The sequence below is a fragment of the Pseudomonas sp. LS_2 genome (genome assembly GCF_042709235.1).
Classification (GTDB): Bacteria; Pseudomonadota; Gammaproteobacteria; order Pseudomonadales; family Pseudomonadaceae; genus Aquipseudomonas.
This window is the reverse complement of record NZ_JAVAYC010000015.1, coordinates 1-111729: the sequence shown is the minus strand read 5'-3', so window position 1 is coordinate 111729 and position 111729 is coordinate 1. Positions and strand designations below refer to the sequence as shown.

General features: G+C 63.5%; 109 protein-coding genes, 1 pseudogene and 1 riboswitch (1 of these 111 only partly in view). Of the genes and pseudogenes, 70 read left to right on the top strand and 40 right to left on the bottom strand.

Going from position 1 to position 111729, the window contains the following annotated elements; all coding sequences use genetic code 11:
• On the bottom strand, positions 1-731 hold the 5' portion of the coding sequence (locus tag RAC97_RS15560) for an EamA family transporter (RefSeq protein WP_375099371.1). The gene continues 157 nt to the left of window position 1, outside the view; the window shows 731 of its 888 coding nt (coding positions 1-731); the start codon lies at positions 729-731; its stop codon lies off the left edge, out of view.
• A gap of 329 nt (positions 732-1060) precedes the next feature.
• On the opposite strand from RAC97_RS15560, the gene RAC97_RS15555 reads away from it, so the two are divergent.
• Positions 1061-2458: a purine-cytosine permease family protein gene (locus RAC97_RS15555; protein WP_375099370.1), complete on the top strand. Its 1398-nt coding sequence runs from the start codon at positions 1061-1063 to the stop codon at positions 2456-2458.
• 69 nt (positions 2459-2527) lie between these two features.
• On the top strand, positions 2528-3835 hold the full coding sequence (locus RAC97_RS15550) for a substrate-binding domain-containing protein (RefSeq protein ID WP_375099369.1): 1308 nt from the start codon (positions 2528-2530) through the stop codon (positions 3833-3835).
• On the opposite strand, the gene RAC97_RS15545 is transcribed toward RAC97_RS15550, so the two are convergent.
• Positions 3829-5034, bottom strand: a complete 1206-nt coding sequence (locus RAC97_RS15545) for a sugar transporter (RefSeq protein ID WP_375099368.1) — start codon at positions 5032-5034, stop codon at positions 3829-3831. The two genes, RAC97_RS15550 and RAC97_RS15545, sit on opposite strands and share 7 nt — an antisense overlap.
• A gap of 215 nt (positions 5035-5249) precedes the next feature.
• Here RAC97_RS15545 and RAC97_RS15540 point away from each other — a divergent pair, with 215 nt between their 5' ends.
• A complete protein-coding gene (locus RAC97_RS15540) occupies positions 5250-6155 on the top strand; it encodes an AraC family transcriptional regulator N-terminal domain-containing protein (RefSeq protein ID WP_375099398.1) in 906 nt (301 codons plus the stop codon).
• A gap of 3 nt (positions 6156-6158) precedes the next feature.
• Here the strand turns inward: RAC97_RS15540 and RAC97_RS15535 are convergent, their stop codons facing one another.
• Positions 6159-6752, bottom strand: a complete 594-nt coding sequence (locus tag RAC97_RS15535) for a TetR/AcrR family transcriptional regulator (protein ID WP_375099367.1) — start codon at positions 6750-6752, stop codon at positions 6159-6161.
• Between the two features lie 91 nt (positions 6753-6843).
• On the opposite strand from RAC97_RS15535, the gene RAC97_RS15530 reads away from it, so the two are divergent.
• Entirely contained in the window at positions 6844-7491 is a 648-nt protein-coding gene (locus RAC97_RS15530; protein WP_375099366.1) for an NAD(P)H-dependent oxidoreductase, read from the top strand.
• Here the strand turns inward: RAC97_RS15530 and thpR are convergent.
• Entirely contained in the window at positions 7427-7972 is a 546-nt protein-coding gene (thpR, locus tag RAC97_RS15525) for an RNA 2',3'-cyclic phosphodiesterase (protein ID WP_375099365.1), read from the bottom strand. The two genes, RAC97_RS15530 and thpR, sit on opposite strands and share 65 nt — an antisense overlap.
• 135 nt (positions 7973-8107) lie before the next feature.
• Between thpR and lpxO the strand changes: the two genes are divergently transcribed.
• From lpxO to RAC97_RS15495, 6 genes are all read left to right on the top strand, one after another.
• On the top strand, positions 8108-9007 hold the full coding sequence (lpxO, locus tag RAC97_RS15520) for a lipid A hydroxylase LpxO (RefSeq protein WP_375099364.1): 900 nt from the start codon (positions 8108-8110) through the stop codon (positions 9005-9007).
• Positions 9008-9195: 188 nt separating this feature from the next.
• Positions 9196-9624, top strand: a complete 429-nt coding sequence (locus RAC97_RS15515) for a hypothetical protein (protein ID WP_375099363.1) — start codon at positions 9196-9198, stop codon at positions 9622-9624.
• Between the two features lie 89 nt (positions 9625-9713).
• Complete coding sequence (locus RAC97_RS15510; protein ID WP_375099362.1) at positions 9714-10058, top strand: carboxymuconolactone decarboxylase family protein; 345 nt, start codon at positions 9714-9716, stop codon at positions 10056-10058.
• Between the two features lie 77 nt (positions 10059-10135).
• On the top strand, positions 10136-10705 hold the full coding sequence (locus tag RAC97_RS15505; protein WP_375099361.1) for a GNAT family N-acetyltransferase: 570 nt from the start codon (positions 10136-10138) through the stop codon (positions 10703-10705).
• Between the two features lie 72 nt (positions 10706-10777).
• Positions 10778-10981: riboswitch (cobalamin riboswitch) on the top strand.
• A 112-nt stretch (positions 10982-11093) separates the two neighbouring features.
• Positions 11094-13220, top strand: a complete 2127-nt coding sequence (locus RAC97_RS15500; protein ID WP_375099360.1) for a TonB-dependent receptor — start codon at positions 11094-11096, stop codon at positions 13218-13220.
• 94 nt (positions 13221-13314) lie between these two features.
• Positions 13315-13590: a peptidylprolyl isomerase gene (locus tag RAC97_RS15495; RefSeq protein WP_375099359.1), complete on the top strand. Its 276-nt coding sequence runs from the start codon at positions 13315-13317 to the stop codon at positions 13588-13590.
• Positions 13591-13596: 6 nt separating this feature from the next.
• On the opposite strand, the gene RAC97_RS15490 is transcribed toward RAC97_RS15495, so the two are convergent.
• Positions 13597-14274, bottom strand: coding sequence for a metallophosphoesterase (locus tag RAC97_RS15490; protein WP_375099358.1), 678 nt, complete (start codon positions 14272-14274; stop codon positions 13597-13599).
• A gap of 189 nt (positions 14275-14463) precedes the next feature.
• On the opposite strand from RAC97_RS15490, the gene RAC97_RS15485 reads away from it, so the two are divergent.
• Positions 14464-14706 carry a hypothetical protein gene (locus tag RAC97_RS15485; protein ID WP_375099357.1) on the top strand — a complete coding sequence of 81 codons (243 nt, stop codon included), beginning with the start codon at positions 14464-14466 and terminating at the stop codon, positions 14704-14706.
• Here RAC97_RS15485 and RAC97_RS15480 read toward each other — a convergent pair.
• Both RAC97_RS15480 and RAC97_RS15475 read right to left on the bottom strand, forming a co-directional pair.
• Complete coding sequence (locus tag RAC97_RS15480; protein ID WP_375099356.1) at positions 14703-15203, bottom strand: methylated-DNA--[protein]-cysteine S-methyltransferase; 501 nt, start codon at positions 15201-15203, stop codon at positions 14703-14705. The two genes, RAC97_RS15485 and RAC97_RS15480, sit on opposite strands and share 4 nt — an antisense overlap.
• Before the next feature lie 74 nt (positions 15204-15277).
• Positions 15278-16282: an ABC transporter substrate-binding protein gene (locus RAC97_RS15475; protein ID WP_375099355.1), complete on the bottom strand. Its 1005-nt coding sequence runs from the start codon at positions 16280-16282 to the stop codon at positions 15278-15280.
• Positions 16283-16626: 344 nt separating this feature from the next.
• On the opposite strand from RAC97_RS15475, the gene RAC97_RS15470 reads away from it, so the two are divergent.
• The 4 genes from RAC97_RS15470 (at position 16627) to RAC97_RS15455 (ending at position 20897) form a co-directional block, all read left to right on the top strand.
• Positions 16627-17703 carry an acyltransferase family protein gene (locus tag RAC97_RS15470; protein WP_375099354.1) on the top strand — a complete coding sequence of 359 codons (1077 nt, stop codon included), beginning with the start codon at positions 16627-16629 and terminating at the stop codon, positions 17701-17703.
• Entirely contained in the window at positions 17688-18815 is a 1128-nt protein-coding gene (locus RAC97_RS15465; RefSeq protein WP_375099353.1) for an SGNH/GDSL hydrolase family protein, read from the top strand. The genes RAC97_RS15470 and RAC97_RS15465 overlap by 16 nt, the downstream gene beginning before the upstream one ends.
• A gap of 86 nt (positions 18816-18901) precedes the next feature.
• Positions 18902-19327, top strand: coding sequence for an integrase (locus tag RAC97_RS15460; RefSeq protein WP_375099352.1), 426 nt, complete (start codon positions 18902-18904; stop codon positions 19325-19327).
• On the top strand, positions 19311-20897 hold the full coding sequence (locus tag RAC97_RS15455; protein WP_375099351.1) for an ABC-F family ATPase: 1587 nt from the start codon (positions 19311-19313) through the stop codon (positions 20895-20897). Before RAC97_RS15460 ends, RAC97_RS15455 begins: the two co-directional genes overlap by 17 nt.
• Before the next feature lie 132 nt (positions 20898-21029).
• Here RAC97_RS15455 and RAC97_RS15450 read toward each other — a convergent pair whose 3' ends face one another.
• Positions 21030-21911 (bottom strand): hypothetical protein, encoded by an 882-nt coding sequence (locus RAC97_RS15450; protein ID WP_375099350.1) that lies wholly within the window; start codon positions 21909-21911, stop codon positions 21030-21032.
• Between the two features lie 316 nt (positions 21912-22227).
• Here RAC97_RS15450 and wecB point away from each other — a divergent pair, with 316 nt between their 5' ends.
• The 5 genes from wecB to RAC97_RS15425 are packed head-to-tail and all read left to right on the top strand — an operon-like array spanning position 22228 to position 30522.
• Positions 22228-23382, top strand: a complete 1155-nt coding sequence (gene wecB / locus RAC97_RS15445) for a non-hydrolyzing UDP-N-acetylglucosamine 2-epimerase (RefSeq protein ID WP_375099349.1) — start codon at positions 22228-22230, stop codon at positions 23380-23382.
• Positions 23379-25553 (top strand): cyclic di-3',5'-guanylate-activated glycosyltransferase NrfB, encoded by a 2175-nt coding sequence (nrfB, locus tag RAC97_RS15440; RefSeq protein ID WP_375099348.1) that lies wholly within the window; start codon positions 23379-23381, stop codon positions 25551-25553. The genes wecB and nrfB overlap by 4 nt, the downstream gene beginning before the upstream one ends.
• Positions 25550-28540, top strand: a complete 2991-nt coding sequence (locus tag RAC97_RS15435; protein WP_375099347.1) for a tetratricopeptide repeat protein — start codon at positions 25550-25552, stop codon at positions 28538-28540. Before nrfB ends, RAC97_RS15435 begins: the two co-directional genes overlap by 4 nt.
• Entirely contained in the window at positions 28540-29379 is an 840-nt protein-coding gene (locus tag RAC97_RS15430) for a DUF4434 family protein (protein ID WP_375099346.1), read from the top strand. Before RAC97_RS15435 ends, RAC97_RS15430 begins: the two co-directional genes overlap by 1 nt.
• A gap of 57 nt (positions 29380-29436) precedes the next feature.
• Positions 29437-30522, top strand: coding sequence for a diguanylate cyclase domain-containing protein (locus tag RAC97_RS15425; RefSeq protein WP_375099345.1), 1086 nt, complete (start codon positions 29437-29439; stop codon positions 30520-30522).
• 155 nt (positions 30523-30677) lie between these two features.
• On the opposite strand, the gene RAC97_RS15420 is transcribed toward RAC97_RS15425, so the two are convergent.
• Together RAC97_RS15420 and RAC97_RS15415 are read right to left on the bottom strand one after the other, a co-directional pair.
• Positions 30678-31976, bottom strand: coding sequence for an ATP-binding protein (locus tag RAC97_RS15420; protein ID WP_375099344.1), 1299 nt, complete (start codon positions 31974-31976; stop codon positions 30678-30680).
• A 6-nt stretch (positions 31977-31982) separates the two neighbouring features.
• Positions 31983-32684 carry a response regulator gene (locus RAC97_RS15415; protein ID WP_375099343.1) on the bottom strand — a complete coding sequence of 234 codons (702 nt, stop codon included), beginning with the start codon at positions 32682-32684 and terminating at the stop codon, positions 31983-31985.
• A gap of 200 nt (positions 32685-32884) precedes the next feature.
• Here RAC97_RS15415 and mobA point away from each other — a divergent pair, with 200 nt between their 5' ends.
• Positions 32885-33457, top strand: a complete 573-nt coding sequence (gene mobA, locus RAC97_RS15410) for a molybdenum cofactor guanylyltransferase MobA (RefSeq protein ID WP_375099342.1) — start codon at positions 32885-32887, stop codon at positions 33455-33457.
• Between the two features lie 282 nt (positions 33458-33739).
• Positions 33740-34885 (top strand): DUF1624 domain-containing protein, encoded by a 1146-nt coding sequence (locus tag RAC97_RS15405; RefSeq protein ID WP_375099341.1) that lies wholly within the window; start codon positions 33740-33742, stop codon positions 34883-34885.
• Between the two features lie 3 nt (positions 34886-34888).
• Here RAC97_RS15405 and RAC97_RS15400 read toward each other — a convergent pair whose 3' ends face one another.
• Positions 34889-35194 (bottom strand): hypothetical protein, encoded by a 306-nt coding sequence (locus RAC97_RS15400; RefSeq protein WP_375099340.1) that lies wholly within the window; start codon positions 35192-35194, stop codon positions 34889-34891.
• A 201-nt stretch (positions 35195-35395) separates the two neighbouring features.
• Between RAC97_RS15400 and RAC97_RS15395 the strand changes: the two genes are divergently transcribed.
• The 6 genes from RAC97_RS15395 to RAC97_RS15370 all read left to right on the top strand — a co-directional run bounded on the left by RAC97_RS15395 (position 35396) and on the right by RAC97_RS15370 (position 40326).
• On the top strand, positions 35396-35545 hold the full coding sequence (locus RAC97_RS15395) for a hypothetical protein (RefSeq protein WP_375099339.1): 150 nt from the start codon (positions 35396-35398) through the stop codon (positions 35543-35545).
• Positions 35546-35705: 160 nt separating this feature from the next.
• Entirely contained in the window at positions 35706-36197 is a 492-nt protein-coding gene (locus tag RAC97_RS15390; protein WP_375099338.1) for a hypothetical protein, read from the top strand.
• A 69-nt stretch (positions 36198-36266) separates the two neighbouring features.
• The gene (uvsE, locus tag RAC97_RS15385) at positions 36267-37277 is read left to right on the top strand and encodes a UV DNA damage repair endonuclease UvsE (RefSeq protein ID WP_375099337.1); all 1011 of its coding nucleotides are present in this window, start codon (positions 36267-36269) and stop codon (positions 37275-37277) included.
• A gap of 79 nt (positions 37278-37356) precedes the next feature.
• On the top strand, positions 37357-37743 hold the full coding sequence (locus RAC97_RS15380) for a hypothetical protein (protein WP_375099336.1): 387 nt from the start codon (positions 37357-37359) through the stop codon (positions 37741-37743).
• A 271-nt stretch (positions 37744-38014) separates the two neighbouring features.
• The gene (gene ppnN / locus RAC97_RS15375) at positions 38015-39388 is read left to right on the top strand and encodes a nucleotide 5'-monophosphate nucleosidase PpnN (protein ID WP_375099335.1); all 1374 of its coding nucleotides are present in this window, start codon (positions 38015-38017) and stop codon (positions 39386-39388) included.
• A gap of 314 nt (positions 39389-39702) precedes the next feature.
• Positions 39703-40326 carry a TIGR04211 family SH3 domain-containing protein gene (locus RAC97_RS15370; RefSeq protein WP_375099334.1) on the top strand — a complete coding sequence of 208 codons (624 nt, stop codon included), beginning with the start codon at positions 39703-39705 and terminating at the stop codon, positions 40324-40326.
• Between the two features lie 2 nt (positions 40327-40328).
• On the opposite strand, the gene RAC97_RS15365 is transcribed toward RAC97_RS15370, so the two are convergent.
• From RAC97_RS15365 to RAC97_RS15350, 4 genes are all read right to left on the bottom strand, one after another.
• Positions 40329-41264: a 5'-nucleotidase gene (locus RAC97_RS15365; RefSeq protein WP_375099333.1), complete on the bottom strand. Its 936-nt coding sequence runs from the start codon at positions 41262-41264 to the stop codon at positions 40329-40331.
• Positions 41265-41285: 21 nt separating this feature from the next.
• Positions 41286-41984 (bottom strand): MOSC domain-containing protein, encoded by a 699-nt coding sequence (locus RAC97_RS15360; RefSeq protein ID WP_375099332.1) that lies wholly within the window; start codon positions 41982-41984, stop codon positions 41286-41288.
• A gap of 86 nt (positions 41985-42070) precedes the next feature.
• Complete coding sequence (locus RAC97_RS15355) at positions 42071-42340, bottom strand: hypothetical protein (protein ID WP_375099331.1); 270 nt, start codon at positions 42338-42340, stop codon at positions 42071-42073.
• 175 nt (positions 42341-42515) lie between these two features.
• Positions 42516-43436 (bottom strand): LysR family transcriptional regulator, encoded by a 921-nt coding sequence (locus tag RAC97_RS15350; RefSeq protein ID WP_375099330.1) that lies wholly within the window; start codon positions 43434-43436, stop codon positions 42516-42518.
• A 125-nt stretch (positions 43437-43561) separates the two neighbouring features.
• Between RAC97_RS15350 and RAC97_RS15345 the strand changes: the two genes are divergently transcribed.
• Both RAC97_RS15345 and RAC97_RS15340 read left to right on the top strand, forming a co-directional pair.
• Positions 43562-44296 carry an SDR family NAD(P)-dependent oxidoreductase gene (locus RAC97_RS15345; RefSeq protein ID WP_375099329.1) on the top strand — a complete coding sequence of 245 codons (735 nt, stop codon included), beginning with the start codon at positions 43562-43564 and terminating at the stop codon, positions 44294-44296.
• A gap of 81 nt (positions 44297-44377) precedes the next feature.
• Positions 44378-45064: a GNAT family N-acetyltransferase gene (locus tag RAC97_RS15340; protein WP_375099328.1), complete on the top strand. Its 687-nt coding sequence runs from the start codon at positions 44378-44380 to the stop codon at positions 45062-45064.
• 101 nt (positions 45065-45165) lie between these two features.
• Here the strand turns inward: RAC97_RS15340 and RAC97_RS15335 are convergent, their stop codons facing one another.
• Genes RAC97_RS15335 through RAC97_RS15315 form a run of 5 tightly spaced genes read right to left on the bottom strand, consistent with a single transcriptional unit; the run spans position 45166 to position 49604 of the window.
• Complete coding sequence (locus tag RAC97_RS15335; RefSeq protein WP_375099327.1) at positions 45166-45921, bottom strand: ABC transporter permease; 756 nt, start codon at positions 45919-45921, stop codon at positions 45166-45168.
• A complete protein-coding gene (locus tag RAC97_RS15330; RefSeq protein ID WP_375099326.1) occupies positions 45921-47126 on the bottom strand; it encodes an ABC transporter substrate-binding protein in 1206 nt (401 codons plus the stop codon). The genes RAC97_RS15335 and RAC97_RS15330 overlap by 1 nt, the downstream gene beginning before the upstream one ends.
• On the bottom strand, positions 47113-47934 hold the full coding sequence (locus tag RAC97_RS15325; protein WP_375099325.1) for an ABC transporter ATP-binding protein: 822 nt from the start codon (positions 47932-47934) through the stop codon (positions 47113-47115). The genes RAC97_RS15330 and RAC97_RS15325 overlap by 14 nt, the downstream gene beginning before the upstream one ends.
• Positions 47931-48995 carry an acyl-CoA dehydrogenase family protein gene (locus RAC97_RS15320; RefSeq protein ID WP_375099324.1) on the bottom strand — a complete coding sequence of 355 codons (1065 nt, stop codon included), beginning with the start codon at positions 48993-48995 and terminating at the stop codon, positions 47931-47933. Before RAC97_RS15320 ends, RAC97_RS15325 begins: the two co-directional genes overlap by 4 nt.
• A gap of 48 nt (positions 48996-49043) precedes the next feature.
• Positions 49044-49604 (bottom strand): carboxymuconolactone decarboxylase family protein, encoded by a 561-nt coding sequence (locus RAC97_RS15315; RefSeq protein ID WP_375099323.1) that lies wholly within the window; start codon positions 49602-49604, stop codon positions 49044-49046.
• Positions 49605-49704: 100 nt separating this feature from the next.
• Between RAC97_RS15315 and RAC97_RS15310 the strand changes: the two genes are divergently transcribed.
• On the top strand, positions 49705-50622 hold the full coding sequence (locus tag RAC97_RS15310; protein ID WP_375099322.1) for an AraC family transcriptional regulator: 918 nt from the start codon (positions 49705-49707) through the stop codon (positions 50620-50622).
• A 150-nt stretch (positions 50623-50772) separates the two neighbouring features.
• Here RAC97_RS15310 and RAC97_RS15305 read toward each other — a convergent pair whose 3' ends face one another.
• The gene (locus tag RAC97_RS15305; protein ID WP_375099321.1) at positions 50773-51315 is read right to left on the bottom strand and encodes an RrF2 family transcriptional regulator; all 543 of its coding nucleotides are present in this window, start codon (positions 51313-51315) and stop codon (positions 50773-50775) included.
• Positions 51316-51595: 280 nt separating this feature from the next.
• On the opposite strand from RAC97_RS15305, the gene RAC97_RS15300 reads away from it, so the two are divergent.
• From RAC97_RS15300 to RAC97_RS15290, 3 genes and pseudogenes are all read left to right on the top strand, one after another.
• On the top strand, positions 51596-52801 hold the full coding sequence (locus RAC97_RS15300; RefSeq protein WP_375099320.1) for an NAD(P)/FAD-dependent oxidoreductase: 1206 nt from the start codon (positions 51596-51598) through the stop codon (positions 52799-52801).
• 258 nt (positions 52802-53059) lie between these two features.
• Positions 53060-53830: pseudogene (locus RAC97_RS15295) on the top strand (MCP four helix bundle domain-containing protein); the annotation flags it as partial.
• On the top strand, positions 53822-54685 hold the full coding sequence (locus tag RAC97_RS15290) for a methyl-accepting chemotaxis protein (RefSeq protein WP_375099397.1): 864 nt from the start codon (positions 53822-53824) through the stop codon (positions 54683-54685). The pseudogene RAC97_RS15295 and the gene RAC97_RS15290, both read left to right, overlap by 9 nt.
• A 108-nt stretch (positions 54686-54793) precedes the next feature.
• Here RAC97_RS15290 and RAC97_RS15285 read toward each other — a convergent pair whose 3' ends face one another.
• Positions 54794-56197, bottom strand: coding sequence for a purine-cytosine permease family protein (locus tag RAC97_RS15285; protein WP_375099319.1), 1404 nt, complete (start codon positions 56195-56197; stop codon positions 54794-54796).
• A 318-nt stretch (positions 56198-56515) separates the two neighbouring features.
• Between RAC97_RS15285 and RAC97_RS15280 the strand changes: the two genes are divergently transcribed.
• The 9 genes from RAC97_RS15280 (at position 56516) to RAC97_RS15240 (ending at position 63759) form a co-directional block, all read left to right on the top strand.
• Positions 56516-57001: a flavin reductase family protein gene (locus RAC97_RS15280; RefSeq protein ID WP_375099318.1), complete on the top strand. Its 486-nt coding sequence runs from the start codon at positions 56516-56518 to the stop codon at positions 56999-57001.
• Between the two features lie 71 nt (positions 57002-57072).
• Positions 57073-58116 (top strand): LLM class flavin-dependent oxidoreductase, encoded by a 1044-nt coding sequence (locus RAC97_RS15275; protein WP_375099317.1) that lies wholly within the window; start codon positions 57073-57075, stop codon positions 58114-58116.
• A 263-nt stretch (positions 58117-58379) separates the two neighbouring features.
• Positions 58380-58976 carry an amino acid synthesis family protein gene (locus RAC97_RS15270; RefSeq protein ID WP_054892016.1) on the top strand — a complete coding sequence of 199 codons (597 nt, stop codon included), beginning with the start codon at positions 58380-58382 and terminating at the stop codon, positions 58974-58976.
• Positions 58977-59035: 59 nt separating this feature from the next.
• A complete protein-coding gene (locus RAC97_RS15265; protein WP_375099316.1) occupies positions 59036-59869 on the top strand; it encodes an alpha/beta fold hydrolase in 834 nt (277 codons plus the stop codon).
• The gene (locus RAC97_RS15260) at positions 59866-61347 is read left to right on the top strand and encodes an aldehyde dehydrogenase (RefSeq protein WP_375099315.1); all 1482 of its coding nucleotides are present in this window, start codon (positions 59866-59868) and stop codon (positions 61345-61347) included. The genes RAC97_RS15265 and RAC97_RS15260 overlap by 4 nt, the downstream gene beginning before the upstream one ends.
• A gap of 13 nt (positions 61348-61360) precedes the next feature.
• Positions 61361-61846, top strand: coding sequence for a flavin reductase family protein (locus RAC97_RS15255; protein ID WP_375099314.1), 486 nt, complete (start codon positions 61361-61363; stop codon positions 61844-61846).
• Positions 61847-61962: 116 nt separating this feature from the next.
• Positions 61963-62352, top strand: coding sequence for a carboxymuconolactone decarboxylase family protein (locus RAC97_RS15250; protein ID WP_375099313.1), 390 nt, complete (start codon positions 61963-61965; stop codon positions 62350-62352).
• 88 nt (positions 62353-62440) lie between these two features.
• Positions 62441-63193, top strand: a complete 753-nt coding sequence (locus tag RAC97_RS15245) for a GntR family transcriptional regulator (protein ID WP_375099312.1) — start codon at positions 62441-62443, stop codon at positions 63191-63193.
• A 2-nt stretch (positions 63194-63195) separates the two neighbouring features.
• Positions 63196-63759 (top strand): NUDIX hydrolase, encoded by a 564-nt coding sequence (locus tag RAC97_RS15240; RefSeq protein ID WP_375099311.1) that lies wholly within the window; start codon positions 63196-63198, stop codon positions 63757-63759.
• Between the two features lie 104 nt (positions 63760-63863).
• Here RAC97_RS15240 and RAC97_RS15235 read toward each other — a convergent pair whose 3' ends face one another.
• Positions 63864-64157 carry a DUF1330 domain-containing protein gene (locus RAC97_RS15235; protein WP_375099310.1) on the bottom strand — a complete coding sequence of 98 codons (294 nt, stop codon included), beginning with the start codon at positions 64155-64157 and terminating at the stop codon, positions 63864-63866.
• A 77-nt stretch (positions 64158-64234) separates the two neighbouring features.
• Here RAC97_RS15235 and ribBA point away from each other — a divergent pair, with 77 nt between their 5' ends.
• A complete protein-coding gene (gene ribBA, locus RAC97_RS15230) occupies positions 64235-65347 on the top strand; it encodes a bifunctional 3,4-dihydroxy-2-butanone-4-phosphate synthase/GTP cyclohydrolase II (protein WP_375099309.1) in 1113 nt (370 codons plus the stop codon).
• A gap of 667 nt (positions 65348-66014) precedes the next feature.
• Here ribBA and RAC97_RS15225 read toward each other — a convergent pair.
• The 3 genes from RAC97_RS15225 to RAC97_RS15215 all read right to left on the bottom strand — a co-directional run bounded on the left by RAC97_RS15225 (position 66015) and on the right by RAC97_RS15215 (position 68380).
• Positions 66015-66413 (bottom strand): hypothetical protein, encoded by a 399-nt coding sequence (locus tag RAC97_RS15225; RefSeq protein WP_375099308.1) that lies wholly within the window; start codon positions 66411-66413, stop codon positions 66015-66017.
• Between the two features lie 181 nt (positions 66414-66594).
• Entirely contained in the window at positions 66595-66999 is a 405-nt protein-coding gene (locus RAC97_RS15220; RefSeq protein WP_375099307.1) for a hypothetical protein, read from the bottom strand.
• Positions 66980-68380, bottom strand: a complete 1401-nt coding sequence (locus RAC97_RS15215) for a PAAR domain-containing protein (RefSeq protein ID WP_375099306.1) — start codon at positions 68378-68380, stop codon at positions 66980-66982. Before RAC97_RS15215 ends, RAC97_RS15220 begins: the two co-directional genes overlap by 20 nt.
• A gap of 323 nt (positions 68381-68703) precedes the next feature.
• On the opposite strand from RAC97_RS15215, the gene RAC97_RS15210 reads away from it, so the two are divergent.
• The 10 genes from RAC97_RS15210 to RAC97_RS15165 all read left to right on the top strand — a co-directional run bounded on the left by RAC97_RS15210 (position 68704) and on the right by RAC97_RS15165 (position 81182).
• On the top strand, positions 68704-69729 hold the full coding sequence (locus tag RAC97_RS15210; protein WP_375099305.1) for a polyamine ABC transporter substrate-binding protein: 1026 nt from the start codon (positions 68704-68706) through the stop codon (positions 69727-69729).
• A complete protein-coding gene (locus tag RAC97_RS15205; protein WP_375099304.1) occupies positions 69726-70637 on the top strand; it encodes an ABC transporter permease in 912 nt (303 codons plus the stop codon). Before RAC97_RS15210 ends, RAC97_RS15205 begins: the two co-directional genes overlap by 4 nt.
• Positions 70638-70643: 6 nt before the next feature.
• Complete coding sequence (locus RAC97_RS15200; RefSeq protein WP_375099303.1) at positions 70644-71453, top strand: ABC transporter permease; 810 nt, start codon at positions 70644-70646, stop codon at positions 71451-71453.
• Positions 71454-71472: 19 nt separating this feature from the next.
• Entirely contained in the window at positions 71473-72621 is a 1149-nt protein-coding gene (locus tag RAC97_RS15195) for an ABC transporter ATP-binding protein (protein WP_375099302.1), read from the top strand.
• A 211-nt stretch (positions 72622-72832) separates the two neighbouring features.
• Positions 72833-73888: a GlxA family transcriptional regulator gene (locus tag RAC97_RS15190; RefSeq protein ID WP_375099301.1), complete on the top strand. Its 1056-nt coding sequence runs from the start codon at positions 72833-72835 to the stop codon at positions 73886-73888.
• Between the two features lie 219 nt (positions 73889-74107).
• Positions 74108-75310 (top strand): NAD(P)/FAD-dependent oxidoreductase, encoded by a 1203-nt coding sequence (locus RAC97_RS15185; protein ID WP_375099300.1) that lies wholly within the window; start codon positions 74108-74110, stop codon positions 75308-75310.
• 133 nt (positions 75311-75443) lie between these two features.
• Positions 75444-76403: a zinc-binding alcohol dehydrogenase family protein gene (locus RAC97_RS15180; protein ID WP_375099299.1), complete on the top strand. Its 960-nt coding sequence runs from the start codon at positions 75444-75446 to the stop codon at positions 76401-76403.
• A gap of 78 nt (positions 76404-76481) precedes the next feature.
• On the top strand, positions 76482-77321 hold the full coding sequence (gene yghU / locus RAC97_RS15175) for a glutathione-dependent disulfide-bond oxidoreductase (RefSeq protein WP_375099298.1): 840 nt from the start codon (positions 76482-76484) through the stop codon (positions 77319-77321).
• Positions 77322-77441: 120 nt separating this feature from the next.
• Positions 77442-79352, top strand: coding sequence for a hypothetical protein (locus tag RAC97_RS15170; protein ID WP_375099297.1), 1911 nt, complete (start codon positions 77442-77444; stop codon positions 79350-79352).
• 126 nt (positions 79353-79478) lie between these two features.
• A complete protein-coding gene (locus tag RAC97_RS15165) occupies positions 79479-81182 on the top strand; it encodes an amidase (protein ID WP_375099296.1) in 1704 nt (567 codons plus the stop codon).
• Positions 81183-81209: 27 nt separating this feature from the next.
• Here RAC97_RS15165 and RAC97_RS15160 read toward each other — a convergent pair whose 3' ends face one another.
• A complete protein-coding gene (locus RAC97_RS15160) occupies positions 81210-82112 on the bottom strand; it encodes a LysR substrate-binding domain-containing protein (protein ID WP_375099295.1) in 903 nt (300 codons plus the stop codon).
• Between the two features lie 112 nt (positions 82113-82224).
• Here RAC97_RS15160 and RAC97_RS15155 point away from each other — a divergent pair, with 112 nt between their 5' ends.
• The 3 genes from RAC97_RS15155 (at position 82225) to RAC97_RS15145 (ending at position 85397) form a co-directional block, all read left to right on the top strand.
• Positions 82225-82620 carry a RidA family protein gene (locus tag RAC97_RS15155; RefSeq protein WP_375099294.1) on the top strand — a complete coding sequence of 132 codons (396 nt, stop codon included), beginning with the start codon at positions 82225-82227 and terminating at the stop codon, positions 82618-82620.
• Between the two features lie 403 nt (positions 82621-83023).
• Complete coding sequence (locus tag RAC97_RS15150) at positions 83024-84121, top strand: carboxynorspermidine decarboxylase (RefSeq protein WP_375099293.1); 1098 nt, start codon at positions 83024-83026, stop codon at positions 84119-84121.
• Between the two features lie 31 nt (positions 84122-84152).
• A complete protein-coding gene (locus tag RAC97_RS15145) occupies positions 84153-85397 on the top strand; it encodes a saccharopine dehydrogenase family protein (protein WP_375099292.1) in 1245 nt (414 codons plus the stop codon).
• Between the two features lie 51 nt (positions 85398-85448).
• Here RAC97_RS15145 and RAC97_RS15140 read toward each other — a convergent pair whose 3' ends face one another.
• Positions 85449-86303: a type 1 glutamine amidotransferase domain-containing protein gene (locus tag RAC97_RS15140; protein ID WP_375099291.1), complete on the bottom strand. Its 855-nt coding sequence runs from the start codon at positions 86301-86303 to the stop codon at positions 85449-85451.
• Positions 86304-86317: 14 nt separating this feature from the next.
• The gene (locus RAC97_RS15135; RefSeq protein WP_375099290.1) at positions 86318-86623 is read right to left on the bottom strand and encodes a putative quinol monooxygenase; all 306 of its coding nucleotides are present in this window, start codon (positions 86621-86623) and stop codon (positions 86318-86320) included.
• 98 nt (positions 86624-86721) lie between these two features.
• On the opposite strand from RAC97_RS15135, the gene RAC97_RS15130 reads away from it, so the two are divergent.
• From RAC97_RS15130 to RAC97_RS15115, 4 genes are all read left to right on the top strand, one after another.
• Positions 86722-87639 (top strand): LysR family transcriptional regulator, encoded by a 918-nt coding sequence (locus RAC97_RS15130; RefSeq protein ID WP_375099289.1) that lies wholly within the window; start codon positions 86722-86724, stop codon positions 87637-87639.
• A gap of 84 nt (positions 87640-87723) precedes the next feature.
• On the top strand, positions 87724-88944 hold the full coding sequence (locus tag RAC97_RS15125) for a putative DNA modification/repair radical SAM protein (protein WP_379671496.1): 1221 nt from the start codon (positions 87724-87726) through the stop codon (positions 88942-88944).
• On the top strand, positions 88935-89786 hold the full coding sequence (locus RAC97_RS15120) for a TIGR03915 family putative DNA repair protein (RefSeq protein ID WP_375099288.1): 852 nt from the start codon (positions 88935-88937) through the stop codon (positions 89784-89786). Before RAC97_RS15125 ends, RAC97_RS15120 begins: the two co-directional genes overlap by 10 nt.
• Before the next feature lie 331 nt (positions 89787-90117).
• Positions 90118-92301: a TonB-dependent siderophore receptor gene (locus RAC97_RS15115; RefSeq protein WP_375099287.1), complete on the top strand. Its 2184-nt coding sequence runs from the start codon at positions 90118-90120 to the stop codon at positions 92299-92301.
• Positions 92302-92314: 13 nt separating this feature from the next.
• Here the strand turns inward: RAC97_RS15115 and RAC97_RS15110 are convergent, their stop codons facing one another.
• Positions 92315-92794 (bottom strand): VOC family protein, encoded by a 480-nt coding sequence (locus RAC97_RS15110; RefSeq protein WP_375099286.1) that lies wholly within the window; start codon positions 92792-92794, stop codon positions 92315-92317.
• Between the two features lie 79 nt (positions 92795-92873).
• Positions 92874-93209, bottom strand: coding sequence for a bleomycin resistance family protein (locus RAC97_RS15105; protein WP_375099285.1), 336 nt, complete (start codon positions 93207-93209; stop codon positions 92874-92876).
• A 156-nt stretch (positions 93210-93365) separates the two neighbouring features.
• Between RAC97_RS15105 and RAC97_RS15100 the strand changes: the two genes are divergently transcribed.
• From RAC97_RS15100 to RAC97_RS15085, 4 genes are all read left to right on the top strand, one after another.
• Positions 93366-93845 carry a GNAT family N-acetyltransferase gene (locus tag RAC97_RS15100; RefSeq protein ID WP_375099284.1) on the top strand — a complete coding sequence of 160 codons (480 nt, stop codon included), beginning with the start codon at positions 93366-93368 and terminating at the stop codon, positions 93843-93845.
• A gap of 174 nt (positions 93846-94019) precedes the next feature.
• Entirely contained in the window at positions 94020-95096 is a 1077-nt protein-coding gene (locus RAC97_RS15095) for a TerC family protein (RefSeq protein WP_375099283.1), read from the top strand.
• A 322-nt stretch (positions 95097-95418) separates the two neighbouring features.
• Positions 95419-96828, top strand: coding sequence for a purine-cytosine permease family protein (locus RAC97_RS15090; RefSeq protein ID WP_375099282.1), 1410 nt, complete (start codon positions 95419-95421; stop codon positions 96826-96828).
• A 101-nt stretch (positions 96829-96929) separates the two neighbouring features.
• On the top strand, positions 96930-97334 hold the full coding sequence (locus RAC97_RS15085; protein ID WP_375099395.1) for an SPFH domain-containing protein: 405 nt from the start codon (positions 96930-96932) through the stop codon (positions 97332-97334).
• On the opposite strand, the gene RAC97_RS15080 is transcribed toward RAC97_RS15085, so the two are convergent.
• The 3 genes from RAC97_RS15080 to RAC97_RS15070 all read right to left on the bottom strand — a co-directional run bounded on the left by RAC97_RS15080 (position 97269) and on the right by RAC97_RS15070 (position 99448).
• Positions 97269-97679 (bottom strand): hypothetical protein, encoded by a 411-nt coding sequence (locus RAC97_RS15080; protein ID WP_375099281.1) that lies wholly within the window; start codon positions 97677-97679, stop codon positions 97269-97271. The two genes, RAC97_RS15085 and RAC97_RS15080, sit on opposite strands and share 66 nt — an antisense overlap.
• Before the next feature lie 24 nt (positions 97680-97703).
• Positions 97704-98066, bottom strand: coding sequence for a PAAR domain-containing protein (locus RAC97_RS15075; RefSeq protein WP_375099280.1), 363 nt, complete (start codon positions 98064-98066; stop codon positions 97704-97706).
• 149 nt (positions 98067-98215) lie between these two features.
• Entirely contained in the window at positions 98216-99448 is a 1233-nt protein-coding gene (locus tag RAC97_RS15070) for an acyl-CoA dehydrogenase (RefSeq protein WP_375099279.1), read from the bottom strand.
• A 141-nt stretch (positions 99449-99589) separates the two neighbouring features.
• Between RAC97_RS15070 and RAC97_RS15065 the strand changes: the two genes are divergently transcribed.
• From RAC97_RS15065 to RAC97_RS15055, 3 genes are all read left to right on the top strand, one after another.
• Positions 99590-100522, top strand: a complete 933-nt coding sequence (locus RAC97_RS15065) for a LysR family transcriptional regulator (RefSeq protein ID WP_375099278.1) — start codon at positions 99590-99592, stop codon at positions 100520-100522.
• Between the two features lie 162 nt (positions 100523-100684).
• Positions 100685-101839, top strand: coding sequence for a cysteine desulfurase family protein (locus RAC97_RS15060; protein WP_375099277.1), 1155 nt, complete (start codon positions 100685-100687; stop codon positions 101837-101839).
• Between the two features lie 281 nt (positions 101840-102120).
• Positions 102121-103356 carry an MFS transporter gene (locus RAC97_RS15055; protein WP_375099276.1) on the top strand — a complete coding sequence of 412 codons (1236 nt, stop codon included), beginning with the start codon at positions 102121-102123 and terminating at the stop codon, positions 103354-103356.
• A gap of 78 nt (positions 103357-103434) precedes the next feature.
• Here the strand turns inward: RAC97_RS15055 and katG are convergent, their stop codons facing one another.
• The 6 genes from katG to RAC97_RS15025 form a co-directional block, all read right to left on the bottom strand.
• Positions 103435-105687, bottom strand: a complete 2253-nt coding sequence (gene katG, locus RAC97_RS15050) for a catalase/peroxidase HPI (RefSeq protein WP_375099275.1) — start codon at positions 105685-105687, stop codon at positions 103435-103437.
• Positions 105688-105915: 228 nt separating this feature from the next.
• Positions 105916-106317 (bottom strand): hypothetical protein, encoded by a 402-nt coding sequence (locus RAC97_RS15045; RefSeq protein ID WP_375099274.1) that lies wholly within the window; start codon positions 106315-106317, stop codon positions 105916-105918.
• Positions 106318-106360: 43 nt separating this feature from the next.
• Positions 106361-107095, bottom strand: coding sequence for an amino acid ABC transporter ATP-binding protein (locus RAC97_RS15040; protein ID WP_375099273.1), 735 nt, complete (start codon positions 107093-107095; stop codon positions 106361-106363).
• Positions 107082-107732 carry an amino acid ABC transporter permease gene (locus tag RAC97_RS15035; protein WP_375099272.1) on the bottom strand — a complete coding sequence of 217 codons (651 nt, stop codon included), beginning with the start codon at positions 107730-107732 and terminating at the stop codon, positions 107082-107084. The genes RAC97_RS15040 and RAC97_RS15035 overlap by 14 nt, the downstream gene beginning before the upstream one ends.
• Positions 107729-108394: an amino acid ABC transporter permease gene (locus tag RAC97_RS15030; RefSeq protein WP_375099271.1), complete on the bottom strand. Its 666-nt coding sequence runs from the start codon at positions 108392-108394 to the stop codon at positions 107729-107731. The genes RAC97_RS15035 and RAC97_RS15030 overlap by 4 nt, the downstream gene beginning before the upstream one ends.
• 22 nt (positions 108395-108416) lie before the next feature.
• Complete coding sequence (locus tag RAC97_RS15025) at positions 108417-109202, bottom strand: transporter substrate-binding domain-containing protein (RefSeq protein ID WP_375099270.1); 786 nt, start codon at positions 109200-109202, stop codon at positions 108417-108419.
• 281 nt (positions 109203-109483) lie between these two features.
• On the opposite strand from RAC97_RS15025, the gene RAC97_RS15020 reads away from it, so the two are divergent.
• Together RAC97_RS15020 and RAC97_RS15015 are read left to right on the top strand one after the other, a co-directional pair.
• Complete coding sequence (locus RAC97_RS15020) at positions 109484-110170, top strand: FadR/GntR family transcriptional regulator (RefSeq protein ID WP_375099269.1); 687 nt, start codon at positions 109484-109486, stop codon at positions 110168-110170.
• A 148-nt stretch (positions 110171-110318) separates the two neighbouring features.
• Positions 110319-111644 carry an MFS transporter gene (locus RAC97_RS15015; protein ID WP_377748152.1) on the top strand — a complete coding sequence of 442 codons (1326 nt, stop codon included), beginning with the start codon at positions 110319-110321 and terminating at the stop codon, positions 111642-111644.
• Positions 111645-111729 lie beyond the last annotated feature (85 nt).

Here is a 111729-nt window from a genome sequence, read left to right as displayed (position 1 = left end):
AGCAGCGAGAACGGCGCCACCTTGCCCGCCGGGTGCCGTGACAACAATGTGCTCCACAGGCCGTAGCCGACCATGGTGGCGCCAAACGCCAGGTAGGCCAGGGACAGCACTGAAGGCATGCCGATATTGGCCAGCGCATGGCCGATGCGCTCAGGCCCCTCCAGCCAGAACGACAATGCCAGGAACGGCAGCGGCGGGATCAACCCGCCCCAGATCACCAGGGCCACCAGGTCCACCGCGCCGAAGCGCCGGGTAATGATGTTGCCCATGCCCCACATGGCGCCGCCGCACAGGGTCAGCAGCAGCGCGACCAGCGGCACATGGCTGCTGTCTTCGCTGCCGATCAGCGCCAGGCCGCTGGCCGCTATCAACAGCCCGAGCAGGCTGGCCAGGCGCAAACGCTCGCCGAGGAACAGCGCAGCGAAGCCCAGGGTGAAGAACGCCTGGGACTGCAGCACCAGCGAGGCTAGGCCCGGTGGCATGCCGCTGTACATGGCCTGGAACAGGAAAGCGAACTGGCCCAGGGAAATGGTCGCGCCGTAGGCGATCAGCCAACGCCAGGGCAGGTTCGGGCGCTTGACGAACAGTACGGCGGGAAACGCCACCAGCATGAAGCGCAAGGCACCGAGCAGCATCGGCGGCAGGCCATCCAGGCCGACCTTGATGACCACGAAGTTGACTCCCCACACCACGATCACCACCAGCGCGATCAGCAGGTCCTTGAGCGGCATTGCGGCATTCCTTCTACAAGCGTTCTAGACATATTTCGTTACAGCATAAGGGCAAAAGCGATCTCTGAACCGGTACAGCTGGGTGGCAGCGTTGCGCAACAGTCCGCGTGCTTTCGCTATGACAGGTCCGGCCTTTTCGTGGGCAAGCCCTACAGGTGCTGCGTTGAAGTTGAGAACGAGAGTGGGCTCGCCTGTGAAAGGCCAGCTCAATCCAGGAATTTGTTAATTGACCCTTCTTGTATATACATGCTCATATAACCGTGAGCCATCTGCCCTGCGTACCGCCGATGGTCGCCGCCCCATAACAACAAGCACGCGGAGCCCTTCTCATGTCCAGCAAGCCCGTGATCGAGCGGCGCTCGATCGATTACATCCCCGAAGCCGAACGCCATGGACGCGTCTACAGTCAGTTCACCCTTTGGCTCGGCGCCAATTTGCAGATCACCGCGATCGTCACCGGCGCCCTGGCCGTGGTGCTGGGCGGCGATGTGTTCTGGTCGCTGATCGGCCTTCTGCTGGGGCAGTTGGTCGGCGGTGCGGTCATGGCCCTGCACGCCGCGCAAGGCCCGCGCCTGGGTCTGCCGCAGATGATTTCCAGCCGTGTGCAATTCGGCGTCTATGGCGCAGCCATTCCCATGGTGCTGGTGTGCCTGATGTACCTGGGCTTCACCGCCACCGGCACGGTGCTGTCCGGCCAGGCCATCGGCCAATTGCTCAGTGTCAGCGACAGCGCTGGCATTCTGATCTTTGCCGGGGTGATCGTATTGGCGACCCTGGCAGGCTACCGGGTAATCCACTGGATCGGCCGGGTGGCCAGCGTGCTGGGCATCATCGCCTTCATCTACCTGTTCAGCCGCATCCTGATGCTCGCCGACATCGGCCAGTTGCTGGACAACCGTCACTTCAGTTGGGCTTCGTTCCTGCTCGCGGTCTCGCTGGCGGCGTCCTGGCAGATCGCCTTTGGCCCTTATGTGGCCGACTACTCGCGCTACCTGCCAAGCCACACCTCGCCGCTCAAGACGTTTCTCGCCGCAGGCCTGGGTTCGGTCCTTGGCGCCCAGGCCTCGATGATCCTCGGCGTGTTCGCCGCGGCCATCGCCGGTGGCCAGTTCTCCGGCCGTGAAGTGGCCTATATCGTCGGGCTCGGCGGCGCTGGCACCACCGCAGCGTTGCTGTACTTCTGCATCGCCTTTGGCAAGGTGACCATTTCCACGCTCAACAGCTACGGCAGCTTCATGTGCATCGCCACCATTATCAGCGGGTTCCGCGGGCACCTGCAGATCAGCCGTGTGCAACGCCTGGTGTTCGTCCTCGCCATCGTCGGCGCGGCCACCCTGGTGGCGCTGCTGGGCCAGCATTCGTTCCTCAGCGCGTTCAAGTCGTTCATCCTGTTCCTGCTGACCTTCTTCGTGCCCTGGAGTGCGGTGAACCTGGTGGACTACTACTTCATCACCCGCGAGCGCTACGACATCCCCGCCCTGGCCGACCCGAACGGCCGCTATGGCCGCTGGAACTGGCCGGGGATCGGCGTCTATACCCTCGGCGTGCTGGTGCAGATGCCGTTCATCGACACCAAGCTGTACACCGGCCCCATGGTCGCCCAACTGGGCGGTGTGGATGTGTCCTGGCTGATCGGGCTGGTGGTGCCGAGCGTGCTGTACTACTGGGTGGCGCGTCATCGCGCAGCCGAAGCGCCAGCGGCCATCGTGTTGCCTGAGGGGCGCTAGGCTGGGTGTCATTTTTCATTCACGCGGCTGTCGTAATCTGCTGACACCTTCATGTCACAGGATCAAGGCATGCCGCGCCTGCCCACCCTGCTGCTGTGCCTGCTCCCGCTGATGGCGATGGCCGAGCCCAGGGCGCTGCGCATCCATGGTTCGAACACCATCGGCGCGGCCCTGGCCCCTGCGTTGGTGCAGGGCCTGCTGCAGGCCCAGGGCGCGACCGCCATCACCCGCCAGCCTGGCGCGCAGCCCAACGAAACCGAGATCCATGCCCATGGCCACGACGGCCAGCCTATCCGCGTCGAGATCGCCGCCCATGGTTCGAGCACCGGGTTTTCCGACCTGGGCAGTGGCGATGCGGATATCGCCGCCGCCTCGCGCCCGGTCAGCGACGATGAAACCCAGCGGTTGCAAGGCCTGGGCGATCTGCGCAGCGCCGCCAGCGAGCAGGTCATCGGCCTGGATGGCGTCGCAGTGATCGTGCACCCCGGCAACCGCCTGCAACAACTGACCACCGAACAACTGGCCAGGGTATTCTCCGGGGAAATCCATCGCTGGGAGCAGTTGGGCGTGCCGGGCGGGCCGATACGCCTGTACAGTCGCGACGGCCGCTCAGGCACCTTCGAGACCTTCAAGGCACTGGTGCTGAGCCCCTTGCACCTCGAGTTGGCGCCCCAGGCGCAACGCTTCGAATCCGCCGACGCCTTGGCGGCGCAGGTGCTGGCCGACCCGCAGGCCATCGGCTTCAGTAGCCTGGCCACGACCCATGACGCCAAGGTGCTGGCGATTGCCGAAGGCGACGCCGCCGCGATGCTGCCGACCCCGGCCCGGGTGGCCAGCGAAGACTACCCACTGTCGCGCCGTCTGTATTTCTATCTACCAGCCACGCCTACCGCCCAGGCCCTGGCCTTGGCCGAGTTCGCCCAGAGCCCGGCGGGGCAAGCCATCGTCGCAGCCCAGGGCTTCGTGTCCCAGCAGGTCAAGGCCCTGGCGGTCCCCGATCAACCCGACATGCCGCCGGCCTACCGGGTTCTGGCTGGGCAAGCCCAGCGCCTGAACGTCAACTTTCGCTTCCGTCAAGGCAGCGCCAGCCTGGACACCAAGGCCCTGCGTGATGTGCAACGGGTGGCGCAATACCTGCGCCAGACCGGAAAGCTGAACGACAGAGCCGTGCTGGTAGGCTTCGGCGACACCAAGGCAACCCCAGGTCGCGCTGCCCTGCTCTCGCGCCTGCGGGCCATGGCGGTGCGCCGCGAATTGGCGCGCCATGGCGTGGAGGCCCGGGAAGTGACCGGCATGGGTGATGAGTTGCCGGTCGCAGGTAACGAACTGCAGCAGGGGCGTTTGCGTAACCAGCGCGTCGAGGTGTGGGTCTACTGAGGCTGGCTCAAGGCGGCGCGGAACCGGCGGGTGCTGGCCACCGCCAGGCCCAGCCCGGACAATGCGACGACTCCCCCTACCCAACCGATATTCGCCACTCCCAGCTGGCTGCTGACGACACTTCCCAACAACGCCCCACCGCCAATACCGATGTTGTAGATACCTGAGAACAGCGCCATCGCCACATCGGTGGCATCGGACGCCAGCTTCAGCGTCTTGGACTGCAACGACAGGCTGAAACTGAGGATCGCCACGCCCCAGAACATACTGAGCACGGCGAACATCGGGAACTGCCCCGACAGCGGCAGGAGCAACAGCAGGGATGCCGCCAGCGCGCCGATGGAGCCCACCAGGAAACCATGGGGGAAGCGCTCGCTGTAGCGGCTGAACAGCAGCGAGCCGAACACCCCGGCCCCGCCGAACAGCAGCAACAGCAGGGTGGTGCGTTCGCCGCCGATCTGCGCCACGTGCAAGGCAAATGGCTCGATATAGCTGTAGGCCGTGAACTGCGCGGTGATAACCAGCGTCACCAGCACATAGGTAATCACCAACGCCGGGCGCCCGAACAGCACCGGCAGGCTGCGCAGGGAACCGGAGTTCTGGCTGGGCAACAGCGGCAGGGACTTCATCAGGCAGAGCATGGTCACCAGCGCCACCCCAGCGATGCTAAGGAAGGTGACGCGCCAGCCCAGGGCCTCGCCCACCACACGCCCCAGCGGAATTCCCAGGACCATCGCCAGTGTGGTACCGGTCGCCAGCAGGCCCAGGGCCTTGGCCTGCTTGCCGGCCGGCGCCACACGCACCGCCAGCGACGCGGTGATGGCCCAGAACACCGCGTGGGACAAGGCAATGCCGATGCGACTGAGCAGCAACATGGCAAAACTTTGCGACAGCCACGACAACAGGTGGCTGACAATGAACACCAGAAACACGAACATCAGCAACCGACGCCGCTCGACGTTGCGGGTGAGCAGCATCATTGGCAGCGACGCCAGGGCCACCACCCAGGCATAGATGGTCAGCATCAAGCCGACCTGCGCGGTGCTCATGTCGAAACTACGGCCGATGTCGCTCAGCAGGGCCACCGGAACGAACTCGGTTGTGTTGAAGATGAAGGCCGCCAGAGCCAGCGCGATTACGCTCAACCAGCTGCCACCTTGCACGGGGGCAGGCATTGTTGGGGAAATGGGTCCGTTCATGGATACAGGTACAGCTCCGCAGGCATGGCAACACCGCGCGCACCGCTGGCCACGGGCGCGGCAGCGGGTGCACGGTGTTCTTATTGGAAGGCATACCCGGCATGGTACGCGCCAAGGACGGGCCTCACAACCGCGAAGCTGAACAGGCCGCCCTGACGCTGGACAGCCAAGCCGCGAAAATGCCACTGTCCGCTTTTCCACCCTATGGTTTCGCCATGCAGCTGACTCGCCACCTCGACGCCAATGCCACGCTCTGCTCGCTGGTCCGGTCCCTGGCCCCGCGTCCGGGCTTCGTCCCCACCCACCTGCCGCAAGTAAAGGTCATGTCGTGGAACCACTACGTGGCCAGCAGCCCTCAGCTCTACGAACCGAGCCTGATCATCCTGGCCCAGGGCAGCAAGCTCGCGCGGCTGGGCCCACGCACCTTCGAGTATGGTGCCGGCCACTACCTGGTGCAGGCGCTGTCAGTGCCGTTCATGTGCGAGACCTTCGCCACCGACGAAATACCGCTGCTGGGCGTGTCGGTGGATATCGACCGCGTCATGCTCGGTGAGTTGGTACAGAACATGGCATTGCCGCCCGATGCGACCGTTCAGGCGCAGACTCCGCAGTCGATGAGCTCTGCCCCGCTGGATGCCTCGATGCGCGAGGCCGTCGAACGCCTGCTGCGTTGCCTGCTGGATCCGGTGGAAGCCAAGGTGCTGGGCCCTGCGCGCATACGCGAGGTGCTGTACGCCGCCCTGCGTGGCTCGCAGGCGGGGGTGTTGCGCGCGCTGGTCGAGCAGCAGGGCCATTTTGCCCGCATCGCTGCCGTGCTGACCTACCTGCGCGAGCACTATGCCGAACCGCTGAGCGTCGAGGCCCTGGCCAGCATGGCCAACATGAGCGTGTCGACCTTCCACGATCACTTCAAGCGCAGCACTGACCTTGCGCCCATGCAGTACCTCAAGCGCCTGCGCCTGCTCAGGGCGCAGCAGTTGCTGACTCGCGAAGGTCTGGGCGTGGCCCAGGTGGCGCACCGCGTGGGCTACCAGAGCACCTCGCAGTTCAGCCGCGAGTACAAGCGCCAGTTCGCCCGCAGCCCAGGCGAAGAGCTCAGCTACCAGGGCCAGCCAGCCTGAACCCTACTGGCGCTCGACCATCGCGACGATCGTCGCGCGCAGCTCGTCCTTGGCCTCCTGCGGCGTCAGCTCTCCCAGCGCTGCGGCCTGCGACAGGCACTCTACCGCGCCCATCAGCAGGCGCAGCCCCGCCACGCTGATGGTACCGCTGGCAGAGAACGGTCGCAGGGCTTCCCGGCACTTGGCCAGGAACACGTCTTCATAGGCGCGCTTGAGCGCCTCCATTTCGGGCGAGCCTTCCAGCGCCGCCGTCAGGCCGGGCAACTCGCGCCCCTGGGTCATCACGCAATCGACATACGCCTCGGCGATCACTCCGGCACGGCTGTCCAGGGTGGCCTGGCAGGTCGCCAGGGCAGTTTCGAGCATGGCGGTCTGGCGGGTGTCGTACTCGCCATACAAGGCTGCCAGCAGGCCAAGGCGGGTTTCGAAATGGTCATACACGACTGGCTTGGTCACGCCCGCCTGCTCGGCCAGACGCCCCAGGCTCAGGGCATCGCTGCCCTCTTGGCGCAACAGTTGCCAGGCCACGTCGAGCAACTGTCGACGGCGGTCCTCACGTGACATCCGCTTGCGCGGGAACTTTTCCATGCTTGACATCGATAACCTACCAAAAGTAACTTACTAATCGTAACTTACCTCGAGTATATAACGCTCGTGGTCGTCATGCACAGACTTGCGGAGAAGCACCATGCATGCCCTGATCGTCGTCGCCCATCACGACAAGCAATCCCTCACCCAGGCCCTTGCCCAGCAGGTGGCCAAGGGCCTGGCCAGCGCCGGGCACACCAGCGAAATCGCCGACCTGCTCGCAGAAGGCTTCGACCCGGTGTTCTGCAAGGCCGACCACGCCGTGCATCACGGCTTGGCCACACCGCCGCCGGATGTACGCGCCGAGCAGGCTCGCATCGACCGCGCCGATACCCTGGTGCTGGTCTATCCGGTCTACTGGTGGTCGATGCCTGCGCTGCTAAAGGGCTGGGTGGATCGGGTGTTCAGCAATGGCTGGGCGTTCGGCTACAACGCTGACGGATCCACCCGCAAGCTGCTGAGTCGTATGAAGGTGCACCTGCTGGCAGTCGCCGGCGCCGACACCGGCCTGTTCCAACGTCACGGCTACGGTGAAGCGATGCGCATTCAGATCGAGCACGGCATGTTCGACTACTGCGGCGCCCAGGTGCTCAGCTCGACCCTGCTGACGGACAGCGAAACGCAAGACCCGAAGATTCACCTGCAAACCGCACGAGCACTGGGTGAGCAGCTGTTCGCCGAGGTCAGTCCGCCAACGACCACTCGGCCAGCGGCCAGTAGCTCCCCTTACGCGACTCATACAGCGTGAACTGACGGGCATTGAGAAAGAATTCCGGTGCCACGCTGGCCTCAGGAGGCTGGCCGCGGAAATCCCGTGACAGCGTCAAGTGCGGCCGATATTCACGGCTTGGCCCGGCAAGTCCCAGGGGCAATGTTGCCTGCTCCAGGGCATAGACCAGCTGGCGCAGCGCGGCGGGCGTGTCCCTGGCGCCCAGTACCAGTGCACCCGCCTTCGGCCACACCTGCAACTGGTCGAGCAGCAGACGCAGCGGTGCGCCGGGTCGCTTGATCTGTGCGACGGCGGCGCACAGTGCGGGCACCTGGGCGGAGTCGACATCGCCGAGAAACAGCAAGGTCACATGGAAGTTTTCCGCTGGCACCGGCTTGCCGCTGCGCAGGCTCAAGCCGCGCCGCCATTGAGCGACGGCTCGGCGCTGCGGCTCGCCCATCGACAGGGCGAAGAACAACCGCTTGAAAGGGGCGCCGCTGGGGCGTACGTCCTGGGGCATGGCATCTCCTTGGCGGATTAAACGTTTGCGCCACCGCTCGCACGCAACGTAACAATGTGTTCAAAGCGCGGCGATGATTGTTTATGCTGGCGAGCTCAGGCCATGGCGCATGGCCATTTCGACAAGTATCCGTCCATGAAAATTGCACTCGTACTGATCTTCGCTCTCTCGATCGCCTATGTTCACCTGCGCGGTCGGGTGCGCCACAAACTTACGCGCCAACTGGGCGACCACTCCAGCTTCCTGGCTCCGGTCAACAGCTTTCTCTACCTGTTCTCTCGCCACCCGGCCAAGCCTTACCTGCCGGTCGAGGCATTCCCCGAGCTGCAGCCGCTCAAGGACAACTGGCAGGAGATTCGCGAAGAGGCGCAGCAACTGCTGCATGCGGGCGAAATCAAGAAGTCCGACAATTATGACGATGTGGGCTTCAATTCGTTCTTCAAGACCGGCTGGAAGCGCTTCTACCTGAAGTGGTACGGCGAAAGCCACCCCTCGGCGATGACCCTGTGCCCGCGTACCACCGCGCTGCTGCAACAGATCGGCACCGTCAAGGCGGCCATGTTCGCCACCCTGCCGCCGGGCGCCAAGCTGGTGCGTCATCGCGACCCCTATGCCGGCTCCTACCGCTACCACTTGGGCCTGGACACGCCCAACGACGACGGCTGCTACATCGATGTGGACGGCGAGAAGTACTCCTGGCGCGATGGCGAGGCCGTGGTATTCGACGAAACCTATATCCACTACGCCGCCAATACCACCGATCACAACCGCATCATCCTGTTCTGCGACATCGAGCGGCCGCTGAAGTACCGCTGGGCCACTGCCTTCAACCGCTGGTTCAGCCGCAACGTGATGGCCGCCGCCGCAGCGCCGAACGATGCCAATGACAAGACCGGCGGCATCAACCGCCTGTTCACCCGCATCTACAAGATCCGCGAGCGCGGCAAGGCGATGAAGAAGCGCAACCGCACCCGCTACTACCTGGAGAAGTGGGCCGTGGTGGCTGCGCTGGTGCTGGTGTTCATCTACATCTGAGTTTTCCCCCTGAAACGCAATCGGCCAGCCTCTTCGCTGGTCGATTGCGTTTCAGGGGCGTGCCATGCCGAGGTGCGCCGCACCTGTCATTTTTGTCAGTTGTGGCGTTTTGCACCACGGCCTAGCTTACGAGGGCTATCGCGGTAAGCGGCCTACGCTTGCCGATCTCTCGCCAAAGGAGCTAAGCCATGAGCGCTACCTTCGACACTGAAAAAATGCAGATTGCCCTTTCCCAAGGGCTTGTAACGGGCACCTTCCAACCGGCACTGCATGACCACCATGAGACGCTGAACGTCAGCAACGCACTGCTCGAAAAACGTGATAACGAATATTGGCTGCACGGTTATGAATTCCTGCAGGTATCGCCCGAGATAAAGGCACAGGGCGTGCGCTTTCACCTCAACGGTGAAGGTGCAGTGACCGAGGCACAGGTTCTACTGAATGACTGGTTTCACAATGCTGAAATAGAGCAGCTTCAACGGATTATCTGGGAGCCTGAGCAGTTGAGGGTGCAAATCCTCTTCAACCTGTCGTTCGAGATCGGGAGCAAGAAATACACCCTGCGCGACGGGCGCATCGACCTGAGCTCTTCGAGCCTGCTGCTCACCGATATGTGATCGCAATCCAAGCCTGTCCGTTGTGCTGCAGGAGCCTCAGATTCGTGTAGCCTGGGCGTTCCTGTTACCAACCTGACCAGGTGAAGACAATGAGCATGATGGACTGGGACGCCTACCGTAAGCAGTTGATGGCCGGTATCGGCGACCTCAAGCACCTCTCTCCCGATACCGTTGCTGGCTACGCAACCGCCAGCGGCGCCGGCGCCAAGACCAACCACCTCGACGCCAAGACCCGCGAGCTGATTTCCCTGGCCGTGGCTGTTACCACCCGTTGCGACGGTTGCATCGCCGTGCACTCCAAGCAAGCCGTCAAGCACGGTGCCAGCCGCGAGGAAATCGCCGAGGCGCTGGGGGTGGCGATTGCGGTGAACGCCGGTGCAGCGCTGGTGTATTCGGCTCGGGTGCTGGATGCCGTGGGCAAGCCCGACGCGTGAATGCCCAGGCGCCGCCAGCCTTGCACGGCGGCGGCGCAACACCCAGACTGGACGGCCCGACCCGTGCAGGAACCCACATGATCCACATCCGCCCCATGGCCTCAGAGGACTTCGAGCGCTTCTGGCCTACCTTCCAGGCCATCGTCCAGGCCCGCGAAACCTACGCCTATGCCCCCGACCTGGATATCCAGCAAGCGCGCCAGCTATGGCTGGAGCTGCCCCTGCACACACTGGTGGCCGAGCAAGACGGCGAACTGCTCGGCAGCTACTACCTCAAGGCCAACGCTGCCGGCCCCGGTGCCCATGTCGGCAATTGCGGCTACATGGTCAGCGAGGCCGCACGCGGGCGTGGCGTGGCGCGGCTGATGTGCGAGCACTCGCAAAAACTGGCGCGCCAGGAAGGCTTCCTGGCCTTGCAGTTCAACTCGGTGGTGGCCAGCAACGAAGCGGCGGTGGCGCTGTGGAGCAAGCTCGGCTTCGAAACGGTCGGGCGCCTGCCCAAGGCCTACCGCCATGCCCGGCTGGGGCTGGTGGACTGCCTGGTGATGTACAAGTGGCTGGCCGATGAACCGGTGGTGGAGAAACCGGCACTGTTGATCGGGCGCAAGAACATCGAGGCGCGGGTGTCGCGTCGGCGCGGGCGATAGATAAGCCTCTACGCGACCCTCCCGCCTTTTCCTGCCTGCCTGAACGGTTGACTACCCACCTGTTCGATGGTCATATGCGCGCCAGTTTCAGGTGTCCTGCGCCGCCGTGCGCAGGGTGAAACGGGAAGCCGGTGCGTCCTTCATGACCAGTCCGGCGCTGCCCCCGCAACGGTAAGCGAGCGAACCCTTCGACAGACCACTGTGCACACGCATGGGAAGGTGAAGGTTTCACGACCCTCGCAAGCCCGGAGACCGGCCTGAAGCCTTTGTTGGCAAACCCGCGGTGGGCGGGCTCAGGCCGGTGTTCGCGTGCGCGCCTGCGCGCGTGGTTGCTCGTCTTTGCGTTGTTTCCACCGGGATCCATTCCGTCCTGCAACAGTGGAACGACATGTCCCGTACCTACAAGCTCCATGCCCTGGCGTCGTGCCTCGCCGTCTCGTTACCGGCCCTGGCCGAAGATGCCGGCAAGGGCATCCTGGCCCTGCCCTCGACCGCCATCACCGATACCCTCGACGAACAGAAGGTCGACCTGGCCAGCCCGACCCTTGCCGGCTCGCGGCTGAACCTCAGCGCCCTGGAAACCCCAGCCAGCACCAGCAGCATCACTGCCGAGCAAATCCGCCAGCGCAACAACGCTACCGTGCAGGACGCGGTGACCCGCTCGCCGGGGATCACCTCCATCGGTACCCCCGGCAACGGCAACACCGCCCTCTCCGCCCGGGGTTTCACCGGCCATAGCTCGGTGATGACCCTGTTCGACGGTTCGCGCCTGTACACCGGCGCCGGCACCCAGACCTTTCCGGTCGACCCGTGGATGGTCGAGCGCATCGACGTGATCCGCGGCCCGGCCTCGGTGCTCTACGGCGAGGGCGCCACCGGCGCGGTCATCAACGTGATTCCGAAAAAGCCGTTCAGCGGCGAGATCCGCAACCACGTGCGCCTGGGCTATGGCTCCTGGGACCGCCAGCAACTGGGCCTGGACAGCGGCGGCAGCCTGAGCGAGCGCCTGAGCTATCGCGTGACCGTCAACCAGCAGGAGGCCAACGGCTGGGTCGACCGCACCGACTCACGCAGCCTGGCAATCAGCGCCGCGCTGCGCTTCGACGCCACCGACGACCTGAGCTTTACCCTCGCCCACGAGCGCGGTGACCTGGAGCCGGCCAACTCCTTCGGCACGCCGCTGATCAACGGCCACTACCGCGACAGCCTGCGCAAGAAGAACTACAACATCCACAACGACGTGCAGCGCTACCACGACGAATGGACCCGCCTGACCACCGACTGGACCCTGAGCGACAGCCTCAGCGCCAGCAACCAGCTGTACTACATCAAGAGCCGCCGCCACTGGCGCAACGCCGAGGACTACAACTGGGACCCGAGCCGCGAGCAACTGGCGCGGGAAAGCTTTCTGGAGATCAAGCACAACCAGGAACAGATCGGCGACCGCCAGAGCTTTACCTTCGATCACGCGCTGTTCGGCCTGGCCAGCAGGAGCGTGGTGGGTGCCGAGTACAACAAGATCCGCTTCAACGTCGACAGCAACTCGCCCTACGTCGATGTCGGCGGCGACTACATCGACCCGTGGAGCCCCGCCCCAGGCGGGTTCCAGAGCCAGTCGCTGCTGCGTCCGCAGACCCTCTCCACCACCCACACCTTCGCGCTGTTCGCGGAGAACCGCACGCAGCTGACCGAGCGCCTGTCGCTGGTCACCGGCGTTCGCCGCGACCAGAACCATATCGACCGTGACAACCTGGTCAACGGCAGCCGCATCGACCGCAGCCTGCAAGGCGGCAACTGGCGCGCAGGACTGGTGTTCGCGGTTACCGACGACCTGTCGTTGTACGGCCAGTACTCCACCAGCGAGGACGGGGTGAACAACCTCATCAGCCTGAGCCCGGCGCAGATCAACTACGACCTGACCGAATCCAGGCAGACCGAGCTGGGCCTCAAGCAGCGCTTCTGGGAGGGACGCGGGGAATGGACCCTGGCGGCGTACCACATCGTCAAGAAGAAGCTGCTTGTCTACGACCCAGTCTCCAACACTCAGCAACAGGCTGGCCAGCAGACCTCCGAAGGCCTGGAAGCCACGCTGGAACTGGCCATGGGCAACCAGTGGCAGCTGTCGGCGAACGCTGCCCTGGTGCGCGCCAAGTACGACGACTTCGAGGAAAACACCTCGGCAGGGGTGGCCGACCGCGCCGGCAACCGCCCGGCCAACGTGCCACGGCGCACCGCCAACCTGTGGCTGAGCAAAGGCTTCGGCCAGGCCATCGAGGCAGGCCTGGGCCTGCGCTACGTCGACGAGCGCTACGCCAACACCGCCAACAGCCAGGGCGTGCCCGGCTACACCGTGGTCGATGCCAACCTGGGTTGGCAGGCGCTGCCTGATGTACGCCTGGGCTTGCAGTTGAACAACCTGTTCAACCGCGACCATGTGGTGGCCGCACACAGCGCCGAGCAGTGGTTGCTGGGGGCGCCGCGGTCCTATGTCGCGACGTTGGACTATAGCTTCTAGGGAGGCAGGCCAAAGCCGCCCGCCAAGGATGCATTGACTGACCGGCATTAGGCATAATGCTTGCCTTTTTTGCGCACGATGCAGGTACACCTTCATGAAAGCCCAAGCCCGCCACATCCTGGTCAAGACCGCTGCCGAGGCCGAGCAGCTGAAACAGCGCCTGGCCAAGGGCGAGGCTTTCGATGTGCTGGCCAGGAAGTTCTCCACCTGCCCTTCCGGCAAACGTGGCGGCGACCTGGGCGAAGTGCGCCCAGGGCAGATGGTGGGCGCCATCGACCAGGTGATTTTCAAGAAGGCACTGCGCGAGATACACGGGCCGGTCAAGAGCAAGTTCGGTTATCACCTGGTGCAGGTGTTCTACCGCGACTGAGTTGCCCTACAGTAGTCGCAACTCAGCCAACTCCAGCAGGGTGAAATAGCCACTGCCCCAGCCGCCGGTATCCAGGTGCCAGACATTGCCGAGCACCTTGGCCTTGAGCAGGGGTGTATGCCCCACCAGCAATGCACGCAGGCCCGCCACCTGGCGGTCGTCATCCTCACGCAGGCGCCGTCGCGACCACTGGCACACCTCCCGCACCTGGGGGTCGTCGCCTGCCAAAAGATTCGAACGCAACACCGACCAATCGTCGAACGGGCTGTCGGCATGCAGCAGCCCTACCCGCCCTGCCACTGTCTGCACCTCCAAGGCCAGCGGCATCTGCACAAAGGCCTCGACGAATCGTTCCTGTTCAGCCCTGGGCAGGTCGATGAACCAGCCGCCGCCTGCTGCGCGGTACATCTGCAGATCGAGGCGGCCGCCGCGCACCAGGTTTACCGCCAACGCTTCATGGTTACCCTGCACGGCATGGAACCAGGGCTTGGCCAACCACGCCAGCGCCTGCTCGCTGCCAGGCCCACGGTCGACCAGGTCACCGACACTGAACAGCCGGTCGACGGCCGGGTCGAAGCCCACCTCGTCCAGGCGCTGCTGCAAGCGCTGGAAGTGGCCATGGATATCGCCCACCGCCAGGTCGCGCCCTCTGTCGTTGGCGGCTACCTGCTCAAACCGAGCCATCACGTTGTCCTCTGCTGCCTGCCCAGCGCCCGGCGCAGGACGGGCGCGTGGTGCCTGTTCCCGGAAACGCACTGTGCGCTGCGTCCTCGCCAGTGCCGTACTCATGAGCCTGACCCGCAACAGCATGGCACAAGGCACCTATCGCCAGGTAATATCCTCGCCGCTCGTATCGGCCAAGGATGGACACCTGTGAAGTACCTGCTGCTGGCACTGGCCAGCTATGCCTCGACCTACTATTTCGTCGGCCTGTTGATCCGGGGTCGGCTGGTCGATCTCGCCGAAGGCTTGCGGCACCACCCTGGCGCCCCGCCCAAGGCCCGGTATTTTCGTGAAGTACAGGCCCATGCGCAGCAAGCCCGCGTGCACTACAGCCTGTTCGTCGGCAGCGTGCTGACAGTGCTGTTGTGCGCACTGGCCTGGTGGCTTGGCTAGAAGCCAAGCGTCAGGCTTTCACGCCCTTCAAGCGCCAACAGGTACTGCTTGGCCGACAAGCCACCGGCAAAACCAGTGAGCCCGCCCGAGGCGCCAATCACCCGGTGGCAGGGGGCGATGATCGAGATAGGGTTGCGCCCGTTGGCCGCCCCCACTGCCCGCACCGCCTTTGGGTTGCCGAGCTGATGGGCGATCTCGCTGTAGCTGCGGGTCTCGCCGAAGGGAATGGTCAGCAAGGCTGCCCATACCTGGCGCTGGAATTCGGTGCCGACAAAGTCCAGGGGCAGCTCGAAGCGTCGACGCTGCCCTGCGAAGTACTCGCCCAACTGCCGTACGGTTTCCAGCAGTACCGGGTGGCGGTCATCGCGCTGCAGCTCGCCCAGGCGCACGCGGTTCTTCCGCTCCTGCTCCCAGAGCACCGCCGCCAGGCAATCGCCACGCGCCACCAGCGTGAGCACGCCAACAGGCGATTGCATAAGGGTAAAGACAGAGGACATCACCGGTTCCTGTCGGCAAAAGCGAGCGGTGCACGTTACCGGAACCGCCCTAGGCTTGCACCCCTGCCCGGTGATCAGCTCCCCGGATTGGCGTAGGCCTCCTGAAAGAAATAGTCTTTCCAGGACGCGGCCTTGTTCTTCAGCACGCCCAGTTCATGCAGCTTCTGGGCATAGATGAAGGTGCGCTGCGGCGATACGGTGAAGTCGTTTTCCGGGTCTTCGATGATCTTGCGCACGAAGTCCAGCGGCAGCTTGGAGTTCTCCACACGGATGTAGGTTTCGGCGGCAGCGGCCTTGTCTGCCTTGATGATCTGCTCGGCCTCCACCAGTGCGTCGTAGAACGCCTTGTAGGTCTTGGGGTTCTGATCGTGGAATTTCTCGGTGGCATAGAGCACGTTGAAGGTGGCCTGGCCGCCAAGGATGTCGTAGCTGCTGATCAGCTTGTGCACCTTGGGGTTCTCCAGCGCCTGGTACTGGAACGGCGGGCTGGAGAAGTGCGTGGTGATTTCCGAGCCGCCCTTGATCAGCGCGGCGGTGGCATCCGGATGCGGCAGGCTGACGGAAATCTTGTCGAAACGCTGGAAGTCGGCATTGCCATACAGCTTGGCGGTTTCGATCTGCAGGGTGCGTGACTGGAAGCCAACCCCTGCTGCCGGGACGGCGATGCGGTCTTTCTCCGACAGGTCCTTCAGCGTCTTGACCTCCTCACGGTTGCTCAGCACGTAGCCGGGCAGCGAGCCAAGTGCGGCTACGGCCTTGACGTTCTGCCGTCCCAAGGTGCGGTCCCAGACCGTAAGCATGGGCGGCACCCCTGCCGAGACCACATCGATAGCCCCCGCCAGCAAGGCTTCGTTCATGGCCGTGGCACCGGAAATGGTCCGCCACTCGACCTCTACATTGTCCAGGCCCTGCGCCTTGGCGTGCTTCTCGATCAGTTGCTGGTCCTTGACCACGTGCAGCACGAGGTAGCCGATGCCGAACTGCTGGGCGATGCTGATCTTGCCTTCGGCATGGGCTGCCAAGGGCAAGGCCAGCATGCCAAGCAGGCCCAGTGTAGTGGCGAGGCGGTTGTGTTTCATGATGCGCTCCGGAAGTGTTGTGTGGCGGTCTGTTGCCAGGAAGACGGAACCCGTCAGACAAGCGCGGATAGTATCGATATAAAAAATTCGATTTAAATACCAATTATGCATATGCATATGGCCACCCGCGGTATCGGAGTCGCCAGGCGAAAACCGCACCCTGGTCCATCATGCACAACAGGCCCCATAGCGGGCGGGCAGTTTGATCCCGCACATGCTCAATTTCTGTTCGAACGCCTGAGGCGTCTACCAGCAAGGACCCCGCTAGAGGTAGAAGTAATAGCTCTCCGGCGTGACAGAGCTTAAACTACGTGGATTCTCTATACGCCCCGAGAAATTAGTGCATGATAAAAAACATTCAATATCTGAGATTTCTTGCCGCCGCCCTTGTTGTATTAGCGCACTCAAATTTGCAAATTTATGGAATCAATGGAGCTTCAACAAACCTTGGCGGCTTCGGCGTCGATATATTTTTCATTATTAGCGGCTTTATCATGCCGTACATTATATACGGGGGCTTGTACACAGAATCCCCCACCGCTACCATGGGAGCTGCTGGATTCCTGTGGCGAAGGATTACCCGAATCTGGCCCATGTACTTCATAACCATCGCGTGCGTGATAGTCATCTCCTACGCTGTGGGCTCTGGATTTATCCCAAACGTAACTGCCGACCTTGCTTACATATTCAACCCCTCGAAGGCCAATCCGTTATGGGTTTTCGAGACACTGACATTCACGCACTGGTCTCGACCACCCGTGCTAGGCATTGGTTGGACTTTACAAGTCGAATTCTTATTCTACGTTTCAATAGCTGCCGTCCTGCTCTTCAGGGTGAATACTCTAGCAGGTATGGAGGCAGGCATCCTTTCATTTTTCTTCCTCACTTTATTGTTAAGCTCGCACTCAGAGGTCGCAAGCGCATTTGCCAACCCCATGATATTCGAATTCATGCTAGGCTTTTTCTTGTACAGAATCGTATCCAGCAACGTCACCATGAATAAGAATATCGCCATATTTATTCTCGCAATCTCAGCGCCAGCATTGCTCGCAATAGAACTGAGCGGCGCCATCAAGCTCAGCGGGACAATCTATCGACCGGTAGCATGGGGAGTGCCGGCATTCTTTCTCGTATGGGCAGCATTGAGCCTAGAACAGTACACTAAGGATTCAAAGATCTTTTCACTACTTGGCGATGCATCATACAGCCTGTACTTGACACACGGATTCATATCCCCACTTTTTGTTTTCATTTGGATCAGCTTTGGCTTGGCTGACACCATTCCATGGTGGATATACTTGCCCCTCTACTTTGCCGTCTGCCAGGGCATCGGAGTAGTTGCCCATCTATATGTGGAAAAACCTATAAACAACTCCATCCGTAAAATTTTCAGGAAGAAACCGAAATGCGCTACAGCCTGATCACTCTAGCTTTCACCGCTATCAATGCAAATGCAGCTGTAGCTGTAGCTCCAGACGGGGCAAAGATTCAGCCAGAGTTCACCACCTGCGAATATCTCGAATGTGGACACTATGTTTCATCGAAGTTCTACATGCAAGAAAGATATCTCAGCGGGGGAGCCGTCAGAGGCGAGACGTTTTTCGCCAACCCAAGCACAGAGCGGACTTACAAGACCGCCTTCAAGCCGAACAAAATTTTATCCATATACAACCATACCACTGGACAGTTCTATCGACCCGGAGAGGATTATATTGAGACCAGCTCCGGATTCGCCATCCCAGATGGATCGAAGATAAAATTCGCCCCCGAGGGGTTCGTCGAATCCATTTCACCTGACGATCAGAAGAACTATGGCGTGCGCCTCACCACAGAGTACCAGGGCTATCAGTACTCTGTTGACTATTTAACCGCTGAGAAATTCAAGACGGAAAGTTATGGGTCGCTAGGAAACTTCTCGAAGAAACTTGGAAGCCAGCCCGTAAGCATAACCTTTTTTGGCGACTCAATCACAGACGGCGCAAACGCTACAGGTAGCGACGCACCCCCTCATCAACCTGGCTATGCAGGACTCATTGCAGCAAGACTAAGTGAACTGTACCCGATGTTGATCAAATCCCGTAACAACTCTGTAGGTGGATGGAGCGCGATTAACGCCACCGCCTCCGTAGAGTACCGAGTTAATGACCGGCCTTCAGATCTTGTCATTCTTGCCTTTGGCATGAATGACGGCGGCGGATACAGCCCCAAGGAATACCGTAAACATTTGAAGTACGTCATTGACGCCATCAGGGCCAAGCAACCAGATACGGCAATATTGCTTGTTAGTCCTACCCGAGCAAATCCCGCGTCAATCATCCAAAAACCCGAGTATATCGACGGATATATACCTGAGCTGGCTGCTCTTGCCAAAGAGTACAAGTCCGTTGCGACTGTAAACATGACCGCTGTATGGGACAGATTATTATTGAATAAAAACTACTACGACATCACCGGGAATGGCCTTAATCATCCGAACGACTTTGGTCACCGCATCATTGCCGAGGTTGTGCTGAATGCGATCTTAGAACCATAAGCAATCCCCTGTGGCGTCGGTTTGCCTCTGCCGGCGCCATCATACTTTCTCCAAGTTATTCTCGTTGCGGTATACGACGCCGGCAGGTGCTCCGCCTGGCCGACCTGAGAAAGCTGGCCTCGACGTCAGCGTATCCCATCAGCCCGTTTGTCTTGCCGCCAAGCAAAGGTGGGCTGTGGATCAACGAGCCAAGTGTTACAATCCGCTACTTAAAACCAGCGTTGAAGGCGCTGAGAATCCGTGAGCGCCGCCAGTACGACACCCGCTACACCTACGCAACCAGGTGCCTGATGGCTGGGATGAACCCCACGTTCATCGCAAACCAGCTCGGCCACAGCGTCGAGACGTTGCTCTCTACCTACACAAAATGGATCAGCTCCTCCTCGGACTGGAGGGAGCTGGAGAAGCTGCCGCGTCGAATCGAATTGGCCCAAGATTGGCCCAAATCCAGCGACATGGCTAAATACACCTCTGGAAGCCCCGCAGGACAAGCACTTGATTTCTACAGCTAACATCACGATGCAGTTCGGCGCCAAGCCGCTGTTCGAGAACGTCTCGGTCAAATTCAACAACGGCAACCGCTATGGCCTGATCGGCGCCAACGGCTGCGGCAAGTCGACTTTCATGAAGATCCTGGGTGGCGACCTGGAGCCGTCAGCAGGCCAGGTGATGCTCGAGCCGAACACCCGCCTGGGCAAGCTGCGCCAGGACCAGTTCGCCTATGAAGAATTCACCGTGATCGACACCGTCATCATGGGCCACGGCCAGCTGTGGAAGGTCAAGGCCGAGCGCGACCGTATCTATTCGCTGCCGGAAATGACCGAAGAAGACGGCATGGCCGTCGCCGAACTGGAAACCGAGTTCGCCGAAATGGACGGCTACACCGCAGAATCCCGCGCTGGCGAGCTGCTGCTGGGCCTGGGTATTCCACTGGAACAGCATTTCGGCCCGATGAGCGAAGTGGCGCCCGGCTGGAAACTGCGCGTGCTGCTGGCCCAGGCGCTGTTCTCCGACCCGGACGTGCTGCTGCTGGACGAGCCCACCAACCACCTGGACATCAACACCATCCGCTGGCTGGAAAACATCCTCACCGCGCGCAACAGCACCATGGTGATCATTTCCCACGACCGTCACTTCCTCAACAGCGTCTGCACCCACATGGCCGACCTGGACTACGGCGAGTTGCGCCTGTTCCCAGGCAACTACGACGAGTACATGACCGCTGCCACCCAGTCGCGCGAGCAACTGCTGGCCGACAACGCCAAGAAGAAAGCGCAGATTGCCGAGCTGCAGACCTTCGTCAGCCGTTTCTCGGCCAACGCCTCGAAAGCCAAGCAGGCCACCTCGCGCGCCAAGCAGATCGACAAGATCCAGTTGGCCGAGGTCAAGCCTTCGAGCCGGGTCAGCCCGTTCATTCGCTTCGAGCAGAACAAGAAGCTGCACCGCCAGGCCTTGACCGTCGAGAAAATGAGCAAGGCCTTCGACGACAAGGTGCTGTTCAAGGACTTCAGCTTCACCATCGAAGCTGGCGAGCGCGTGGCCATCATCGGCCCCAACGGCATCGGCAAGACCACCCTGCTGCGCACCCTGGTCGGTGAGATGACCCCGGACAAGGGCGCAGTGAAATGGACCGACAGCGCCGAAGTGGGCTACTACGCCCAGGACCATGCCCACGATTTCGAGGATGACGTGTCGCTGTTCGACTGGATGGGCCAGTGGACCCAAGGCGAGCAAGTGATCCGCGGCACCCTGGGGCGCATGCTGTTCTCCAACGACGAGATCCTCAAGTCGGTCAAGGTGATCTCCGGTGGCGAACAAGGCCGCATGCTGTTCGGCAAGCTGATCCTGCAAAAGCCCAACGTGCTGGTGATGGACGAACCGACCAACCACCTGGACATGGAGTCGATCGAGGCGCTGAACCTGGCGCTGGAGAACTACCCGGGCACCCTGCTGTTCGTCAGCCATGACCGCGAGTTCGTCTCCTCGCTGGCCACCCGCATCATCGAGCTTTCCGCCGATGGCGTGGTCGACTTCAGCGGCACCTACGACGACTACCTGCGCAGCCAGGGCGTGGTGGTCTGATAAACCTTGGGGCCGCTTTGCGGCCCTTTCGCAGCACAAGGCCGCTCCCACAGGCACAGCGCCGCTCTCGAGGCCAGCGCTAAACCTGTGGGCGCGGCCTTTTGCCGCGTAAGGGCTGCGTAGCAGCCGCAATCAAGCAATCTGAACGTTCAGGTTGCTCGAATTGGAGCCCAACGTACTGGCGTCGTCTTTCGGCACCACATACCCCTCGCCCTCACCTACCGCCGTGCGGTAGTAGCTCACCACTGACTCGTCGATGGCTTCGGCATTCGTGGTTTTCTTCAGGCCGTAGACGTTGCCGCTCGCATCCTTGGCCTTGATGCTGTCAGGCGCCCCGCTGACGATATCCTCCAACGTACCCGACACAGGCCCACCCGAGCTGGGCGCGATGGTCATGCGGGCGTTGTTGCCCTCGATATAGCTGACGTCATAGAACGTCTGCTTGCCCTCTACCCCACCGTTGAATTTCACCTCGCCGAGCGTGACATGGGCACCCTCGCCGTCAGTGGTACGGAAATTACCCGACCAGCCTTCGGGGAAGGATTGGCTCAGCGTTTCACCGGGTTTGAGGGTGATCGACGCAATGGCGGGCTGGCCGGCGTTGCCCGTGAATACGACCGTCATCGGCGTATCACGCTTGTTGGTGAAGTTCAGCGTGTTCGCCTTGGAGGTATCGACTGGAGGCTTGGTGGTGTCTTGCGCTTCGGTCGGCGCAGGCTGCTGTCTTTCCTGCGTTGCAGCTGGCACAGGTGCCGGTTCGCCACCCTCGGGCGGTATCGGCCCAGGCGCCGCCGCGCTGGCGGGCTCACCCGGCGGCATCATCGGTTTCATGACATCCAGCTCGGCCTGGAAATGCTGCGCAAGGGCCTCGTTGCCCGAGGCCTTGGCCTGGTCGCGCGCCTGCTCGCGCCGGTTCCACTCATTCTTCCATGCGCCACTGAGCGCGGCATCGAACGCGGCGCCATTGTCTGTTTGCTTCGGTGTCGCAATATTCCCAACGCTTTCAACTGCCATGGCCCAATCCCTCAGCAACGTCAAGTAAGGGTTGAACCTAACCACAGGTGCTGCTGAAGCTGTTGTGAAAAAACGCGAAATCGAAGGGCATCGGGCATTTCCCAGCCAAGCAGAGCCCAATATTGGAGGCCAACTAATGAGCCAAATCAGCGGGCGACTTTCGGCATCCCCCTAAGGCTCTTCCCTATTTCCGTGCCAGCCATTAGCCTTCGCCACGCGAGTTGGACAACCCCACTATCCCCTGCTTGTATCTACGTTCTACACGCAGATGCAAATCGTACGACTTCGTACAGGGACCCGGACGAGGAACGCGACGATGACCCACACCGTCATGATGGTATTCGGCACCCGCCCCGAAGCAATCAAGATGGCCCCTCTGGCCCGGGTGCTGCGTGAATGGCCAGGCATCGACCTGCATATCTGCTCCACCGGCCAACACCGGGAAATGCTCGAGCAGGTGCTCACCGCCTTCGGCCTGAGCGTCGACCAGGATCTCAAGGTGATGACCCAGAACCAGACCCTCAACGGTCTGTCGCGTGACCTGCTGGACAAGCTCGACAAAGCCTTCGAGCAGGTAAAGCCAGATATCGTGCTGGTGCACGGCGACACCACCACCAGCTTCATCGCCGGCCTGGCAGCGTTCCACCGGCACATCCCCATCGGTCACGTCGAGGCGGGCCTGCGCACCGGCAACCTGCAGCAGCCCTGGCCGGAGGAAGCCAACCGGCGCCTGACCGGCGTGCTCGCCGACCTACACTTCGCCCCCACCACCAAGTGCCGCGACAACCTGCTGCGCGAAGGCGTACCCCTGGAGCACATCGAGGTCACCGGCAACACGGTGATCGACGCCCTGCTGTGGATGCGCAAGCACTTGGACGACGCCCACTGGCAGCCGGCTGCCGACTCTCCCCTCGCTGCGCTGACCGATGGTCAGCGGATGGTCCTGATCACCGGCCACCGCCGCGAGAATTTCGGCGCCGGCTTCGAGCGTATCTGCCTGGCCCTCGCCGAGCTTGCCCTGCGCTACCCCGACGTGCAGTTCGTCTACCCGGTGCACCTCAACCCGCAGGTACAGAAGGCCGTGTACAGCGTGCTGTCCGGGCGCGACAACATTCACCTGGTGGCCCCGCAGGACTACCCGCATTTCGTCTGGTTGATGAACCGCGCGCACATCATCCTTACCGACTCCGGCGGCGTGCAGGAAGAAGCACCGGCGCTGGGCAAGCCGGTGCTGGTACTGCGCAAGGTCACCGAGCGGCCCTCGGCGCTCGAGGGCGGTACGGTCAAGCTGGTAGGCACCCTCACCGAACGCATCGTGCGTGAAACCAGCCAACTGCTCGACGACCCCGAGGCCTACGCACGCATGGCGCGGGTCCATACCCCGTTCGGCGATGGCCACGCCAGCGAGCACATTGCCCAACGCTTGGAACGCTGGTTCGCGGAACGCGACATGGGTAGAAACGACGCATGAGCCTTGCGGTCATCGATGCCCTCACCTATGTGCTGTTCGGACTGAAGATCCTTGCAATCACCCTTGCCACGCTGATGTTCGTGCTGGGCCTGGACGACCTGTTCATCGACGTGTGCTATTGGGTCCGGGCCCTGGTGCGGCGTTTTCGCATCTACGACAAGCACAGCAAGGCCGATGAGAAGCGCCTGTACGAAGTGCCGGAAAAGCCCCTGGCAATCATGGTGCCGGCCTGGAACGAGGTGGGCGTGGTTGGCGAGATGGCGCGCCTGGCGGCGTCGACGATCGACTACGAGAACTACCAGATCTTCGTCGGCACCTACCCGAACGATCCGCAGACCCAGGCCGACGTCGACGCCGTGTGCCTGCACTACCCCAACGTGCACAAGGTGGTATGCGCCCGCCCCGGCCCCACCTCCAAGGCCGACTGTCTGAACAACATCATCGACGCCATCCTGCGGTTCCAGCAGGATGCGCGGATCCAGTTCGCCGGCTTCATCCTGCATGACGCCGAGGACGTGATCTCGCCCATGGAGCTGCGGCTGTTCAACTACCTGCTGCCGGCCAAGGACATGATCCAGATCCCGGTGTACCCCTATGCGCCGGAATGGAAAGGTTTCACCGCCGGGCACTACGTGGACGAGTTTGCCGAGAACCACGGCAAGGACGTCATTGTGCGCGAGGCGCTGACCGGCCAGGTGCCCAGCGCAGGGGTCGGTACCTGCTTCAGCCAGCGCGCCATCGATGCCCTGCTGGAGGACGGCGACGGTATCGCCTTCGACGTACAGAGCCTGACCGAGGACTACGACATCGGTTTTCGCCTGAAGCACAAAGGCATGAAGTGCATCTTCGCCCGCTATTCGATCAGCGACCCGAGCCTGGCGCTCAAACAGGAATGGCGCTTTGGCATGAGTCGCGCGTTTTCCCAGGTGATCTGCGTACGCGAGCATTTCCCGCGTGATTGGCAACACGCCATCCGGCAGAAATCGCGGTGGATCGTCGGCATTGTGTTCCAGGGCACCACCAACCTGGGTTGGAGCCGCACCGGGGCGCTCAACTACTTTCTCTGGCGCGACCGCCGCGGCCTGTTCGCCTACCTGCTGAGTTTCCTGGTCAACCTGTTGCTGCTGGTGCTGCTGGTGATGTGGCTGGTGACCGTGATTGCCCCGGACTCGTGGCGCTTCATGTCGATTCTCGGCGACAGCCAGCTGCTGTCCATCCTGCTCTGGCTCAACGGCCTGCTGCTGCTCAACCGCCTGTTCCAGCGTTTCTGGTTCGTCACCCGCTTCTATGGCATCGGCGAGGGGCTGCTGTCGGCCCCACGGATGATGTGGAGCAACTTCGTCAACTTCTTCGCCAACATACGTGCCCTGCGCCAGGTGCTGGCCATGGGTGACTCGCGGCGCGTTGCCTGGGACAAGACCACCCATGAATTCCCCGCCATCGCAGCCCCTGCCCGCACGCCGCTGGGTCAGCGCCTGCTGGCCAAGGGGCTGATCAACGAACAGCAACTGCACGAAGCCATCACCAGCCCGGTGCGGCGACGCCTGGGCCGCGAACTGTTGCTGCGCGGCTGGCTGAACAGCGAGCAACTGGCCGAGGCGCTGGCCGAACAATTCGACCTGCCCTGGGCACCGCTCAACCCGTTCAAGCTCGACCCTGCGCTGATCGCCCTGCTGCCGCGTCGTCTGGCGACCCACTATGGCGTGCTGCCGGTGGCAGAGGACGGCAAGACTCTGGTACTGGCCAGTGAAACGCCCGTCAGCCAAGTCTCGCTGGGCGTGATAAGCCGCCAGCTCAAACGCCCGGTCAAATGCCGACTGGCGCCCCAAGGCCGCGTGGCACTAGGACTGAGCTATCACTACCCGAGCCCCTGGCAGAAACCGGAAACCCGGGAGATGCTCAGCGTGCTGGAGCGCCACCAGGACGATGCCGAGCTGCTGGAGCAGGTCAGCCACCACCAGGTCATGCTCGGTTCGCTGTTGCAGGTGCGAGGCATGGTGCCGGTAGCGCTGTTCAACCAGGCGCTGATCGACTTCAACCCCGAACGCATGACCCTGGGCGAGCACCTCATCGCCCGCGGCATCATCACCGACGAGGTACTGCAAGAAGCCCTCGCCGAGCAGGCCAGCGAACAGCAGGCCGCCTATGACCTGATTCGGGAGGTGGCATGAAGCCGCGCGTTCCCCTGACCCTCGCGGGGATGCTGTACCTGGCTACGCTGCCGGCCCTGGCCGCCGAGCCCATGAGCGACTTCCAGCGTTTCACCAGCTACCCGTTCATGGAGCGCAGTTACCGCGAGGCGAAGAACAACAACTGGGCCGAGGTAGAACGCCTGACCCGCCATGTGCTCGACCGCGTGCCCAACAACGACGAGGCCCGCACTTTGCTGGCAGAAGCCCTGGCCAAGCAAGGGCGCTACAAAGAGGCCCAGGCAACCGCCGAGCAACTGGGCGAAACCCCGGCGCAGGCCGACGCGCTGCTGGAGCTGCGCCTGGCCTGGATAGAACGCGACCCACCGCCGGCCGACCAGGTCGAAAGCTGGATCGCCTCCAGCACCGGGCAGCGCCGCCAACGCCTGTGGCAAGCCTATAGCCTGAGCCTGGCCAAATCCCAAGGTCCGGACCGCGCACTGCAATGGCTCAGCAGCCTTCCAGCACAGGACGATGGCCTGGTACTGCGCGTGACCCGTGCCATCTTTGCCGAGCGGCTGCGCGACTGGGGCCAGGCCATTTCGCAACTGCAACCTTTGGCCGACCAGGGCACCCTGCCAGCCGAGCAATGGCCACGCCTGGCCAACGCCTATGTGCAGCAGCTGGACGACCCGGGCCTGGAAAAATTGCTACCCAGCGCCCCCTCCTCCGAGGCCGCCAACGACGCACGCCTGGCCATGGCCAACCGCGCCATCGCGGTCGGCCGCCAGCGCCAGGCCGAGCGCTGGTTGCGCAGCCTGCCCGAGGCGCTTCGGGAAAACCCGCAGCAGCGCCAGCAACTGTGGGAGCTGGCACGCAACGGCGACGACGTGGCCCTGGTGCGGCGCCTGAGCAACGCCCTGGAGCGCCCGTGCCTGGAGATCGTCGACTGGCTGTCGCAGCGCGACCCGGCCCAGGCCCGCGAACAGTTCGCTGCCTGCCAGGCCCAGGAAAACCCCCGCGCCTACGCGGTGCTCAAGCAGCGCTTGTACGGCGACCCGCCGCAGGCCGCACTGCCGCGCACCGCTGCGCAATGGGAGCGCCGCTACCGTCAGACCGGCGACCTGGCAGCACTGGAGCAGACCACGTTCATGCTGCTCGAAGAGGGCCAGGCCGAGCGTGCCCGAGTGTTGCTGGAACACGCCTACGACCGCCGTCAGGGCCGTCTGAGCCGCTCGCTGCTGCAACGCCTGGGTGCGCTCTATGCAAGAAACGACGGCCCGCTGGACACGCCACGCATGCTGAGGCTGATCCCCGGTGTCGACGCCCCGACCCGTGGCCTGTTGCTCGGCCGCCTGGCCGAGGCTGGCCAGTGCGCCGCCGTGCGCCAGGCAGTACCCGCCAACCCCAGCGAGGCCGGCCAATACCGCGCCCTGGGCCGCTGCGCCATGCCCGACCAGCCCGGCGAGGCCGTGGTTTATTACCAGGCTGCCGAACGCCTGGGCGATCGCAGCAGCCGACTGCCCCTGGCCTATGCCCTGGAAGCCGCCGGCGACTCCGCCTCGGCCCAACCGATCTGGCGCAACCTGCGCAGCGACGAGTGGACCGACAATGCCCGCCTGACCGCCGCTCGCGGTGCCCTCACCCTGGGTGACGCCGGTACGGCCCGCCAATACTGGCAAGCTGCCAAAAAGCAAAGCGCCGACGACTGGGCCTTGGGCGCTGCGATTGCCCAACGCCAGGGTGATAGCGCCCAAGCCTTGGCCCTTCAGCGCGAGGCGCTCAGGCACAACCCCCAAGCCGAGCACTTCTACGCCGCGGCCACCACTGCCCAGCAGGCCGGCGACAACGCCCAGAGCACCGCCTGGCTGGCCGAGGCCGTGCGCCTGGCCCCTGACCAGCCACGTTATCGCGCCGACTACGGCATGCGCCTGGCCAGTGCTCGCGACAAGCAGGTACGCCGCCAGTCCATCCCTTACCTGCAGCGCGCCACCCGCGACTTCCCCGAGGACTACCGCCTGGGCGAAACCCTGGCGCTGCGCTACGACGAAGTCGAAAACAGCGCTGCAGCACGTCGCGAACTGCGCCGGGTGATCGACGTGGAACGCAACGTGGTCGATGGCGACGACGAATACGGCAGCCTGGAAGCGCGCATGTACCGCCAGCGCCGCGCCCACGAGGCGCTGTCTCGACGTGACACCGTGACCTTGGCCAGCACCTGGTCGCCAGCCGGCATCTCGACCATCGATCGCTTGCTCGATGACGACGCCCCACGTCGCGCCCAGTCGCAGAACGTGCAGACGGCCATGTGGGACCATGCCCTGGGCGATGAGCCAAGCCGCAATGGCAGCACCGTGTCGGTGTACGGGCGGGTGCTGTTTGGCGCCGAGGGCCGCAGCAACTACGGGCAAAGCATGGGGACCGGGGTAGGCCTGCGCTTCAAGCCCTTCGGCCAGGCCAACCTCAACCTCTATACCGAGCTGTACCACCAACGCCAGGTCGAGCTCGAACACTACAAACGCATGCGCCTGGGCGAACTGGCCAGCCCGGCCAAGGTCAGCAACAACTGGAGCAAGCTGCGCAACCACGCAAGTTCACGCAACGACCTGCTGCTGCGCGCCACTGCATCGGTCCTCGACCAGGGCGACTGGCGCAACGACTGGCGTATCGACGAAGACCAGTGGAACGAGCGCTTCCTTTACCTCGACGCCGCCTGGTGGACGCGCGCCGGCGACCATGCCTGGCTGTCACGCTACCAACAAGGTCATGCCTGGAAGCTGCCGGTGGGCTCGCCGCAGACCCTCATGCCCTACGGCTTTCTCGAGTTCGCCAGCCAAGACCCGGAAAACGACTGGCGCCAAGACCTGCGCACCGGCGTAGGCCTGCGCTGGCAATGGTGGTTCGACGATGACCGCTACAACGCCTATCGCGGCTCGCTCAAGGTGCGCGCCGAGTACCAGCAGGGCCTCGGTGGCAACCTGTACGAGCGCGCCAACGGCATGCTGCTGGGTGTGGAGATGACCTTCTGATGCGCACGTTTCTGGCAATCTGCTTGCTTGTCCTGTGCCTGCCGGCGACGGCCGACCAGCGCCTGTTCTACCAACCCCTGAACCGCGACGAGAGCATCACCCCCGCGCAGTGGCAGCAACTGTGGCGCGACACCGTGGCGCAAGGTGGCAAGACCTTGATCGTGCAGTGGAGCGCCCATGGCGACAGCACCTTCGGCGGCGCGCGAGGTTGGCTGGCAGAAAGCCTGCGCCAGGCCCGCGCCCAAGGGCTGGAACTGGTGCTCGGGCTGTACATGGACCCGGCCTACTATCAGCGCCTGGAGGAGCTCGACAGCGCGGGGCTCAGCGCCTACTGGAAAGCCCAGCTGGGCCGCTCGCTGAGCCAGTACCAGCAAGTGCGTGCGGACTGGAACCTGGAAGTGGCCGGTTGGTACCTGCCCATGGAGCTGGACGATGTGCATTTGCGCGAAGCCGAGCGCCGCAGTGCCCTGTACAGCCACTTGCAAGCCTTCAACCGCCGCCTCGACAAGCCCTTGCATATCAGTGCCTTCAGTGCCGGGCAACTGGCGCCCCGAGTCAATGCACACTGGTTGGACCAATTGGCCGGCCTGGGGCTGGAGGTGTGGTGGCAGGATGGTGCCGGTACCGGACGCTTGCCCGCTGTGGTGCGCCAGGGTTATGAAAGCGCCTTGCCCTGTCGGGTAGGTATCGTACGCGAGGCGTTTCGCCAGGTCAGCGGCGAGGGCCAACCGTTCCGTGCAGAGCCTGCCGAACCGATCACAGGGGCCGGGTGCCATGCCGAGGCGGTGTTCGACCTGCGTTATCGGCCCTGGGCGCGAGGTGTACTGCCACGCAGTTGAGTTGCCTAGACTGGCCTCTTCGCGGGCACTGACAGACGATCATCAACGGGCCTTCCCATGTACAAGACCCTCGAAGAGCATATCCGCACGCAGGTCGCCCCCGCAGCCCTGCGCGCCGAATTCCGCCAGCACGAATTCGAGGCGATGCGCCCGTTCTGCCTGTTGATCTTCTGCGTCAGCATCTTCATCTGGCTGGTCTTCGACCTCATCATCAGCTACCTCGGCGGCCAAGGCTTCACTTGGCTGTCGGGCCTGTTCGTCGCAGCGCTGTGCATCCTCACCGTGGTGCTGGCCTTCACCCGCCGCAGCCATCATTTCGATGTGCTCAACCTGTTGTTCATCGCCGTCATCACCTTAGGGATGCGCCTGTTGATCGACGGCATCCCCATCGAACTGCGCCCGGTCTGGCTGCTGCTGGGGGTGTCCAGCGTGCTGTATTGCGTGTCGGTGCTGCCCGTGCGGCGCTGGTCGTTCTTCTGCGCCATGACCATCACTTGGGTGACGCTCAACCCTTTCCTGCATACCCGCATCGATGCCCTGGACCTCGAAGGCGCGATGCTGCTGAGCTACGCCCTGTTCCTCAGTGGCCTGGTGATCTACAGCTACCTGCGCATGCGCCTGGCCAAGCTGCACAACTACTACTTGTCCAAGGTGCTGCTGGAACAAGCCTACGTCGACGCACTCACCGAGATCCCCAACCGCCGCTCGTTCATGGCCAAGGCCGAACGCCGGTTGCACCCTGCAGCAGCCGGGCAATACCTGGCGATGATCGATATCGACAATTTCAAGAAGGTCAACGACAGCTTCGGACATGACATCGGCGACGAGGTGCTCAAGCGCGTGGCCGGGCATATCAAGGCGTCGGTTGCCGGCCATGAGTACGCCCGCCTTGGCGGCGAGGAATTCGCGATCTTCTTCGATGGGCTCGACCAGGCAGCCGCCGAGCAGCAGGTAGATGCCCTGTGCCAAAGGGTGCGCAACGACCTGGGACCACACCCCGTGACCATCAGCATCGGACTGGCCAAGGTGGCCAGCGGCGATAGCCTGAGCCTGGCGCTGATGCATGCCGACGAGGCGCTGTATGCCGCCAAGCACCAGGGCAAGGACCGCTTCGTGCTGTGGGCCGAGGGGATGGGCGACTGAGCCCGGTTGGTCTGCGCTGTACGGAGCGGCGCTATACCTGTGAGAGCGGCCTTGCCCGCGAACCAGGGCCAGGCGCTGGCCATCCACCACGGTGCGTTCTTCGCCAGCAAACCCGCTCCTGCAGGGTTATGCGCAGCTCTTGAGGCCGACGCCCTCTACCCCGCTGGCAGGCGAATCCTGAACTGTGCGCCGCCCAGCGGCGACTGCCTGACGGTCAAGGTGCCGCCCTGCCCCTCGATCGCGCGACGGCTGATCGCCAAGCCCAGGCCAAAGCCGCCGGTGCTGCGGTCACGGCTGCGGTCCAGCCGGTAGAACGGCTGGAAGATACGTTCGCGCTCATCGGAGGGAATGCCAATACCGTCATCCTCCACCGTCAGCAGGCAGTCGCCATCGGCCTCCAACCTCAGCCACAACAGCAGGCGCCGGTCGCAATAACGCATGGCATTGCGCACCAGGTTCTGCACCGCGCGCGCAGTCAGGCGCGGGTCAAGGACGAAGCGCGGCAGGGTCTTGTCTGCGCGCACCTCCCACTGGATGCCCCGGCTGTCGAGCTCCTCGGCAAACGCACCGAGCACGCTGTCGACCAGCTCCAGCAGAGAGACCTCGACCCGCTCGCGGGCCTGGTCGGCGTTATCCAGCCGGCTGTAGGAGAGCAATTCGAGCACCAGCTCATCCAGCTCGCGTACGTGGCCGACCAGCTCCAGCAAGCGCTTGCGGCTGGCCACCGGCACTTCGTCGAACAGCAGCACCAGACCGAAGTCCAGGCGGGTCAACGGCGTGCGCAACTCGTGGGACACCGCATTGAGCAGCTCGCGCTGCTGGTTCACGTGACGCTCCAGATCGCCCGCCATGGTGTCGAACACGCCCGCCAGCTCGCCGATGTTCGAGCGTGGCGAAATATGCGTGCGCTGCGACATTTCCCCCCGGCCCAGGCGATGGGCGGTTTCCTTGAGCCGTTCCAGGTCACGCCAGTGCGGCCACACCCACAGCAGCAGGCAACCGAGCAGCGCCGCGCCGATCAGCACGGTCACGCCCCACGACAGCACATTGATGTCCAGCGGGTCGGGAGGTGCATGCAACCTGACCAGCCAGCCGTCGCCCAATGGTGCCAGCACCGTCTGGTAGTAGCCCCACTCGGCGATCCGCACCACGTGCAGGCCATGCACCAGGCGGGAGCGTTCATCGGGCCGCAGGTCGGCATTGTCCATGCGCTGCAACTGCAGCTCGATCGGCGCGAACGCCGCTTTCAACTCCTGCTCCACCAGCGGCCAATCCCCGCGCGGGGCCTGCTGGAACTGGCGCACGATCAACGTCTTCACGCCTTTGGTCTGGTCGAGGTTGTAGGCGATGAAGCGCTCCTGGAACGCACCGACGATGGCGCTGGGAATCAGCAGCAAGGCACCGGCGTAGGCGGTGATGATCACCAGGTACAGGCGCACCAGGATCTTCAGCATGGGGCGTCAGTACTCCCACTCGACGCGGCTGAACAGGTAGCCCTTACCCCAAACGGTCTTGATCTTGCGGGCCTCGCCAGCACTGTCGTCGAACTTGCGTCGCAGCTTGGAGATGGCCACATCCACCGAGCGGTCGGTGCCGTTGAACTCGATGCCACGCAATTGCTGCAGGATGCGATCACGACTGAGCACCTCGCCGGCGTTGCGTGCCAGCACCACCAGCAGGTTGTACTCGCCACACGACAGCTCCACCTGGGCGCCACGCCAGGTAACGTTGCGTTCGGCCAGGTCGATGCACAGCCCGCCGATCAGGACCAGATTACTGTCCATGTGTGGCTCGTGCACGCTGCTGCGACGCAGAAGTGTGCGTATCCTCGCCAGCAGTACCCGCGGTTCGCAAGGTTTGGTGACATAGTCGTCGGCGCCCATCTCCAGGCCCAGCACCTGATCGTGGCTATCGTCGCGCGCGGTCAGCATAAGGATCGGCAGGCTGCGCGACTCCTGGCGCAACAGGCGGCATACTTGCAGGCCGTCCAGGCCTGGCAGCATCAGGTCGAGGATCACCAGGTCCGGGCGTTGGCGACGGTACTCCTCGAGCACCTGGTCGCCACGGGGAATGACCCGCACGTGAAAGTCGTTGCGATGCAGGTAGCTGGCGATCAGCTCCGACAGTGCGCGGTCGTCTTCAACCAGGAAAATGTTGGGCATAGGTGCCTGTGATGATAGGAAAAATGGAAGCTCTGGAAGGTGCAGGCAGAATATATATTCCTACTTGCCCCCTGACAGGGCCATTACACTTTTTCACAGAGCTCGTACACAGCTTAACACCCGCCCAAAGACCCGCCGACTGGACAACCTCCCGCTGAAAATGGGAGGGTTCCAGCCCTTGACCTCCCGGACCCTTTCACATGCAGACCAGCCTCCCCCCTCGCTCCGTTCTTGTTCTCGCCGGTGGCCGCGGCCAGCGCATGGGCGGACGCGACAAAGGGCTGGTGCCTTGGCAGGGCGAGCCGCTAGTGTCCCATGTGCAGAGGGTGGTACGGCCCCTGACCGACGACTTGGTGATTTCCTGCAACCGCAACCACGAAGCCTATGGCGTCTATGCCGACCAACTGGTGAGCGACGCCGAGGCCGACTTCCCTGGCCCGCTGGCCGGAGTCATTGCCGGGCTTGCCGTGGCGCGCCACGACTGGCTGGTGGTACTGGCCTGCGATGCCCCACGGGTGGACCGGGCGCTGATCGAAGACCTGCTGCACCTCGCCGTCAATGGCGACAGCGCGGCGATGGTGCGCCAGGACGGCTTCTGGCAGCCGATGTTCTGCGTGCTGCCCAGGCGCCTGCTGCCGCTACTGGAGCAGGCCTGGCAGGCCGGTGAGCGAAGTTTGCAGAAGGCACTGCTGCTGGAACCCGTCCAAGCCTTGGCTTGCGCCGCAGACGACGAACGGCTGAGCAATTTCAACAGTCCCGATCGTCTGCGCTAAGCGAAACCTGCGCCACAGGTGGCAGCGACGTGGAGCCCGTGGTAGTGGTCGGCAGTGCGCCGATCGTTGGCGAGAACCCGCCGCCGCTGGCCTAGGTCGGCCACGACCACGACAACCTGGCTGTGCAGGACACCAGCCCCTGCCCTATCAGCAGAGCGCCACCGGCTCGTTCAACGCAGGCTACGCCGAGCAGTTAGTCGAAAATGGCATGCGGTTCTTTTTTGTGCATCGCAAGAGATACAAGATAACATTGCGCACCTTTCATTCTCAGTCGCCGTTCCCATGCAAACACCTCCCCTGCGCCTCCATAGCATCGATGCCCTGCGTGGCCTGGTCATCCTGTTCATGCTGCTGGACCATGTCCGCGAAACCTTCCTGCTGCACCGCCAGGTCGGCGACCCAATGGATGTTACGGTCACCGAACCCGCCTTGTTCCTGAGCCGCACCCTGGCGCACCTGTGCGCGCCGGTGTTCATCCTGCTGACCGGCTTGTCGGCCTGGCTGTATGGCGAAAAGCACCAGGGCCTGCGCGATGTGTCGGCCTTTCTGTTCAAGCGGGGCCTGTTCCTGGTGGTGCTGGAATTCACCCTGGTCAACCTGGCCTGGACCTTCCAGTTGCCGCCTTCGGTCATCTACCTGCAAGTGATCTGGGCCATCGGCTTGAGCATGATTGCCCTCTCGGCCTTGGTCTGGCTGCCGCGCCCGGTATTGATCGGCCTGGGTCTTGCGATCATCGGCGGGCACAATTTGCTCGACGGGCTGCACTTCGCGCAGGGTTCGGCCCTGCATGTTCCCTGGGCGATCCTGCACGACCGCGGCTGGCTGGAAGTCTCGCCGTCGCTGCGCCTGCGCACCTCCTACCCGGTGCTGCCTTGGATCGGCGTGATCGCCCTGGGCTACGGCCTTGGCCCCTGGTTCGATCGCACCCACCAGGCACAACGTCGCCAGACACAGTTGCTGCTGGCCGCCAGCCTCGCCCTGCTTGGCTTCATCGTGCTGCGCCAGCTCAACCACTACGGCGAAGCACCCTGGCACGCCTACCCGACCCTGACGCAAACCTTGATGAGCGTCTTCAACATCACCAAGTACCCACCTTCGCTGGCTTTCCTGCTGCTGACACTGGGTGCGGGGCTGCTTCTGCTCTGGGCCTTCGAACGCGCCGGTCCGGCACGCTGGATCGAGGTACTGGCGGTGTTCGGCGCTGCGCCCATGTTCTTCTACCTGCTGCACCTGTATGTGCTCAAGGCGCTCTACCTGGCGGGGCTGGAGGTGTTCGGGCGCAACCAGGGGGCGTATTTCGGCTTTGATAGCGTCGCAGCGATGTGGTTGGTGGCCGCCCTGCTGGCGCTGGCGCTGTACCTGCCGGTGCGCCGCTTCGCCCGGTTCAAGGCGCAGCGGCGTGATATTGCCTGGCTGAAGTACTTCTAGACGCTACTGACCCACCTTCCAGTGCTGGCGCTCTTGCGGCGTAAGGGTCTGCAACACCTGCTCGAATGCAACTTGCAGCTCGCCACTGACGTTGCCGAACGCAGCGAAGTTGGTCAGCAGGTAGCGTTTGACGGTGTTCGGCCAGTTACCGGCCCTGTGCGCCGCATTGAGGATGCCCTTGGCATCCTGGTAGTTGGCCGTCGGCTTCACCTCGCCAAGGCGACGGTCGAACTGGGCGAAGGTCCACTGGTCGTCGCGGGCTTCGAATTCATCCAGTAGTTTTACTTTGTAAAGCGCCAGGTCAGGCATCGGCTTGCTCCTTCGGATCACGTCCGTTGTGGGGGTAGGCCACTACGGTAAGCAAAGCCAGCGGGGCTGAAAATGAACGCAATGCACCCTTGCCTGAGGTGCAGGTAGGAACCTTCCTAACACTTGGTAAAAGAAGCGCTCGGCGAAAGCCGGACAATTCGATTACCATCGCGCCCCTTCGTCTGCGGAATACCTGTCGCCATGAACAGAATGATCCAATTCGTCGCCGTGGTGCTGGCCTGCACCTTGATCGGCGTAGCCTGCGAACGCTACGGCGTGAACCAGTACCTGAAATGGCTGCTGATGGCCCTGCCGGCGATCATCTGGGTACGCCTGCGCAAACCGCTCTAGGCCCAGCAGCACAGCCTCCTTCGGCAGCCAGCCGCAACACGCCCTCCGCCTCTCCAGCGCCGCTTCCGTAAACCGCGTGGTACGCCCGAGCCCGCAACACCTGGACCCCCAGCTAAAGTAGAATCGCTACTCTCCCGTCCCACCCAAGGCTCCCTACCCCATGCCTCGCCTGTCCGCCCTGCTGCTGCCGCTATTGCTGCTCGCCACCCTCGCCGCCTGCGACCAGAAACCCACCCGTGAGGAGAAGATCCTCGCCAACCTGCCCTTGCAGGAAGCCTACGATCACAACATCGGGCGCATGGCCTCACTGCTGGCGATGACTCATCCGCAACTGAGCGAAGAGCAGATCAAAGACGTGCTGCGCAAGCACCTGACCGTCGACGACCAGCGCAAGGACCTGTTCAAGCTATACAGTGAAAAGAACTTCAGCGACGCCGAGTTCGATACCATCGTCGCCGCCACCCAAGACCCGCAAAAAGCGCGCCAGCTGGGGCAGAGCGAGGCAGGCAAGCAGCTCAGCGAGAAGCTCACCGGGCTGATGCGCGAAAGCGCGCGCAACCCCGAGGTGCAGGCCCTGGCCGAGGAGCGCATGCAGCAAGTGGAAGATGAACTGGCGACCCTTGCCACAGCGCCAACGCCGCAGGGCGAGTAACAGCTCGGACGAGGCGATCGTTTGGCGTACCGCCTTGTCCAATTCCCATACCACCTCAGGACCTGCACCATGCCCCGCCTCGGTTTCGCCTGCCAGTACCGCCACCCACACCGCGACCTGTCGATCAAGACACTGGAAACCATCGAACGGGCCTTCAACCCCCGCACCACCACGCTGCGCTGGCTCGGCAGCGCCAGCCAGGACGCTGCGGCTGCCAAGCTGTTGGAGCTGGTCGAGCACAACCTGGCCGCGCAACTGCGCCTGTTGGCCTACGTGGCGGAACAGCCCGAGACCCTGCGTATGCTGCGTCTTTCCAGCGACCTGTTGCCGCTCTACAGCCACCCCGACGTCGCGGCCTTCTATCAGGCGCCGGATATCCAGGCCCTGCTTCACACCCGCTTCGACGCTATCGGCACCTTTGCCCGCAACCATGACATCCGCCTGTCGTTCCACCCCGGCCAGTACTGCGTGCTAGGCTCGGACCGCCCCGAGGTGGTGGAGAACAGCCTCGCTGAGTTCGAGTACCACGCCGACATGATCCGCATGATGGGCTACGGCCAGCACTTCCAGGACTTCAAGTGCAACATCCACATCGCCGGACGCTTGGGCGCAGCAGGCGTGCGCGCGGTATGGCCAAGGCTCTCGGCGGTGGCGCGCAACGTCATCACCTTCGAGAACGACGAGAAAACCTACGGCGTGGACGACTGCCTGGCATTGGCCGACCTGGCACCGGTGGTGCTGGACATCCACCACTGCTGGATCCACGAGAACGACTACATCGCCCCGCACGACCCGCGGGTGCAACGCATCATCGACAGCTGGCGCGGCGTGCGCCCGGTCATGCACTACTCGCAGCCCCCGGAGCGGCTGCAGGAGCTGGGCTTCAACGCCGAGGAAAAACTGACCATCCAGGCGCTGCTGGAAAAGGTCAACAAACGCGACCTCTACCTGCACAGCGACCGCATGTGGAACGACTGGACCAACCGCTACGCCCTGCAATTCGTCGAACGTTTCGACATCATGTTCGAGGCCAAGCACAAGAACCTGGCGTCACTGGATTTCTTCCAGCGGTATTTGTGACCACCGGTCGAACCTCGGGCACCTCCTGTACGCGATGACGACCGAACGCAGGTAAGTCATCGAAATCAGGAGATGCATCATGAAATGCAAAAGCACACACGCATGGCTACTTGCCCTGTGCCTGGGCGCCAGTGCACCCGTCGCCCTCGCGGCGACCGACATGAACGACGGCCGCTCGCCGACCCCGCAGATGCCGGACACCGGCACCCACCAAGGCAACGGCGGCGCCACCGGTTCCGGTGCGCCGGGCGATGGCATGGGTACCGGCGATAGCGGCACCCGCGGCAATGGCACCAACGGCACCGGCGGGGACGGCTCAGGGACAGGCTCCGGCACTGGCACTGGCACTGGCAGCGGAAGCGGAAGCGGCTCGGGTAGCGGCGGCATGGGCGGCAGCGGAGCCGGTGGCAGTGGCACGGGCGGCTCGGGTGGAGGCAGCGGCGGGTCGGGCGGTGGCGGTAGCTGAAGTCGGTAGCGAATTCCCGCTCCTGCAAGGCCGCAACCTCGACGCCGTGTAGCTGAGGCGGTATTCCTGGCCCCTTCGCGGCCAAGTCCGCCCTGCACCGCTCTTGAGATCAGCGCGATACCTGTAGGAGCGGGCTTGCCCGCGAAGGGGCCGATATGATTCGCCGGGATCAATCCAACAGTGGAATTTCCACCCGGCTCTCGTTGCCGCGCGCATTTGCCGGTATGGTGTTGTCAAAGAAGGATGTTTTACCCGCACAGGAAAGACTTAGATGCTCCAACGCAATGTCATCAACGCATCCGTCAGCCCCAAAGGCAGCCTTGAAACCCTCTCGCAGCGCGAAGTGCAACAACTGAGCGAAGTCGGCACCGGCAGCCTGTACAACCTGTTCCGCCAATGCGCCCTGGCCATCCTCAACACCGGCGCCCATGTCGACAACGCCAAGACCATCCTCGAGGCCTACCGCGACTTCGAAGTCCGCATCCACCAGCAAGACCGCGGCGTACGCCTGGAACTGCTCAATGCCCCGGCCGACGCCTTCGTCGACGGCGAAATGATCGCCAGCACCCGGGAAATGCTGTTCAGCGCACTGCGCGACATCGTCTACACCGAAAGCGAGCTGGCCAGCCAGCGCATCGACCTGGAAAGCTCCCAGGGGATCACCGACTATGTCTTCCACCTGCTGCGCAATGCCCGCACCCTGCGCCCGGGTGTCGAGCCTAAGATGGTGGTGTGCTGGGGTGGCCACTCGATCAGCAGCGAGGAGTACCAGTACACCAAAAAGGTCGGCCACGAGCTGGGCCTGCGCAAGCTGGACGTCTGCACCGGGTGCGGCCCGGGCGTGATGAAGGGCCCGATGAAGGGCGCAACCATCGCCCACGCCAAGCAGCGCATGCACGGCAGCCGCTACCTGGGCCTGACCGAGCCGGGCATCATCGCCGCTGAGGCGCCGAACCCGATCGTCAACGAGCTGGTGATTTTGCCGGACATCGAAAAACGCCTGGAAGCCTTCGTCCGCGTCGGCCACGGCATCATCATCTTCCCCGGCGGCGCCGGTACGGCCGAAGAGTTCCTGTACCTGTTGGGCATCCTGATGCACCCGGACAACCAGGGCCTGCCCTTCCCGGTCATCCTCACTGGCCCACGCAGCGCCGAGCCGTACCTGCAACAACTGCACGCCTTCGTCGGCGCCACCCTGGGCGAAGCGGCGCATCGTCATTACCAGATCATCATCGACGACCCGGCCGAGGTGTCCCGGCAGATGGTCGAGGGGCTCAAGGCGGTCAAGCAGTTCCGTCGCGAGCGCAACGATGCCTTCCACTTCAACTGGCTGCTGAAGATCGAAGAAAGCTTCCAGCGCCCGTTCGATCCCACCCACGAGAACATGGCCAACCTGGCCCTGCGCCAGAGCCTGCCGCCTCATGAGCTGGCAGCCAACCTGCGCCGGGCGTTCTCCGGCATCGTCGCGGGGAACGTCAAGGACAAGGGCATTCGCCTGATCGAGGAACACGGTCCGTACCAGATTCGCGGCGACAGTGCGATTCTCGACCCACTGGGCCGGTTGCTGCAGGCCTTCGTCGACCAGCACCGGATGAAACTTCCCGGGGGCGCGGCTTACGTGCCTTGCTACCAGGTCGTGAGCTGAGTTTTTGCCCGGATTGTTACAGATCCATGTACCCCGTGACCTTCGCCACGGTCCCTGTGAGTGCGGGTTTACCCGCGAAGCAGGCACCGTGGTGGATGGCACCGGCTCTGCCGATGTTCGCGGGTAAACCCGCTGCCACAGGGGCACCATAAGCTCGTCATTTGCTGTACATCCGCAATATCTTGCAGACAATTCCCACCCCAATCGGTGAACCAGCCGACAAAAATACGGTCTTTCGCTGACGGTCAAACCACCGACCGGTTCGCCGGCCCAGTCATCGGGCCTTCAATTGTCCTGATTCAGCGAAGACAACCATGCCTGATTTGCGCCTTCCAGCCCTGTTCGCCGCCCTGCTCGCCACCGCCTCCCTGGCCCATGCCGAAGAACCCGCCAGCGACGCCCGCTGGGTCAGCGATGGCCTGAGCACCTATGTGCGCAGCGGTCCCACCGATGGCCACCGGATCGTCGGCTCGCTCAAGTCCGGGCAACAGGTCACCCTGGTCACCAGCCAAGGCAACTACAGCCAGGTACGTGGACAAAGCGGTGATTTGGTGTGGATCCTCACCAGCGACCTGCAAGCGGTGCCCGGCCAGGCCGAACGCCTGCCGCAGCTCGACGCCCAGGTCAGCGAGCTGTCCGCCCAGCTCAAGACCATCGATGACGGCTGGAAGACTCGCGTGCAAGGCATGCAGGAAACACTCGACTCGCGCAAGGCGCTGATCGACGAGCTGCAAACCCGCAACAACAGCCTCAACGAACAACTCGAACAAGCCCAGTCGAACCTGCGCGATACCCAGGCACGCCTGGGTGACGAGAACAAGCAAGTGATGATGCGCTACATGGTGTATGGCGGCAGCATTGCTGGCGCCGGCCTGCTGGCCGGCTTGATCCTGCCGATGCTCAGCCGCGGGCGTAAGCGCAACGACCGCTGGTTCTGAGGCTATTTCGCCTGGTTGGTGACGCCGAACGGGATGTGCACGGAGGGCACCACGGTGCGTGAGCCCTTCAAGTGCGCGGGGTGGTCCTCAAAGAAGATGTGCGGTTTGAGCACCTGCAAGACCCGCCGTTTTTCAATGCCGCCGAGGAAAAACGCATCGTTCGCCATCACCCCCCAACTCTTGAGGGTGTTGAGCGCGCGTTCGTGGGACGGTGCGTTGCGTGCAGTCACGATCGACACCCGCAGGCGGTTCGAATAGTCGGGGTGCGTCAGCTTGTGCTGCTCCTCGACCGCCTGGATCCTCGCAATACGCACGAAGAATTCCTTGAGCGGCCCAGGGTTGTGCGGCTGCGCCACGTTCAACACTTCATGGGCATGAAAGCTGCCAAGCCCCGACGACTGCATGACCGCCTCGGACTCATCGTTGGCCAGCACGCCGTCGAAGTCGAAGGCGATACGCAGGCTGTCGTCGCTTTCATCGTCATCGAATTTCGAATCCAGCACCGTTCCTGCCGGGTAGCCGGCCTTGATCGCAGCCTCCACATGGGTCTTTTCGGCAGACAGGAACAGCGCGATGTTCAACGCCGGTATGTACTCATAAGGGGATCGACCCTGCATGAAGATCGCGCGGGTCATGTCCAGCTTGTAGTGCTCGATGGTCTTCATCACGCGCAGGCCCGTGTCCGGGTCGTTCTGCGACAGCAGCACTACCTCTACCAGGGGATCATCCGGGTCGGGGCTCAGGTCATTGAGTGCCAGCAAGCGCTTGATGAAGGGAAAGGCGATGCCTTTCTCCAACGGGCTGTTCAGGTTGCGGCGCTGGTACTTGCGGTACTGCGCTTCACCCTTCTTTGCGAAGACGGCGTGCGACTTGCTCAGGTCGAACACCGCGCTCGACGCCACGCCAATCACCAGGCGGTTGTCCAACTCGTAAGGCATAGGTCGTTCCTTGTTCCGTGTTCAAGCGTTGCTGCGCCCTTCCAGGCGTGGCGTCCAGTCTTCAAGCTCTCGTTGATCGAGGCGCCGCTGCAAGGTCTTGCGCCAGGACGGCACCAAGGGCAGCGCCAGGCATTCGCGCAGCAGTTCAGGTTCCAGGCGCTTGTCGAACAACACCGCCGACAGCCGCGCCACCGACCACTCGCCGAACGGCCGCTCGACCAGTTCCAGGCGCTCGCCTGCCTGCACCAGGCCCTCCTCCAGCACCCGGTAGTACCAGCCGGTGCGTCCACTGTGCTGCACCCGTAGAGACATCTGCGCCACCGCGAAGCGGTCGTTGAGTTTCCAGCACGGCAGGCGCCCCTGGGACACCTCCAGCAAGGCGCTGCCCACGCGAATACGGTCACCCAGGCAGACATCTGCCTCGTGCCAACCGGTGCTGCTGAAGTTCTCGCCAAAGGCGCCCGGCTGCGCCAGCAAAGGATGCTCGCCCAGCTCTTCGGCCCAGGCAGCGTAGTGTTCGCGTGGGTAGTGGTGGATGGCTTTCTCGATGCCGCCATGGACCCGCAGGTCGCCCTGCTCGTCGCCCTCGATACCCAGCGTGGTGACCTTGCGTGGGCCCTGGCGCGGCTGCTTGTGGATGGCGCTGTGCGACCCGGGCCGAGTAAAGGGACGGGCAACGCCGGTGAGCAGCTCATCGAGTACGAGACTGGCCAAGGTCATGGTGGGTTCTCTGGGAAATAGTGAGAAAACCCGGAGGATACATCAGGGAGCCGCGCGGCGGCTCCCCCGACTACAGCGCACAGCGGTCAGTGCGAACGGGCCTTGTTGTAGATGGTCTTGGCGCGGTCGGCCGAGGCTTGGCATTTGGTCATGTCGCCAGCGGCCTGGGCTTCCTTGGCCTGGGCCAACAGGTTCTTGAAGTCTTCGACCATACCACCGGCCATGCCTGGGCCGTCGGCCTTTATGAAGCCTTCGAGCTCCTTGATCTTGGCATCGCAGTTGGTGGCCGGGTCGGCCAGGACATGGGTGCTGAGGCTCAGCACCGAAGCAGCGAGAAGCAGTGTCAGCGATTTCATGGGGTGTTCTCCTGGAACAGGGATAGGCTCGACTTTCTAGATACGGCTGGACGCCACGATCAGCATAGTCGTGTCCAAGAGACTCGTAATTGGATAAACGTGCGGAGTACTGCACCGAACATCCAAGACCTGCGAGGCGTTGCAGTGCCGGTTCGCAGCCCCCTGCACCGCTGCATCAGTTCGCAGGCAACGTGCACTGCGCCGCCAGGAAATCGATGAAGACCCGCACCCTCAACGGCATATGACGCGCATACGGGTAGATCAGCACGAAGGGGCGCGAGGTGCCGCCGAACTCGCTCAGCACTTCCACCAGTTCACCACTGGCCAGGGCGTCCTGCACGGTGAAGCGGTAGGCCTGCATCAGGCCCGCGCCGTGCCGGGCCAGCGCGGCGGTGGCGAGAAAGTCCCCCTGGCAGGTCCAGTTGCCGGTGGTATCGATCTCGACTCTCTTACCGCCCTTGTTGAAACTCCAGGGAGGGCGGCGACCGCTGCTGTGCATCTGGAACTGGATGCAGTCATGTTCGCGCAAGTCTTCCAAGGTGTTTGGAATGCCCGCCCTGGCCAGGTAACCCGGCGTAGCGACCACAACCAGCTCGGCGTCCTCCAGGCGCCGGGCGACCAGGCGCGAATCCGCCGGCTCGCGCCCGCGGATGGCCAGGTCGAAGTTTTCCTCGGCGAAGTCGACGTTACGGTTGCTGACGTGCACATCCACCTGCACCTGCGGGTAACGCTGCTGGAAGCGCGGCAACAACGGCAGCAGGCGGAAATGCGCATAGGGCGTGGGCGCACTGATGCGTAGCTGTCCGCTGGGCGCCAGTTGCCCACCCGCCACCTGGCGCTCGGCCTCGACCAGTTGCCCCAGGGCCTGGCGGCATTGCTGGTAATAGGCCTGGCCGACCTGGGTCAGGCGCATCTGCCGGGTGGTGCGCACGAACAGGCGCACGCCCAGGCGCTCCTCCAAACGCGCCACAGAGCGGCTCACCGCCGCAGGCGTGACACCGGCTTCAGTGGCGGCCGCAGTGAAACTGCCGGTTTCGGCCGCCAGGCAGAACAGCTCCAGGCTGCCCAGTTGCAAGTCATCGAAGTGGCGGGTCATGGGTGTAGACCTTAAATTACACGATGTATCGATTGAAATGCCGTACGCGCCATTTTTCAACCCCAGAGCAAGACTTAAAGTCATCTCCATCGAGCAACCCGCTCGCCTCATTGGAGATCAGTATCATGAGCAACGCCAAAACCGTCATCATCACCGGCGCATCCAGCGGCCTGGGCTTCGCCCTGGCCCAGGCCTTCCTCCAGCGCGGCGACAATGTCGTCGGCAACGCCCGTAGCCAGGCCCGCCTCGATGAAGCGGCCAGCCGCCTGGGCAACCCCGAACGCTTCGTCGGCGTGGCCGGCGACATCGCCCTGGCCAGCACCGCGCAGCGCTTGGTCGACACCGCGCAGCAGCAGTTCGGTGGGCTGGATATCCTGGTCAACAACGCCGGTATTTTCATTCCCAAACCTTTCACCGAGTATCGCGAAGAGGATGTCGATGCCCTGGTCGGCACCAACCTCAAGGGCTTCTTCTACCCATCCCAGGCCGCAGCGCGCGTCATGACCGCCCAGGGTCATGGACAGATCATCGCCATTACCGCCTCGGTGGCCATGCAACCCACTACCCGCGTGCCTGCGCTGCTGCCGATCCTGGTCAAGGGAGGGCTGAACCAGGCGGTCAGGGGTCTGGCACTGGAACTGGCGGGCAGCGGCGTGCAGGTCAATGCCGTGGCCCCGGGCATCATCGACACCCCGCTGCACAGCGGCAACGTCGAGGGCTTGGGCGGGTTGTCACCGAGCGGCCGTACCGGCAAGCCGCAGGATGTGGTGGACGCCGTGCTGTACCTGAGCGATGCCGGTTTCGTCAGCGGCGTGGTGCTGCCGGTGGATGGTGGTGGTACCGCCGGCACCTGGGACTGACCCTCGAAGGCTCGAGCGGTTAGACTGTCCACCCCGCGCCAACCGGCGCGGGGTGAGACCGTCGCCGGAGCCCGATTACCGATGTTCATCCTCAGCCGCCCTGACGGCGCGCTACCTGAATCCTTCCAGAACCAGATCCGCCAGTTGGTGATCGACCACGTGGGCGAGCTCAGCAGTGTCGCCATCACCCCGGGCAACCCGTTGTATCCGCTGTACCAATACGGTGTCGGCCTGGAAGTGCATCAGTACCTGCAAGCGCTGGACGGCACCCGTGGCCTTGCCGTGCAAGTGCTGCTGGCCCTGGACGGCGACGCCCCGGACCAACTCCTTGGCTTCGCCCTTGCCCTGCCCGCCCAGGACGACCCACAGGCCTGCGCCCTGGCGTTTCTGGCGGTGTCGGCAGCGCACCGCCGCCAAGGCATCGCCCGCGCCCTGATCAACGACCTGCGCGGGCGTTTCGCTTGCCTCGAACTGAGTACTTTCGCCAGTCAGGTGCCGTGGTTCGAGGCCATGGGCCTGCAAGCGGTGTCGGCCAATGGGCCGCAGGTGCTGATGAGCAGTACAGGCCAGGCCAGCGGCGCGTTGATCGGCCGTCTGGACATCACACCGATCTACCAGACCGTGGAAGTACGGCAGATTCATGCCTACCTGCTCAAGCAGCATGGCGAGGACGCGATGATCGAGGCCGAGCGCCAGCGTGATGAGCGCCTGGATGAGTTGGCGCTGGCGGCGCGGGCCTGTGTGAAGACACGCAAGACCGTGCACTGACCTGTGACCGCTGAAGATGGCACCGGCGGTGCCGGTGTTCGCGGGCAAGCCCGCTCCTGCAGGTTAGGTGTCGCCTGCTGGAACGGGCTTAGCGGTGCCATTCAGGCATGCACCCACCGCCGGTGCAAACCACGCGCCATGGCATCGAGCATGAACCCCAGCACGCCGATCAGCAGTACCATGGCCATCAGCTCCGAATAGGCCAGCCGGTCGCGCGTATCGAGGATGAAGTAACCCAGCCCCGCGCTGACCCCGAGCATTTCGCACGGCACCAGCACGATCCACAGGATACCGATGGCCAGGCGCACACCGGTCAGCACATGGCCGATCACCCCGGGGAGGATCACCTTGCACAGCGTCTCCCAACGAGTGGCGCTGAGGCTGCGCGACAGCTGCAACCAGCGCGGGTCGAGCTGGCGCACACCGGCAGCGGTATTCAGCAGGATCGGCCACAGCGCAGCGAAGGCCAGCAGAAAATAGATCGGCTGGTCGCCCACCCCCATCAGCATCACCACCACTGGCATCCACGACAGCGGCGAAATCATCCGCAGGAACTGGAATGCCGGCGTGGTCGCCGCCTCCAGGTGCCGGTAGCTGCCCACCAGCAAGCCCAGTGGCACACCGATCAGCAGCGCCAGCAACAAGCCCACCAGGATGCGCTTCAGGCTCACCCAGACATGCCCGTAGACCTCGCCATGGCCCAGCAACTCGATCAGGCTGGCCAGGGTCGCCTGGGGCGAGAAACGCGCCGACAAGCCATCGGCCTCGCCGAACAGCTGCACCCCGGCCCACCAGGACAGCACCAGCGCCGCCAGCCCGGCCAAGCCCAGGGCACTGTGTACGACATGCTTGCGCATCAGCCTGTGAACTCCTCGCTGCGCTCGAAGCTGTCGGCGATGCCGAACACCGAGGGGCCGCCGACTGCGGCGATTGCGTTACGCACGAAGCGGTCGTCCACCAGATCGCGGGCGGTCTGCGCAGGATCGAGCGCCGCCAGGAAGGCGTTGTCGCCTTCGATCAGGGTGTTCTTCAGACGCCTGACCAGTTCCTCGGTGTAGCTGGGGAACGGGTAAGGTTGGAAGTCGATACGCTTTTCATCCCACTGCAAGTGCTGGATCGCACCGCTGGCCAGGTAGCCTGCACGGTCCTCGGCAGCAGGCGCCAGTACCTTGGTCAGCACCGCGGGCTCGTGCGGGGTGTACTTGTTCGGACCGGCCTTGGAGAGCAATGCAGCGGCCTCGGCGCGGTGCTCACGGGTCCATTGCTGGGCCTTGACGATGGCGTTCACCACCTTCTGCGACCACTCGGGGCGGTTGTTCAGGTCATGCTCGTGCATGAACACCACGCAGCACGCGTGGTTGCGCCATACGTCCCCGGTGAAACGCTGCACCCGGCCCACCTTGAGGTTCTCGGCCAACGCGTTGAACGGCTCGGCGACGATGTAGCCTGCGATACGCTTGCTGGCCAGGGCCGGCGGCATGTCCGAGGGCGGCAGCACCAGCAGGTTCACCTGGTTGGCGGCAAGCGCCGAACCGGCCGGTTTGGACACGGGCTCCAGGCCCGCGTCGCGGAACAGCTGCTGCACCACTACGTTGTGGATCGAATACCAGAACGGAATGGCCACGGTCTTGCCGGCCAGTTGCTTGATATCGGTGATCTCCGGGGCGACGGTCAAACCCGATCCGCCGACATGGTTCCAGGCCACGACCTTGGCAGGTACCTTGCTGGCGTAGCGCGCCCAGATGGTCATCGGCGAGAGCAGGTGGATGACGTTGACCTGGCCTGAAATGAACGCCTCGATCACCTGCGCCCAGCTGCGCAGCAGTACCGGACGCTCGGCCTTGATGCCCTCGGCCTCGAACAGACCGTTGTTGTGCGCCACCAGCAATGGCGTGGCGTCGGTGATCGGCAGGTAGCCGATGCGTACCGGCGCGTCCGGCTCGGCGGCGGCACGCGCTTGCAGACTGGCCAGCATGGGCATGGCGCCTGCCGCGGTGAGCATGGCGCTGAGCTTGAGGAAGTCACGACGGGAAGTGGAGGAGCAGCAATCATCCATGCACATGGGCAGTCTCCGGCGGCAAGGGTGTGGAAGTGGGTTCGGGGGTGCGGCTCGCCCGCCGTAGGGTTTTCAGAATATCGATGCGCAGCGCGCCCAGTTCCTCGACCCGCTGCGTCCGCGGTTGCGGCAGATCGATATGCCATTGGCCGAGGACCCGCGCCGGGTGGTTGCCCAGTAGCAGGACGCGATCGGACAGCAGCAAGGCTTCGTCGATATCGTGGGTGATCAACACCGCAGCGGTGTTGTGGGTGGCAATCAGTTGCAGCAGCAACTGCTGCATGTCGGCGCGGGTGACTTCATCCAGCGCACCGAAGGGTTCGTCCAGCAGCAGGACCTCGGGTTGCCGCGCCAGGCAGCGGGCCAGTGCAGTGCGCTGGGCCATGCCGCCGGACAACTGCGCAGGATACTGGCTGCGCGCATGGGCCAGGCCCACGGCCTCGATCGCGTGGTCGATGCGTGCCTTGCGCTCGCGAGCCTCGAGCTTGGGCTGGCGAGCGAAATCCAGGCCGAAGGCGACGTTCTTCTCAAGGCTCAGCCAGGGCAACAGGCTCGGGTCCTGAAAGGCCACGGCCAAGCGCGGGTGCGGGCCTTGCAGAGCTTCGCCATGCAGGGTCACCGCCCCGGCGCTGGGCTGCTGCAAGCCTGCCAGCACCCGCAGCAGGCTGGACTTGCCGACCCCGCTGGGGCCAAGGAGGGTCACTACCTCGCCAGGGGCCAGGTCCAGGTCGAACTGCGCCAGCACGGTTTGCCAACCACCGTCGCGGGGGTAACCCAGGGCGATGCCACGGGCCTGCAGCAATGCCTCGGTCATGCCCCGGCCGCCTGGCGTTGCAGCTCGGCGCGCAGTTGCACCAGGCTCGGGGTGACGATCGGCACGAACGCCGACTCGCGCCAGCGCCGGGCAAAGCCTTCTCCATAAGCGCTCAGATAGGCCTTGCCGCCGCTGGCCTGAAGCTCCATCTGCACGGCATCGGCCGCGCTTTCGGCCAGGGTGATGCGCAATTTGAACAAGGCAGCCGGCTGCTTGAGGAAGCGACCGTCGAGCAGCCCCTGCTTGAGCTCGCCCACGGTGTTTTCCAGGCGTTCGCGCAGTACCTGCTCGGCTTCGGCGAGGAACGAACCACGGCCCTGCAAATGCTCGCGCACTTCATCCAGCGCACGCCGGGTCAGGCCGATGGACATGCCGCATTGCAGCGCCAGGAAAGCCGGCCGCACCCGGGGCAGGAACTCACGGGCGTTCTCATGCAGAAGCCATTCACGGCCCAGCGCTACCTGGTGGAAGGCAAGTGCGGCGGTACTGCTCGATTGCAGGCCCATCAGTTGCAGGTCCTGCGAACGCTCGAGGCCCGCAGCGCCGGACGGTATCGCCACGACGAAAGGCGCCTGGCCCTCCTCGCCCTGGATCGCTGCCGCCACCACGAAGCCGCTCTTGCGCAGGTTGGTCACCCAATGCAGACGCCCTTCCAGGGCCCAACCCTCGCCCTGCGCTGTGGCCTGCACCTGCAACGACTCGATGCCGGAGAGGAACTTCATGGCGTTGGACAGCCCGGTGGCGCCTGCCAGCTCGCCCTTCAGCAGGTCGGGCAGCAGGCGCTCGCGCAGGGCCTGGTTGGGGCTTTGCAGCAGGTATTCGATAAAGGCGCGCTGGCCCCAGCAGACAAAGGCCGAGGCCAGGGAACGGCTGGCGATGGCAGCGATGGCCTCGACCGCATCGGTTACATCGCCTCCCGAGCCGCCCAGGGCCGAGTCCACGCCAACACGCAGCACCTGCGCTTCGGCAAGGTATGCCAGCACCAGGTGTGGGTCGCACTGGCCTTGGTCGATGGCCTCGGCGTTGGCATCCAGCCATTGTCGAAGTGTGGAATCAAGCATGTCCCTTCTCCTTTTCAAAACGCCGGCACGACCGGCACCACGTGCGGCTTAGGCCGAGGGCTGCCAGCGGTACTTGGCCAGTTCGTCGTTGAGCGGCGTCCGGGCGAACACATTAGCAAAGTTGCACAGTGTTGCGAGGCTCACCCCGAGGATCACTTCCAGGGCGTTGCCTTCGCTGAAGCCGGCGGTGCGGAAAGCCTGGTAGGTGGCGTCGCTGACGTTGCCACGGGTGGCGATCACTTCGCGGGCGAACTCGGCAAGGGTCTCGTAGCGGGCATCGGGCAATTCGCCGTGGGCACGCAGGGCATCGACCACTTCCTGGGGCAGCTTGGCCTTGTTCAGCGCCACGGCGGTGTGGCCGGCCACGCAGAAGTCGCAACCGTGCCGGGTGGCGGCGATCAACTGCACCACTTCGCGCTCGGCCAAGGTCAGCTCGGACTTGCCGTTGAGCGCCGAGACCGTGACATAGGTTTCCAGCGCTGCCGGGGCGTTGGCCAGGATGCCCAGCAGGTTGGGAATGAAGCCGGAGGCTTTCTGGGCATTCTCGAGGAACGGACGTGCAGCTTCCGGGGCGCTCTGCAGAGTGTGTAGAGTAATGCGCGAGGACATGGAGTGGTCTCCTTGGGGGTGTCGCTACAGTCTGTTGGTTATAAGAACTAGCATCCATATTCATCAGTCGCCTTTCCTTGCTCCTGAGTCTTTGCATTAGATGATTTCGTCCAGCCATCTTGTCGATTGGTTATTAGAGAGCCTGGAGCTCGATGCCAGTCTGTTTCACGTCGGGCGCTACTGCGGTGGCTGGCACGCCAGCACCCAGGGCATGGGCCGGGCCAGCTTCCATCTGGTAGTGCAAGGCCATTGCTGGCTGCATATCGATGGCCACCCCGAGGCGCTGCGTCTGGAAAGCGGCGATGCAGTGTTCTTGCTGCGCGACCTGGCGTATCGCCTGTCCAGTGATGCCGACCCGCTCGAAGCCTGTATCCAGCCGCGCAAGGACATGCAATCGCTGGATCTGGACGCGGGCGATGGAGTGGGCCTGGTGTGCGGGTTCTTTCACTTCCAGTCGGGCTTGTCGTCGCTGATCGTCGAAGGCCTGGCGGACTGGGTCCTGCTGCGCGCCAGCGACCCCGCGGGCAGCGCGGCGCGGGCCTTGTTCGAGCTGATCCTGGCCGAATGTCGACGGGATCCGGCGCCCTCGCAGACCCTGCTGGAGCGCCTGACGCACCTGTTGTTCCTCTACGTGCTGCGCCAGCAAGTGCACGAGAACGCGACCCTGGGCGGCTTGATCGCCCTCGCCCGCCAGCCGTCATTCGCCGTGCTGCTGGAACGCTTGATCGAAAACCCTGGCCAACCGTGGCCGCTGGAAACCATGGCGGCCTGCACCGGGTTTTCGCGCTCGGCGTTCTTCAAGCGCTTCAATGAATTGGCCGGGCAATCGCCTGGGCAACTGCTGCTGGCGCTGCGCATGCGCCATGCCAGCCAGTTGCTGCGCGCAGGCAATACCGTGGAGCAGGTGGGTGCACAGGTGGGCTACCAGTCGGTGGCGGCCTTCACCCGGGCGTTCGCCAAGGCCATGGGGGTGCAGCCGGGGGCGTATCGCAAGCAGCATGAGGGGCGTAGCGGATAGATGCCTCACCGTCGCGGCAAAGAACGGCGTGCTACCGGTAGGCGTGGGCTGGCCCGCGGACACCGGCGGAGCGGGTGCCATTCACCGCGGTGCCTGCTTCGCGGGCAAGCCCACTCCTACAGGTAATGCGCCACCCGCTTGGCTGGAAAGCTAGAGCTGAGTGACCGCGATATCGCCGGCGCTACCCTTGCCCTCGCGCCGCCCGTTGATCCAGTCGTTGACCTTCTGCCCGTACTCGGCCGGTGCCTTGCGCGCCAGGCGGCGACTGAGGTCGAGGATGGTCTGCTGGGCCAGGGCTTCCTCCATACGCTTCTGCGCCCCCAGCATCACCGCGTGTATCGCGCAGGTGCCCTCGGTCGCCCAGCTCGGTGCATTGCCTTCGAACAACGAGCAACGCTCACGGATCTCGCGGCAGTCGAAGATCTTCTTCGGCCCGTCGATGGCGTTGACGATATCCAGCACGGTGATCTCGTCGGAGGGCCGGGCCAGGCGAAAGCCGCCACGCACGCCTTCGGTGGCCGTCACCAGACCGCCGCGTGCCAGCTTGGTGAAGACCTTGGCCAGGTACTCCTGGGGCACACCCTGCAACTCGGCCAGGTCGCGCACGCTGGAGTCACGGTTGTCACCGCGCTCGTCGACCAGGTACAGCAGGCAGTGAATGCCGTATTCGACGCCAGCGCTATATAACGACATCTCAATCTCCGACTTCATTTGTCGCAAATACTACGCCTCTCTCTCATGCCTGGCAAAGCCAAAGGTGACATTCCCAGTTCGCCTGAATTTCCTGAAAGCTCCGTAAATCAATATTCGCGGGCAATCCAAGCGGTTTCGCAAGGGCACGCATGCAGCGCGCATGAAAAAAAAGCTTGCGGGCTTTAACTACGACCAATAGAGTCGTAGTTATTCGACAGGCATACAGCGCCTGCCCGAAACCTTGCACCACCTTCAAGAATCAACCCAGCGGAGCACCTTCATGACCCCACATATCCTGATCATCGGTGCCGGCTTTGCCGGTGTCTGGAGCGCCTTGAGCGCCGCCCGCCTGCTCGACCTCGCCCAGCGTGGCGACATCGGCATCAGCGTGCTCGCCCCCCAGCCCGAGCTGCGCATTCGCCCGCGCTTCTACGAGCCGGAAGTACATGCCATGAAAGCGCCGCTGAGCGAACTGTTCGACGCGGTCGGCGTGAACTTCATCGAAGGTCACGCCCAGGCCATCGATGCCCAAGCCAATACCGTCACCTACACCGATGCCCAGGGCGATGTCCGCGTGCTGGGCTACGATCGCCTGATTCTTGCAGCCGGCAGCGAAGTGGTGCGCCCTCCTGTGCCAGGCCTGGCCGAGCACAGCTTCGACATCGACCAGATGGAGTCGGCCGTTCGACTCGAACGCCACCTCACCGCCCTGGCCAGCCAGCCCAACACCCCGGCACGCAACACCGTGGTGATAGGCGGCGGCGGCTTCACCGGGATTGAAATCGCAACGCAAATGCCGCCACGCCTGCGCGCTGCATGGGGTAAAGATGCAGCCGTGCGGGTGCTGATCGTCGACCGTGGCCAGTCCGTCGGCCAGGCACTGGGCGCCGGTATTACCCCGGCGATCGAGGCGGCGTCCAAGCATGCGGGCGTGGAATGGGTGACCGGCGTATCGGTGGTGTCGATGGATGCCGGCGGCGTGACCCTGGACAACGGCGAATACATTGCCAGCAAGACCGTGATCTGGACCGCGGGCGTGAAAGCCAGCCCGCTGACCGCGCAGGTGGTTGGCGAGCGTGACGCCCAAGGCCGCCTGAAGGTCGACGGCCACCTCAAGGTGATCGGCCAGGAGCGCATCTATGCCACGGGCGACGTGGCCTGGGCGGCGGTCGACGACCTCGGCAACCACGCCCTGATGACCTGCCAGCACGCCATCCCCATGGGCCGCCACTCGGGCAACAATGCCATGGCCGACCTGCTGGGTTTCGAACCTGTGGTCTATCGCCAGCCCAAGTACGTCACCTGCCTGGACCTGGGCGACTGGGGCGCGGCGTACAGCGAAGGCTGGGAACGCACGCTGCACCTGCAAGGGCAGGAAGGCAAGAACCTCAAGCGCCAGATCAACTCGGTATGGATCTACCCGCCGGCAGCGGATCGCAAGGCGGCCCTGGCGGCTGCCGACCCGCTGATTCCAATCGTTGCGTAACACACACCGAGGGCCGCTGACGCGGCCCTTTTCATCTTTGCTCCGCCAACAAATCCGACCAAATGGTCAAAAAATAGCCTGGATGTATAAACCTGTAGTTACATTGAACAACTGGTCAATAGTAGTGGCTATATGACATTATTTGCAGACAACAACAGGACCGGTGAGGCCATCCCAACCCCTTTGCAGCGCCGTCTCGGAGCTTGACCCGACCTCCTGCCCCTGACGCCTGCCAGCCAAACGTCAAGGAGCAGTGCCATGCATTTAAGGAATATGAAGATCGGTCGACGCGCAGCCAGTCTGTTCACGTTGCTGGGCGTGCTGACCCTAGCCATGGGCCTGGTTTCCCTCTACGAAACCCATCGGATGGACCAGGCCACCGACGAAATCCGCGTGACCTGGGTGCCAGCAATCAGTGCACTGGGCGAGGTCAGCACCAACCTCGGCCGGGTCCGCGCCCTGACTCTGCGCAGCATCCTCGAGGACCAGCCCGCCGTGCGCCAGGCCAGCCTTGCCAAGGTGGTCGAGATCAACCAAGCCCTGGACAGGTCCATCAAGGAATACGAAAGCACCATCATCACGGCGGATGACCGCACGCTGTTCGACACCTTCGTCGGCCACGCCAAGCGCTACCAGGACCTGCAGAAAACCGTGCGCGAAGCGATCGCCGCCGGGCGTATCGACGAGGCCAAGGTCCAGGTAAACGGCGCGCTGGCCGACTACGCCGACAACATGATGAAAGCGCTGGCCGCGCTGACCCAGTACAACACCGCCGGCGCCGACGCAGCCTCCGCGCGCAGCAGCGATGCCTCCGATGAAGCCTTTACCCTGATCATCGGCGCGTTGGTGGTCATCATGCTGGCGCTGGTCGCCATCGCCACCCTGCTTACCCGCAGCATCATCGTGCCGCTGGCCGATGCCGTGGTGGTGGCCGAGCGTGTGGCTACCGGCGACCTGACCCGCGACATCCAGGTGGTGGGCCGCGACGAGCCGGCCCAGCTGCTGCGCGCCCTGGCGGCCATGCAAGACAACCTGCGCCAGACCATCCGCAAGATCGCGGCCTCCTCCGACCAGCTGGCCTCGGCCTCCGAAGAACTGCACACGGTCACCGAGGACACCAGCCGCGGCCTGCACCAGCAAAGCGCCGAGATCGACCAAGCCGCCACGGCGGTCAACCAGATGACCGCTGCGGTGGAGGAAGTGGCCAACAACGCAGTCAGCACCGCCGACGCCTCCAACGGAGCCGACCGCACCACCCGCGATGGCCGCGACCAGGTCAACCAGGCGCTGAGCTCCATCCAGCAGTTGGTCGCGGATGTGACCGGCACGTCCACGCAGATCCAGGAACTGGCGGACAATGCCAACGAAATCAGCCGGGTGCTCGATGTGATCGGCGCGATCGCCGGGCAGACCAACCTGCTGGCGCTCAACGCCGCGATCGAGGCGGCACGCGCAGGTGAGGCCGGGCGTGGTTTCGCCGTTGTGGCTGATGAAGTACGCGCCCTGGCGCACCGCACCCAGCAGTCCACGGCGGAAATCGAGCAGATGATTGGCGGCATCCAGACCGGCACCGAACGCGCGGTGAGCGCGATGCACGGCAGCCAGGCCCGCGCCAGCGGCACCCTGGAAGTCGCCCAGGCCGCCGGGCAAGCGCTGGAAGTGATCGCCGAAGCCATCACCTCGATCAACCAGCGCAACCTGGTGATCGCCAGCGCGTCGGAAGAACAGGCTCAAGTGGCCCGGGAGGTGGATCGCAACCTGGTGAATATCCGCGACCTGGCCATGCAAACCTCGGCGGGGGCCAACCAGACCAGCGCGGCGGCGCAGGAGCTGTCGCGCCTGGCGGTGGAGTTGAACGGGATGGTGGCGCAGTTCAAGGTGTAGACCGCTCAAACGCAGCGCCCCCCTCGCGGGCAAGCCAGCTTCTACCGTCGTCGCGCAGACCTGTAGGAGCGGGCTTGTCCGCGAAGCATTCAGCGCGCAACAGCGACGTCAGTCATTCACCCCAACCGCCCGCCCCGCCTTCTCGGTTTTACCGCGGGTCGCCAGGCAGTAATACAGCGGCACCGTCACCAGCAAGCCGAACACCCATGACAAGTCCGCCCCTTCCACCAGGTTCGAATACGGCCCGACATACAGCGACGTATTGGCGAACGGCAACTGCACCAGGATCCCGCAGGCATAAGCGACGATCGCATGGTGGTTGAAGCGCCCGTAGATACCGCCGTCGGCACGGAAGAACGAGGCGATGTCGTACTGCCCCTTCTTGATCAGGTAGAAATCCACCAGGTTGATCGACGCCCACGGTACCAGCACCAACAGCAGCGCCAGGATCAAGCCGATGAACTGACCGATGAAGCCCGCCGAAGCGTTCAGCGCCACCAGCGCGCAGGCCAGCAGGATCACCGAGGCCAGTACCACTCGCACCCGCACGCTGGGCGTCCAGTGAGCGATGAAGGTCTGTATCGCGGTAACGATCGACAGCACCGCGCCATACAGGTTGAGGGCGTTATGGCTGATGATGTTGAGCAGGAACAGCAGCATCAGGATCGGCCCCAGCCAGCCCGTGGCCTGCTTCACCGCATCCATCGCATCCACGCCCTCAGGCACGCACAGCACCGCCACCGCGCCGAAGGCAAAGCACAGGATGGTGCCCAAAGTAGCGCCGAAGTAGGTAGCCCAGAACGGCTTGGCGATGCCCACCTCGCGTGGCAGGTAGCGCGAGTAATCAGACGTGTACGGCGAGAAGCTGATCTGCCAGATGGTGCCCAGCGACACCGTGGCGACGAAGCCCGACAGGTTGAACGCGCCGCGGCTGAAGAAGTCGGCCGGCAGCTCCTGGGCGAACATCATGATGAAGCCGGCCAGCAGCGCCGAACCCATCACCCAGGTGCCGACACGGTTGAGGATATGAATGAAGCGATAACCGATAACGCCAATCGCCGTGGCGCTCAGCGCGCCGACAATGATCGCCGCCGGCATCGGCACGCTGGGGGCGATACCGTGGATCGACTTGCCGGCCAGGACGATGTTGGAAATGAAGAAGCCGACGTAGATCAGTGCCGTGAAGAACACGATCAGCAAGGCGCCGTAGCGGCCAAATTGCCCGCGGCTCTGCACCATCTGCGGAATGCCCAACTGCGGCCCCTGGGCCGAGGCCAAGGCAAGCACCACGCCACCCAGCAGGTGGCCCAGCACGATGGCCAGCAACCCCCAGACAAAGTTCAGGTGGAATACCTGTATCACCATGGCGCCGGTAACGATGGGCAGTGGCGCGATATTGGTACTGAACCACAGGGTGAACAGGTCGCGTGATTTCCCATGACGCTCGGAGGGCGGCACATGATCGACCGTATGGTTCTCGACAAACTGGTGTTGCGACGACGGTTGGGACATAGGTTTTCAGCTCGAAAGGATCGTTTTTTTATCGTTGTAGGAAACCGCTCTGGGCGGCCTCTCAGCTGCGGACCATATTATGGTATTCCAAACTTTTGACAACACTGCTCCGCGCTTTTTCAGCGCCTCTGATCCGCTACGGGCCCGCTCCTGAAGCCCTCTTCTCTCAGTCAAACCCAGTATTCATGGGCTTTGTACCGTTCATCGCAGGTACGCCAGCGCTGAAAATTCTGCTTGCAATATAGGTATTACGGTATACCATCAGACACATCAACGATAAAAACCGCGGACCACCGCAGCCTTTCCGAGGTACTCGCCATGATCGACGCAACCGTCTACAAGAACGTCCTGGGCTCCTTCCCCTCCGGCGTCACGGTCATCACCACCCTGGACGACGACGGCCAGATCGTTGGCCTAACTGCCAGCGCCTTTTCCTCCCTGTCGATGGACCCACCGCTGGTGCTGTTCTGCCCCAACTACAGTTCCGACTCCTACCCTGTGCTGATGCGCAACAAGCGCTTCGCCATCCACCTACTCTCCGGCGAGCAACAAACCGAGGCCTACGCCTTCGCGAAAAAAGGCAAGGACAAGGCCGTGGGCATCGAGTGGACCCTGAGCGCGCTGGGCAACCCGCTGCTGGCCGGCGCCACGGCGGTGATCGAGTGCGAACTGTGGCGCGAATACGAAGGCGGCGATCACGCGATCATGGTCGGCAAGGTACAGAACCTGATCGTGCCCGAGGAAGCGCCGCGACCGATGGTGTACTGCCGCGGCAAGATGGCCAGCCTGCCCGCCTTCGCCTGACACCTATCCTTATATGAACCCGCGGGCGCCAGGCGCCCCCGTCGAGACCTTCACGCTTCGAGGAAAGCCCCATGAAATTTTCGTTGTTCGTGCACATGGAACGTTGGGATGACCAGGTCAGCCACCGCCAGTTGTTCGAAGACCTGACCGAACTGACCCTGATGGCCGAGCGCGGCGGTTTCAGCACCGTATGGATCGGCGAACACCACGCCATGGAATACACCATCTCGCCCAGCCCCATGCCACTGCTGGCGTACCTGGCCGCACGCACCGAAACCATTCGCCTGGGCGCCGGCACCATCATCGCGCCGTTCTGGAACCCGATCCGCGTGGCCGGTGAGTGCGCCCTGCTCGATGTGATCAGCAACGGCCGCATGGAAGTGGGCCTGGCCCGTGGTGCCTACCAGTTCGAGTTCGACCGCATGGCCGGCGGCATGCCGGCCACCGACGGCGGCAAGGCGCTGCGCGAAATGGTCCCGGTGGTGCGCAAGCTGTGGCAAGGCGACTACGCCTTCGAAGGCGAGGTGTACACGTTCCCTACCTCCACCAGCGTGCCCAAACCCGTGCAAAAAGAGCTGCCGCCGATGTGGATCGCCGCCCGCGACCCGGACTCGCACAACTTCGCGGTAAAAAACGGCTGCAACGTGATGGTCACCCCCTTGATGAAGGGCGACGAAGAGGTACTGGATTTGAAGAACAAGTTCCAGGCCGCCCTCGACGCCAACCCCGAGGTACCGCGCCCACAACTGATGGTACTGCGCCATACCCATGTGCACAGCCCGGCCGAACCCGAAGGCTGGAGGGTCGGCGCCGAGGCGATCTCGCGCTTCTACCGCACCTTCGATGCCTGGTTCGGCAACAAGACCACGCCGGTGAATGGTTTCCTGGCACCCAGCCCCGAGGAGAAGTTCGCCGAAGTGCCGGCGTTCCAGCTGCAGAACATCCGCAAGAACACCATGATCGGTACCCCCGAGGAAATCATCGCGCGCATCAAGTACTACCAGGAGCTGGGCGTGGATGAGTTCAGTTTCTGGTGCGACAACAGCCTGCCCCACAGCGAGAAGAAGAAGTCGCTGGCGTTGTTCATCAAGGAAGTCGTGCCGGCGTTCGCCTGAATTCCCTTTGCCTGAGTGATTGCGGGAACGGCCCGCCCCTGTGTGCGGGGCGGGCATTTTTTTGCCTGCACATACCCTGTGGGAGCGGGTTTACCCGCGAACACGGGCGCAGCCCGTGCCATACACCGCGGTGTGTTCTTCGCGGGTGAACCCGCTCCCACAAGGGCCAATAAAGAGAAATTCTATCTCGGCTATTGCACAACCAGTATTATGGTATACCATCAGACAACATAGCCTGATAACCCTAGAATCCAGGAGCCCCCATGAGTTTCGAAATTCGCAAGATCGTCACCTACTCCGAAGAGACCCGCATCGAAGGCGGCAAGGCCACCGACAAGCCGGTGACCATGGTCGGCCTGGCCGTAGTCATCAAGAACCCCTGGGCCGGTCGCGGTTTCGTCGAAGACCTCAAGCCGGAAATTCGTGCCAACTGCTCCGAGCTCGGCGCACTGATGGTCGAGCGCCTGACCGCCGCCATCGGCGGTGCCGACAAGATCGAAGCCTACGGCAAGGCCGCCGTGGTTGGCGCAGAGGGCGAGATCGAGCACGCTTCGGCGGTCATCCACACCCTGCGCTTCGGCAACCACTACCGTGAAGCCGTGCAGGCCAAGAGCTACCTGAGCTTCACCAACAAGCGCGGCGGCCCAGGCACCTCGATCCAGATCCCGATGATGCAGAAGGACGACGAAGGCCTGCGCTCGCACTACATCACCCTGGAAATGCAGATCGAAGACGCCCCCCGCGCCGACGAGATCGTGGTGGTGCTGGGCGCCTCCGACGGCGGCCGCCTGCACCCGCGCATCGGCAACCGCTACATCGACCTGGAAGAACTGGCGGCCGAGAAAGCCAACGCTCAATAACGATAACCAGACGGGCCGGGGCGTTGCCTGAATGCCCTGCCCCTCAAGGAGCGCGCTCCATGATTCAGCCTGTCGCTGAACGTACACCGGCCGGGACCAGCTACCTGAGCCTCGGCCAGGGCCAACCCGTGGTGCTGATCCACGGGGTGGGCCTGAACAAGGAAATGTGGGGCGGGCAGTTCGTTGGCCTTGCCGCAGACTACCGCGTCATCGCCTACGATATGCTCGGCCACGGCCAGAGCCACCTGCCCAGCGCCGACACCGGGCTGGAAGGCTACGCCGAGCAACTGGTCGAGCTGCTCGACCACCTGCAACTGCCGCAAGCCACGGTCATCGGCTTCTCGATGGGCGGCCTGGTGGCTCGCGCCTTCGCCCTCAACCATCCGCAGCGCCTGGCCGGCCTGGTGGTGCTCAACAGCGTGTTCAACCGCACCCCCGAACAGAGCGCCGGGGTCATCGCCCGTGCCGCGCAGGCCGCCGAACTGGGCCCGGACGCCAATGTAGATGCCGCCCTTGACCGCTGGTTCAGCCGCGAATACAAGGCCGCCAACCCGGCCCAGGTCGCAGCGATCCGCCAGGTGCTGGCCGGCAATGACCCCCAGGGCTACCACACCACCTATGCTCTGTTTGCCACCCAGGACATGTACCGCGAGGCCGACCTTGGCAGCATCCAGGTGCCGACCCTGATCGCCACCGGCGAACTCGACCAGGGCTCGACCCCGGCCATGAGCCGCCAGCTCGCCGCACGCATTCCCGGGGCGCGTTGCGTGGTGCTGCCCGAGCAACGGCACATGATGCCGGTGGAAGCACCGCGCGAAGTCAACCGCATGCTGCTGGACTTCCTCAACGAAGCCCGCACCCTCACCGAATCCGCCAAGGGGATAGTTGCATGACCCTCGTTCGTTTCCAGATGTGCATCGATGGCCAGTGGCGCGATGCCCAGAGCGGCAACACCTTCGACAGCCTCGACCCGGCCACTGCCAAGGCCTGGGCGCAACTCCCCGATGCCGACGAAGCCGATGTGGAGCTGGCCGTGCAGGCCGCCCAGCGTGCCTTCGACAACCCGGCCTGGCGCGGCCTTACCGCCACGGCCCGAGGCAAGCTGCTGCGTCGTCTTGGCGACCTGATCGCCGAGAACAAGGAACATCTGGCCCAGTTGGAAAGCCGTGACAACGGCAAGCTGATCCGCGAGACCCGCGGCCAGGTGGGCTACCTGCCGGAGTTCTTCCACTACACCGCAGGCCTTGCCGACAAGCTCGAAGGCGGCACCCTGCCGCTGGATAAGCCCGACCTGTTCGCCTACACCGTGCACGAGCCGATCGGTGTGGTGGCCGGGATCATTCCGTGGAACAGCCCGCTGTACCTCACCGCAATCAAGCTCGCCCCGGCCCTGGCCGCGGGCAATACGATCGTGATCAAGCCTTCCGAGCATGCCTCGGCGACCATCCTGGAACTGGCCCGCCTGGCCCTTGAAGCTGGCTTCCCCGCTGGCGTGGTCAACGTGGTCACAGGATTCGGCCCCAGTACTGGCGCGGCGCTGACCCGTCACCCCCTGGTGCGCAAGATCGCCTTCACCGGCGGCGCCGCCACCGCGCGCCACGTGGTGCGCAGCAGCGCCGAGAACTTCGCCAAGCTGTCGTTGGAGCTGGGCGGCAAGTCGCCGAACATCATCTTCGCCGACGCCGACCTGGACAGCGCCATCAACGGCGCCGTGGCCGGCATCTATGCCGCCTCCGGGCAAAGCTGCGTGGCAGGTTCCCGCCTTTTGGTGCAGGACGAAATCTTCGATGAGTTCCTCGCCCGTCTGGTCGAGCGCGCCAAGCGCATCCGCATCGGCAACCCGCAGGACGACGCCAGCGAAATGGGCCCCATGGCCACCGCCCAGCAACTTGCCGTGGTCGAAGGGTTGGTAGCGGCGGCCAAGGCCGAGGGCGCCAAGCTGCACCTGGGCGGCAAGCGTGCCGAGGTCGAGGGCGATGGCTGGTTCTACGAGCCGACCCTGTTCGAGTGCGACAGCAACTCGATGACCATCATGCAAGAGGAAGTGTTCGGCCCGGTGGCAGCGGTCATTCGTTTCAAGACCGAGGAAGAGGCCCTGAACATCGCCAACGACTCGCAGTTCGGCCTGGCGGCCGGGATCTGGACCCGCGACCTGGCCCGCGCCCATCGCCTGGCCCGCGACGTGCGCTCGGGGATCATCTGGGTCAACACCTACCGCGCCGTGTCGGCCATGGCGCCGATCGGTGGCTTCAAGAACAGCGGCTACGGCCGCGAAAGCGGCATCGATTCGGTGCTGGCCTATACCGAGCTGAAGACCGTGTGGATCAACCTGTCCACCGCGCCCATGCCCGATCCGTTCGTGATGCGTTGAGAGGCAAGCCAAGATGATCGAACCAGGCATCTACAAAGACGTGATGGGCTCGTTTCCCTCCGGCGTCACGGTGGTCACCACCCTGGACGCCGACGGTGGCATCGTCGGCATTACCGCCAGCGCCTTCAGCGCGCTGTCGATCGAACCGGCGCTGGTGCTGTTCTGCCCCAACTACGCCTCCGACACCTACCCGGTGCTGCGTGACAGCAAGCAGTTCGCCATTCACCTGCTGGCCGCCGAGCAGACTGCCGAGGCCTACGCCTTTGCCGGCAAGGGCAAGGACAAGGCGCGTGACATCGACTGGCACCTCAGCGCGCTGGGCAACCCGCTGCTGGCCAAGGCCACGGCGATCATCGAATGCGAACTGTGGCGCGAGTACGACGGCGGCGACCACGCGATCATCGTCGGCCAGGTCAAGAACCTGATCCTGCCTGAGACGCCGGCGACACCGATGGTCTACCACAAGGGCAAGCTCGGCGCGCTGCCACCGCTGGGCTGAGTTCCATTGGGAGCGAAGGCATCAGCGCCGACCTACCGGTTTTCGGGGGCCGTCCCGTCACCCTCAGCTTCGGTCACGGCCCTCTTTTTTCTTCGCTGACACAGGAGACCCGCCCCATGAGCAACGAGAAATACCAACAAGGCCTTGCCATCCGCACCCAGGTGCTGGGCGAGGACTACGTCAACCGCTCGATCCAGAACGCCGACGACTTCAGCAAGCCGTTGCAGGAGTTGGTCACCGAATATTGCTGGGGCCACGTCTGGGGCCGCGAGGGCTTATCGCTCAAGGAGCGCAGCATGATAAACTTGGCGATGATTTCCGCGCTCAACCGGCCCCACGAGCTCAAGCTGCATATCCGCGGTGCCTTGCGCAATGGCCTGAGCCGAGAGCAGATTCGCGAGATCCTGCTTCAGGTCGGCATTTATTGCGGCGTGCCCGCGGCGGTGGACAGTTTCCGCCTGGCCCGCGAGGCCTTCGCCGAAGCCGATGCGGAACCTACCCGTTAACAACGGGCTGTTCGAACCACTGCAAGGAGCACCGCGGTTGCGGCTGTTCCGCGGTGTTGGCGCAACAGCCTCATACAGAGCGCACCTGATGAAACGCCAGCCCCTCGACGACAGCTTCAAGGTCAACCGCAACCCCGTAACCCTGCGCGAAATCGTGCTCGACAAGCTGCGCAGCGCAATCATGAACTTCCACCTGCTGCCGGGCGATCGCCTGGTCGAGCGCGACCTGTGCGACCGCCTTGGTGTCAGCCGTACCTCGGTACGCGAGGCGCTGCGCCACCTGGAATCCGAAGGCCTGGTGGAATTCGCCGACGCCAAGGGCCCCCGCGTGGCGATCATCACCCTGGAAGATGCCCGTGACATCTACGAGCTGCGTTGCGTGCTCGAGGGCCTGATCGTCCAGCTGTTCACCTTGAACGCCAAGGCCAAGGACATCCGCGCCTTGGAGCGCGCCCTGGAAGTCAACCGCCAGACCCTTGAGGAAGGCGAGTTGCAACAGGTGCTCGACTCGGTGCAGGGCTTCTACGACGTGCTGCTCGAAGGCTCCGGCAACCACGTCGCCGCAACCCAGCTGCGCCAGTTGCAGGCGCGCATCAGCTACCTGCGCGCCACCTCGGTGTCCCAGGCCAACCGCCGTGGCGCCAGCAACCAGGAAATGGAAAAGATCGTCGCGGCGATCAAGAGCGGCGACCCGCAAGTGGCCCACCAGGCTTCGGTCGACCACGTACGCGCCGCCGCCAAAGTCGCATTGGAGTACCTGCGCCAGAAGCAGGACGGCAACGCCCAGGTCCGCGACATCGTCGAGCCCCTGGCCCTGAAGGACCCTCGCATAGGCCGCTGACCATGCCCCACGCCCCACGCTACTGCCCGCACTGCACCGCCGAGCTTGGCCGGGGCGTTCCCACCGGCGATACCCACGAACGCTTGCATTGCCGCGCCTGCGGCTACGTGCACTACGTCAACCCGAAGATCATCGCCGGCTGCATCATCGAGCGCGACGGCAAATACCTGCTGTGCCAGCGCGCCATCCCCCCACGCCCCGGTACCTGGACCCTCCCCGCCGGGTTCATGGAAGCCGGCGAGACCACCGAGCAGGCGGCGCTGCGCGAGGTCTGGGAAGAAAGCGGCGTGCGTGGCGAAATCGTCTCGCCCTACTCGATTTTCAGCGTGCCGAAAATCAGCGAGGTGTACATCATCTTCCGCGCCATCGCCACCGAGGAAACCGGCCAGTTCGGGCCGGAAACCCTTGCCTACCGCTTCTTCGCCCCCGACGAGATCCCTTGGGACGAGATCTACTACCCGGCCATCCGGCAGATCCTCGAACGGTACATCCTTGAGCGCCAGGCCGGGGTGTACGGCATCTACATGGGCAACGACGACACCGGCAAGGTCCATTTCATCCGCTGACAGGCCTTAACATCCCCCTCGAGGAATGTATCGGCCGAGACGCGTTCGCCACACACTCAAGACCATGGGCTAGCCCGCTCCAACAGGGATCGCGCCGCATTCGATCAGCCCGCGAAACCATCGACGATGACGATCTCGGCCCGCGCCACACCCTGACGGTGCCGACATGCCTGCTGGTACGCCTCGGACCGATAGCACGCCACCGCCTGCTCATACGAATCGAACTCGATCACCACGCTGCGCTGCGGCGTCGCTCGCCCTTCCAGCGCCTCGCTGCGCCCGCCGCGAGCCAGGAAACGCCCACCATAAGCGGCAATTGCGGCAGGTGCGCGCTGGGTGTACTGCAGGTATTGCTCAGGGTCGGTGACATCCACATGGGCGATCCAGTAAGCCTTCATTCGTCGTGCTCCTGTACACGTTAATTTATGTATTATGGTATACCATAAAACTTACCTGACCACAGCGAGCATGCCACATGGCCTTCAACAGCATCGAAGAACTCCTCGAAGATTACCGCCAGGGCAAGATGGTGCTGCTGGTGGACGACGAGGATCGCGAGAACGAAGGTGACCTGCTGATCGCCGCCGAACGGTGCAACGCGCAGGTCATCAATTTCATGGCCCGCGAGGCGCGCGGCCTGATCTGCCTGACCCTGACCGACGAACATTGCCAGCGTCTAGGCCTCGAGCAGATGGTGCCGAGCAACGGCAGCGCGTTCAGCACCGCCTTTACCGTCTCCATCGAAGCCGCCACTGGCGTCACCACCGGTATCTCCGCCGCCGACCGTGCGCGCACCGTAGCTGCCGCCATGGCTTCCGATGCCCGCCCGGAGCACCTGGTACAGCCCGGCCATATCTTCCCCCTGCGCGCCCGCGAAGGCGGCGTGCTGACCCGCGCTGGCCACACCGAAGCTGGCTGCGACCTGGCGCGCCTGGCCGGCTTCGCCCCGGCCTCGGTGATCGTCGAGGTGCTCAACGATGACGGCAGCATGGCCCGCCGCCCCGACCTGGAGCAGTTCGCCGAACGCCACGGCATCAAGATCGGCACCATCGCCGACCTGATCCACTACCGCCTGAGCACCGAGCAGACGGTCAAACGCATCGGCGAACGCGAACTGCCCACCGTGCACGGCACCTTCCGCCTGGTGACCTACGAGGACCGTATCGAGGGTGGCGTGCACATGGCCATGGTGATGGGCGACATCCGCCGCGAACAGCCGACCCTGGTGCGGGTGCACGTGATCGACCCGCTGCGCGACCTGGTCGGCGCCGAGTATGCGGGGCCGGCGAACTGGACCCTGTGGGCGGCGCTGGAGAAGGTCGCGGCAGAAGGCACTGGCGTGGTGGTGGTGCTGGCCAACCATGAGTCGTCCCAGGCGCTGCTGGAGCGGGTGCCACAACTGACCCAGCCGGTGCGGCCGTACCAGCGTGGGCAGTCGAAGGTGTATTCGGAGGTGGGGACCGGCGCGCAGATCCTCCAGGACCTGGGCGTGGGCAAACTGCGGCATCTTGGGCCGCCGCTCAAGTATGCGGGGTTGGCGGGGTATGAGTTGGAGGTGGTGCAGAGTATTCCGTTCGCAGGCAACTGATCTGCATACCTCTGCGAAGCTGCGGCCACAGTGTCCTCTGTAGCCGCAGTTCTTCATGCAGGCAACGACTTGGCCTCTGTGCTTTTCGCTCCTGGGCTATGCCTTGAAGCGGAAAATAGGCAGCACCATCAACCAAAGCAGCCCGATAAAAATACACGTCATCGCAACCTGAATACGAAGTTTCAAGTAATACGGGAACTCCTCTACATCTCGCGGCAAGCATCAGCCACGAAAACCCAACAATGGAAAACCCTGCGGAAACCAGCATGAACCGGCGCAAACCTGCTGGAAACGAGTGCATTTCCGCTTCATCGAAAAAGCCTTTACGAATGACATAAGCTGGATAGATAAGCGCCCCACTTATAGTGTTTACCAGGTGCCATCTACACTTGAAACTTATCTCGCCAAAGGTACGCCGATATTGCGCTACCCAAGCGCTTTTGGGTAGCGCATTAACAATGCGACCGTAGTTAGCTTTGCGGGTAAGTAAAAGGCTAATCGTGAGCCCGACCTGACAGAGTAAAAACGGCGTTACCATAAAGACAAAGGCCCATCCTGTTGACCAGAACTCGCTCATTTGGATCTCCACTCATATAACGTGTCACCCATCCACTCTCCTTCGTGAACCTGCGGCCACAGTTTCACCTGTAGCGGTAGGTCTGCCCACTCATGCAGAGGCGAACTCAACAAGAAAATACATGAACGCTGACCACCCCATTCCTATGGCCATGCAAGCTATAGCCACTTTCATTCGGCGCTTGAGATAGTCCGGAAATTCCCGATAATCCTCCGGGTCTAGATTTCCACGACCTATGGAAAGCCCAGGACATAGAAAAACACCTGTCATGGCGCAGACCGTCAATACCCGAAGCTTAACGGTGAAAGCGCCCCCTCGCCGCAGCTCCTCATGCAAGCAACGACTTCGCCCAAGGGCCGAGCACATAACTTTGAAGTGCCTTGATCCGGCAATATGCGCATTAATTCCCAGTCCAACCAAAGCGACGACGAGTGGCGGAAGCAACACCACAAGTCTCCAGCTGGCAGACCAATCACTGAGGTCGATCATGGGTTTCCTCGAAATGAATTCCCCGGCGCTCACTCACCCCACCTCCAGTACGTGACCAGCCGAAATAATTGGAATTTCCAGGCGCTACTCACTCTAACAACGCGGAATTTTAGACAACGCAGCAAGGGCAAAAGCTGTCACCCTCGTCACACCCCTAACTTACTTAGCAAGGCGCGTCGACCTACTTAAATTTAAAGCCATAACCAATCACCACCAACAAAATGAATGAAGGAACCTCCAGCCAGAAGGAAATCTTTATGCGCCGCCTCAAGTAACCAGGGAAATTCTGATTATCAACGGGATCCAGAAGGCCCTTTCGAATAGCCCACTCTGGCCATAACAGCAACACTGACGCACCCGATACTATCAACACTCTAAACCTTACTGTTAATGCCCCATTCGCTCGGACATCCTCCTGAAACCCCTCGCTATTCTGTAGCGCAGCACGCAACACTTCGAAATGTGAGGTGGCCGCAATATGTGCAGTTATTGCCAAACCAACAATAGCCATGGAGAACGGCACAAAAAGTATCGCAACCCTTATCTCCGGCGAACAAGTAGACACATCAATCATAAATCCACTCATACATAGCTTCTCCAAACGCACCACCTCCTGCGCCTGACATCTGACTGCCCACAAGAGAGCCAACACCCACCACCGCAATTCCACATATAGCTCTCCCTGCCGGAGTGAAGCGACAAATGGCCTTCAGCGCTTTTTTTCCTGCAACAGCACCTAGGGCACCGCCGGCTAATCCTCCGGAAAAACTTCCAGTTTCTATAAACCGAACCCTCTTGCACTCATCCGTCTCTCCGGCCCGACACGCCTCCTCTACTTTCAGGTAAGAAGCTGTCGCACCCACCCCGATCGCTACATAGCCTCCATATTTCAAGTAGCGCGCGGTCTTCGACACTTCATCCAAGTGCGTGGCGTACCCTGGAATCTGCCCTGGCCCATTTGCCTTTTTCCAGTGATGCACCAGGCTCTTCGGCGAAATACCCAAATCGCGGCGCAATGTGTCGTAACTGCCAAGGTTCAAGCGCTTGTGAAGGAACGACGTGCTCAACTGTGTACTGAGCTGCTGGTACAACGCTTGGCGTGAAGCAAAGAACTCCGGGCTGCGTAAGTGACCATGCACCGCGAATTGCCGCTGGTGCAGCGCCTCGATGCCCTTGAGCGTGTCCTGGACCTGCCCCAGGCCCTTTTCCAGCATGTCCCTGCCTACGCCCATCGAGGTGCTCGCCCCGCTCAACACCCCGGCGATCCCACCGATGTGCTCCATCATGAAGTTGGCTTCCTCATCGCTGAGCATCGCCAACGCCTCACGCGCACGCTCAGCAGCCTGCATCAACTGCGTCTCTTCACGCGTACAGGCTTGGTGGTTGTCTAGGTCGCCAATGACGAAGATTTCGCCCGCCTTGAAACCCTGCTCAAAGGTCGGGTTCAAGCGCTGGAGCCGGGCGATGGGTAGCGTTGAATCGTGCGTGAGCAATTGGGCCAGCACCTGCGGGCCAGACATGCTGCGCGGCACGATGTAGAAGCCAGGCTCCAGTGCCGCTGGCGAAGCGCTCGCGCTTGGGGAGAAATACGCCTTCGCGGGTGATGCCGAGGGCGCCTGGAATGGCCGGGCGGGCGCTGCAGGCGCCGCAGAGGTTTTGAATGGTTGTGCGACCGGCACCCCGCCGGTCAGCGGCGCCACAACACGGTTGTTGCCACTGGGGCAGCCGCAATCTACCAACGCACCGTCCACCGCCACGGGTCGGCCGTTGGAGATGAAGAACGGCACCCCTTCGACAATGGTGCCGACCTTGCCGCACTCAGGGCACGGCGTGGTGCTGTCACCCTGGCGCAGCACCTCCCGACCGTTCGAGCGATAGCCAACACCGCTGGCAATACAAACGGCACCGGTGGTCGTGCTGTCGCCATCCAGCGCCTGGCCTTTGCCATTCAAATTGACACGAAGCATGTGCAGGTTCCTTTGCGTGAAAGCTCGGGAACCTAGCAGCTTCAAGGCGAAAAACTTCCCGACAGCGGCGAAATAGACGCGTCCTACACCCTGCTAAGAAGATTCACACCCCCTCTCACAAAAGGACACAAGCGATCACCAGTTCCGCGCCCTCTTGCCAAAATCTTGGAATACCATAATATGATATCCCGTAGACCTTAAACCTGCCGGCCACCTACACTCAAGACACGGCCACGCAACACCTACAGATCGCAGCTCCCCGAACACAGTTGGCGGGCGCACGAAGCCCGCCTCGAATAACAAAAGCAACGAGGGCGTTAACCATGCTGTTGAGCAAACGAGTAAGTGCAGTGCTGTCTGCCAGCCTGCTGTCCCTGGCCTGCCAGGCCACACTGGCCGCTGACAGCCTGAATTTCGTCAGCTGGGGCGGTACCACGCAGGATGCGCAGAAACAAGCATGGGCCGAGCCTTTCAGCGAAAGCAGCAAGGTCAAGGTGGTGCAGGATGGCCCTACCGACTACGGCAAGCTCAAGGCAATGGTCGAAAGCGGCAACGTGCAGTGGGACGTTGTCGACGTCGAAGCCGACTTCGCCCTGCGCGCCGCGAACGAAGGCCTGCTCGAACCCCTCGACTTCAATACCATTCAGCGTGATCGCATCGACCCGCGCTTCGTTTCCGACCACGGCGTAGGCTCTTTCTTCTTCTCCTTTGTGCTCGGCTACAACGAAGGCAAGCTCGGCGCCAACAAGCCGGTGGACTGGAGCGCCCTTTTCGACACCAAGGCCTATCCCGGCAAGCGCGCGCTGTACAAATGGCCGAGCCCCGGCGTGCTGGAGCTGGCGCTGCTGGCCGATGGCGTACCCGCCGACAAACTCTATCCGCTTGACCTGGACCGCGCCTTCAAGAAGCTCGACACCATCAAGAAAGACATCGTCTGGTGGGGCGGCGGCGCCCAGTCGCAGCAACTGCTGGCCTCCGGCGAAGCCTCGCTGGGGCAGTTCTGGAACGGGCGGGTCTATGCCCTGCAACAGGACGGCGCGCCAGTGGGCGTGAGCTGGAAGCAGAACCTGGTCATGGCCGACTTCCTGGTCATTCCCAAGGGCGCCAAGAACAAGGACGCGGCCATGAAGTTCCTGGCCAACGCCAGCAGCGCCAAGGGCCAGGCCGACTTTGCCAACCTCACCGCCTACGCCCCGGTCAACCTCGACAGCGTCGGCCAACTGGACAAGAAACTCGCCCCGAACCTGCCCACCGCCTACGCCCAGGACCAGGTCACCCTGGACTTCGCCTACTGGGCCAAGAACGGCCAGGCTATCGCCGCGCGCTGGAATGAGTGGCTGGTCAAATGAAAGTCGCCATCAACGCCCTGCACAGCGCGCAAGGCGCCGCACCTGGAACAAAGGGCGCTGCCTCGCGCCGCCCCGCCATGGCCCAGCGCTGGCGCGGCAGCCGCAACCTGCTGCCGGCCTTGCTGTTCCTCGGCCTGTTCTTCTTCGCGCCACTGATCGGCTTGTTGCTGCGCGGCGTGCTCGAACCGGTGCCGGGGCTGGGCAACTATGAACAATTGTTTGCCAACTCGGCCTATGCCCGCGTGCTGTTCAACACCTTCTCGGTGGCCGGGCTGGTCACCCTGATCAGCGTGCTGCTGGGCTTCCCGCTGGCCTGGGCGATCACCCTGGTGCCACGGGGCTGGGGCCGTTGGTTGCTGAGCATCGTGCTGCTGTCGATGTGGACCAGCCTGCTGGCGCGCACCTACTCATGGCTGGTGCTGCTGCAAGCCTCGGGGGTGATCAACAAGGTGCTGATGGCGCTTGGCATCATCGATGCGCCGCTGGAGATGGTGCACAACCTCACGGGCGTGGTAATCGGCATGAGCTACATCATGATCCCGTTCATCGTGCTGCCGTTGCAGGCGACCATGCAGGCCATCGACCCGATGGTGCTGCAAGCGGGCTCGATCTGCGGTGCCAGCCCCTGGACCAACTTCTGGAAGGTGTTCCTGCCGCTGTGCCGCTCGGGCCTGTTCTCAGGTGCCTTGATGGTGTTCGTGATGTCGCTGGGTTACTACGTCACCCCGGCCCTGCTGGGCGGCGCGCAGAACATGATGCTGCCGGAGTTCATCGTGCAGCAGGTGCAGTCGTTCCTGAACTGGGGCCTGGCCAGCGCCGCTGCGGCGTTGCTGGTGCTGATCACCCTGGTGCTCTTCTACTTCTACCTGAAGCTGCAACCGGAATCCCCGGTCGGCAACCCGAGGTAAGCCGCCATGCTCCTGACACCCAATGCCATGGGCCGCCCGCTGCGCGTGGGCCTGTACCTCACCACCGGGGTGATCGCGGCCTTTTTGCTGCTGCCGATCCTGTTCATCGTGCTGCTATCGTTCGGCTCGTCGCAGTGGCTGGTGTTCCCGCCACCAGGCTGGACCCTCAAGTGGTACGGCCAGTTCTTCTCGAACCCCGAGTGGATGGAGGCAGCCATGGCCAGCCTCAAGGTCGCCGTGCTCACCACCGTTTGCGCGGTGGCGCTGGGGCTGCCCACCGCCTTCGCGTTGGTGCGCGGGCGCTTTCCGGGGCGCGAGATGCTCTACGGCCTGTTCACCCTGCCGATGATCGTGCCGCTGGTGATCATCGCGGTGGCGGTGTACGCGCTGTTCCTCAAGCTGGGGTACACCGGCACGCTGTTTTCCTTCGTCGTCAGCCACGTGATCGTCGCCCTGCCCTTTACCATCATCTCGATCATCAATTCGCTGAAGCTGTTCGACCAGTCGATCGAGGACGCGGCGGTGATCTGCGGCGCCTCGCGCTTGCAGGCGATCTTCAAGGTGACCTTCCCGGCGATTCGCCCAGGGATGATCGCCGGGGGCCTGTTCGCCTTCCTGGTCTCGTGGGACGAAGTCGTGCTCAGCGTGATGATGGCCAGCCCCACCCTGCAGACCCTACCCGTGAAGATGTGGACCACCCTGCGCCAGGACCTGACCCCGGTGATCGCCGTCGCCTCGACGCTGCTGATCGGCCTGTCGGTACTGGTGATGGTCATAGCCGCCGCCCTGCGTCGGCGCAACGAAACCCGCGCTTGAGCGCCCGGAGACAACAACAATGAGTGCAGTCATCCAAGACAGCGCACGGGACAAGACCCTGGTCAGCCTGCGCAACCTGAACAAGCACTACGGCGACTTCGCCGCGGTGGACGACATCAGCCTGGACATCCAGGACGGCGAGTTCCTCACCTTCCTGGGCTCAAGCGGTTCGGGCAAGTCCACCACGCTGTCGATGCTGGCCGGCTTTGAGACGCCCAGCAGCGGCGAGATCCTGGTCGAAGGCCAGTCGCTGGTGAACGTGCCGCCACACAAGCGCGACATTGGCATGGTGTTCCAGCGCTATTCGCTGTTCCCGCACCTGTCGGTGCGCGACAACATCGCCTTCCCCCTGGCGATCCGCAAGCTCAGTGCTGCCGACATCAGCAAGCGCGTAGACGCCATGCTCAAGCTGGTACAACTGGAAGCCTTCGCCCACCGCCGCCCTGCGCAGCTTTCCGGTGGCCAGCAGCAGCGCGTGGCGATCGCCCGGGCGCTGGTGTACGAGCCCCGCATTTTGCTGATGGACGAGCCGCTGGGTGCGCTGGACAAGAAGCTGCGCGAAGACTTGCAGGATGAGCTGCGCCAGCTGCACAGGCGCCTGGGCATCACCATCGTCTACGTGACCCACGACCAGGAAGAAGCCATGCGCCTGTCCCAGCGCATCGCCATTTTCAGCCACGGCAAGATCGTCGGCCTTGGCAGCGGCTACGACCTCTACCAGAACCCGCCGAACGCCTTTGTCGCCTCGTTCCTGGGCAATTCCAACTTCCTGCGGGTAACTGCCAACAGCAATGGCGCTGCCGCTTTCGAGGGCCAGTCGCTGGCGGTACGCCTGACCCCAGGCCTAGGTAACGATCAAGATGCCTTGATCATGGTACGCCCGGAAAAAGCCCTGGCGTTGACCGCCGAGCAGGCCGCCCGCGAGCCTCTGCCGGCCGGTTGGAACGAGGTACAGGCCAAGGTCGGCGAGGTACTGTTCCTCGGCGAAAGCCAAACCTGCCATGTGCTGACGGCCGGCGGCACCGAGATGACGGTCAAGGCGTTGTCTGCCGCCGGGATGCCGATGCGACCGGGTGATACCGTCAAGGTGCGTTGGGCGGTGGCAGATGCCTGTCTCTACACCGAGTGGGCCGAGAGCGACCTGAGCAATGCTGCTGGGGCGCACTGAGTCCAAGCCTCTAGCGCAGTGCTGAACCTGTGGGAGGGGGGTTACCGGCGAAGAAGACACTGCGGGCCGGGGCCATGCCCCGGTTCGCGGCTGACCCCGCTCCCACAGGTGTCGCGACTGAACCCAGGATCCGCTGGGCAAGAGCGGGCGTATCCGCCATCGGCCAGCACAAGGAGTACCATAAGGCTTTTACCTGCCTGCGGCCGCGACCATGACCCATCCCGCCAACGTCCCCGAACACCCCACCCTGTCCGTGGACACCCCGCGCCAGGTGCTGTTCCTCGCCTACCCCGAAATGGGCCTGCTCGACCTGACCGGCGCGCAGACGGTGTTCTGGGCGGCGACCAAAGCCTGCGTGGCACGCGGCCTGCCCGGCTATACCGTGCGCACCGCCAGCCTTGAAGGCGGCTTGGTAGCCACCGCCGAAGGCCTGCCGGTCGGCACCGAACCCCTGGCGCCCCTGCTGAACACCGCCATCGACACCCTGGTGGTGCCCGGCGCCCCGGAAATCCTGCGCACCCTGCCCGAACACGACGAACTGGTCGCCAGCCTGCGCCTGGCCGCGACCAGCGCCCGCCGAACCGCCTCGGTGTGCAGCGGCACCTTCCTGCTAGCCGCCGCCGGGCTCCTCGAGGGTCGCCGCGCCGCCACCCACTGGGCCATGTGCGAGGCCCTGCGTATGCGCTTTCCCTCGGTGGAAGTCGACCCCGAATCGATCTTCGTCCAGCAAGACCGGGTATGGACTTCGGCAGGCGTCAGCGCCGGCATCGACCTGGCCCTGGCCCTGGTGGAAAACGACTATGGCCGCGAGGTGGCCATGCAGGTGGCGCGTGAGCTGGTGGTGTTCCTCAAGCGCCCCGGCGGCCAATCGCAATTCAGCGAACTGCTCAAGGCCCAGGGCGATGACGCCAGCCTGTTCGAAAACCTGCACCTGTGGCTCAACGACAACCTCGGCGACCCGCGCCTGACCGTCGAGCGCCTGGCCGAGCAGGCCAACATGAGCCTGCGCAACTTCACCCGGGTGTACAAGGCCAAGACCGGGCGCACCCCGGCCAAGGCCATCGAGGTCTTCCGCCTGGAGGCTGCACGTCGGCACCTGGAGAACGGCGACTGGCACATCGAACGCATCGCCCGACATTGCGGCTTCGGCAACGAAGAGCGCATGCGCCTGGCATTCCAGCGCCACCTGGCGGTCACCCCACGCGACTACCGCGCACGCTTCGCCCGCAGCGTGCCCTTGGCCGAAAGCCAGGGTTCTTTGGCCTAGGGCGGTCTCCAGGCGGCGCTTAGCATGACTGCCGCGGGTGCCAAGCATGGGCAGCCGTCGGGCCACGGCGTGGCATGGAAACCAAGGCGTATCATTGCTCCTGCCCCGCAATCGGCCTGGACGCAACGCTGCTTCAGTCAGCAGCGGCTTTCCTTGTGCCTTTGTCTGCCGCGCCGAGCCGATCCTTCCAAGAAAAGAAACGCTCCAGGAGCAACGACGATGAAAGACATCCTGATCATTGGCGCAGGTTTTGCCGGACTGTGGAGCGCCCTCGGCGCTGCCCGCCAGCTCGACAAGCATGGACGCGACGATGTACAGATCACGGTCCTCGCCCCCCAGGCCCAGTTGCGCATCCGCCCACGCTTCTACGAGCCCGACGTACACACCATGGCAGCGCCCCTGCAGGCATTGTTCGACGCGGTGAACGTGCGCTTCGTGCAAGGCAGCGCCGAGCACATCGACGAAGCGGCCAAGCGCGTGCGCTACCGCGATGCCGAACAACAGCTCGCCACCCTTGGCTACGATCGCCTGATCCTGGCCTGTGGCAGCCAGCTCAACCGGCCACCGGTGCCGGGCCTGGAACAGGCCTTCGATGTCGATACCCTCGAATCGGCTGCACGCCTGGAAACCCATCTCAAGGCGCTGGCCACCCTGCCCGACAGCCCCGCACGCAACACCGTGGTGGTGGCCGGCGGCGGTTTCACCGGCATCGAGACCGCTACCGAAATGCCAGCCCGCCTGCGCGCCATCCTCGGCCAGGACGTTACCCCGCGTGTCGTGGTGATCGACCGGGGCGCCCGGATCGGCGCAGCCCTGGGCGAAGGCATCAGCCCGGCCATCGAACAGGCCAGCCAGGCGCTGGGGGTGCAATGGCTGTGCGGTGCGAGCGTTGCGGCGGTCGACCACGACGGCGTGACGCTCAGCAACGGCCTGCGCATCGAGGCCAGCACGGTGATCTGGACCGTGGGCTTCATGGCCAATGCCCTGACCGCGCAGGTGAACGGCGAGCGCGACCGCCAGGGCCGTCTGCACGTCGACGGCCATCTCAAGGTCAAGGGCAGCGAGGCGGTTTACGCCGCGGGCGATGTGGCCTATGCACCCTGCGACGAGGTCGGCAATTTCGCCGCAATGTCCTGCCAGCATGCCATTCCCTTGGGCCGCTACGCGGGTAACAACGCCGCTGCCGAGCTGATCGGCGAAGCGCCGATGACCTATAGCCAGCCCAAGTACGTTACCTGCCTGGACCTTGGCGCCTGGGGCGCGGTGTACACCGAGGGTTGGGACCGCAAGGTCTCGCCGCCCACTGACAAGGCCGAGGCCAAGACGCTCAAGCAGCAGATCAACAGCCTGTGGATCTACCCGCCTGCACCTGAGCGCGCCTCGGCCCTGGCGGCAGCCGACCCGTTGATTCCCGTCGCGTAGATATCGGACTGCGCCTGCCTTCCTGGGCGGGCGCAGATTCGATTGCCTGCAACTCTACGGCGCTGCTGTTGTCGTTCCCTTCATCACGACCTGATCGATGTTGCAGGTTCACTGAGCAGATGGAGGCGCGATCTTGAAAGCAGCGATCTACGATACCCCTGGTGCTCCCGACGTCTTGAAGTACGTCGATATCCCCGACCCAACCCTGGGGCCTTCGGATGTCCTGATTCGTGTCGAGGCGATCTCCATCGAAGGGGGCGACCTGATAAACCGCCGAACAACAACGCCGCCTCGCCCTGCCTGGGTGGTGGGCTATGCGGCTGCGGGTACCGTTGCCGCCGTGGGGACCAATGTGCGTGACCGTCAGGTAGGCGACCGGGTCGCAGCGTTCGACATGCAGGGCTCCCACGCCGAACGCTGGGCAGTACCCGCAGGGCAAACCTGGAGGATACCCGATGGCGTGGAGGCCGCAGATGCAGCGGTCCTGCCCATTTCTTTCGCCACCGCCCATCACTGCCTTTTCGCACGCGGGGCACTGCGCCCTGGCGAAACCGTGGTTATCCAGGGCGCTGCCGGTGGCGTGGGGCTGGCGGCCGTCCAGCTCGCGGCGAATGCGGGTGCGAAGGTTGTCGCCGTGGCGAGCGGCGCCCAGCGCAGCCAACGCTTGATGGCGCTGGGTGCCCAGCATGTGGTGGATCGCTTGGCCGAGAACGTCCAGGAAACCGTCCAGCACATCACAAAAGGCGCGGGTGCCGATTTGATCATCGACCCCGTGGGCACGACACTGGCCTCTTCACTCCACGCCCTGGCCCCGCAAGGACGGTTGGTGTTCGTCGGCAATGCCGGTGGCGACGACCTGAGCGTCGACCTGTGGCCCGCGATGCAGGCCAACCAGACATTGCTGGGCGTATTCATGGGGCCGCTGTTCAAAACACCGGAGGTCAGGTCGAGCGTCGACCACCTGCTGCAAGCGCTGGCCAGCGGTGAAATCCGCGCCGTTATCGAGCGGGCCTTTCCCTTGGCCGAGGCCGCCGCAGCCCACGCGTTCGCGGAAACGACCAAGCCCCTCGGACGCATCGTCATGAACCCGTGATTGCCCCGCAGCGCCTACCCGTGGCATAGATATCGCCTTCCCCTCGACGTGACAGTCAGCCCCCTGGAGATTCGTTGCATGAGCAAGCCCCCCTATGTGCCACCGGCCGTCTGGACCAACGACACCGCTGCCGGCGGCCAGTTCGCCAGCATCAACCGCCCCATCGCTGGCCCTACCCACGAAAAACAGCTGCCGGTCGGCAAGCATCCGCTGCAGCTGTACTCCCTGGCCACGCCCAACGGCGTGAAGGTCATCGTCCTGCTCGAAGAGCTATTGGCCCTCGGCCATGCAGGCGCCGAATACGACGCCTGGCTGATCCGTATCGGCGATGGCGAGCAGTTTTCCAGTGGTTTTGTCGGGGTCAACCCGAACTCGAAGATCCCCGCCCTGCTCGACCGCAGCGTCGAGCCGCCAGTGCGGGTGTTCGAGTCGGGCTCGATCCTGCTGTACCTGGCCGAAAAGTTCGGTGCCTTGCTGCCCAAGGCCCCGGCCGAGCGCGCCGAGAGCCTGAACTGGCTGTTCTGGCAGATGGGCTCGGCGCCCTACCTGGGCGGCGGCTTCGGCCACTTCTATGTGTACGCGCCGGAGAAGATCGAGTACGCGATCAACCGCTTCACCATGGAAGCCAAGCGTCAGCTCGACGTGCTCGACCGGCGCCTGGCCGAAAGCCGCTACCTGGCTGGCGACGAATACAGCATCGCCGACATCGCCGTCTGGCCGTGGTACGGGCAACTGGTGCGCGGCAACCTGTACGGTGCGGCGCAGTTCCTCTCGGTGCAGGACTACAAACACGTGCAACGCTGGGCCGAAGAGATCGCCCAGCGTCCGGCAGTGCAGCGTGGCAGCCGCGTTAACCGCACTTGGGGCGACGAAGCGACCCAGGTGCCGGAGCGCCATTCGGCTGCCGACCTGGACTAAGCCGCAACGAGCTGCAACTGGAAAGTGGCCGATGGCCACTTTCCAGTTTACTCTCCCCCACGCGACGCGCTGGCGGCCCTGCCGCCAGCGCTCATCCAAGTGTGACAAGGGAGTGACGCCGTGGACCCTATCGATAACCCCTGCCAGCTCTGGCTGACGCTGCAAGCCCAGGCGGGCCTCGAGGTGCGTCGCAAAAAGGGTGACCCGGGACGGGATGCCGATGTCGAGATCGCCTTGCAGAACGCCCTTGGCCTGCCGTGCGGTGGCCAGCCATTGGCCGAGCAACTGAAAGCAGACCAGACCTGCGCTGTACCTAGCATCAACATTGAGACGTTCCTGCTGAAGCTGCTCAAAAGCCAGGAAGGCTTCGCCCTGATGATGCGCGAGTTGCTCGTCCTGCTCGAAGACGCCAAGGCCAAGCGTGACAGCGAAACCTTGGCGATCCAGTTTCGCTTCGACCAGACCGACGACCCGCTGCGCTATACGCTTGAGCAGTTCGCCGAGACAGTCACGCGTATTCAGCGCGTCCTTGAACTGCGCCTGGCATTGCCTGGCGCCGAAACGCTATTCAATCTGCTGCGATGCCTGCAACAGCTCTCGGATTACACCGGGGAACACCAACGCGACGATGACTTCGCGCCGCTGGCGGCATTGCCTGCAACCGGTCATGCCGCACTCGAGCACACTCAGCAAGCACTCACTGAAATGGTCGAGGCCCTTCGTGGCCTTTGCCTGTCGTATGGCGCCACCCGCAGCGCGGCCTATCAAGCGGGCGTCACCATCAGCCACGCCAGCAGGGCCGAAGCCGATAGGAAAGTCACGGGCCAGCTGGAATGCGGCCTGAGCTGCTGGGACATCGCCATGCGCGATGTCCAGCGACATATCGCCGCGCAAGTACAGGCTGGAGTGCTCGAGGGCGACACCGTGGTTCAAGGCGTCTCAAGTTTTATCGACAGTATCGAACGCCATCACAGCTGGGTTTCAAGGATCAGGCAGGAGGTGCTCGACCTGTTGAACCTGCCCATCTGGCGCAAACGCCACGAGCTTTACTCGGTGTGGGCCGGCAGCGTGCTGCTGCGTACCGCCAAGGCTGAAGCGGACACTTTCCACTACCACGTCAAAGACGGTGCGTTGTCGTTCGAATTCGGCGGCAATCGCCTGGCGACCTACGAATACGACGGCGAGCAGTTCGACATCTGGGCAGAACTACGCTCGGAACTGGTCGGGCACAGCAAGAAACGCAAGAAAGGTATCCAGCCGGACTTTCGCGTGCTGCGCCCCACCCTGGCGCTCAACCCCAACAGCGCTACGCAGTTGGTACTGGAGTGCAAGCACTACCTCACACCGAGCGCCTCGAACTTCATCCAGGCCGTAACCGACTATGCACGCAGTTGCCCTGCGGCCAAGGTGGTACTGGTCAACCATGGCCCGGCAGATCCGGCCAGCCTGAACGCCAGCATCGCCCCCTCGATGCAAGCGCGAACCCACTTCCTCGGCAACGCCACCGTGACGCAGGAGCGTCAGGACCAGGCATTGGCCAAGATCTTCAGCGCGGCCCTGTTCCCCGGTCGCCGATTGTACACCCCGCCCCGGGGCGCAGGCCTTGACGGCAGCATCGTCCTCAGTTGGCAGGCGGACCTGGTGGACATAGACCTGCACGTGCAGCTCGAATACATCGAAAGCCGCCGCCAGGTACAGATCAATTACGCCGCCCCCGGCGACCTGACGGCACCGCCGTTCGCACAACTGGAGCAAGACCAGCGTCAAGGGCCGGGAACCGAGCGCATCGTCATCGCTCACTGGGAGCAAGCTCACTACTGTATTACCGCGAAGATCTTCAACGGCGGTGGCGCCTTCACACCCGACAATATCCACTGCGTGGTGCACCTGCCGCAAGGCACGCACCTCCTTCGATGCAAGCAGCCGATAGCGGGCAACGACTGGAGGATCGCCACGATCCACTGGGATGAGGATGGGCTGCAATTGCGCCCCTGGCCGGAAACGCTGGAGCAGGTCGCCCGGTCCGCCTAGGGTCATGCGCCATGCAGGTCGGTGCAGCGCTGCAACCAGCCATTTCCTCGCTGCATGCCTGCGTCCGGCAAGGCCTTCTTGCTACACTCGCCGGCATGATTTCCACCTGCACGAGTTGGTGACAGCATGATCGAGGTAACCGAGGTTTCCATTGCCGAGCTGCGCGACGCGCTCGAGTCCGGCCGCACGACGGCGGTCGAACTGGTCAAGGCCTACCTGGCCCGGATCGACGCCTACGATGGAGCCGACACCGCCACCGCACTCAATGCCGTGGTGGTGCGCAACCCAGATGCACTCAAGGAGGCCGAGGCCTCCGATGCCCGCCGCGCACGCGGTGAGACCCTTGGCCCACTGGACGGCATCCCCTACACCGCCAAGGACAGTTACCTGGTCAAGGGGTTGACCGCCGCCTCCGGCAGCCCGGCATTCAAAGACCTGGTCGCCCAGCGCGATGCCTTCACCGTCGAGCGCCTGCGCGCCGGCGGCGCCATTTGTCTGGGCAAGACCAACATGCCCCCCATGGCCAACGGCGGCATGCAGCGTGGCGTGTATGGCCGCGCCGAAAGCCCGTACAACGCCGCCTATCTCACCGCGCCATTCGCCTCTGGCTCCTCCAATGGCGCCGGCACCGCCACCGCCGCCAGCTTCAGCGCCTTCGGCCTGGCCGAGGAAACCTGGTCCAGCGGTCGCGGCCCGGCTTCGAACAACGGCCTGTGCGCCTATACCCCTTCGCGTGGGGTGATCTCGGTGCGTGGCAATTGGCCGCTGACCCCGACGATGGACGTGGTGGTGCCCTACGCCCGCACCATGGCCGACCTGCTGGAAGTACTCGACGTAGTGGTCGCCGACGATGCCAACACCCGTGGCGACCTCTGGCGCCTGCAACCCTGGGTGCCGATTCCCGCCGCCTCCAGCGTGCGACCGGCCTCCTACCTTGACCTGGCCGCCGAGGCTGGCGCTCTCAAGGGCAAGCGCTTCGGCGTGCCGCGCATGTACATCAATGCCGATGCCGAAGCGGGCACCTCGGAAAAACCCGGCATTGGTGGCCCGACCGGCCAGCGCATCAACACCCGCGCCAGTGTTATCGAGCTGTGGCAACAGGCGCGCCAGGCCCTGGAAGCGGCCGGGGCGCAAGTGCTGGAAGTGGACTTCCCGCTGGTTTCCAATTGCGAGGGCGACCGCCCGGGCGCGCCGACCGTGTTCAACCGCGGCATCGTCAGCAAGGAGTTCCTGCATGACGAGTTGTGGGAGCTGTCCGGCTGGGCCTTCGACGACTTCCTACGCGCTAACGACGACCCCCGGCTCAACCGCCTGGCCGATGTCGACGGCCCGCAGATCTTCCCTCACGACCCGGGCACCCTGCCCAACCGCGAGGACGACCTGGCCGCAGGCATGGAAGAGTACGTCAACATGGCCAAGCGCGGCCTGAAGTCCTGGGACCAGATCGCCAGCGTGCCGGACGGCCTGCGCGGCCTGGAGCGCACCCGCAAGCTCGACCTTGAGGACTGGATGGATGCCCAAGGCCTGGATGCGGTGCTGTTCCCCACCGTGGCCGACGTGGGCCCGGCCGATGCCGACGTCAACCCGGCCTCTGCCGACATCGCCTGGAGCAACGGCGTCTGGGTGGCCAACGGCAACCTGGCGATTCGTCACCTGGGCGTGCCGACCGTCACCGTGCCAATGGGCGTGATGGCCGATATCGGCATGCCGGTGGGCCTGACCTTCGCCGGCAAGGCCTACGACGACAGTGCCCTGCTGCGCTACGCGGCAGCGTTCGAGTCGACCGGTTCCCGGCGTATCGTGCCGCCGCGCACGCCTGCCCTGGGCTGATCGGCCTTGGGGTGAGCGCACTGCGCCTCACCCCTGCCGCGCCATCACCTCGACCACCCAATCGATGAACACCCGCAGCTTGGCGCCTACATGGCGGTTGGGCGGGTACGCCACGTACAGTGGCATCGGCTCCAGCTGCCAGTCCTCGAACAAGCGCACCAAGCCGCCAGTGGCCAGGTGCGGCCTGGCCATGTAGTCCGGCAGCCACAGCACTCCCAGCCCGGATAGCCCGGCGGCAAGGTAGGCATTGCCGTCGTCCACCGATAGCACGGGCTTGCCCTGCACCTGCAGGCGCTCGTCGCCACGTCGCAAGGCATAGGGCACCGGCTTGCCGGTACGCGCCCAGAGGAACCCCACCACACGCTGTGCCGGGCCTTCCAATTCGGTGGGGTGCAGCGGCGTACCCAATCGTGCCAGGTAGGCGGGCGAGGCATACACACCCAGGCCCAGGTCGGCGACCTTGCGCGCCATCAGCGACTGGTCCATCAGCTCGCCGCCGCGCACCACGCAGTCCACGTGCTCACCGATGATGTCGACGATGCGGTCGCTCACGCCCATGTCGACCTGGATATCCGGGTAACGGCTATGGAACTCGGCTAGCGCCGGCACCAGCACCATGCTTGCCAGTGGGCTCGGCACATCCACCCGCAACTTGCCACGTGGCAGCCTGGCGGCGCCGCTCAGGCTGCCTTCAGCGTCTTCAAGGTCAGCCAGCAAGCGCACCACGCGCTCGTAGAACTGCGCACCGTCGTTGGTCAACCGCACCTTGCGCGTGGTGCGGTTGAGCAGGCGCACCCGCAGGCGGGTCTCCAGTTGCTGCACCAATTGCGTGACCGTGGTACGGCTGATATCCAGCGTGTCGGCAGCCTTGGTGAAACTGCCCGCCTCGACCACTCGGGCGAAGGCGCGCATTGCATCGAAACGGTCCATCTTCAGCCTCGATTGTTTGGCAATAGCAAACAATGATAACCAGACTTGCTCATTTATCGAGCCCGTCTGACTTCGTAGAGTGAACCCATCACCCACTCAAAGGAGATTCACCATGGCTCAACGTGACGTCGTTTTTCCACCGGGGCGCCAGGCCCTGTATGACATCAACCACTACTCCCCAGCGGTTCGTGCCAATGGCCTGCTGTTCGTTTCCGGACAGGTCGGCAGCCGCGAGGATGGCTCGCCGGAGCCGGGCCTCGAAAACCAGGTACGCCGTGCGTTCGCCAACCTGAATGCGATTCTGCAGGCCGCAGGTTGCAGCTTCGCCGATGTGCAGGACGTGCAGTTGTTCATCGTCGACCCGCAGGACAAGTTCAAGACCATCTGGGACTTGGTGCGCGCCGAGTTCTGGGGGGCTGCGCCGTACCCGACAGTGACGGCGGTCGGCGTGACCTGGCTGTATGGCTTCGATTTCGAGATAAAGGTCGTGGCGCGGCTGCCTGAGTAAATTCCCCCTGCGACTTCATCAAGGCTCGCGCCGCCCTTATAGGCTCACCGCTCCTTCATGTACCGCACGGTACCTGTGGGAGCGGGTTTACCCGCGAACACCGGCAATGCCGGTGCCATACACCGCAGCGTCTGCTTCGCGGGTAAACCCGCTCCCACACCAACTTGCGCAATCCTTGCAGTTACGAGAGAGACAGTTAGTCCTCTAGGTACCGCCTTGCTCTCAGGCGCCACGCCCCCATTCAAGACCGTCACATTCCCCTGTTCTAATAGTCCCCATGGCAATCCAATGGCTTTGGATCGCCCAAGCCCTGACGAAATGCGCCTCGCGCCCTTTCGATATGCGGCAAGTGAAGGCACAATGCGTGTCCTTTTTTTGGCCGGCCTGGCCGGGGGCCTTTGAAATGATCAAGACGCCGTACTACCTCATCGACAAAACCAAGCTGCTGAGCAACATGGAGAAGATCGCCTACGTGCGTGAACACTCCGGCGCCAAGGCCCTGCTCGCCCTCAAGTGCTTCGCCACCTGGTCGGTGTTCGACCTGATGCAGCAGTACATGGATGGCACCACATCCTCCTCGCTGTTCGAGCTCAAGCTTGGCCGCCAGAAGTTCGCCGGCGAGACCCACGCCTACAGCGTGGCCTGGGCCGACGACGAGGTCGAGGAGATGCTGGAGAACTGCGACAAGATCATCTTCAACTCCATCGGCCAGCTCCAGCGCTTCGCAGAGCAGTCACAGGGCAAGGTCCGTGGCCTGCGCGTCAACCCGCAGGTGAGCAGCTCCGACTACCTGCTGGCCGACCCGGCACGCCCGTTCAGCCGCCTCGGTGAGTGGGACCCGGCGAAGATCGAGCAGGTGATCGAACAGATCTCCGGTTTCATGTTCCACAACAACTGCGAGAACGGCGACTTCGGCCTGTTCGACAAGATGCTCACCCACATCGAGGAACGCTTCGGCCACCTGCTGCACCAGGTGGAGTGGGTCAGCCTGGGTGGCGGTATCCACTTCACTGGCGAAGACTATGCCGTGGACGCGTTCTGCGCGCGCCTGAAAGCCTTCTCGGAAAAATACCGCGTGCAGGTCTACCTGGAGCCCGGCGAAGCCGCTATCACCAACAGTGCCTCGCTGGAAGTGACCGTGCTCGATACCCTGTACAACGGCAAGCACCTGGCCGTGGTCGACAGCTCCATCGAAGCGCACCTGCTCGATTTGCTGATCTACCGCCTCAACGCCAAGATGGCCCCCAACGACGGCGAGCACACCTACATGGTCTGCGGCAAGTCGTGCCTGGCCGGCGACATCTTTGGCGAGTACCAATTCGATCGTCCGCTGGCCATCGGAGATCGCCTGTCGTTCATCGACACGGCCGGCTACACCATGGTCAAGAAAAACTGGTTCAACGGTCTGAAGATGCCGGCCATCGTGGTCAAGCAACTCGACGGCAGCGTCGAGGTGGTACGCGAGTTCGGTTTCGAAGACTACGTTTCCAGCCTGTCGTAAGACCGGCTTTCAGTAAGGAGCAAGGGATAAATTGAAGAAGAACGTTCTTATCATTGGTGCAGGAGGTGTCGCCAAGGTGGTGGCCCACAAGTGCGCGCAGCATAACGACGAACTCGGTCGTATTGCCATTGCGTCGCGGAACATCTCCAAATGCCAGGCCATCATCGACAGCGTCAAGGCCAAGGGTAGCCTCAAGGTACCCGCCGACATCCAGGCCTTCTCGCTCAATGCCCTCGATGTCGAGGCAACCAAGGCGCTGATCCGCGAGACCGAATCGCAGATCGTCATCAACGTCGGTTCCGCCTTCCTCAACATGTCGGTGCTGCGTGCCTGCATCGATACCGGTGTCGCCTACCTGGACACCGCCATCCACGAAGAGCCGGGCAAGATCTGCGAAACCCCGCCGTGGTACGGCAACTACGAGTGGAAACACCTCGAAGAGTGCCAACAGAAGAACATCACCGCCATTCTTGGTGTCGGTTTCGACCCGGGTGTGGTGAACAGCTACGCGAAGCTCGCGCAGCAACAGTATTTCGACCGCATTGACTCGATCGACATCCTCGACGTCAACGCCGGCTCCCATGGCAAGTACTTCGCCACCAACTTCGACCCGGAAATCAACTTCCGTGAATTCACCGGTCAAGTCTGGAGCTGGCAGAACAGCCAATGGACCAGCAACACCATGTTCGAGGTCAAGCGCACCGACGACCTGCCGGTGGTGGGTTCGCAGAACCTCTACCTGACCGGCCACGACGAAGTGCACTCGATCTCGAAGAACCTGAACGTGCCGAACGTGCGTTTCTGGATGAGCTTCGGCGAGCACTACATCAACGTGTTCACGGTGCTCAAGAACCTCGGCCTGCTCTCCGAGCAGCCAGTACGCACCGCCGAGGGCCTGGAAGTGGTTCCGCTGAAAGTGGTCAAGGCCGTACTGCCCGACCCGGCCTCCCTGGCCCCGGGCTACACCGGCAAGACCTGCATCGGCGACCTGGTCAAGGGCACCAAGGATGGCCAGCCACGGGAAGTGTTCATCTACAACGTGGCCGACCATGAAGAGGCCTACGCCGAGACCGACAGCCAAGGCATCTCCTACACCGCTGGCGTACCACCGGTAGCCGCCGCACTGCTGGTCGCCCGTGGCCAGTGGGACGCTGGCCGCATGGTCAACGTCGAGGAACTGCCGGCCGAGCCATTCCTCAAGGCCCTGGACGTGATGGGCCTGCCGACCCGCGTCAAGGATGAGAAAGGCGACCGTCCTTGGGACGCTGAAGCCTGAGTCATGCTGTATCGGCCCCGCGATGGGGCCGATACCTCTCCTGCTTTTTCCTCACTGCCCCTCTTTCACCCGACTGTCCAGCCGCTGCACCAGCGCCTCGGCCAACGCCTTGTCGGAAAACGGGTTCTGCCCGGTAATCAGCTCACGGTCGACCACCACATTGGGCATCCATTCCTTGGCGTAGCTCATCGCACCGCCAGCACCCGCCATGGCCTTGGCGGGGTAGAACAGCAGGCGCTCATCCTTCAACGACCCTTCGAATACCTGTTCCTCCGGATCCGAGAAGATGGTCATGCGGTAACCCTGGTACACCCAGTTACTGGCCGCCGGGATTTCGCCGCGGGCCAGCGCGGCCTGGTAGGCGACCGGATCCTTCTGCGCCGAGAGCAAGGCGATGGGGCCATGGCAGATAGCAGCGGTCGGCTTGCCGGCCTGGTTGAAATGGCGCAGCAGCGTGCCGACGTCGGGGTTGCTGGCCAGGTCGATCAGCGGCGCATGGCCACCGGGGATGAACAGGCCGGCGTAGCGGTCCAGGCCACCGGCCAGTACCTCTTTCACCGACAGCGTGTCATCGATGCCGGGCAGCCCCTGCACCAGCTTCTGGATACGCTGCATTTCCTGGGTATCGCCGGCGAAGTACTGCGGGTCGAGCGAGCGTGCGTCGGCTGTCGGCGCGTTGCCCTTCGGTGTGACCAGTACCAGGGTGTAGCCAGCCTTGAGCAGGCGGTCGGCCGGCACGCCAAACTCGTTGAGGTAATAGCCGGTGGCGTAGTGCTTGCCGTCTTGCAGTGGCAGTTGCTGCTCACTGGACAGCAGCACCAGCACTTCGCCCTTGGACGCCGCGCTGGCGGTGCTACCAAGCAACATGCCGGCCAGTGCCAGGGCAACGGGGGTGATCTTTTGCATGAGGCCGTTCCTGTTCAGTTGAAGGGGGCAATATCGAGAGGCTGGGCCAGGTGCACCTGGGTCGGCGCAGCCAGCCATCCGTTGGTGGCGACGCGGTACGCCTGGTAATGCGGGCTCTGGCGGTGGGCCTCGACGGCGTCGGCGTCGACATAGAGTTCGAACAGCTCGAAGGCCAGTACCTCACCCTCACGCCGGAACAGGTCGTAGCGCAGGTTGCCAGGCTCGGCACGGGTATGGCGGACCATTTCGCGCAGGGCATCCTCCACCGCGTCGCGGTGCTCTGGCCGGGGCTGGATGGTGGCAAAGATACTGATGGACATTGCGGGCCTCCGAGGGCGCGTTCGATTGAAGTGCGCCCATCCTAGCCAGTGCGCTACGATTCGATAATTCGAAAGCTGTTATTTCTTCGATCTAAAAAATGAATATCGCCAATAAAGACATCAACCTGCTGCTGGTTTTCCACATGCTCTACCAGGAGCGCAACGCCACCCTGGCTGCCGAGCGCATGGCCCTCAGCCAGCCGGCCCTGAGCCACAAGCTGAACAAGCTGCGCCACCAGTTCGGCGACCCGCTGTTCGTCCGCGCCCCACGCGGCCTCACCCCGACGCCCCGCGCCCATGAGCTGGCGCCCGAAGTGCAGCGGCTGGTGGAAGAACTGCAAGCCTTCTTCGAGCGCTGCGATGGCCAGGACTTCCTCACCCGCCCTGCCCGCCTGCACCTCTACAGCACCGACTACCTGGAACAGACCCTGCTGCCCGAATTGCTGCCGATCCTGCGCACCCAGGCTCCGAACCTGACGCTCATCACCCACAACACCCGCGGCCAATTACCACGCGAGGCCCTGGAAAAAGGCACCTGCGACCTGGCCATCGCCGGTTTCTACACCGACCTGCCCGAGACCTTTCACCAGCAGCGTCTACTCAGCGAAGACTTCGTGGTGCTGGCCTCACGCGGCAACCCCAGGCTCAGCGCGGGTCTGGACCTGACCAGCTTCGTGGCTTGCGAGCACCTGCTCACCACCCTCACCGGCGACCTCGATGGGCTGGTCGACCGCGCCTTGCGCAGCCTGGGCCACAGCCGCCGAGTAGCCGCAGGGCTGTCGAGTTTCCTCGCGCCCACCCGGTTGATACGCGGCACCGACCTGCTGTTGACCTGCTTGCGCTCAGTGGCCGAAGAGGCGGTAGACCGCGATGACGACCTGCGCCTTTACCCACTGCCGCTGACCCTGCCACGCATAGAGGTGATGCAGATCTGGCACGAGCGTACCCATGTCGACCCGCTGCGGCGCTGGTTCAGGAAGCAGCTGTGGGACGTGGCGGCAAGGCGGCGAGAATAGCAACAAGCCCACACCAAACGGCCGCTTGCAAATCGGCCAGCAGCGGAATACTGTATGGACAACCAGTATCCCAGGGCATTTCCCATGCAGCTCATCGCCAAGCTCGGCATCCTCGCCGACGCCGCCAAGTACGATGCATCCTGCGCCAGCAGTGGCGCGCCCAAGCGCAGCTCTCGCGGCCAGGATGGGCTTGGCGCTACCAATGGCATGGGCATCTGTCACAGCTTCACCCCCGATGGGCGCTGCGTATCGCTGCTCAAGGTGCTGCTCACCAATTTCTGCCTGTACGACTGCCAGTATTGCGTCAACCGCCGTTCCAGCAACGTGCCGCGGGCGCGCTTCAGCCCCGAGGAAGTGGTGCGCCTGACCCTGGATTTCTACCGGCGCAACTGCATCAGCGGCTTGTTCCTGAGCTCGGGCATCATCCGCTCGGCCGACTACACCATGGAGCAACTGATTCGCGTGGCACGGCTGCTGCGTGAGGAGCATGGCTTCCGTGGCTATATCCACCTCAAGACCATTCCCGACGCCGACCCGTTGCTGATCGAGGAAGCCGGGCGCCTGGCCGATCGCCTGAGCGTCAATGTCGAGCTGCCTACCGACGCCAGCCTCAAGCGCTTGGCTCCGGAAAAACACGCCCACACCATTCGCCAGGCCATGGGCGTGATTCACCAGGGCCAGCAAGCCGTGGCCGGCGAGCCGCGTGCACCGCGCTTTACCCCGGCCGGGCAGAGCACCCAGGTGATCGTCGGCGCCGACACCACCGACGACAGCACCTTGCTGCGCAATGCCGAGTCGCTGTACCAGGGCTACGGGCTCAAGCGCGTCTACTACTCTGCCATCAGCCCCATCCCCGACAGCCCCGACAGCGTGCCCCTGGCCGCCCCGCCGCTGCGGCGCGAACACCGCCTGTACCAGGCCGACTTCCTTATGCGCGGTTATGGCTACAAGGCCGGCGAACTGCTGAGCCAGGCCGGCAACCTGGCGCTGGACATCGACCCGAAGCTGGCCTGGGCGCTGGCCAACCGCGAGGTGTTCCCGCTGGATGTGAACCGCGCCGAGCCAGCCTTGCTGGCGCGCATTCCCGGCATCGGAATACGCAGCGTGCAGCGCCTGGTGGCACTGCGCCGGGAGCGACGGGTGCGCTATGACGACCTGATCCAGCTGCGCTGCGTCCTGGAAAAAGCCCGCCCGTTCATCGTCACCAGCGACTACCGCCCGGCCCAGGCGGAGCTGCGCAGCGGCCTGTTACGCGAGCGCCTGCGCGAACCGCAAGCCCCACTACAGATGGGGTTGTGGGGGTGATATCGCTCGATTGCGACAACCTGTTCAGCATTTGGCGCGACCAGGCGCGGGTGCTGCTCGGGCATGGCATCGACCCTGCCGAGGTTACCTGGAACCAGGGCCCTATCGACGACCTGCTGGCAGCCCACGTGCCATTGCCCGACGGCCCAGGCCCTTTCCGCGCCAAGGTACCTGCGGCGTTGCTGGGACAACTGGAGCAAGCCGCCCGTTACCACGGCGAGCAACGCTGGAGCTTGTTGTACGAAGTGTTATGGCGCGTCGCCCACGGGGACCGCACCGCGATGCTCGCCGGTGACCGCCTGGGCAGTGAATTGCAACGACGCATCAAGCAGGTTGGGCGCGAGGCCCACCACCTTCACGCCTTCGTGCGCTTCGTACCGCTGCCGGAACCCCTTGCCCAGCACCTGCAGCTGGATATGGTGGCGTTCCACGAGCCGGCCCACGACATCCTCGAAAGCGCCAGCGGCCACTTCGCCGAACGCCTTGGGCGCCTGCGCTGGCTGATTGCGACACCTCGGGACGGTATCCGCTACGACGGCCAGGCCCTGGACTACCGTCGACACTGCCCCGAAGACTGGCGTCAATGGGCGCAGCATGCCGAAGACCCCGGTGCCGACCTGTGGCGGACCTACTACCGCTCCACCTTCAACCCAGCCCGGCTCAACCCCAACGCCCTGCGCCTGCACATGCCGGGGCGCTTCTGGCGGCATTTGCCCGAAGGCATGCTGATACCCCAGCTCGAGGGCCTGGCGCGCCAAGGCAAGCAGCGTGATGGCCAGGCGCTGGAGGTAGGCTTGCAGCGCGGCAAGCAGGTGCACGGCAAGCCTGTGCAGTCGCCGTGAATCTCTAACGTCTCGCCGGCTGGCGTTCGTGTTGCCATCGGCCAGACGCTGGGCCGTCTGGGTTATGGCCAGAATCAACCCTGCCCGAATAGGTGTGTGCGACATCCTCCCGCACAGCCTCTGCCTCCCTTGGCCATGCAGAGCGGGTTCAATAGGCATGCAGTTGCCCTTGGCATCGCTCAGATGCCTATTCCAGACGGGGCAATTGTGAAAATCTCATTAAATTCTTGGCATACCAGACTTTTTCAAAGCGACAAAACCTGACACAATTATTGCCAATCATTCTCATAATCAATTACACCTTTATTGGCAAGTCTGGGAATCCTTCTCCATGTCGCTGCAAAACCCGCCTACCCGTACCTTCCCCTCTCGTAACCTGCTCGCCCTGGCCGTCTGCATGGCCAGTGCCGGTTCGGCCTTGGCCGATGACGCCAGCCAGGCAAACAAACCGGCACAGCACTCACCTGCACCGCTGGAGCTAGGGGTCACGCAGATCGACGATACCCGCCTGGGCAGCACCACCGAAGGTTCCGGCTCGTACACCACGGGCGCCATGGCCACCGCCACCAAGCTGCCGCTGAGCCTGCGCGAAACCCCACAGGCGGTCACCGTCATCACTCGCCAGCGCATGGACGACCAGGCCATGACCAGCGTCAACGATGTGGTTCGCAACACCCCCGGCCTGTTCCTCAGCCAGTCCAGCGGGCCAGGCCGGCAGACCTATCACGCCCGCGGCTTCGACATCGATAACCTGATGTACGACGGCATTCCCAGCCTGTACCAGGGCTGGACCGTCGGCGCACAGCCAAACCTGGCGATGTTCGACCGGGTCGAAGTGGTGCGCGGCGCCACGGGCCTGGTGACCGGCAGCGGCAACCCTTCGGCGGCGATCAACTTCGTGCGCAAGCGCCCACTGGCCGAACAGAAAGTGACCCTCACCGGCGCCGCCGGCAGCTGGGACGACTACCGCGGCGAGCTGGACGCCTCCAGTCCCTTGAACGACAGCGGCACCCTGCGTGGCCGTGTGGTCACTTCATACCGCGATGCCAACAACTTCCGCGATGACGTGGAAGAGGAACACGGCCTGTTCTACGCCATCACCGAGGCCGACCTGTCCGAAGACACCAGCCTGGCCCTGGGCTTCTCCCACCAGAAAGATCGCAACAACTTCTTCTGGGGAGGCCTGCCGATCGGCACCAACGGCCACCACCTGGACTTGCCCCGGTCGACCAACCCGGGTACCGATTGGGAAGACAAGGACCAGCAGGTCGACACCCTGTTCGCCGAGCTCAAGCATCGCCTGGCCAACGATTGGAAACTGCAACTGACCGCCTCTTACGCAGAGCAGGACGCGCTGTTCTCGGGCTCCTACCAGTCGCGCTACGGCGGCACGCTCGAGCGCACGGTCTACCAGTCGCGTCAGCAAGAGAACCAGGCCGGCGTCGATGCCTTCGCCAGCGGGCCGTTCCAGGCCTTCGGCCGCACCCACGAACTGGTGGTCGGTACCAGCAAGCGCATCTTTGACATGACCACCCGCAACTACTCGCCCTACGACACCGCTTGGCCGCTCAGCGCAGGCAAGCCGAACTTTGTGCACACTGGCAACGTACGTGAAGTCACCACCCAGGATGGCGTGTACCTGACCACCCGCCTGAGCCTGGCCGACCCGCTCAAGCTGATTCTTGGCGGGCGCTTGGACTGGTACGACTACGACAACCGCGATGGCGAAGGCGACTACAAGGTCACCCGCAACGTCACCCGTTACGCAGGCCTGATCTACGAGCTGGATGCCAACCACTCGGTGTATGCCAGCTACAGCGACATCTTCAACCCGCAGGACTCCAAGGACTTCTCAGGCAGCGTGCTCAAGCCGATCGAAGGCAAGAACTACGAAGTGGGCATCAAGGGCGAGTACTTCGACGGCGCGCTGAACGCCAGCCTGGCGGTGTTCCAGGTCGACCAGGAAAACCGTGCGACCCTGGCTGCCAACCAGCTGGGCTGCCCGCAACTGCAATGCTATGAAGCATCAGGGCTGGTGCGTAGCCAAGGTATCGACCTGGAACTGCAAGGTGCCCTCACCCCGCAATGGCAGGTGGGTGCAGGCTTCACCTATACCCGCGCCCATGTGCGCAAGGACGACGCCAACCCGGCCAAGGAGAACAAGGTCTTCGAAAGCGACATTCCCGAGCGCCTGTTCAAACTGTCGACGGTCTACCACTTCCAGGGCCCGCTGGAAAAACTGCGCGTAGGCGGCAACGTCTACTGGCAGAGCCGCATGTACAACGACATCAGTCTGGCCAACAGCGCCAGCTACCGCCTGCAACAGGGCGCCTACGCAGTCACCGACCTGATGGCCGGCTACCAGGTCAACCAGCACCTCGACCTGCAGCTCAATGCCAACAACATCTTCGACCGCCGCTACTACTCGGCCATCGGCTCCGACGTCACCTGGGGCTCCACCGACACCTACGGCAATCCGCGCAACCTGATGCTGACGGCCAAGTACAGCTTCTGACACGCACGCAACCTCAGCCGCGAACCGCCGCCTCGATCGCCGCAATGTCGATCTTGTCCATCTGCATCATCGCCTCGAACGCCCGCTTGGCTGCGGCGCGGTCGGGGCTGGCGATGGCCTCGGTGAGCACCCTGGGGGTGATCTGCCAGGACACCCCCCATTTATCGCGGCACCAGCCACATACGCTGGCTTGCCCGCCGTTGTCGATGATCGCCTGCCAATAACGGTCGGTCTCGGACTGGTCGTCGGTGGCCACCTGGAAAGAAAACGCCTCGCTGTGCTTGAACGTCGGCCCGCCATTGAGGCCCAGGCAGGGAATGCCCATCACGGTGAACTGCACGGTAATGACATCTCCGGCCTTGCCCGACGGGTAATCGCCCGGTGCCAGGTGCACGGCGGTCACCGCGCTGTTGGGAAAGGTCCGGGCATAGAACTCGGCCGCCTCCTGCGCGTTGCCGTCGAACCACAGGCAGATGGTGTTCTTGCTGGTCATGGCAGTGCTCCAAGGTACAGGCATGGAGCTTGAAGTCTAGCGGCCAGGGTACACCGAACCCCGGCGCAGCGATGTGCGGTCAGGGCTGCCGGCTGAACGCCAGGTAGTAGCCGTTGCAGTCACGCACGCCGAACTCCCTGGATCCGTAGGGCATGTCCTGTAGCGGCCAGGCAAGGATTACCCGCTCCTTTACCTGCTCGTGGTAGTGCTCGAGGTCAGTGATGCTCAAGTAGAAAGTGCCTGAACACCCGGGTTCGCTGTTCCAGAGATCGCCCTCGGTGAACACCAGTCGGCAGCCCTGCAGGGTCACGGTGAGAGTGCCCTGCGCCGAGTCGGACACGTTGAAGCCAATGGCCTCGTACCAGTCGCGGGTCTCTTGCAGGTCACGGCAACGCAACAGCGCACTCAAGGGCATGACAACCTCTAGCTCGGGACGATGAGGAGGCACGATCATCCCCTGTAACCGCTGCTGCCAGCAAGGTATGGCTGTATGGTCGGTTTGCCGATGATCTGTATCTCACGCGTACCTCTCGCACGCACTAGCATCGAGCTTTCCAACCCGGTATCGCAAATGAACCCTTGCCTCGACCTCCCTGGCCTTACCCTGCGTCGTCTGGCAGCCGACGACCTCGACATGATCTGCCGCCACCGCCACGCCATGTTCCTCGAAGCAGGCGGCGATGCCACGCAGTTGCAAACCATGAGCGAACACTTTCGCCCCTGGTTGCGCCCGCGCCTGGACGATGGTCGCTACTACGGCTTCGCCCTGCTCGACGCCGGCCAGCCAATTGCCGCGATCGGCCTGATGAGCCTCGACTGGCCACCCCACCCGGCACACCCGAAGGATGAGGCTCGCGGCTATGTATTGAATGTCTACGTCGAACCCAGCCACCGCCGCCGTGGCCTGGCATCGGCGCTGATGAAGCTTGCCGAAACCGAGTTCACCCAGCGCGGGCTGAGCTTTGCCGTGTTGCATGCAACCGACGTCGGCAGGCCCGTATACGAGGCGCTGGGCTGGGGCGCGACGGCGGAAATGGCCAAGCGCATTTGAGCCATTGCGCTACTGGCGTTCAGCAACAGGCAAAAAAATGTAACAGCCTGCCGCTCGCGAGGTCTTACCCATGAACTAGTCTGAAACCCAGTGATGCCGGGCCCCTCTGACGGATTTCCCGCCATGTCGGAATCACTGTTGCCTTGCGCAACGTCGACAATCAAGGAGGGGCTCATGTCAGCTCTGCATACATTCCTCACCACCCCTTTGCTCGGCACCAGCACTTGGCTGTGGCTGGTGTTCGTCGCCATCGTCGTCGGCCTGCTGGTCCTGGACCTGGGCGTACTGCACCGCGAAGACCGCGAAATCGAAATGCGCGAAAGCCTGCTGTTGTACGCGGGCTACTTCAGCGTCGGCGTGCTGTTCGGTGTCTGGGTCTGGTACGAGCTGGGCAGCCAGTCGGCGCTGGAGTTCTACACCGGGTTCCTGGTCGAGCAGTCGCTGTCGATGGACAACGTGTTCGTCATGGCGATGATCTTCAGCTTCTTCGCCATCCCCCGCCGCTACCAGCACCGGGTGTTGTTCTGGGGCATCCTCGGCGTGGTGGTGCTGCGCGCGATCATGATCGGCGTGGGCGCGGCGCTGGTGCAGAACTTCGAGTGGGTGCTGTACATCTTCGGCGCGTTCCTGCTGTTCACCGGGGTGAAGATGGCGCTCTCCAAGGAAGACAGCCACCCCGACCTCGCCAACAACCCGGTGCTGCGCTTCGTGCGCCGCCACATGCGCGTCACTGAAAAGGTCCACGGCAAGCACTTCTTCGTGCACCTTACGCCCCCTGGCCAAAACAAGGCGGTGCGCTACGCCACGCCGTTGTTCCTCGCCCTGGTGTTGATCGAGCTGGCCGACCTGGTATTCGCCGTCGACAGCGTGCCGGCGATCTTTGCCATCACCCAGGACCCGTTCATCGTCTACACCTCGAACATCTTCGCCATCCTGGGCCTGCGTTCGCTGTACTTCGCCCTCGCGGCGCTGATGCACCGTTTCGTCTACCTCAAGTACGCCCTGGCGCTGGTGCTGATCTTCATTGGCTGCAAGATCTTCTACCACGGCCTGGTCGGCAAGGTGCCTGCATTGCTGTCCCTGGGGGTGACCTTCGGCCTGCTGTTCGGTGGCGTGGTGCTGTCGCTGTTCAAGACTCGCCGCGACCCGCCCCCACCCACGGCCATCGTCGATACACCGACAACCGACGAACAGGCAACGGCCCCGGTCGCCGACAAGAAAGCGCCTGGCGTGACCGAAACCGGAGGGTAACGAAGAAGGCCTTTGGGGGTGAATCGCCCCCAAAGGCCATGTCCATTTTTGTGCGCAATGCACCAAACCCGCCCACTCAGTATCCGCCTTACCCCTTCCCAGCCCTGGTGCCACAAGGCCCTGCGGCACCTGGCACGCCACCTGCTAGTGCCAGCCCTCGGGCTTTTTCCAGACTTAGTTTTTTTAACGTTTATGGGCACATATTTAATAATTTATCGTTCCCCGCCCACGCCCCATGATCGCTTCCAACAAGAAAGCGTCGTTCTCTGCCGACGCGCAACCGGGCACCTGTGAAGTGCCCATCCTTGCCTTGGAGTCCGTCATGACCAGCGCAGCCACATCGGCACCTCTCATAGAAAAACACACGATCGGATACGTGCCCCCGCAAGACCGCCATGGAAAGGTAAGGGACCTGTTCACCCTGTGGTTCGGCGGCAACATCGCGCCGCTGCCCATCGTCACCGGCGCCTTGGGCGTACAGCTGTTCCACCTGAACCTGGTGTGGGGCATCGTCGCCATCCTGGTCGGGCACCTGGTCGGCGGTGTGTTGATGGCATTGCACTCGGCCCAGGGACCGCAAATGGGCATCCCGCAGATGATCCAGAGCCGAGCCCAGTTCGGCTCGCTCGGCGCCCTGCTGGTGGTGGTGATCGCCGGGGTCATGTACATCGGCTTCTTTGCGTCCAACATCGTGCTGGCAGGCAAATCGCTGCATGGCGTGGTCGAGAGCGTGCCGGTACCGGTGGGCATCGTCATCGGCGCGCTGGGCTCGGGCATCATCGGTATCATCGGCTACCGCTTCATCCACGTGCTCAACCGCATCGGAACCTGGGTGCTGGGCATCGGCATCGTGGTCGGCTTCGGCTACATCTTCAGCCACGTGCAAAGCGACGACTTCCTCACCCGCGGCGGCTTCAACCTGGCCGGATGGCTGGCGACCGTGTCCTTGGCAGCGTTGTGGCAGATCGCTTTCGCCCCCTATGTATCGGACTACTCGCGTTACCTGCCGGCCGACGTGAAGGTGTCCTCGACGTTCTGGACCACCTACCTGGGCTCGGCCCTGGGTTCGAGCCTGTCGTTCATCTTCGGCGCCGTGGCGGTGCTGGCGATTCCAGCCGGCATGGACACCATGGACGCGGTCAAGCTCGCCACCGGCGCCCTCGGCCCGCTGATGCTGGTGCTGTTCCTGCTCAGCGTGATCAGCCACAACGCCCTCAACCTGTATGGCGCGGTGCTGTCGATCATCACCCTGGTACAGACCTTCGCCTACCGCTGGATCCCCACCGCCAAGACCCGCGCCGTGCTGTCGCTGCTGGTGCTGGCCGCCTGCTGCGTGGTGGCGGTGTTCGCCTCGTCCGACTTCATCGGCCATTTCGTCGACATGGTGCTGGTGCTGCTGGTGGTATTGGTGCCATGGACGGCGATCAACCTGATCGACTTCTATGCCATTCACAAGGGCGAGTACGACATCGCCTCGATCTTCAAGGTCGATGGCGGCATCTACGGCCGCTACAACCCGCAGGCGCTGATCGCCTACGCGGTGGGCATCGTGGTGCAGATTCCGTTCATGAACACGCCGTTGTATGTAGGGCCGGTATCCGAGTACATCAATGGCGCTGACCTGTCGTGGCTGGTGGGGTTGGCGGTGACCACGCCGCTGTACTGGTGGCTGGCCAGTCGGGATAGTGCTTACCGCCGTCGCCAGGTGGGAGCGAAGTTGGCTGGTGTTTGAAACAGGATGGCCCGCCGTGGCGGGCCTTCTTCGGCTGATAACACTTTGAGAGATTTCCCACATCACTAAGCGAAACCGCCGATACGGAGTTCGAGAACCAGCTGCGCAATGGCCTGTACCTGACGACAAGCAAGGAGATCCGCATACAACGCGACAATCTTCCCGCACAAACCGCCATCCTGCAGTCTGGCACTGCGCAAGGCAGTTTCGGCGACAGTTCTGCCACCCGTTTCGTCATCGAGAAGAAGCTCGACAAGGATGGCCGGGAACTACGCAAGCAACAGCAGTTCCGCTCGTTCGGCGTGGAGGTCGTCGACGCCAGGGTCATGCACATCGATCCCACCCCCCAATACCAGGAGCGGATGGTGCTGGTGCAAAAGGCATTGGCCGAACTGGCAGTGGCCCGACAGAACCGGCTCAAGGAGCAGCTATATGGGCTGCTACCGATGAAGCCCGTAGATCCCCGCTGCGATGCAGGTAAGAACGAGCCCTCCGATCATCATTAGCTCGCCAATAAACAGCCGTCGCCTTATGTCTGCTGGAAAGCACTGCACTTCATGCGCATCAAGTTCGCCACGCCTGATGTGGATGCCGGGCCTGGCCAGAATTCCGCTAATCATTCCCAGTAACACCCATCGAGACCAAAGCGCAGTCGTCCCCCATAAGCATTCCTGAAGTTTGAGCCAATGACTGCTGGACAATGCGCCCATGGCTCGCTCGAATTCACGCCCCCAGGCAAGCCACACAAGCAAAGCCATCCCAATCAAAAAGCTGGCGGCTGGCCCCAATAGGAAGAGCATCTGATAGCCCACCGCCCAACTGCGCGGATCGGGGATCAATGAGATGTCCATTCGTAAATGACCTCCCCCATCGACTCACCCACTCGCCGAGGGCGCCTGGAACTGCGCAGCAGGCGCCGCAGAGGTCTTGGGTGGTTGTGCGACCGGCACCCCACCGGTCAGCGGCGCCACGACACGGTTATTGCCACTGGGGCAACCGCAATCTACCAACGCACCGTCCACCGCCACGGGTAGACCGTTGGAAATGAAGAACGGCACCCCTTCGACAATGGTGCCGACCTTGCCGCACTCAGGGCACGGCGTGGTGCTGTCACCCTGGCGCAGCACCTCCCGACCGTTCGAGCGATAGCCAATACCGCCGGCGATACAGATGGCGCCGGTGGTCGTGGTATCGCCATCCAGCGCCTGGCCTTTGCCATTCAAATTGACACGAAGCATGTGCAGGTTCCTTTGCGTGAAAGCTCGGGAACCTAGCAGGTGCAAGGTCGGGTATTGCCTAGGCCAGGCTTAAATAGATGATTCCTACAATTACGCAGGATATTTCGACAATCCGAACTACCCTGCGTTACTTCTCAAAACTGCACTTCTCAAGACTGCCCGCTACGCAACATCTCCTTGGGCACGTGCTTGCCAATCTCATACTTGCCTATCGCCGCCCGGTGCACTTCATCTGGCCCATCGGCCAGGCGCAGGGTGCGCTGCATGGCATACATGTAGGCCAGCGGGAAGTCGCCGCTCACCCCTGCCCCGCCATGCATCTGAATCGCCCGGTCGATCACCTGCAGCGCCACGTTCGGCGCGACTACCTTGATCTGCGCGATCTCGCTGCGGGCCACCTTGTTGCCCACGGTGTCCATCATGTACGCCGCCTTCAGGGTCAGCAGGCGGGCCATGTCGATCTCCATGCGCGAGTCGGCGATCTTGTCGACGTTACCGCCCAGGCGCGCCAAGGGCCGACCGAATGCGGTACGACTGACCGCGCGCTTGCACATCAGCTCAAGGGCGCGCTCGGCCATGCCGACCGAACGCATGCAGTGGTGGATACGGCCTGGGCCAAGGCGCCCCTGGGCAATCTCGAAGCCGCGGCCTTCACCGAGAATCACGTTCTCGTAGGGCACCCGCACATTCTCGAACAGCACCTCGGCGTGGCCGTGGGGCGCGTCGTCGTAGCCGAATACCGGCAGCGGGCGGACGATCTTCACGCCCGGTGTGTCGGTGGGCACGAGAATCATCGAATGCTGCTGGTGACGCGGGCCTTCTGGGTCGGACAAGCCCATGAAGATCATCACCTTGCAACGCGGGTCGCAGGCGCCTGAGGTCCACCATTTGCGGCCATTGATTACCCATTGGTCACCCTCGCGTACGGCGGTGGCGGCCATGTTGGTGGCGTCCGAGGAGGCCACGTCCGGCTCGGTCATGGCGAATGCCGAGCGGATCTCGCCGCGCAGCAAAGGCTCCAGCCACTGCTGTTTCTGCGCCTCGCTGCCGTAGCGCACCAGCACTTCCATGTTGCCGGTGTCCGGTGCCGAGCAATTGAACGGCTCGGGGCCCAGCAGCGAGCGGCCCATGATCTCGGCCAGCGGCGCGTACTCCATGTTGGTCAGGCCCGCGCCATACTCTGACTCGGGCAGGAACAGGTTCCACAGCCCCTCGGCCCGGGCCTTGGCCTTGAGTTCCTCCATGATTGCGGTGGGCTGCCAGCGATCGCCCTCGGCGACCTGGCGCTCGAACACCGGTTCTGCGGGGTATACATGGGCATCCATGAACGCGGTGACGCGCTCGCGCAGAGCGTGGACCTTGGGCGTATAGGCGAAATCCATCGGGGCTACCTTCAAGGGATGAAGAACATGCAGCAGAGCCTAGAGCAGCACAGGCCCATCCACCTAGTCTATTTTCAGCGTGTATTAACATTCATAACCGATATATGATCGACCGATAATACCCACAACGAGCGGCGCGCCATGAACCTCAGCAAGGTCGACCTCAACCTGTTCATCGTCTTCGACGCGATCTACACCGAAGCCAACCTGACCCGCGCCGGGCAGATCGTCGGCATCACCCAGCCGGCAGTGTCCAACGCCCTGTCGCGCCTGCGCGAAACCTTCAACGACCCGCTGTTCGTGCGTACCGCCCAGGGCATGGTGCCCACGCCCATGGCACAGAACATCATCGGTCCGGTGCGCAGTGCCCTGGCCCTGCTGCGCATTTCGGTGCAGGAAAGCCGGATCTTCAACCCCCAGCAGGCCAACAAGACCTTCCGCATCAGCATGACCGACCTCACCGAGGCGGTGGTGCTGCCGCTGCTGTTCCAGCGCCTGCGCCGCCTGGCGCCGGGCGTGGTGATCGAAAGCTTCCTGTGCAAGCGCCGCGAGACCACCAAGGAGCTGGCGGCAGGCCGCCTGGACTTCGCTGTCGACGCACCGCTCAACACCGACCCGCAGGTGCGCCATGTCAAGCTGATGCAGGACCGCTACGTCTGCGCCCTGCGCCAGGGCCACCCGCTGGGCGAGGCAAAGCTGACCCTGGACGCCTACCTGGGCATGACCCACATCCATATTTCCAGCCGCCGCAACGGCCTGGGCTACGTGGACCTGGCCCTGGGCAAGATGGGCGTGCAGCGCAAGATCGCCCTGCGCTCGCAGCATTACCTGATGGCCTCACAGGTATTGCAGCAAACCGACATGGTGATGACCGTGCCCGAACGTTTCGCCCGCCGCCACCAGTTGCGCTACCAACCGCTGCCCGTGGAGGTGCCCGCCCTGGAAACCCACCTGTACTGGCATGAAAGTACCGACCAGGACCCGGCCAACCGCTGGATGCGCGAGCAGATCATTGAGTTGTGCCAGCAGGTAGTTACGCAGGATGAGCGCGAGGGAGCGGTCGCGGTGGGTTGAATCTTTCCACCCGAAGACTGGGAAATAAATCCTGCAAAGCGTCAGGCGAGTAGGATTTATTTCTATAGATAAGCCTAATAAGTATAAAAATAGAAAAATCCCTTTCCGTGCGCCCGTTACTCTTTCTCTCGTACCCCGCCATCCCTCGCACGGATCCGCCCCATGCCCCATTCGCCGCTGTACCTCGACTACGCCGCCACCACCCCGGTCGATGACCGAGTGATCGAAAGCATGCTCGCCTGCATGGGTCGCCATACCCATTTCGGCAACCCGGCCTCCCGCGGCCACGCCTTCGGCCAGGCCGCCCGCGAACTGGTCGAGCAGGCCCGCCAGCAGGTCGCGACCCAGGTCGGCACCGCACCGCAGGACCTGGTGTGGACCTCTGGCGCCACCGAATCCAACAACCTTGCGCTCAAAGGCATTGCCCAGGGCATTGGCCAGCCAGGCCACCTGCTCACCAGCGCACTGGAACACAAGGCCGTGCTCGACACCGTCGCCGAACTGGAGCGCCAGGGTTGGGCCGTTACCCGCCTGATGCCGGATGCCCAGGGCCTGATCCAGCCAGCGGCTGTACAAGCGGCATTGCGCGACGACACCCGACTGGTCTCGCTGATGGCGGTAAACAACGAACTGGGCACCGTCACCGATTTCGCCCGCATCGGCTTGCTGGTGCGGGCCCATGGCGCGCTGCTGCATGTGGATGCCGCGCAGGCTATCGGCAAAGTGCAAATCGACCTGGCCCGACAGGCCGTCGACCTGATGTCGTTCTCGGCACACAAGGCCTACGGCCCCAAAGGCATCGGGGCCTTGTACGTCGGCCCGCGCGCCCGTGAGGCGTTGCGCGCGCAGATCCACGGAGGGGGTCATGAAGGTGGTTTGCGCTCTGGTACCTTGGCCACGCACCAGATCGTCGGCATGGGCAGTGCGTTCGCCTTGGCGGGCACGCCGGGCGACAGTGAGTACCTGCGTATCCAGACGCTCGCCCTGCGTTTGCGCCAGGGCATGCTGGCGATTCCCGGGGTGAGTCTGAACGGCTGCCTCGAACACCGCATTCCCCACACCCTGAACCTGTGCATCGACGCCAATGGCTTCAACAGCGCGGCACTGGCCAGCGAATTGGCGTTGTCCACCACCTCGGCCTGCAATTCAGCGAGCAACGCAGCCTCCCACGTATTGCTTGCGCTGGGGCTGGACGAGCGCAAGGCGCGCAACAGCGTACGCATCAGCCTGGGGCGCTACAGCGATGAGGCGCAGGTCGACACGGCGATCGCAGTATTCCAGCGGGTGGTGCGGGCAGCGTCGGTGGCGCTTTGGTGACACACCTGCCGGGGTAGCGCGACAGCCGATAAAAAGCGCTTTCGCGCAGACCCGGCGACTGCGCCGACCGTACCTTGGACCAAGCTTGCTTGCTACGCGATCGCCCCCAACGCGCCCCGCCCAGCGATTCATTGGATGCATCATTTGGATTGATGATTACTATCGAACCATCCGCCTGACGACTCGCCACCCCCGGCTTTTATACTCGCCCTCACCTATTTCCCCGCCTCCACCCGCCTGCCCCTCCAGGCAGGCGAGTCCCCGCTTTGGAAACCAGTACCATGCCAAGCGCCAGCCAGGCCCCCCAGGGGCTGCACGAATCCATTCCCGAACACAGCCAGCAAAGCCTCAAGCAACAGTGGCTCGCCATTCTCTCGGTGGCCGTGGGCGCCTTCGCCCTGGTCACCAGCGAATTCCTCCCGGTGGGCGTGCTCAACGACGTCGCCGGCGACCTGGGCATCAGCGCCGGCCACGCCGGGCTGATGGTCACCCTGCCCGGCATCATGGCCGCCTTCGCCGCGCCGCTGCTGTCGGTGGGTATTGGCGCCATGGACCGTCGCTACCTGCTGATCGGCCTGACGCTGATCATGATCATCGCCAACGCCACGGTGGCCTATGCCAGCGACTTCAACGTGCTGCTGGCGGGCCGCGTGCTGCTGGGTATCAGCATCGGTGGCTTCTGGGCCACGGCCATTGCCCTGAGCGGGCGCCTGGCGCCCAGGGGCGTGGGGGTGGCACAGGCGACATCGATCATCATGCTGGGAGTGACGCTGGCAACGGTGCTGGGCGTGCCGGTGGGCGCCTGGCTGAGTGGGCTGATGGGCTGGCGCATGACCTTCCTGGTGACCGCACTGGTGGGTGTGCCGGTGCTATTGGCGCAGATTTTCCTGCTGCCGCGACTCAACCCGGACAAAGCCATTCGCGCCAGTGACCTGCCGGCGTTGCTCATTCACCCTTTGGCTCGCGTTGGGATGATCGCGGTGTTGCTGATTGGCCTGGCGCACTTCGCCGCCTACACCTACGTGGCGCCGTTCTTCAAACACAGCTCAGGGTTCGATGGGCAGACCATTGGTTCGTTGCTGTTGCTCTATGGCGCGGCCGGGGTCGTGGGGAATATCTTCGCGGGCTTTGCCGCAAACCGTAGCGTACGTCGCACCCTGCTGTTGGTAGCGATGATGATTGGCGTCAGTACCGCGCTGTTCCCCTACTTCGCTACCAACCTCGTCGGCGCGGCTTTGCTGATTGGACTGTGGGGCTTTGCTTTCGGCGCATTCCCGGCGTGTGCGAGCGTGTGGATGTTCGTGGTGGCGCCCAACGATGTCGAGCGCGGCATGCCCCTGTTCGTGGCCATGTTCCAGGTGATCATTGCGCTGGGGTCGTTCTTTGGTGGGCGGATTGTCGACCAACTGGGTACCTCGATGCTGTTGGCGCTGGCCACAGCGTTGGTGGCGTGTGGGTTTGTCACGGTGGCGGTGTTGGGGCGCAAGGTCAGTAACCGTCTCGCCGCCCAGGCCTGACAAACGTTGCACGGATGAAGCTCATGCCGTAAAAAAACCGGGGCCGCACAAACGGCCCCGGTTTTTTTTCAGGTTCGATTAGCGCAGATCGAACCGGTCAAGCTCCATCACTTTTACCCAGGCAGCAACGAAGTCCTTGACGAACTTTTCCTTCGAATCGCTGCTGCCATACACCTCGCTCAGCGCACGCAACTGGGCATGCGAGCCGAACACCAGGTCCACCCGGCTACCGCTCCACTTCACCTGGCCGGTCTTGCGGTCGCGGCCTTCGAAGGTTTCGTTGTCGCCCGAGGTCGGCTTCCACTCCACGCCCATGTCCAGCAGGTTGCGGAAGAAGTCGTTGCTCAAGGTGCCCGGCTTGTCGGTGAACACGCCCAGCTTGCTGCCGCCATGGTTGGCGCCAAGTACCCGCAGGCCACCGATCAGCACGGTCAGTTCAGGGGCGCTGAGGGTCAGGAGTTGGGCTTTGTCCAGCAGCAGTTTCTCGGCCTTGACGCTGTAGCGGGCCTTGCTGAAGTTGCGAAAACCATCGGCCAGCGGCTCCAGCACGGCGAACGACTCGACGTCGGTCTGCGCCTGGGAAGCATCGACACGCCCTGGGCGGAAGGGGACGCTGACAGCGTGCCCGGCCTCCTGGGCGGCCTTTTCTACCGCAGCGCTGCCTGCCAGCACGATCAGGTCGGCCAGGGAGATTTTCTTGCCGCCACTGCTGAACTCGCCCTGGATCTTCTCCAACGCAGCCAGCACTTTGCCCAGTTGTTCCGGCTGGTTGGCCGCCCAGGATCTCTGCGGCTCCAGGCGCAGGCGCCCACCGTTGGCACCGCCGCGCTTGTCGGAGCCGCGGAAAGTCGAGGCTGCGGCCCACGCCGTGGACACCAGCTCGCCAACGCTCAGGCCCGAAGCCAGCACCTTGGCCTTGAGCGCGGCGATGTCCTGCTCACCCACCAGCGGGTGGTCGACGTTCGGCAAGGGGTCTTGCCAGAGCAGTTCTTCCTGGGGCATTTCCGGGCCCAAGTAGCGGGCCAGCGGGCCCATGTCCCGATGGATCAGTTTGTACCAGGCGCGGGCGAAGGCGTCGGCCAGTTGCTCGGGGTGTTCCTTGAAACGCCGGGCGATGGGTTCGTAGATCGGGTCGAAGCGCAGCGCCAGGTCGGAGGTGAGCATCATCGGTGCATGGCGCTTGGTCGGGTCGTGGGCGTCCGGCACGGTGTTGGCGCCCTTGCCATCCTTCGGGCGCCATTGATGGGCGCCTGCCGGGCTCTTGGTCAGCTCCCATTCGAAATTGAACAGGTTTTCCAGGTACTCGTTGCTCCACCGGGTCGGTGTGGAGGTCCAGGTGACTTCCAGGCCGCTGGTGATGGTGTCGCCACCCTTGCCGCTGCCGAACTTGTTGGGCCAACCCAGGCCTTGCAACTCGAGCCCTGCCGCTTCCGGCTCGGCACCGACGTTGTCGGCGGGGCCGGCGCCGTGGGTCTTGCCGAAAGCATGGCCGCCGGCGATCAGCGCCACGGTTTCTTCGTCGTTCATGGCCATGCGGCCGAAGGTTTCCCGAATGTCCTTGCCCGAAGCCACCGGGTCGGGGTGGCCTTCCGGGCCCTCGGGGTTCACGTAGATCAGGCCCATCTGCACGGCAGCCAGCGGGTTCTCAAGGTTGCGCTCGCCTTGCAGGGTGCGGCTTTGTTCCTCGCCGTGCTTGGCCGGTTCCGCCACCAGGTCGCCCTGGCCTGGCGCCTGGGCCTTGCCGTAGCGGGTATCGCCGCCCAGCCAGACCTTTTCCGAACCCCAGTAGACGTCTTCATCCGGCTCCCATACATCGGCACGGCCGCCGGAAAAGCCGAAGGTCTTGAAGCCCATGGACTCCAAGGCAACGTTGCCGGTAAGCACGATCAAGTCGGCCCAGGAAATCTTGTTGCCGTACTTCTGCTTGATCGGCCAGAGCAGGCGCCGTGCCTTGTCCAGGCTGACGTTGTCCGGCCAGCTGTTGAGCGGGGCGAAACGCTGCTGGCCGGAACCCGCGCCGCCACGGCCGTCGGCGATGCGATAGGTGCCGGCGCTGTGCCAGGCCATGCGTACGAACAGCGGGCCGTAGTGACCAAAGTCGGCCGGCCACCAGTCCTGGGAGTCGGTCATCAAGGCAGTCAGGTCTTGCTTGAGGGCCTGGAAGTCGAGGCTCTTGAACGCCTTGGCGTAGTCGAAGGTCGGATCCATCGGGTCGGACTTCGAGGAATGCTGGTGCAGAATCCTGAGGTTGAGCTGGTCAGGCCACCAGTCTCGGTTGCTTGTGCCACCGCCTGCGGTTTGATGGAACGGGCATTTCGATTCGTTCGACATCTGCGGGTACCTTTTGGGTCGGTTATCCAGATTTCTGGTCTATGCCAGTTTGCGCTCGGTCGAGCGGGTTGCTCGGCCGTCTCCTCACCAGGTGGGGTCGGCTTTACGCCGACACAGCTGCACGCGCGTTGCGCGAGGCCACAGGCAAGACTAGCCGAGCTTGGGCAGAGGTCTAATAGAGGAAGTATTCAGCAGCGATAGCCTGGCTCTTTCGATACCCGGCAAGGCTCACGCATCGCGCAGCAGGTCGTGGGCATCGAGCAGGCGGAACGCCACTTGCGGGTTGCGCTCGAGCCCTCGGCGAATGGCAGCGGGGATCGACTGGCGGGTCTTGCGGCACAGGCCGGGCTGTTCCTCCAGGTCGATGACAATGCCGCGCATGGTGCGCACCTCGTTGAGACTGGGGGCGATGTGCACGCGAATGCCCAGTTGCTCGTACAAGCGTGATTGCAGGCGTTGCAGGTCTTCGAGGTCCTTGAGGTTTTCCAGGCGCTCGAGCAGGCGTTTTTCTTCCTGGCGGGTCAGCAGGAGGATGCGCTGGGCGGCCAGCGGGCCGTCGTCCAGGCGCTCGCGACCGCAGTCGCAGGCGCCCGGTGGGCAGGGGTTACGTTGCAGGGGCGGCGTGCTCATGCGCCAAGAATAGCGGTTTCCCGATGCCTGAACACGCCCCCTTTCAGCCTGGGTTGGCCATGCCGATGAAGTTCGCCAGCTCCGCCGTGCGTGGAGCGGCGAACAGCTCGGCAGGGTTGCCCACCTCATGCACCTTGCCCTGGTGCATGAACACCAGCTTGTCGCCCACTTCGCGGGCGAAGCGCATCTCGTGAGTGACCATCACCAGGGTCATGCCTTCACTGGCCAACTGGCGCACCACGCCCAACACCTCGTTGACCAGCTCAGGGTCCAGCGCCGAGGTGATCTCATCGCACAGCAGCACCCTGGGCGACATGGCCAGGGCCCTGGCGATCGCCACCCGCTGCTGCTGGCCGCCGGAAAGGCGGTCGGGGTAGGCGTCGAACTTTTCCGCCAGGCCCACCCGCGCCAGCATCTGCTCGGCCAGTTCGCGGGCCTGGGCCTTGTTGGTCTTTTTCACCACCTGCGGGGCGAGCATGACATTCTCGCCCACGCTCAGGTGCGGGAACAGGTTGAACTGTTGAAACACCATGCCGACCTTCTGGCGCAAGGCTCGCAGGTCGGCGCGGCTGGCGTCGAGGTATTCGCCGTCCACCTCGATCACTCCGTCGCTGATCGACTCCAGGCCATTGAGGGTGCGCAGGAAGGTGCTCTTGCCCGAACCGCTGCGGCCGATGATGGCGACCACCTCGCCCTCCTCGATGCTCAGGTCGACACCCTTGAGCACGTGGTTGTCGCCGTAGTACTTGTGCAACGCGGACACTTTAACCAGGGGCATGCAGCCTCCTTTCCAGGTAACGGGCGCTCAGCGAGAGCGGGTAGCAGAGGATGAAGTAGCCCAGGGCGACCAGGCCGTAGATCATGAACGGCTCGAAGGTGGCGTTGGCGAGCATGCCGCCGGTCTTGGTCAGCTCGGTGAAGCCGATGATCGAGGTCACCGCAGTGCCCTTGACCACCTGCACCGAGAAACCCACGGTCGGGGCGATGGCGATACGCAGCGCCTGCGGCAGGACCACATGACGCAGCAGCTCGAGACGGCTCAGCGCCAGGCTTTCGCCGGCCTCCCACTGCCCGCGCGGAATCGACTCCACGCAACCACGCCAGATCTCGGCGAGAAAGGCGCTGGTGAACAAGGTCAGGGCAATGGCCGCCGCTGCCCAGGCGGACACGTCGATACCGAACAGGGCAATGCCGAAGAACACCATGAACAGTTGCATCAACAGCGGCGTGCCTTGGAACAGCTCGATATAGCCACGTGCCAGGGTGCGCGGTGCCGACAGCGGCGAAATACGCCCAAGCAGCACCAGCAGGCCAGCGATACCGCCGCACAGAAACGCCACCAGCGACAACGCCAGGGTCCATTGCAGGCCAATGAGCAGGTTGCGCACGATGTCCCAGAAAGTGAAATCCATCAACGTCTCCCAATCAGCAAGCGCCTGCCAAGCCAGGCCAGCAACTGGCGCAGGGCGATGGCCATGAACAGGTACAGCAGCGTGGTCAGCAAGTAGGTCTCGAAGGCGCGGAAGTTGCGCGACTGGATGAAGTTGGCGGCGAACGACAGCTCTTCGGTGGCGATCTGCGAACACACCGCCGAGCCCAACATGACGATCACCACCTGGCTCGAAAGCGCCGGCCACACCTTGGCCAGCGCCGGTTGCAGGACCACGTGGCGAAACGCCTCGAAGCGGCTCATGGCCAGGGCCGCAGCCGCTTCCAGCTGACCGCGAGGGGTCGCCTGGATACCGGCGCGGATGATCTCGGTGGAATAGGCACCGAGGTTGACCACCATGGCCAGCACCGCCGCCTGCCACTCGCTCAGGCGGATGCCCAGCGCTGGCAGGCCGAAGAAGATGAAGAACAGCTGGACGATGAACGGGGTGTTGCGGATCAGCTCCACGTAGACCCCGAACAGCGCATCGAACGGGCGCAGGCGCCAAGCCCGCACCACGGCGCCGAGCACGCCGATGGCGATGCCCAGCACGGTGCCGACCAGGGTCAGTTGCACGGTGAACCAGGCGCCCTTGAGCAGCAGGTCGCCCTGTGCCAGCACTGGCGTGAAGTCGAATTGGTAAGCCATGGGTAAAGATTCCGGGCGCCGCTTACAGGTCGGCCGGCAGTGGCTGCTTCAGCCATTTCTCGGCGTTGCGGTTCAGGCTGCCGTCGGCCTTGGCGGCTTCCAGGGTGGCGTTGACCTTCTCCAGCAGCGCCGGCTCGTTCTTGGCCAGGCCCACGTACACCGGCGAGTCCTTGAGCTTGACCTTGACCACCGGCACCTTGGAGGGGTTCTTCTCGGCGATGGCGGCCATCACCACGCTGCCGCTGGCGATCAGCTCAACCTGGCCAGAGAGGTAGGCGGCGATGGTCGAGTTGTTGTCTTCGAAGCGCTTGATGGTCGCGCCTTTGGGCGCGACGGCGCTCAGCTCCATGTCTTCGATCGAGCCACGGGTAACGCTGATGGTCTTGCCGGCGACCGCTTCGATATTCTCGACCGGGGTCTCGGCCGGGCCGAAGACCGCCAGGTAGAACGGCGCGTAGGGGCGGGAGAAGTCGATGACGGCAGCGCGCTCGGGGTTCTTGCCCAGGCTTGAAATCACCAGGTCGACCTTGCCGGTGGTGAGGAAGGGAATGCGGTTGGTGCTGTTGACCGGGGTCAGCGCCAGCTTGACGCCGAGTTTGTCGGCCAGCAGCTGCGCGGTATCGATGTCCAGCCCACGGGGCTTGAGGTCGGGGCCGACCGAGCCGAACGGCGGGAAGTCCTGGGGCACGGCCACCTTGAGCACGCCCCGGGCACTGATGTCGGCCAATGCATCGGCCTGGGCCACGGGCAGGGCCAGGGAGGTACCGCAGAACAGGGTCGCCAGGAACAGGGAGCGGAACTTCGTCATGGAAAGGCCTCGCGTCGAATCCGAATGATGGATGGGTCCAGGCTGGCAATTGCACGGGCCATGCCAGACTGTGCTCGACAGCGCTTCGAAGGGCTGCGCAGGCGGGGTTCCACGGTCTTACTGGTCTGAACAGTTATAGGGTGGTGCCTATTTTCGTACAAGGTTGCGCCCTGCTTTCGTGCAAGGCCCGCCCAGCCTGCGCCAGCACGGGGCAATGCTTGCCAGGGCGGGCCAATGGTCGTAAAACGTCACCGTCATTCACCTCCGACTGGTCTGAACAGATGCTCGCCACCCTCCCCCGCGCCGTGCCTGAAATGGCCCTGCAAGGCATCCGCAAGCTGATCGACGAAGGTCACTACCAGCCGGGCGATGCCCTGCCTTCGCAGCGCGACCTGGCCGAGCGCCTGGGGGTCAGCCGTGCCTCGTTGCGCGAGGCGTTGTCGTCGTTGAGTGCCCTGGGTTTGGTGAGTGTGCAGCCGGGCAAGGGGGTGTTCGTCCAGGCACCCGCGCCCGCTACCGGGTTCGCCTGGCCCTACGCCGAGCAGGTGTCGGCGGCCGACACTTTCCAACTGCGCTACGCCCTGGAAGGCTTCGCTGCCGGGCAGGCGGCGCTGGCCTTGACCGCCGATGACCTCGACCGCCTCGAGGCGAACGTCGAGGCCATGCGCCAGGAGCTGCAGGCCGGGCGTTTCGAAGCGGCGGCGCGGCTGGATTTCGCCTTCCACCAGGCGCTGCTGCAAGCCTGCGGCAACCACGCGATGCTGCAGGTGATTACCGCCAGCCAGGACATCTTCCTGGAAAGCCAGAAACTGCCTTTCATTCGCCCGGAACGGGCCATGGAAACCTGGCAGGAGCACCGCAAGATCCTTCGTGCCCTGGGGCGGCGCTCGCAGGCGGCGGCGCTGAAGGCCATGCAGGAGCACATCCGCAATGCAGCGTCGCGTACCGGCGTGGTGTTTGCGGTGTAGCGCAAATCCGACTGTATCAGGCATCTCGATGTCGCCCTCGAAGAAGCCCCTCGCCCGACCCTCCGTTCTACTGGCCCTTTGAATTAGAAGTGCGGACAAGACCGCGCCATCCTTTCCAGGCTGCCTATGAAAAACGGAGCACATGCGCATGTCTGCATCCCACGAGGTATCCCCCGCCACCTTGCGCCGGGTGATCGCCGCCTCGGCCATCGGCAACTTCGTCGAGTGGTTCGACTTCGCCGTCTACGGTTTCCTCGCCACGCTGATCGCCAGCCAGTTCTTCGCAAGCTCTGAACCCGGCGTAGGCCTGCTCAAGACCTTCGCGGTATTCGCCGTGGCGTTCGCCTTGCGCCCGCTGGGCGGTATCGTGTTCGGTGCCTTGGGTGATCGGCTTGGGCGCAAGCGGATCCTGTCGCTGACCATTCTGTTGATGGCTGGCTCCACCACGTTGATCGGCCTGCTGCCGACTTACGCCAGCATCGGCCTGGCGGCCCCGGCGCTGCTGACGCTTGCGCGTTGCCTGCAAGGTTTTTCCGCAGGCGGGGAGTATGCCGGGGCCTGCGCCTACCTGATGGAGCATGCGCCGAACCACAAGCGGGCGTTCTATGGCAGTTTCATACCGGTGTCGACCTTCTCGGCCTTTGCTTGTGCGGCGGTGATCGCCTATGCGTTGGAGGCGAGCCTATCGGCCGAGGCAATGAATGCCTGGGGCTGGCGGGTGCCGTTCCTGATCGCTGCGCCCTTGGGGCTGGTTGGGCTGTACTTGCGCTGGCGAATGGAAGAAACGCCGGCGTTTCGCCAGGCGCTGGCCGAGGGCCGTGAGCATGAGCATTCGCCGCTGAGGGACACCTTGCGCCACCATGGGCGGACGATCTGCAACCTGGGGGCGTTCATTTCGCTGACGGCGTTGTCGTTCTACATGTTCACGACGTACTTCGCGACCTATCTGCAACTGGTGGGCAACCTCAGCCGTGCCCAGGCGTTGTTGGTGACGACGGTGGCGTTGTTGTTCGCGGCGGTGGGTTGTCCGTTGGCGGGAGCGTTCTCGGACCGGGTCGGGCGTCGGCGGACGATTGCTGTCACTTGCCTGTGGGTGATGGCGGTGGTGTTTCCGTCCTACTGGCTGGCGAGTTCGGGGTCGATGTCGGGGGCTTTGCTGGGGGTGATTTTGCTGGCGGTGGGGGCGTTGCTCAGTGGTGTGGTCACGGCGGCGTTGCTGTCGGAGAGTTTCCCGACGCGGACGCGTTATACGGCTTCGGCGATTACCTACAACGTGGCCTATACGTTGTTTGGTGGTACTGCGCCGTTGGTGGCGACTTGGTTGATCGGGCAGACCGGCAGCAGCCTGGCGCCGGCGTTCTATCTGGTGGTGATTGCGGTGGTGGCGTTGGTGGGGGGGCTTGGGTTGCCGGAGACGTCGCGGGTTTCGTTGCATGAGGAGTTGGGGGAAGCGGGGCATGCTCAGGTGTCGTAGGTGTGTTTGCTCCGAGCAAGGGCGCCACTGCGATTACCGCTACTGCTACTGCTACCGCTCTTGCTCTTGCTCTTGCTCTTGCTCT

Excerpts from the sequence above, each read along its gene's own strand:
- RAC97_RS15555 (WP_375099370.1), top strand. The coding sequence starts at position 1,061 with ATGTCCAGCAAGCCCGTGATCGAGCGGCGCTCGATCGATTACATCCCC.
- RAC97_RS15550 (WP_375099369.1), top strand. The coding sequence starts at position 2,528 with ATGCCGCGCCTGCCCACCCTGCTGCTGTGCCTGCTCCCGCTGATGGCG.
- RAC97_RS15545 (WP_375099368.1), bottom strand. The coding sequence starts at position 5,034 with ATGAACGGACCCATTTCCCCAACAATGCCTGCCCCCGTGCAAGGTGGC.
- RAC97_RS15540 (WP_375099398.1), top strand. The coding sequence starts at position 5,250 with ATGCAGCTGACTCGCCACCTCGACGCCAATGCCACGCTCTGCTCGCTG.
- RAC97_RS15535 (WP_375099367.1), bottom strand. The coding sequence starts at position 6,752 with ATGTCAAGCATGGAAAAGTTCCCGCGCAAGCGGATGTCACGTGAGGAC.
- RAC97_RS15530 (WP_375099366.1), top strand. The coding sequence starts at position 6,844 with ATGCATGCCCTGATCGTCGTCGCCCATCACGACAAGCAATCCCTCACC.
- thpR (WP_375099365.1), bottom strand. The coding sequence starts at position 7,972 with ATGCCCCAGGACGTACGCCCCAGCGGCGCCCCTTTCAAGCGGTTGTTC.
- lpxO (WP_375099364.1), top strand. The coding sequence starts at position 8,108 with ATGAAAATTGCACTCGTACTGATCTTCGCTCTCTCGATCGCCTATGTT.
- RAC97_RS15515 (WP_375099363.1), top strand. The coding sequence starts at position 9,196 with ATGAGCGCTACCTTCGACACTGAAAAAATGCAGATTGCCCTTTCCCAA.
- RAC97_RS15510 (WP_375099362.1), top strand. The coding sequence starts at position 9,714 with ATGAGCATGATGGACTGGGACGCCTACCGTAAGCAGTTGATGGCCGGT.
- RAC97_RS15505 (WP_375099361.1), top strand. The coding sequence starts at position 10,136 with ATGATCCACATCCGCCCCATGGCCTCAGAGGACTTCGAGCGCTTCTGG.
- RAC97_RS15500 (WP_375099360.1), top strand. The coding sequence starts at position 11,094 with ATGTCCCGTACCTACAAGCTCCATGCCCTGGCGTCGTGCCTCGCCGTC.
- RAC97_RS15495 (WP_375099359.1), top strand. The coding sequence starts at position 13,315 with ATGAAAGCCCAAGCCCGCCACATCCTGGTCAAGACCGCTGCCGAGGCC.
- RAC97_RS15490 (WP_375099358.1), bottom strand. The coding sequence starts at position 14,274 with ATGGCTCGGTTTGAGCAGGTAGCCGCCAACGACAGAGGGCGCGACCTG.
- RAC97_RS15480 (WP_375099356.1), bottom strand. The coding sequence starts at position 15,203 with ATGTCCTCTGTCTTTACCCTTATGCAATCGCCTGTTGGCGTGCTCACG.
- RAC97_RS15475 (WP_375099355.1), bottom strand. The coding sequence starts at position 16,282 with ATGAAACACAACCGCCTCGCCACTACACTGGGCCTGCTTGGCATGCTG.
- RAC97_RS15470 (WP_375099354.1), top strand. The coding sequence starts at position 16,627 with ATGATAAAAAACATTCAATATCTGAGATTTCTTGCCGCCGCCCTTGTT.
- RAC97_RS15465 (WP_375099353.1), top strand. The coding sequence starts at position 17,688 with ATGCGCTACAGCCTGATCACTCTAGCTTTCACCGCTATCAATGCAAAT.
- RAC97_RS15450 (WP_375099350.1), bottom strand. The coding sequence starts at position 21,911 with ATGGCAGTTGAAAGCGTTGGGAATATTGCGACACCGAAGCAAACAGAC.
- wecB (WP_375099349.1), top strand. The coding sequence starts at position 22,228 with ATGACCCACACCGTCATGATGGTATTCGGCACCCGCCCCGAAGCAATC.
- nrfB (WP_375099348.1), top strand. The coding sequence starts at position 23,379 with ATGAGCCTTGCGGTCATCGATGCCCTCACCTATGTGCTGTTCGGACTG.
- RAC97_RS15435 (WP_375099347.1), top strand. The coding sequence starts at position 25,550 with ATGAAGCCGCGCGTTCCCCTGACCCTCGCGGGGATGCTGTACCTGGCT.
- RAC97_RS15430 (WP_375099346.1), top strand. The coding sequence starts at position 28,540 with ATGCGCACGTTTCTGGCAATCTGCTTGCTTGTCCTGTGCCTGCCGGCG.
- RAC97_RS15425 (WP_375099345.1), top strand. The coding sequence starts at position 29,437 with ATGTACAAGACCCTCGAAGAGCATATCCGCACGCAGGTCGCCCCCGCA.
- RAC97_RS15420 (WP_375099344.1), bottom strand. The coding sequence starts at position 31,976 with ATGCTGAAGATCCTGGTGCGCCTGTACCTGGTGATCATCACCGCCTAC.
- RAC97_RS15415 (WP_375099343.1), bottom strand. The coding sequence starts at position 32,684 with ATGCCCAACATTTTCCTGGTTGAAGACGACCGCGCACTGTCGGAGCTG.
- mobA (WP_375099342.1), top strand. The coding sequence starts at position 32,885 with ATGCAGACCAGCCTCCCCCCTCGCTCCGTTCTTGTTCTCGCCGGTGGC.
- RAC97_RS15405 (WP_375099341.1), top strand. The coding sequence starts at position 33,740 with ATGCAAACACCTCCCCTGCGCCTCCATAGCATCGATGCCCTGCGTGGC.
- RAC97_RS15400 (WP_375099340.1), bottom strand. The coding sequence starts at position 35,194 with ATGCCTGACCTGGCGCTTTACAAAGTAAAACTACTGGATGAATTCGAA.
- RAC97_RS15395 (WP_375099339.1), top strand. The coding sequence starts at position 35,396 with ATGAACAGAATGATCCAATTCGTCGCCGTGGTGCTGGCCTGCACCTTG.
- RAC97_RS15390 (WP_375099338.1), top strand. The coding sequence starts at position 35,706 with ATGCCTCGCCTGTCCGCCCTGCTGCTGCCGCTATTGCTGCTCGCCACC.
- uvsE (WP_375099337.1), top strand. The coding sequence starts at position 36,267 with ATGCCCCGCCTCGGTTTCGCCTGCCAGTACCGCCACCCACACCGCGAC.
- RAC97_RS15380 (WP_375099336.1), top strand. The coding sequence starts at position 37,357 with ATGAAATGCAAAAGCACACACGCATGGCTACTTGCCCTGTGCCTGGGC.
- ppnN (WP_375099335.1), top strand. The coding sequence starts at position 38,015 with ATGCTCCAACGCAATGTCATCAACGCATCCGTCAGCCCCAAAGGCAGC.
- RAC97_RS15370 (WP_375099334.1), top strand. The coding sequence starts at position 39,703 with ATGCCTGATTTGCGCCTTCCAGCCCTGTTCGCCGCCCTGCTCGCCACC.
- RAC97_RS15365 (WP_375099333.1), bottom strand. The coding sequence starts at position 41,264 with ATGCCTTACGAGTTGGACAACCGCCTGGTGATTGGCGTGGCGTCGAGC.
- RAC97_RS15360 (WP_375099332.1), bottom strand. The coding sequence starts at position 41,984 with ATGACCTTGGCCAGTCTCGTACTCGATGAGCTGCTCACCGGCGTTGCC.
- RAC97_RS15355 (WP_375099331.1), bottom strand. The coding sequence starts at position 42,340 with ATGAAATCGCTGACACTGCTTCTCGCTGCTTCGGTGCTGAGCCTCAGC.
- RAC97_RS15350 (WP_375099330.1), bottom strand. The coding sequence starts at position 43,436 with ATGACCCGCCACTTCGATGACTTGCAACTGGGCAGCCTGGAGCTGTTC.
- RAC97_RS15345 (WP_375099329.1), top strand. The coding sequence starts at position 43,562 with ATGAGCAACGCCAAAACCGTCATCATCACCGGCGCATCCAGCGGCCTG.
- RAC97_RS15340 (WP_375099328.1), top strand. The coding sequence starts at position 44,378 with ATGTTCATCCTCAGCCGCCCTGACGGCGCGCTACCTGAATCCTTCCAG.
- RAC97_RS15335 (WP_375099327.1), bottom strand. The coding sequence starts at position 45,921 with ATGCGCAAGCATGTCGTACACAGTGCCCTGGGCTTGGCCGGGCTGGCG.
- RAC97_RS15330 (WP_375099326.1), bottom strand. The coding sequence starts at position 47,126 with ATGTGCATGGATGATTGCTGCTCCTCCACTTCCCGTCGTGACTTCCTC.
- RAC97_RS15325 (WP_375099325.1), bottom strand. The coding sequence starts at position 47,934 with ATGACCGAGGCATTGCTGCAGGCCCGTGGCATCGCCCTGGGTTACCCC.
- RAC97_RS15320 (WP_375099324.1), bottom strand. The coding sequence starts at position 48,995 with ATGCTTGATTCCACACTTCGACAATGGCTGGATGCCAACGCCGAGGCC.
- RAC97_RS15315 (WP_375099323.1), bottom strand. The coding sequence starts at position 49,604 with ATGTCCTCGCGCATTACTCTACACACTCTGCAGAGCGCCCCGGAAGCT.
- RAC97_RS15310 (WP_375099322.1), top strand. The coding sequence starts at position 49,705 with ATGATTTCGTCCAGCCATCTTGTCGATTGGTTATTAGAGAGCCTGGAG.
- RAC97_RS15305 (WP_375099321.1), bottom strand. The coding sequence starts at position 51,315 with ATGTCGTTATATAGCGCTGGCGTCGAATACGGCATTCACTGCCTGCTG.
- RAC97_RS15300 (WP_375099320.1), top strand. The coding sequence starts at position 51,596 with ATGACCCCACATATCCTGATCATCGGTGCCGGCTTTGCCGGTGTCTGG.
- RAC97_RS15290 (WP_375099397.1), top strand. The coding sequence starts at position 53,822 with ATGCAAGACAACCTGCGCCAGACCATCCGCAAGATCGCGGCCTCCTCC.
- RAC97_RS15285 (WP_375099319.1), bottom strand. The coding sequence starts at position 56,197 with ATGTCCCAACCGTCGTCGCAACACCAGTTTGTCGAGAACCATACGGTC.
- RAC97_RS15280 (WP_375099318.1), top strand. The coding sequence starts at position 56,516 with ATGATCGACGCAACCGTCTACAAGAACGTCCTGGGCTCCTTCCCCTCC.
- RAC97_RS15275 (WP_375099317.1), top strand. The coding sequence starts at position 57,073 with ATGAAATTTTCGTTGTTCGTGCACATGGAACGTTGGGATGACCAGGTC.
- RAC97_RS15270 (WP_054892016.1), top strand. The coding sequence starts at position 58,380 with ATGAGTTTCGAAATTCGCAAGATCGTCACCTACTCCGAAGAGACCCGC.
- RAC97_RS15265 (WP_375099316.1), top strand. The coding sequence starts at position 59,036 with ATGATTCAGCCTGTCGCTGAACGTACACCGGCCGGGACCAGCTACCTG.
- RAC97_RS15260 (WP_375099315.1), top strand. The coding sequence starts at position 59,866 with ATGACCCTCGTTCGTTTCCAGATGTGCATCGATGGCCAGTGGCGCGAT.
- RAC97_RS15255 (WP_375099314.1), top strand. The coding sequence starts at position 61,361 with ATGATCGAACCAGGCATCTACAAAGACGTGATGGGCTCGTTTCCCTCC.
- RAC97_RS15250 (WP_375099313.1), top strand. The coding sequence starts at position 61,963 with ATGAGCAACGAGAAATACCAACAAGGCCTTGCCATCCGCACCCAGGTG.
- RAC97_RS15245 (WP_375099312.1), top strand. The coding sequence starts at position 62,441 with ATGAAACGCCAGCCCCTCGACGACAGCTTCAAGGTCAACCGCAACCCC.
- RAC97_RS15240 (WP_375099311.1), top strand. The coding sequence starts at position 63,196 with ATGCCCCACGCCCCACGCTACTGCCCGCACTGCACCGCCGAGCTTGGC.
- RAC97_RS15235 (WP_375099310.1), bottom strand. The coding sequence starts at position 64,157 with ATGAAGGCTTACTGGATCGCCCATGTGGATGTCACCGACCCTGAGCAA.
- ribBA (WP_375099309.1), top strand. The coding sequence starts at position 64,235 with ATGGCCTTCAACAGCATCGAAGAACTCCTCGAAGATTACCGCCAGGGC.
- RAC97_RS15225 (WP_375099308.1), bottom strand. The coding sequence starts at position 66,413 with ATGATCGACCTCAGTGATTGGTCTGCCAGCTGGAGACTTGTGGTGTTG.
- RAC97_RS15220 (WP_375099307.1), bottom strand. The coding sequence starts at position 66,999 with ATGAGTGGATTTATGATTGATGTGTCTACTTGTTCGCCGGAGATAAGG.
- RAC97_RS15215 (WP_375099306.1), bottom strand. The coding sequence starts at position 68,380 with ATGCTTCGTGTCAATTTGAATGGCAAAGGCCAGGCGCTGGATGGCGAC.
- RAC97_RS15210 (WP_375099305.1), top strand. The coding sequence starts at position 68,704 with ATGCTGTTGAGCAAACGAGTAAGTGCAGTGCTGTCTGCCAGCCTGCTG.
- RAC97_RS15205 (WP_375099304.1), top strand. The coding sequence starts at position 69,726 with ATGAAAGTCGCCATCAACGCCCTGCACAGCGCGCAAGGCGCCGCACCT.
- RAC97_RS15200 (WP_375099303.1), top strand. The coding sequence starts at position 70,644 with ATGCTCCTGACACCCAATGCCATGGGCCGCCCGCTGCGCGTGGGCCTG.
- RAC97_RS15195 (WP_375099302.1), top strand. The coding sequence starts at position 71,473 with ATGAGTGCAGTCATCCAAGACAGCGCACGGGACAAGACCCTGGTCAGC.
- RAC97_RS15190 (WP_375099301.1), top strand. The coding sequence starts at position 72,833 with ATGACCCATCCCGCCAACGTCCCCGAACACCCCACCCTGTCCGTGGAC.
- RAC97_RS15185 (WP_375099300.1), top strand. The coding sequence starts at position 74,108 with ATGAAAGACATCCTGATCATTGGCGCAGGTTTTGCCGGACTGTGGAGC.
- yghU (WP_375099298.1), top strand. The coding sequence starts at position 76,482 with ATGAGCAAGCCCCCCTATGTGCCACCGGCCGTCTGGACCAACGACACC.
- RAC97_RS15165 (WP_375099296.1), top strand. The coding sequence starts at position 79,479 with ATGATCGAGGTAACCGAGGTTTCCATTGCCGAGCTGCGCGACGCGCTC.
- RAC97_RS15160 (WP_375099295.1), bottom strand. The coding sequence starts at position 82,112 with ATGGACCGTTTCGATGCAATGCGCGCCTTCGCCCGAGTGGTCGAGGCG.
- RAC97_RS15155 (WP_375099294.1), top strand. The coding sequence starts at position 82,225 with ATGGCTCAACGTGACGTCGTTTTTCCACCGGGGCGCCAGGCCCTGTAT.
- RAC97_RS15150 (WP_375099293.1), top strand. The coding sequence starts at position 83,024 with ATGATCAAGACGCCGTACTACCTCATCGACAAAACCAAGCTGCTGAGC.
- RAC97_RS15140 (WP_375099291.1), bottom strand. The coding sequence starts at position 86,303 with ATGCAAAAGATCACCCCCGTTGCCCTGGCACTGGCCGGCATGTTGCTT.
- RAC97_RS15135 (WP_375099290.1), bottom strand. The coding sequence starts at position 86,623 with ATGTCCATCAGTATCTTTGCCACCATCCAGCCCCGGCCAGAGCACCGC.
- RAC97_RS15130 (WP_375099289.1), top strand. The coding sequence starts at position 86,722 with ATGAATATCGCCAATAAAGACATCAACCTGCTGCTGGTTTTCCACATG.
- RAC97_RS15125 (WP_379671496.1), top strand. The coding sequence starts at position 87,724 with ATGCAGCTCATCGCCAAGCTCGGCATCCTCGCCGACGCCGCCAAGTAC.
- RAC97_RS15115 (WP_375099287.1), top strand. The coding sequence starts at position 90,118 with ATGTCGCTGCAAAACCCGCCTACCCGTACCTTCCCCTCTCGTAACCTG.
- RAC97_RS15110 (WP_375099286.1), bottom strand. The coding sequence starts at position 92,794 with ATGACCAGCAAGAACACCATCTGCCTGTGGTTCGACGGCAACGCGCAG.
- RAC97_RS15105 (WP_375099285.1), bottom strand. The coding sequence starts at position 93,209 with ATGCCCTTGAGTGCGCTGTTGCGTTGCCGTGACCTGCAAGAGACCCGC.
- RAC97_RS15100 (WP_375099284.1), top strand. The coding sequence starts at position 93,366 with ATGAACCCTTGCCTCGACCTCCCTGGCCTTACCCTGCGTCGTCTGGCA.
- RAC97_RS15095 (WP_375099283.1), top strand. The coding sequence starts at position 94,020 with ATGTCAGCTCTGCATACATTCCTCACCACCCCTTTGCTCGGCACCAGC.
- RAC97_RS15090 (WP_375099282.1), top strand. The coding sequence starts at position 95,419 with ATGACCAGCGCAGCCACATCGGCACCTCTCATAGAAAAACACACGATC.
- RAC97_RS15080 (WP_375099281.1), bottom strand. The coding sequence starts at position 97,679 with ATGGACATCTCATTGATCCCCGATCCGCGCAGTTGGGCGGTGGGCTAT.
- RAC97_RS15075 (WP_375099280.1), bottom strand. The coding sequence starts at position 98,066 with ATGCTTCGTGTCAATTTGAATGGCAAAGGCCAGGCGCTGGATGGCGAT.
- RAC97_RS15070 (WP_375099279.1), bottom strand. The coding sequence starts at position 99,448 with ATGGATTTCGCCTATACGCCCAAGGTCCACGCTCTGCGCGAGCGCGTC.
- RAC97_RS15065 (WP_375099278.1), top strand. The coding sequence starts at position 99,590 with ATGAACCTCAGCAAGGTCGACCTCAACCTGTTCATCGTCTTCGACGCG.
- RAC97_RS15060 (WP_375099277.1), top strand. The coding sequence starts at position 100,685 with ATGCCCCATTCGCCGCTGTACCTCGACTACGCCGCCACCACCCCGGTC.
- RAC97_RS15055 (WP_375099276.1), top strand. The coding sequence starts at position 102,121 with ATGCCAAGCGCCAGCCAGGCCCCCCAGGGGCTGCACGAATCCATTCCC.
- katG (WP_375099275.1), bottom strand. The coding sequence starts at position 105,687 with ATGTCGAACGAATCGAAATGCCCGTTCCATCAAACCGCAGGCGGTGGC.
- RAC97_RS15045 (WP_375099274.1), bottom strand. The coding sequence starts at position 106,317 with ATGAGCACGCCGCCCCTGCAACGTAACCCCTGCCCACCGGGCGCCTGC.
- RAC97_RS15040 (WP_375099273.1), bottom strand. The coding sequence starts at position 107,095 with ATGCCCCTGGTTAAAGTGTCCGCGTTGCACAAGTACTACGGCGACAAC.
- RAC97_RS15030 (WP_375099271.1), bottom strand. The coding sequence starts at position 108,394 with ATGGCTTACCAATTCGACTTCACGCCAGTGCTGGCACAGGGCGACCTG.
- RAC97_RS15025 (WP_375099270.1), bottom strand. The coding sequence starts at position 109,202 with ATGACGAAGTTCCGCTCCCTGTTCCTGGCGACCCTGTTCTGCGGTACC.
- RAC97_RS15020 (WP_375099269.1), top strand. The coding sequence starts at position 109,484 with ATGCTCGCCACCCTCCCCCGCGCCGTGCCTGAAATGGCCCTGCAAGGC.
- RAC97_RS15015 (WP_377748152.1), top strand. The coding sequence starts at position 110,319 with ATGTCTGCATCCCACGAGGTATCCCCCGCCACCTTGCGCCGGGTGATC.